At 66.9% G+C, this 113,083-nt stretch carries 102 protein-coding genes, 1 tRNA gene and 6 pseudogenes (1 of these 109 cut by a window edge); 66 read left to right on the forward strand and 43 right to left on the reverse strand.

Features of this window, described 5'->3' with window-relative positions:
* Together TX76_RS11180 and TX76_RS11185 are read right to left on the reverse strand one after the other, a co-directional pair.
* Nucleotides 1-4,069 (reverse strand): PKD domain-containing protein (locus tag TX76_RS11180; protein ID WP_195156045.1); only part of this gene is annotated, 4,069 nt, incomplete at its 3' end.
* 496 nt (nt 4,070-4,565) lie between these two features.
* Nucleotides 4,566-5,369 (reverse strand): helix-turn-helix transcriptional regulator, encoded by an 804-nt coding sequence (locus TX76_RS11185; protein ID WP_049902558.1) that lies wholly within the window; start codon nt 5,367-5,369, stop codon nt 4,566-4,568.
* Between the two features lie 331 nt (nt 5,370-5,700).
* On the opposite strand from TX76_RS11185, the gene TX76_RS11190 reads away from it, so the two are divergent.
* Nucleotides 5,701-5,976, forward strand: coding sequence for a hypothetical protein (locus TX76_RS11190; protein ID WP_195156046.1), 276 nt, complete (start codon nt 5,701-5,703; stop codon nt 5,974-5,976).
* Nucleotides 5,977-5,997: 21 nt separating this feature from the next.
* Here TX76_RS11190 and TX76_RS11195 read toward each other — a convergent pair.
* The 3 genes and pseudogenes from TX76_RS11195 to TX76_RS11205 form a co-directional block, all read right to left on the reverse strand.
* Nucleotides 5,998-6,827, reverse strand: a pseudogene (locus tag TX76_RS11195) (IS5 family transposase).
* Between the two features lie 76 nt (nt 6,828-6,903).
* Nucleotides 6,904-7,605 (reverse strand): annotated as a pseudogene (locus TX76_RS11200) (IS4 family transposase); the annotation flags it as partial.
* A 181-nt stretch (nt 7,606-7,786) separates the two neighbouring features.
* On the reverse strand, nt 7,787-8,650 hold the full coding sequence (locus TX76_RS11205) for a helix-turn-helix transcriptional regulator (protein WP_449404489.1): 864 nt from the start codon (nt 8,648-8,650) through the stop codon (nt 7,787-7,789).
* A 284-nt stretch (nt 8,651-8,934) separates the two neighbouring features.
* On the opposite strand from TX76_RS11205, the gene TX76_RS11210 reads away from it, so the two are divergent.
* Nucleotides 8,935-9,477 carry a hypothetical protein gene (locus tag TX76_RS11210; protein ID WP_195156047.1) on the forward strand — a complete coding sequence of 181 codons (543 nt, stop codon included), beginning with the start codon at nt 8,935-8,937 and terminating at the stop codon, nt 9,475-9,477.
* Between the two features lie 128 nt (nt 9,478-9,605).
* Here the strand turns inward: TX76_RS11210 and TX76_RS11215 are convergent, their stop codons facing one another.
* The gene (locus TX76_RS11215) at nt 9,606-10,841 is read right to left on the reverse strand and encodes a glycosyltransferase family 2 protein (protein WP_049902688.1); all 1,236 of its coding nucleotides are present in this window, start codon (nt 10,839-10,841) and stop codon (nt 9,606-9,608) included.
* Nucleotides 10,842-11,152: 311 nt separating this feature from the next.
* Between TX76_RS11215 and TX76_RS11220 the strand changes: the two are divergent.
* The 9 genes and pseudogenes from TX76_RS11220 to TX76_RS11255 all read left to right on the forward strand — a co-directional run.
* Nucleotides 11,153-11,584: pseudogene (locus tag TX76_RS11220) on the forward strand (AIM24 family protein); the annotation flags it as partial.
* Nucleotides 11,585-12,112: 528 nt separating this feature from the next.
* The gene (locus TX76_RS11225) at nt 12,113-12,379 is read left to right on the forward strand and encodes a DUF7718 family protein (protein WP_228842366.1); all 267 of its coding nucleotides are present in this window, start codon (nt 12,113-12,115) and stop codon (nt 12,377-12,379) included.
* Nucleotides 12,352-12,609 (forward strand): hypothetical protein, encoded by a 258-nt coding sequence (locus TX76_RS11230; RefSeq protein WP_049902564.1) that lies wholly within the window; start codon nt 12,352-12,354, stop codon nt 12,607-12,609. Before TX76_RS11225 ends, TX76_RS11230 begins: the two co-directional genes overlap by 28 nt.
* Before the next feature lie 50 nt (nt 12,610-12,659).
* Nucleotides 12,660-12,930 (forward strand): annotated as a pseudogene (locus tag TX76_RS17115) (transposase); the annotation flags it as partial.
* Nucleotides 12,931-13,611: 681 nt separating this feature from the next.
* Nucleotides 13,612-14,181 (forward strand): DUF7342 family protein, encoded by a 570-nt coding sequence (locus TX76_RS11235; RefSeq protein ID WP_049902566.1) that lies wholly within the window; start codon nt 13,612-13,614, stop codon nt 14,179-14,181.
* Nucleotides 14,178-14,635: pseudogene (locus TX76_RS18655) on the forward strand (hypothetical protein). Before TX76_RS11235 ends, TX76_RS18655 begins: the two are co-directional and overlap by 4 nt.
* A 69-nt stretch (nt 14,636-14,704) precedes the next feature.
* Nucleotides 14,705-15,256 carry a metal-dependent hydrolase gene (locus TX76_RS11245; protein ID WP_049902568.1) on the forward strand — a complete coding sequence of 184 codons (552 nt, stop codon included), beginning with the start codon at nt 14,705-14,707 and terminating at the stop codon, nt 15,254-15,256.
* A gap of 381 nt (nt 15,257-15,637) precedes the next feature.
* Entirely contained in the window at nt 15,638-17,947 is a 2,310-nt protein-coding gene (locus tag TX76_RS11250; protein ID WP_049902569.1) for a xanthine dehydrogenase family protein molybdopterin-binding subunit, read from the forward strand.
* A 535-nt stretch (nt 17,948-18,482) separates the two neighbouring features.
* Entirely contained in the window at nt 18,483-19,301 is an 819-nt protein-coding gene (locus TX76_RS11255) for a DUF7388 family protein (protein WP_049902570.1), read from the forward strand.
* Nucleotides 19,302-19,528: 227 nt separating this feature from the next.
* On the opposite strand, the gene TX76_RS11260 is transcribed toward TX76_RS11255, so the two are convergent.
* Nucleotides 19,529-20,752, reverse strand: a complete 1,224-nt coding sequence (locus TX76_RS11260; protein ID WP_228842367.1) for an endonuclease/exonuclease/phosphatase family protein — start codon at nt 20,750-20,752, stop codon at nt 19,529-19,531.
* A 424-nt stretch (nt 20,753-21,176) separates the two neighbouring features.
* Here TX76_RS11260 and TX76_RS11265 point away from each other — a divergent pair, with 424 nt between their 5' ends.
* Nucleotides 21,177-21,899 carry an ABC transporter ATP-binding protein gene (locus TX76_RS11265; RefSeq protein WP_049902571.1) on the forward strand — a complete coding sequence of 241 codons (723 nt, stop codon included), beginning with the start codon at nt 21,177-21,179 and terminating at the stop codon, nt 21,897-21,899.
* On the opposite strand, the gene TX76_RS11270 is transcribed toward TX76_RS11265, so the two are convergent.
* Nucleotides 21,886-22,758, reverse strand: a complete 873-nt coding sequence (locus TX76_RS11270) for a hypothetical protein (RefSeq protein ID WP_154019065.1) — start codon at nt 22,756-22,758, stop codon at nt 21,886-21,888. The genes TX76_RS11265 and TX76_RS11270 overlap by 14 nt on opposite strands.
* Nucleotides 22,759-22,932: 174 nt before the next feature.
* Here TX76_RS11270 and TX76_RS11275 point away from each other — a divergent pair, with 174 nt between their 5' ends.
* Nucleotides 22,933-25,131, forward strand: coding sequence for a hypothetical protein (locus tag TX76_RS11275; RefSeq protein ID WP_049902575.1), 2,199 nt, complete (start codon nt 22,933-22,935; stop codon nt 25,129-25,131).
* A gap of 59 nt (nt 25,132-25,190) precedes the next feature.
* Here the strand turns inward: TX76_RS11275 and TX76_RS11280 are convergent, their stop codons facing one another.
* Nucleotides 25,191-25,631: a hypothetical protein gene (locus TX76_RS11280; RefSeq protein WP_079890813.1), complete on the reverse strand. Its 441-nt coding sequence runs from the start codon at nt 25,629-25,631 to the stop codon at nt 25,191-25,193.
* A 234-nt stretch (nt 25,632-25,865) separates the two neighbouring features.
* Here TX76_RS11280 and TX76_RS11285 point away from each other — a divergent pair, with 234 nt between their 5' ends.
* The 3 genes from TX76_RS11285 (at nt 25,866) to TX76_RS11295 (ending at nt 32,002) form a co-directional block, all read left to right on the forward strand.
* A complete protein-coding gene (locus TX76_RS11285; RefSeq protein ID WP_154019066.1) occupies nt 25,866-28,925 on the forward strand; it encodes an FtsX-like permease family protein in 3,060 nt (1,019 codons plus the stop codon).
* A gap of 136 nt (nt 28,926-29,061) precedes the next feature.
* The gene (locus TX76_RS11290; protein WP_049902581.1) at nt 29,062-30,729 is read left to right on the forward strand and encodes a sodium:phosphate symporter; all 1,668 of its coding nucleotides are present in this window, start codon (nt 29,062-29,064) and stop codon (nt 30,727-30,729) included.
* A 106-nt stretch (nt 30,730-30,835) separates the two neighbouring features.
* The gene (locus tag TX76_RS11295) at nt 30,836-32,002 is read left to right on the forward strand and encodes a ferritin-like domain-containing protein (RefSeq protein ID WP_049902582.1); all 1,167 of its coding nucleotides are present in this window, start codon (nt 30,836-30,838) and stop codon (nt 32,000-32,002) included.
* Nucleotides 32,003-32,198: 196 nt separating this feature from the next.
* Here the strand turns inward: TX76_RS11295 and TX76_RS11300 are convergent, their stop codons facing one another.
* Nucleotides 32,199-33,254 carry a DUF1616 domain-containing protein gene (locus tag TX76_RS11300; protein WP_049902583.1) on the reverse strand — a complete coding sequence of 352 codons (1,056 nt, stop codon included), beginning with the start codon at nt 33,252-33,254 and terminating at the stop codon, nt 32,199-32,201.
* A gap of 626 nt (nt 33,255-33,880) precedes the next feature.
* Between TX76_RS11300 and TX76_RS11305 the strand changes: the two genes are divergently transcribed.
* From TX76_RS11305 to TX76_RS11320, 4 genes are read left to right on the forward strand one after another with little or no spacing between them, the layout of a single operon-like run.
* Nucleotides 33,881-35,317, forward strand: a complete 1,437-nt coding sequence (locus TX76_RS11305) for a DUF58 domain-containing protein (RefSeq protein WP_049902584.1) — start codon at nt 33,881-33,883, stop codon at nt 35,315-35,317.
* Nucleotides 35,318-35,371: 54 nt separating this feature from the next.
* The gene (locus tag TX76_RS11310; RefSeq protein WP_049902586.1) at nt 35,372-35,647 is read left to right on the forward strand and encodes a hypothetical protein; all 276 of its coding nucleotides are present in this window, start codon (nt 35,372-35,374) and stop codon (nt 35,645-35,647) included.
* On the forward strand, nt 35,647-36,699 hold the full coding sequence (locus tag TX76_RS11315; protein WP_049902587.1) for a DUF4350 domain-containing protein: 1,053 nt from the start codon (nt 35,647-35,649) through the stop codon (nt 36,697-36,699). The genes TX76_RS11310 and TX76_RS11315 overlap by 1 nt, the downstream gene beginning before the upstream one ends.
* A gap of 7 nt (nt 36,700-36,706) precedes the next feature.
* Nucleotides 36,707-37,708, forward strand: coding sequence for an AAA family ATPase (locus TX76_RS11320; protein WP_049902690.1), 1,002 nt, complete (start codon nt 36,707-36,709; stop codon nt 37,706-37,708).
* Here TX76_RS11320 and TX76_RS11325 read toward each other — a convergent pair.
* The 3 genes from TX76_RS11325 to TX76_RS11335 all read right to left on the reverse strand — a co-directional run bounded on the left by TX76_RS11325 (nt 37,691) and on the right by TX76_RS11335 (nt 40,877).
* On the reverse strand, nt 37,691-38,587 hold the full coding sequence (locus TX76_RS11325) for a hypothetical protein (RefSeq protein WP_049902588.1): 897 nt from the start codon (nt 38,585-38,587) through the stop codon (nt 37,691-37,693). The two genes, TX76_RS11320 and TX76_RS11325, sit on opposite strands and share 18 nt — an antisense overlap.
* A complete protein-coding gene (locus TX76_RS11330) occupies nt 38,584-39,069 on the reverse strand; it encodes a hypothetical protein (RefSeq protein WP_049902589.1) in 486 nt (161 codons plus the stop codon). Before TX76_RS11330 ends, TX76_RS11325 begins: the two co-directional genes overlap by 4 nt.
* 395 nt (nt 39,070-39,464) lie before the next feature.
* Nucleotides 39,465-40,877 carry an MATE family efflux transporter gene (locus tag TX76_RS11335; RefSeq protein WP_228842368.1) on the reverse strand — a complete coding sequence of 471 codons (1,413 nt, stop codon included), beginning with the start codon at nt 40,875-40,877 and terminating at the stop codon, nt 39,465-39,467.
* A 120-nt stretch (nt 40,878-40,997) separates the two neighbouring features.
* Between TX76_RS11335 and TX76_RS11340 the strand changes: the two genes are divergently transcribed.
* The 5 genes from TX76_RS11340 (at nt 40,998) to TX76_RS11360 (ending at nt 46,495) form a co-directional block, all read left to right on the forward strand.
* Nucleotides 40,998-41,996: a glycosyltransferase family 2 protein gene (locus tag TX76_RS11340; protein ID WP_049902590.1), complete on the forward strand. Its 999-nt coding sequence runs from the start codon at nt 40,998-41,000 to the stop codon at nt 41,994-41,996.
* 191 nt (nt 41,997-42,187) lie between these two features.
* Complete coding sequence (thsA, locus tag TX76_RS11345; RefSeq protein WP_195156049.1) at nt 42,188-43,753, forward strand: thermosome subunit alpha; 1,566 nt, start codon at nt 42,188-42,190, stop codon at nt 43,751-43,753.
* 109 nt (nt 43,754-43,862) lie between these two features.
* Nucleotides 43,863-44,531 (forward strand): helix-turn-helix domain-containing protein, encoded by a 669-nt coding sequence (locus TX76_RS11350; RefSeq protein ID WP_049902592.1) that lies wholly within the window; start codon nt 43,863-43,865, stop codon nt 44,529-44,531.
* Nucleotides 44,532-44,660: 129 nt separating this feature from the next.
* Nucleotides 44,661-45,986 carry an APC family permease gene (locus tag TX76_RS11355; RefSeq protein WP_049902593.1) on the forward strand — a complete coding sequence of 442 codons (1,326 nt, stop codon included), beginning with the start codon at nt 44,661-44,663 and terminating at the stop codon, nt 45,984-45,986.
* A gap of 89 nt (nt 45,987-46,075) precedes the next feature.
* Nucleotides 46,076-46,495, forward strand: coding sequence for a hypothetical protein (locus TX76_RS11360; RefSeq protein ID WP_049902594.1), 420 nt, complete (start codon nt 46,076-46,078; stop codon nt 46,493-46,495).
* 29 nt (nt 46,496-46,524) lie between these two features.
* Here TX76_RS11360 and TX76_RS11365 read toward each other — a convergent pair whose 3' ends face one another.
* Both TX76_RS11365 and TX76_RS11370 read right to left on the reverse strand, forming a co-directional pair.
* Nucleotides 46,525-47,133, reverse strand: a complete 609-nt coding sequence (locus tag TX76_RS11365; protein ID WP_049902595.1) for a trimeric intracellular cation channel family protein — start codon at nt 47,131-47,133, stop codon at nt 46,525-46,527.
* Complete coding sequence (locus tag TX76_RS11370; RefSeq protein ID WP_049902596.1) at nt 47,133-47,924, reverse strand: SAM hydrolase/SAM-dependent halogenase family protein; 792 nt, start codon at nt 47,922-47,924, stop codon at nt 47,133-47,135. The genes TX76_RS11365 and TX76_RS11370 overlap by 1 nt, the downstream gene beginning before the upstream one ends.
* Before the next feature lie 85 nt (nt 47,925-48,009).
* Between TX76_RS11370 and TX76_RS11375 the strand changes: the two genes are divergently transcribed.
* Nucleotides 48,010-48,561, forward strand: coding sequence for an NUDIX domain-containing protein (locus TX76_RS11375; protein WP_049902597.1), 552 nt, complete (start codon nt 48,010-48,012; stop codon nt 48,559-48,561).
* Between the two features lie 114 nt (nt 48,562-48,675).
* Here TX76_RS11375 and TX76_RS11380 read toward each other — a convergent pair whose 3' ends face one another.
* Nucleotides 48,676-49,224, reverse strand: a complete 549-nt coding sequence (locus tag TX76_RS11380) for a nicotinamide-nucleotide adenylyltransferase (protein ID WP_049902693.1) — start codon at nt 49,222-49,224, stop codon at nt 48,676-48,678.
* A 267-nt stretch (nt 49,225-49,491) separates the two neighbouring features.
* Between TX76_RS11380 and lonB the strand changes: the two genes are divergently transcribed.
* From lonB to TX76_RS17125, 3 genes are all read left to right on the forward strand, one after another.
* A complete protein-coding gene (gene lonB / locus TX76_RS11385) occupies nt 49,492-51,540 on the forward strand; it encodes an ATP-dependent protease LonB (RefSeq protein WP_049902599.1) in 2,049 nt (682 codons plus the stop codon).
* Nucleotides 51,540-52,382, forward strand: coding sequence for a CPBP family intramembrane glutamic endopeptidase (locus tag TX76_RS11390; protein WP_049902600.1), 843 nt, complete (start codon nt 51,540-51,542; stop codon nt 52,380-52,382). The genes lonB and TX76_RS11390 overlap by 1 nt, the downstream gene beginning before the upstream one ends.
* 72 nt (nt 52,383-52,454) lie before the next feature.
* Complete coding sequence (locus TX76_RS17125) at nt 52,455-53,204, forward strand: CPBP family intramembrane glutamic endopeptidase (protein WP_079890814.1); 750 nt, start codon at nt 52,455-52,457, stop codon at nt 53,202-53,204.
* An 18-nt stretch (nt 53,205-53,222) separates the two neighbouring features.
* Here TX76_RS17125 and TX76_RS11400 read toward each other — a convergent pair.
* Nucleotides 53,223-53,683, reverse strand: a pseudogene (locus TX76_RS11400) (MGMT family protein).
* A 93-nt stretch (nt 53,684-53,776) separates the two neighbouring features.
* On the opposite strand from TX76_RS11400, the gene trpC reads away from it, so the two are divergent.
* From trpC to TX76_RS11420, 4 genes are all read left to right on the forward strand, one after another.
* Nucleotides 53,777-54,535, forward strand: coding sequence for an indole-3-glycerol phosphate synthase (gene trpC, locus TX76_RS11405; protein WP_049902602.1), 759 nt, complete (start codon nt 53,777-53,779; stop codon nt 54,533-54,535).
* Nucleotides 54,536-54,636: 101 nt separating this feature from the next.
* A complete protein-coding gene (gene trpB / locus TX76_RS11410) occupies nt 54,637-55,875 on the forward strand; it encodes a tryptophan synthase subunit beta (protein WP_049902694.1) in 1,239 nt (412 codons plus the stop codon).
* A complete protein-coding gene (gene trpA, locus TX76_RS11415; RefSeq protein ID WP_049902603.1) occupies nt 55,875-56,714 on the forward strand; it encodes a tryptophan synthase subunit alpha in 840 nt (279 codons plus the stop codon). The genes trpB and trpA overlap by 1 nt, the downstream gene beginning before the upstream one ends.
* Nucleotides 56,715-56,737: 23 nt before the next feature.
* Nucleotides 56,738-57,532, forward strand: coding sequence for a 2-amino-3,7-dideoxy-D-threo-hept-6-ulosonate synthase (locus TX76_RS11420; protein ID WP_049902604.1), 795 nt, complete (start codon nt 56,738-56,740; stop codon nt 57,530-57,532).
* A 54-nt stretch (nt 57,533-57,586) separates the two neighbouring features.
* On the opposite strand, the gene TX76_RS11425 is transcribed toward TX76_RS11420, so the two are convergent.
* The 3 genes from TX76_RS11425 to TX76_RS11435 all read right to left on the reverse strand — a co-directional run bounded on the left by TX76_RS11425 (nt 57,587) and on the right by TX76_RS11435 (nt 59,121).
* A complete protein-coding gene (locus TX76_RS11425) occupies nt 57,587-58,054 on the reverse strand; it encodes a type II toxin-antitoxin system VapC family toxin (RefSeq protein WP_079890816.1) in 468 nt (155 codons plus the stop codon).
* A complete protein-coding gene (locus TX76_RS11430) occupies nt 58,047-58,331 on the reverse strand; it encodes an AbrB/MazE/SpoVT family DNA-binding domain-containing protein (RefSeq protein ID WP_049902695.1) in 285 nt (94 codons plus the stop codon). The genes TX76_RS11425 and TX76_RS11430 overlap by 8 nt, the downstream gene beginning before the upstream one ends.
* A 103-nt stretch (nt 58,332-58,434) precedes the next feature.
* A complete protein-coding gene (locus TX76_RS11435; protein WP_049902608.1) occupies nt 58,435-59,121 on the reverse strand; it encodes an HAD family hydrolase in 687 nt (228 codons plus the stop codon).
* 119 nt (nt 59,122-59,240) lie between these two features.
* Between TX76_RS11435 and TX76_RS11440 the strand changes: the two genes are divergently transcribed.
* The 3 genes from TX76_RS11440 (at nt 59,241) to TX76_RS11450 (ending at nt 62,948) form a co-directional block, all read left to right on the forward strand.
* Entirely contained in the window at nt 59,241-60,473 is a 1,233-nt protein-coding gene (locus tag TX76_RS11440; RefSeq protein ID WP_049902609.1) for a 3-dehydroquinate synthase II, read from the forward strand.
* Nucleotides 60,474-60,505: 32 nt separating this feature from the next.
* Nucleotides 60,506-61,780, forward strand: a complete 1,275-nt coding sequence (locus tag TX76_RS11445) for an RDD family protein (protein WP_049902610.1) — start codon at nt 60,506-60,508, stop codon at nt 61,778-61,780.
* 100 nt (nt 61,781-61,880) lie between these two features.
* The gene (locus tag TX76_RS11450) at nt 61,881-62,948 is read left to right on the forward strand and encodes a S8 family peptidase (protein ID WP_049902611.1); all 1,068 of its coding nucleotides are present in this window, start codon (nt 61,881-61,883) and stop codon (nt 62,946-62,948) included.
* Nucleotides 62,949-62,991: 43 nt separating this feature from the next.
* Here the strand turns inward: TX76_RS11450 and rimI are convergent, their stop codons facing one another.
* Entirely contained in the window at nt 62,992-63,462 is a 471-nt protein-coding gene (rimI, locus tag TX76_RS11455) for a ribosomal protein S18-alanine N-acetyltransferase (protein WP_049902612.1), read from the reverse strand.
* 226 nt (nt 63,463-63,688) lie between these two features.
* On the opposite strand from rimI, the gene TX76_RS11460 reads away from it, so the two are divergent.
* Nucleotides 63,689-64,051 carry a cell division protein SepF gene (locus TX76_RS11460; RefSeq protein WP_049902613.1) on the forward strand — a complete coding sequence of 121 codons (363 nt, stop codon included), beginning with the start codon at nt 63,689-63,691 and terminating at the stop codon, nt 64,049-64,051.
* A gap of 37 nt (nt 64,052-64,088) precedes the next feature.
* Here TX76_RS11460 and TX76_RS11465 read toward each other — a convergent pair whose 3' ends face one another.
* Together TX76_RS11465 and TX76_RS11470 are read right to left on the reverse strand one after the other, a co-directional pair.
* The gene (locus TX76_RS11465) at nt 64,089-64,481 is read right to left on the reverse strand and encodes a DUF5611 family protein (RefSeq protein WP_049902614.1); all 393 of its coding nucleotides are present in this window, start codon (nt 64,479-64,481) and stop codon (nt 64,089-64,091) included.
* Nucleotides 64,482-64,507: 26 nt separating this feature from the next.
* On the reverse strand, nt 64,508-65,347 hold the full coding sequence (locus tag TX76_RS11470) for a DUF7093 family protein (protein ID WP_049902616.1): 840 nt from the start codon (nt 65,345-65,347) through the stop codon (nt 64,508-64,510).
* Nucleotides 65,348-65,514: 167 nt separating this feature from the next.
* On the opposite strand from TX76_RS11470, the gene TX76_RS11475 reads away from it, so the two are divergent.
* From TX76_RS11475 to TX76_RS11485, 3 genes are read left to right on the forward strand one after another with little or no spacing between them, the layout of a single operon-like run.
* Nucleotides 65,515-65,808: a DUF6432 family protein gene (locus TX76_RS11475; RefSeq protein ID WP_049902617.1), complete on the forward strand. Its 294-nt coding sequence runs from the start codon at nt 65,515-65,517 to the stop codon at nt 65,806-65,808.
* Between the two features lie 36 nt (nt 65,809-65,844).
* Nucleotides 65,845-66,936, forward strand: a complete 1,092-nt coding sequence (ygfZ, locus tag TX76_RS11480) for a CAF17-like 4Fe-4S cluster assembly/insertion protein YgfZ (protein WP_049902619.1) — start codon at nt 65,845-65,847, stop codon at nt 66,934-66,936.
* 54 nt (nt 66,937-66,990) lie between these two features.
* Nucleotides 66,991-67,803 carry a TrmB family transcriptional regulator gene (locus TX76_RS11485; RefSeq protein WP_049902621.1) on the forward strand — a complete coding sequence of 271 codons (813 nt, stop codon included), beginning with the start codon at nt 66,991-66,993 and terminating at the stop codon, nt 67,801-67,803.
* Between the two features lie 22 nt (nt 67,804-67,825).
* Here TX76_RS11485 and mptA read toward each other — a convergent pair whose 3' ends face one another.
* The 3 genes from mptA to TX76_RS11500 all read right to left on the reverse strand — a co-directional run bounded on the left by mptA (nt 67,826) and on the right by TX76_RS11500 (nt 70,573).
* Complete coding sequence (gene mptA / locus TX76_RS11490) at nt 67,826-68,773, reverse strand: GTP cyclohydrolase MptA (protein ID WP_049902623.1); 948 nt, start codon at nt 68,771-68,773, stop codon at nt 67,826-67,828.
* A 105-nt stretch (nt 68,774-68,878) separates the two neighbouring features.
* Nucleotides 68,879-69,697, reverse strand: a complete 819-nt coding sequence (locus tag TX76_RS11495; RefSeq protein WP_049902625.1) for an NAD(+)/NADH kinase — start codon at nt 69,695-69,697, stop codon at nt 68,879-68,881.
* A 453-nt stretch (nt 69,698-70,150) separates the two neighbouring features.
* Nucleotides 70,151-70,573: a universal stress protein gene (locus tag TX76_RS11500; RefSeq protein WP_049902627.1), complete on the reverse strand. Its 423-nt coding sequence runs from the start codon at nt 70,571-70,573 to the stop codon at nt 70,151-70,153.
* 120 nt (nt 70,574-70,693) lie between these two features.
* Between TX76_RS11500 and TX76_RS11505 the strand changes: the two genes are divergently transcribed.
* The 3 genes from TX76_RS11505 to gpmI all read left to right on the forward strand — a co-directional run bounded on the left by TX76_RS11505 (nt 70,694) and on the right by gpmI (nt 72,942).
* Nucleotides 70,694-71,050 (forward strand): DUF7113 family protein, encoded by a 357-nt coding sequence (locus TX76_RS11505; protein WP_049902628.1) that lies wholly within the window; start codon nt 70,694-70,696, stop codon nt 71,048-71,050.
* An 84-nt stretch (nt 71,051-71,134) separates the two neighbouring features.
* Nucleotides 71,135-71,260: a hypothetical protein gene (locus tag TX76_RS11510; RefSeq protein WP_049902630.1), complete on the forward strand. Its 126-nt coding sequence runs from the start codon at nt 71,135-71,137 to the stop codon at nt 71,258-71,260.
* Nucleotides 71,261-71,358: 98 nt separating this feature from the next.
* Nucleotides 71,359-72,942 (forward strand): 2,3-bisphosphoglycerate-independent phosphoglycerate mutase, encoded by a 1,584-nt coding sequence (gene gpmI / locus TX76_RS11515; RefSeq protein WP_049902632.1) that lies wholly within the window; start codon nt 71,359-71,361, stop codon nt 72,940-72,942.
* Between the two features lie 67 nt (nt 72,943-73,009).
* Here the strand turns inward: gpmI and TX76_RS11520 are convergent, their stop codons facing one another.
* Nucleotides 73,010-74,944 (reverse strand): aconitate hydratase, encoded by a 1,935-nt coding sequence (locus TX76_RS11520; RefSeq protein ID WP_049902633.1) that lies wholly within the window; start codon nt 74,942-74,944, stop codon nt 73,010-73,012.
* Between the two features lie 93 nt (nt 74,945-75,037).
* Between TX76_RS11520 and gfo6 the strand changes: the two genes are divergently transcribed.
* Entirely contained in the window at nt 75,038-76,114 is a 1,077-nt protein-coding gene (gene gfo6 / locus TX76_RS11525) for a D-xylose 1-dehydrogenase Gfo6 (protein ID WP_049902635.1), read from the forward strand.
* A gap of 26 nt (nt 76,115-76,140) precedes the next feature.
* Here the strand turns inward: gfo6 and nadC are convergent, their stop codons facing one another.
* The 4 genes from nadC to TX76_RS11545 form a co-directional block, all read right to left on the reverse strand.
* Entirely contained in the window at nt 76,141-76,950 is an 810-nt protein-coding gene (gene nadC / locus TX76_RS11530; RefSeq protein ID WP_049902637.1) for a carboxylating nicotinate-nucleotide diphosphorylase, read from the reverse strand.
* Nucleotides 76,934-78,514 carry an L-aspartate oxidase gene (locus TX76_RS11535; RefSeq protein ID WP_049902639.1) on the reverse strand — a complete coding sequence of 527 codons (1,581 nt, stop codon included), beginning with the start codon at nt 78,512-78,514 and terminating at the stop codon, nt 76,934-76,936. The genes nadC and TX76_RS11535 overlap by 17 nt, the downstream gene beginning before the upstream one ends.
* 2 nt (nt 78,515-78,516) lie before the next feature.
* The gene (gene nadA / locus TX76_RS11540) at nt 78,517-79,650 is read right to left on the reverse strand and encodes a quinolinate synthase NadA (protein ID WP_049902640.1); all 1,134 of its coding nucleotides are present in this window, start codon (nt 79,648-79,650) and stop codon (nt 78,517-78,519) included.
* 132 nt (nt 79,651-79,782) lie between these two features.
* The gene (locus TX76_RS11545) at nt 79,783-81,360 is read right to left on the reverse strand and encodes an amidohydrolase (RefSeq protein ID WP_049902641.1); all 1,578 of its coding nucleotides are present in this window, start codon (nt 81,358-81,360) and stop codon (nt 79,783-79,785) included.
* 626 nt (nt 81,361-81,986) lie between these two features.
* Here TX76_RS11545 and hmgA point away from each other — a divergent pair.
* On the forward strand, nt 81,987-83,201 hold the full coding sequence (gene hmgA, locus TX76_RS11550) for a hydroxymethylglutaryl-CoA reductase (NADPH) (RefSeq protein WP_049902643.1): 1,215 nt from the start codon (nt 81,987-81,989) through the stop codon (nt 83,199-83,201).
* Nucleotides 83,202-83,277: 76 nt separating this feature from the next.
* Nucleotides 83,278-83,652, forward strand: a complete 375-nt coding sequence (locus tag TX76_RS11555) for a hypothetical protein (RefSeq protein WP_049902644.1) — start codon at nt 83,278-83,280, stop codon at nt 83,650-83,652.
* Nucleotides 83,653-83,692: 40 nt separating this feature from the next.
* On the opposite strand, the gene TX76_RS11560 is transcribed toward TX76_RS11555, so the two are convergent.
* Complete coding sequence (locus TX76_RS11560; RefSeq protein ID WP_049902645.1) at nt 83,693-84,040, reverse strand: hypothetical protein; 348 nt, start codon at nt 84,038-84,040, stop codon at nt 83,693-83,695.
* Nucleotides 84,037-84,558: a DUF5817 domain-containing protein gene (locus tag TX76_RS11565; RefSeq protein WP_049902646.1), complete on the reverse strand. Its 522-nt coding sequence runs from the start codon at nt 84,556-84,558 to the stop codon at nt 84,037-84,039. Before TX76_RS11565 ends, TX76_RS11560 begins: the two co-directional genes overlap by 4 nt.
* A 61-nt stretch (nt 84,559-84,619) precedes the next feature.
* Here TX76_RS11565 and TX76_RS11570 point away from each other — a divergent pair, with 61 nt between their 5' ends.
* Nucleotides 84,620-84,958 carry a cupin domain-containing protein gene (locus TX76_RS11570; protein WP_049902647.1) on the forward strand — a complete coding sequence of 113 codons (339 nt, stop codon included), beginning with the start codon at nt 84,620-84,622 and terminating at the stop codon, nt 84,956-84,958.
* 75 nt (nt 84,959-85,033) lie between these two features.
* Here the strand turns inward: TX76_RS11570 and TX76_RS11575 are convergent, their stop codons facing one another.
* Both TX76_RS11575 and TX76_RS11580 read right to left on the reverse strand, forming a co-directional pair.
* Nucleotides 85,034-85,384, reverse strand: coding sequence for a DUF5789 family protein (locus tag TX76_RS11575; RefSeq protein WP_049902648.1), 351 nt, complete (start codon nt 85,382-85,384; stop codon nt 85,034-85,036).
* A 492-nt stretch (nt 85,385-85,876) separates the two neighbouring features.
* Nucleotides 85,877-85,950, reverse strand: a tRNA-Tyr gene (locus TX76_RS11580).
* A 125-nt stretch (nt 85,951-86,075) separates the two neighbouring features.
* On the opposite strand from TX76_RS11580, the gene TX76_RS11585 reads away from it, so the two are divergent.
* The 3 genes from TX76_RS11585 to ftsZ all read left to right on the forward strand — a co-directional run bounded on the left by TX76_RS11585 (nt 86,076) and on the right by ftsZ (nt 88,129).
* Entirely contained in the window at nt 86,076-86,594 is a 519-nt protein-coding gene (locus tag TX76_RS11585; RefSeq protein WP_049902649.1) for a double zinc ribbon domain-containing protein, read from the forward strand.
* 207 nt (nt 86,595-86,801) lie between these two features.
* Nucleotides 86,802-86,975 (forward strand): ribbon-helix-helix domain-containing protein, encoded by a 174-nt coding sequence (locus TX76_RS11590; RefSeq protein WP_006078891.1) that lies wholly within the window; start codon nt 86,802-86,804, stop codon nt 86,973-86,975.
* Nucleotides 86,976-86,977: 2 nt separating this feature from the next.
* Entirely contained in the window at nt 86,978-88,129 is a 1,152-nt protein-coding gene (ftsZ, locus tag TX76_RS11595) for a cell division protein FtsZ (RefSeq protein ID WP_049902650.1), read from the forward strand.
* 163 nt (nt 88,130-88,292) lie between these two features.
* Here the strand turns inward: ftsZ and ncsA are convergent, their stop codons facing one another.
* Entirely contained in the window at nt 88,293-89,255 is a 963-nt protein-coding gene (gene ncsA / locus TX76_RS11600; RefSeq protein ID WP_049902651.1) for a tRNA 2-thiolation protein NcsA, read from the reverse strand.
* A gap of 397 nt (nt 89,256-89,652) precedes the next feature.
* Here ncsA and TX76_RS11605 point away from each other — a divergent pair, with 397 nt between their 5' ends.
* A complete protein-coding gene (locus tag TX76_RS11605; protein ID WP_049902652.1) occupies nt 89,653-90,306 on the forward strand; it encodes a DUF7095 family protein in 654 nt (217 codons plus the stop codon).
* An 85-nt stretch (nt 90,307-90,391) separates the two neighbouring features.
* Entirely contained in the window at nt 90,392-90,724 is a 333-nt protein-coding gene (locus TX76_RS11610; protein ID WP_049902653.1) for a hypothetical protein, read from the forward strand.
* Nucleotides 90,725-90,749: 25 nt separating this feature from the next.
* Here the strand turns inward: TX76_RS11610 and TX76_RS11615 are convergent, their stop codons facing one another.
* Complete coding sequence (locus tag TX76_RS11615) at nt 90,750-91,574, reverse strand: deoxyribonuclease IV (protein ID WP_049902654.1); 825 nt, start codon at nt 91,572-91,574, stop codon at nt 90,750-90,752.
* Between the two features lie 108 nt (nt 91,575-91,682).
* Here TX76_RS11615 and TX76_RS11620 point away from each other — a divergent pair, with 108 nt between their 5' ends.
* Nucleotides 91,683-92,621, forward strand: coding sequence for an alpha/beta hydrolase (locus TX76_RS11620; protein ID WP_049902655.1), 939 nt, complete (start codon nt 91,683-91,685; stop codon nt 92,619-92,621).
* A 58-nt stretch (nt 92,622-92,679) separates the two neighbouring features.
* Here the strand turns inward: TX76_RS11620 and TX76_RS11625 are convergent, their stop codons facing one another.
* The gene (locus TX76_RS11625) at nt 92,680-93,492 is read right to left on the reverse strand and encodes a lipoate--protein ligase family protein (RefSeq protein WP_049902656.1); all 813 of its coding nucleotides are present in this window, start codon (nt 93,490-93,492) and stop codon (nt 92,680-92,682) included.
* Between the two features lie 136 nt (nt 93,493-93,628).
* Between TX76_RS11625 and TX76_RS11630 the strand changes: the two genes are divergently transcribed.
* Both TX76_RS11630 and TX76_RS11635 read left to right on the forward strand, forming a co-directional pair.
* The gene (locus TX76_RS11630) at nt 93,629-94,543 is read left to right on the forward strand and encodes a serine/threonine-protein kinase RIO2 (protein ID WP_049902657.1); all 915 of its coding nucleotides are present in this window, start codon (nt 93,629-93,631) and stop codon (nt 94,541-94,543) included.
* 215 nt (nt 94,544-94,758) lie between these two features.
* Nucleotides 94,759-95,964, forward strand: a complete 1,206-nt coding sequence (locus TX76_RS11635) for an MFS transporter (protein WP_049902658.1) — start codon at nt 94,759-94,761, stop codon at nt 95,962-95,964.
* A 28-nt stretch (nt 95,965-95,992) separates the two neighbouring features.
* Here TX76_RS11635 and TX76_RS11640 read toward each other — a convergent pair whose 3' ends face one another.
* Complete coding sequence (locus TX76_RS11640; RefSeq protein ID WP_049902659.1) at nt 95,993-96,445, reverse strand: universal stress protein; 453 nt, start codon at nt 96,443-96,445, stop codon at nt 95,993-95,995.
* A gap of 100 nt (nt 96,446-96,545) precedes the next feature.
* Complete coding sequence (locus TX76_RS11645; RefSeq protein ID WP_049902660.1) at nt 96,546-96,737, reverse strand: DUF1328 domain-containing protein; 192 nt, start codon at nt 96,735-96,737, stop codon at nt 96,546-96,548.
* A gap of 330 nt (nt 96,738-97,067) precedes the next feature.
* Between TX76_RS11645 and TX76_RS11650 the strand changes: the two genes are divergently transcribed.
* Together TX76_RS11650 and TX76_RS11655 are read left to right on the forward strand one after the other, a co-directional pair.
* Nucleotides 97,068-97,658, forward strand: coding sequence for a 50S ribosomal protein L15e (locus TX76_RS11650; RefSeq protein WP_049902661.1), 591 nt, complete (start codon nt 97,068-97,070; stop codon nt 97,656-97,658).
* Nucleotides 97,659-97,696: 38 nt separating this feature from the next.
* Complete coding sequence (locus TX76_RS11655; protein ID WP_049902662.1) at nt 97,697-98,389, forward strand: DsbA family oxidoreductase; 693 nt, start codon at nt 97,697-97,699, stop codon at nt 98,387-98,389.
* Here TX76_RS11655 and TX76_RS11660 read toward each other — a convergent pair.
* Nucleotides 98,376-100,079 carry a hydroxysqualene dehydroxylase gene (locus TX76_RS11660; protein WP_049902663.1) on the reverse strand — a complete coding sequence of 568 codons (1,704 nt, stop codon included), beginning with the start codon at nt 100,077-100,079 and terminating at the stop codon, nt 98,376-98,378. The two genes, TX76_RS11655 and TX76_RS11660, sit on opposite strands and share 14 nt — an antisense overlap.
* 121 nt (nt 100,080-100,200) lie before the next feature.
* Here TX76_RS11660 and TX76_RS11665 point away from each other — a divergent pair, with 121 nt between their 5' ends.
* Nucleotides 100,201-101,229, forward strand: a complete 1,029-nt coding sequence (locus TX76_RS11665; RefSeq protein WP_049902664.1) for an AIR synthase family protein — start codon at nt 100,201-100,203, stop codon at nt 101,227-101,229.
* Entirely contained in the window at nt 101,226-102,590 is a 1,365-nt protein-coding gene (thiD, locus tag TX76_RS11670; protein WP_049902665.1) for a bifunctional hydroxymethylpyrimidine kinase/phosphomethylpyrimidine kinase, read from the forward strand. Before TX76_RS11665 ends, thiD begins: the two co-directional genes overlap by 4 nt.
* A gap of 16 nt (nt 102,591-102,606) precedes the next feature.
* Here thiD and TX76_RS11675 read toward each other — a convergent pair whose 3' ends face one another.
* Both TX76_RS11675 and TX76_RS11680 read right to left on the reverse strand, forming a co-directional pair.
* A complete protein-coding gene (locus tag TX76_RS11675; RefSeq protein WP_049902666.1) occupies nt 102,607-103,647 on the reverse strand; it encodes a pentapeptide repeat-containing protein in 1,041 nt (346 codons plus the stop codon).
* Nucleotides 103,648-103,720: 73 nt separating this feature from the next.
* Nucleotides 103,721-104,389: a DedA family protein gene (locus TX76_RS11680; protein WP_049902667.1), complete on the reverse strand. Its 669-nt coding sequence runs from the start codon at nt 104,387-104,389 to the stop codon at nt 103,721-103,723.
* Between the two features lie 88 nt (nt 104,390-104,477).
* Here TX76_RS11680 and mutS point away from each other — a divergent pair, with 88 nt between their 5' ends.
* The 7 genes from mutS to TX76_RS11715 form a co-directional block, all read left to right on the forward strand.
* Nucleotides 104,478-107,177, forward strand: a complete 2,700-nt coding sequence (gene mutS / locus TX76_RS11685; protein ID WP_049902668.1) for a DNA mismatch repair protein MutS — start codon at nt 104,478-104,480, stop codon at nt 107,175-107,177.
* Nucleotides 107,174-109,312: a DNA mismatch repair endonuclease MutL gene (mutL, locus tag TX76_RS11690; protein ID WP_049902669.1), complete on the forward strand. Its 2,139-nt coding sequence runs from the start codon at nt 107,174-107,176 to the stop codon at nt 109,310-109,312. The genes mutS and mutL overlap by 4 nt, the downstream gene beginning before the upstream one ends.
* A gap of 57 nt (nt 109,313-109,369) precedes the next feature.
* Nucleotides 109,370-110,302, forward strand: coding sequence for a carbohydrate kinase family protein (locus TX76_RS11695; protein ID WP_049902670.1), 933 nt, complete (start codon nt 109,370-109,372; stop codon nt 110,300-110,302).
* Between the two features lie 71 nt (nt 110,303-110,373).
* On the forward strand, nt 110,374-111,831 hold the full coding sequence (locus tag TX76_RS11700) for a dihydrolipoyl dehydrogenase family protein (protein ID WP_049902671.1): 1,458 nt from the start codon (nt 110,374-110,376) through the stop codon (nt 111,829-111,831).
* Between the two features lie 99 nt (nt 111,832-111,930).
* Entirely contained in the window at nt 111,931-112,200 is a 270-nt protein-coding gene (locus TX76_RS11705; RefSeq protein WP_049902672.1) for a hypothetical protein, read from the forward strand.
* Nucleotides 112,193-112,549, forward strand: a complete 357-nt coding sequence (locus TX76_RS11710) for a type II toxin-antitoxin system PemK/MazF family toxin (RefSeq protein WP_049902673.1) — start codon at nt 112,193-112,195, stop codon at nt 112,547-112,549. Before TX76_RS11705 ends, TX76_RS11710 begins: the two co-directional genes overlap by 8 nt.
* Before the next feature lie 106 nt (nt 112,550-112,655).
* Nucleotides 112,656-113,083 carry the 5' portion of an MFS transporter gene (locus tag TX76_RS11715; RefSeq protein WP_049902674.1) on the forward strand. It continues 925 nt past the right edge of the window, so 428 of the gene's 1,353 nt are visible here — the first part of the coding sequence; it begins with the start codon at nt 112,656-112,658; its stop codon lies off the right edge, out of view.

Raw genomic sequence — 113,083 nt, forward strand, 5'->3', positions numbered from 1 at the left:
CGTTGAGGAAGACCTTCGCATTGCCGTTCACGTTGAGGCTCTCGATGTCACCGTCGAAGACGTAGGTATCGGTACCTCCGTAGACGGTGCCCGAGGCGCTCTTGTCGTCGTCGGCGATCGAATCAGCAGGATTGAGCCCAATGCTTTGACTCCTGTCAATTGCCTCGCTAACACTGAAGCTGTAGGCCGAATCGCTTCCCTGACCCTTGATCTCCAACGTGTTCTTGTCGCTGGAATCGTACTGGCTGGGATCGATCTCCTCGCCGTTGAGGAAGACCTTCGCATTACCGTTCACGTTGAGGTTCTCGATGTCACCGTCGAAGACGTAGGTATCGGTACCTCCGTAGACGGTGCCCGAGGCGCTCTTGTCGTCGGCGGCGATCGAATCGGCAGGATTGAGCCCTTTGCTCTGATCCCTATCGATTGCCCCGCTAACACTGAAGCTGTAGGCCGAATCGCTTCCCTGACCCTTGATCTCCAGTGTATTCGCTTCTCCACCACTAGCTTCAGCGACAGAGACGGCCTTGGTCAGGGTGTTGGTCGCGCCCTGGTCGTCGGTGACCGTCAGGGCGACGTCGTAGTCGCCGGCCGACTCGAAGGCGTGGGTGGGGTTCGCGCCCGCCGCGCTCGCCCCGTCACCGAAGTCCCACGCGTAGCTCGCGATCGAGCCGTCGTCGCTCGAACCCGACGCGTCGAAGGACACGTCGTCACCCGCAGCAGGGTCCTGCGGCGTGTACTCGAACGCCGCCGCCGGGTCCTCGTTGGCAGCACCGTCGCCGGTCTTCACGATTTCGATGGCCTTGATGTTGGGATTCTCCGCCACGTGTGCGAAGTCGATATTGAGGGTGCCGTCGCTTGGCGTCACCTCGAAGGACTCCATCGCACCCACGTCGTGACCGAACTGCGCGTACTGATCGTAGTCGTCGAGCTTCGTCTCGCCCTCGATGTTCACGTCGAACTGTCGTGGGCCCTTGTTGTCGTTGCTGTTCGAGCCCGAATCCGTCAGGAAGATCTCTGCGAAGTACAGCCGCACTTCGTAGGTCGATCCCTGCTGGACATCGAATGCCCACTGCATTTCCTCACCCGTATCGGTATCGTACCGTTCCTTCTGGAACAGTGATGCCGGGGTTCCTGATGGCACCGAGCTATCCAATGTAATTGAATCATCCGTACTGTAGGTGCCGTCGCCGCCGGCGCTCAGGTACGGCGATGGGTTGTTTTTCGTGTCGGCGCTCCACGCCGGACCGCCGTCGGAAGCTGCAACCTCCGAGCCGCCGGTGTTCACGCGGTAGACCGCCTCGCCGTCCGAGGGCGTACCGCTGTCGGTGTCCTCGACCGTCACGTCGACCGTGTCGGTGTCGGAGCCGCCGTTGCCGTCGGCGACCTCGACCTGGAACGTGTAGGTCGTATCACCGTCGACGTCGGGTGCGGTGAACGTCACCTGTTCGCCGTCGCTGAAGTCGAGCAGACCGTCGGGCTGGCCGGCGGTCTGGGTCCACGTGTACCCGAGCGTATCGCCGTTGGGGTCGCTCGAGCCCGAGGCGTCGAGGGTGACCTGGTCGCCCTCCTCGACGGTCTGGTCGTCGCCCGCATCAGCCGTCGGTGGCTGCTGGGCGGGCGGGTTCACGTAGTCGATGTTGAAGTCCGTCCAGGTCGCATCGAAGGTCGTACCTGCGTTGTACGACGTCGAGATGATGCCGGCTGCTGGTGCCGTACCATCGGAGCTGTCGAGCCAGCTCGCCGGAACGGCGGTCGGCGTGCCGACCTGGATCTTCTGCCCACCGTTCACCGCGTACTCGGCGGTGACGGCGACCTCGTCCACGCCATTGTTGGGCGAGGGGTCAGTCGTCGGGTCGATGGTCAGGGAGAGTTCCGTGTTACTCGAGGGGCCCGTCACGCTGCTGTCCTGTGCGTGCTTGTCGGGGCCGGCGCTGCCGTCGACCTCCTTGAGGAACTGGAGCCCACCGGAGCCGCCTTCGGCGGAGACGATGAGTTTCAGGTAGTTGTCCTGATCACCGTTGCCGAGGTAGATGCCCATTCCCTGGTAGTTCTGGGGGTCCACAGGGTAGCCGTTGACCGTGGTCGAGATCGTGAACGGCTGATCCGGCGCGTTGAACCCACGTTGGAACGCGTACTCCTGATCGTTGGTGCTCTGGTAGGTGTCGCCCTTGGGGACGTTTTCGACCGTCAGCACCTGGGCGGCCCCGCCGACCGTCATCGAGGCGGGGTCATAGAGGCTCTGGTAGTCGTCCTGTCCGTTGGTCATCAGTCCCGTCCAACCCTGGCCGTTCTCGCCGAACAGTTCCGTTTCGGAGAGATCCATGTTGACCGGGAGGTTCGTCGTGGTGCCGTCGTCCGGGTCGACCGCGAACGGATCGGACGTGTCGGGCGTGCCGTCGTTGTCGTCGTCGGAATCCTGACCGTTCGAGATGCCGTCGTCGTCGAAGTCGGCGGGCGTCGAGGCGGCCGAGCACGGGTCCGTGCCCGCGTCGAGCTCCTCGGCGTTGTTGTAGCCGTCGTTGTCCTCGTCGAGCGAGGCGTCGTCGGCGCCGGTACACTGATCGCCACCGGTGTCGCCGCCGAAGTCGTTCGGTTCGAAGACCGTGACACCGTTCCGAGCAGCGAAGACGGTCCCCGGGAAGGGGCCGTCGTCGCCGACGGCCTCAATGCCGAGGATGCCGCTCTGGCTGAAGAAGTTGCCCTGCTGGCTGGTCACACCGTCGCCGGCGTCGTTGAGCTGCACGCGCTCGACAGAACTGGATCCCTCGACGACGAGCAGGTCGCCCTGCATGGCGCCGCCGAAGTTCGAGGCAGTGTACTCGTCCATGCCACCGGTCCATCCGAAGGTGTTCCCGAGGGAGTTGTCCTCGGAGGGGTTCTGGTAGTCACACTCGACCGGGTTCACTTTCGAGGCGGGCACGGGGCTGTTGGACTCGGTGATGTCGAGAACCATGTTCCCGTCCGGGTCGTAGATGTCCGCGCCGGTCGGATTGGCCCGGATCGGGGCGGGGTGACCGGCGTAGCTGCCCTCGCTCGCGAGATGGAGCTGGTCGCCGGTACCGCTCCCGGGATCGTTGGGTTCGTTGGTGCAGACGCCGTTCGGGCCCTCACCGACTGGCTGGCCGCCCCAGCCGCCGTTCGGGCCGTTGTCGATGGCGTAGAGCTGGTCGTTCTCGGACAGCACGAGGTCGTAGGGGTTCCGGTAGCCGGAGGAGTGAACCTGGACGAGGCCGTTCTCGACCCATTTGGCCTGGTTCACACCGTCGTTGCCACCGAATGGAAGGTCGTCACCGTCAGTGGAGTCGTCGTTCTGAATGGTTGGGATACCATACAGGAAATCGACATCAGGGTAGTTGCTGTCGTAGCTCTGTAAGTTCTTTTCCTGGTGGTTATTGTTGATCTGCGCCAGGTCGACTGAGAGCACCGCACCCGAGAGCGCGTACTCGGACGAGTACCCGAAGTTGTTGCTGGGTGCGCCCTGGTTCGTGTGGCCCCCCTGGGCGACGTACAGCGTGTTGCCGTCGTCGCTCAGGTCCAGTCCGTTGGTGGCGTGATTCTCTTCAGAGCGCGGTAGTCCGAGAACCATAACATCGTGATCGACGTTCGCCAGGCTCCCGTCATCGTTCCAGTCCAACGTCAGCCGGGAGATCGCGCCGGAGTTGGTGTCCGTGTCGTCATCAACTTGCCCGACGTCGATCGTCGGGTCGCTCGATGAGACGTAAACGACCGGCTGTGCGGCGGTCCCACCGACCGTCAGGCCCGTTACCTGGCGGGTCGATTCACCGGAATCGATGTTCCCGTTATCGTCGTGGTTCGGGATGTCTTGAATGGCGCTGATCGCTTCCTGTGAGTCGACGCTATAGGAGTTCTGGCCGTCCCGGGAGACCTCTAGTGCGTAGACGACTCCGTTCTGTTTCGAGACGTAGAGCCGGCCGTCGGGCCCGAACTCGAGTGCCGTGAGCGAGCCTTGGCCGAAGCCTTGGAGATCACTCTTGCCGAACCCGACATCGGTCTGTGCGGAGGCTGTACCGGTCAACGCGACCGTCCCGGCGAACACTGATGTTACCATCAGTATCGAAAACACGACCGCTAACGTCGGTTTGATCACCGCTCTGTGCTGCACCGCTGGGTCTCGTCTGAGACTCATACTCTTTTCATGAGCGAGAATTTGTATATAGTCATTTACTAATTATCGCTCACAGGATGGGCAAGTACTACGAGATGGGCGGATTTTCACGGGGTGGGAACGGTTTCACGAACTGGGCGACACCGAAGCGATCAAAATAAGGAGCCGACATTATGGCAGCTCGCGGGCGGGCATGTCTAGACAAACTGGAGTAGTCGATGAATCGACTGTGACACCGGAGAAGAAACCGATCGAGAGAGCCAGCGGTTGCGAGGAAGGTCCGTTTGGATCGGAGAGGATTTCTCCCTACTCTCGTTCGCAAACGATCACGCTCCACGGCGTACCGGTAGCGCCGGGGTCGTTCTGGACAGCAATCAGGAAGTTCGCCTGCTGGTTTCTGCACCCACGAATCGTCCCGTCCACGGTAGCGGTGCCGGCCTCACCGAGGGCTATCAACGAGCGGATCGGGTTCGAGAGGATCGGACTGATCGCGGTAGGAGGTGTAGGTCGATTCGGCCCACTCACGCACGTCCTCGTTGCTCGTCTCGACCATCGCACGCGGCATCTGTTCTGCGTCGGTGACCATGATGAGGATCCTGTCGTCCAGAATTGCCATGTTACACGGGAAGTCACCGTCGTACTGATAGATCTCCGTTCGATCCGCCTCGAAGACCTCCCGGGAGTGTCCCCCGAGTGTGGTGTCAGTGCCGAGGGCGTCGAGCAAGCCCGGCGTGACGATCCCCTCGAACGTCTGTGCCCCTTCGATTACGCTGTCGCGGATAGCAGCGAGCGTCTGCGGGACGGCCACGGAAGCGAGCATCCGAACGTGTTCCGCCCCCCGAAGTCGTCCCGCCATCGCGAGAATCGGCATGAACGGGTTTCCGGTAGTGGCTGTGGTGACAGAGGTGTTCTGCAGCCAGCTGAGATCGAGGTCCATTTCCTCGGTCGGCAGCCAGGTGATCGCCTCGTGGAGCTGTTCGACCGCCTCCATCGAATCGAGCAGTCGGGTAAATTCCCGCCCGACGAGCTCACCCATCGGCGTTGCTTCGTACGCGTGTCCCTTGCGGACGATCCAGTCCCGGTCGGTGAAATCCCCGAGAATACGCCCGAGCGTCGAGGACGAAGCCCCGGTCTCCTCCCGGAGTTCGGCGCGGTCGTGAGGTCGGTCAAGGAGAGAGCGCAGTACCGCCACGCGATGGGCCGACCGAGAGAGGAACTCGATGTGGCTGAGAGCCGGATTCATAGAGGCGCTACGTCATCATCCCGCATAAGCCTAGAATCTAGGCATATAGAGTGTCATTGAAATTTAATTTCTCGTCGTTAGGACAGATCATCGACTCCGGGATACATCGGAAGAATTTACAGCAACGTGAAACGAACGCAGCCGATCCCTCTACACGGCCGGTTTCGTCCCCACAGGGGAGATGTTCTCACATCGTCCTGGCGTGCCAAATCGGAACACGACTACCGTGAGCACGAATGTGGCACGTAAGATGTAGAGGCAGGATGAAAACTTGTTAAACATCACCGTCACAACTAACCCTATACGGTGTTGAATGAACTCCGACAAACAGATGGGTGATTTCGTCGGTCTTTCATCCGAGATCGAGGACGTGGCAAGGGGTTTCGACCGGCCGGGCCAGTACAGCTACGAGATCGCCGGACGAGAACGGTCGGGGTCGATGGGATGGGACGTGAGCGAGCGGTCGGATGGCGATGTCGTGGTTGGCTTTCGCTACGAGTTGGACGGACAGGCGTTCGACAGGACCGTGATCGGATCCTCGAGAGAGGTCTGCAGCGAGCTGCTCGCCACCCCTGCCCGGGCGTACCTGCGGGGAGGGCTTTATTGAATCCGCAGAGGGCAACGGGACTCACGGTTTGAGGGCCAGTTCGAGGTTGTAGACGGCGGCGGTGAGGAAGATTTCACGAAATTGGCGATACCACGCTCGCGCTCGAACGGCGGAGCCGTACGAGCGCTTGATCACCGAGTTCACGCACTCGCAGATTGAGCGTTGGTGGTAGCGTTCGCTCTCGATGCGCGCGTTGTGCGCGTGATCGTACGGTGCGAAGACGCGGTGTTTGATTAGCGGACGGACGCCTTCGGCCCGGAGAGCGTCGCGGAAGCTCATGTCGTCGTAGCCCTTGTCAGCGGCCAAATTGAGCAGGCTGCCCGCGTTCCGCAGGGCGACCTGCGGGCCGCGTTGGTTCCGTTTGGCCACTTCGCACTACAGTGAACGTCGATAACCGCGCCCTGCGCGGTATCGACGAGAAACGTTGCTTGGATCGTTCGTACGTCTCGATCACACCGCTTGAGGTAGTGGTTCGACGCCTCTCGGCGGTCGAAATAGGTGGCGTCGATGGCGGCGTGGCCCGACTGATCGAGCAGTTCCGACGAGAGTCGGAGCAACTCTCGCCAGATACACATCGGTGCTCGGTCGAAGGACCTGCACAGCGCCGATGGACCGATGAACTCGCCGCGGCGGAGTGCGAGCGCGGCTCGCACTCGCTCCATCTCTTCGGCCCAGTCGAGAACTTCGCTGAGCGTCGCTTCCATGTGAACGCGGAGGAAGTGCAGGACGGCGTGCTTCCAGCCGGCAACTCCGTTGCCGGCAGGATCGCTGATCTGCATCAGTGCTGCATCGGAGAGTTTTCGTGCTATCGAGACCGCTTGCTTGACGAAGCGGAAGAGGACCTTCTGCACAACTGGCTTCTTCCGCTTCAACGCTGTCGTTCTACCGACTCAACCTGCCGCCGTTGGTGGATTCAATAGAACCGTCGTAATCGAGATAGCCGCGGTCGAAGACCTGAATCGACGAGTCGAGGTCTGCGAAAACCTCGACGTCGCTCTGGAGGTGGTCGAACTGCGTCGGTTCGCGAGTGTCACCTCCTGTGACGGTCACACCAAGCGGATGTTTATCCTCGCCGTCGACACGTGCGGCCAAATTGAGCTTGAGACCGCCATCAGTTGGCTGGATTTCGTGCAGAACCTCATCGTCCTGGAACTCGCTCGGAATAGCAACCGATCTGGTGAGCGTGAGATTCGTTGCGTCGGTCGCGACAACGGCACGGTTAATCCGCTCTAACCGCTTGCGCTGAACGCCACGCTGGTGGTACAGCTGCGGGGTGTGGAGTAACTCGAACAGCACGCGAACGACCGCGCGGTAGTCGCGGTCGTTCGTGCGCCGTGAGAACGTCGAGTCGGCCATGTACTCCATTTGATCGTGGGTGTCAGTCTTCTCAGCGAGCTCAGCCAGCGAATCAGAAGGACTGATTCCCTCGAAGACACCGACCCTGAGATGGTTGTCGAAGTCGTGTTTCTTGCTGTAGGTGCCGATATCGAACTTTTCAGCAGTCGACTCGCTGTCGACTGCGTCGAGCAGCGAGTAAAATTCACTCGCAGTGGTCGGTGATTGGTGAAATTCGTCAGGGACCGTTGGCTTCGGTGACCGCCTCGTCTGGGATTCGACCGTGCTTGCCATCACTCCGGGTATGACGGGCGCACACCGGACTTAAATAGTCGAAACGGGACAGGTCTCGTGTTCTATGCTGCGGTCTACCCCACTAAGGGCATGGAGCCGCTTCTCGAGGTCGAGTTAGCCAGTCACTCCGCGGTCGGTAGCTGACGGTGAACCGTCGGCCGGGGCAGTCCCATAGGACCCCTCAGCTCGCTCGAAAGGTGGGGTCGAGGGGTTCTGCCTGGGTCCGATAGGAGTCGTACGTCGATACGGCCCACGACACCACCTCCTCGTTGTCCGAGATGATGAGCGCGCGCGGCATCTGCCCGCCGTCGGTGACTGTCATCAAGAGTTTGTCATCGGTGATCGCCAGGTTGTACGGGAAATCGTCCTCGTACCGACATACCTCGGAACGATCGGTGGCGGCGATTTCACGGACGGAAGACTGCATCTCCGGGTCGCTCTCGATCGCGTCGAAGAAGGAGGTAGTGGCGACCATCTGGACAGTCTGTGTTTCGTTCGTCACTGCCTCCCGGATAACTGCGAGCGGTTGGGGAATGGCGACGGAGGCGATCGCCCGGACCTCCGTCGCCGCCCCGAGCCGCCCGGAGAGTGTGATGATCGGCATGAAGGGATTGCCGCCGGCAGCGGTAACCACTTCTGCGTTCTGGAGGCAACTGAGATCGAAATCCATCCCCTCGGACGGCAGCCACGCCACCGCGTCGTGAAGTTGTTCGACGGTTTCCATCGACTCGAGCACCCGAACGAACTCCCGCCCGATGAGGTCGCCCATCGGTGTCGTCTCGTATCGGTGTCCGGACCGGACTACCCATCCCCTGTCCGTGAAATCTCCGAGAATACGCCCGAGCGTCGAGGAGGAGGCGCCGGTCTTTTTCCGTAGCCCGGCCCGGTCGTGAGATTCCTGCAGGAGGCTCCGGAGTACGGACACGCGATGGTGTGACCGCGATAGAAACCTGATGTTGTCGAGCGCGGATTCCATAAGGTGTCTCATACCCCCTACCATCGTAAGTTCCGAATCTAGGTGGTTAAATCGAGACAGAACCGTCATATCTGACGGACAACTCTCGACGATGGGGACCCCATCATCTTTCGTCGGTTTTGACGTGTGGAAAATGCATAGAACATCCCACCCCGTAGGATTTGTTTCACCGCCTGCAAGAAATTCGTCGTTGAGTACTTATCTCACCCACTACTAAGAGTAGACACTCACAACCACCTCCATTCCGTCGATCACCACCACAAAACCTCTCGACGTGTTGGAATCCCCACCTCATCGAGCAGATTGACGAACGGGGAATGGATCCAGATCGGATCGACAACTCCACAGCCATGATGAACTCCACCGAGAAACTGACCGGATTCACCCGACCCGGACGGTACACCTACTCCATCTACAGACGTGGATTCGGGGAGGGACGGATGGGGTGGAGTGTGACGCGGACCTCGGATACGGAGGTCGCCGTCGGGTTTCACTACGAGCTGGGTGCTGAGGTGATCCAAGAGACCCTGACCGGCACCCCCGAGAACGTCACCGACGAGTTGCTCCACACATCGGCAGAACCGTTCTTGCGGACTGCGTTCTATCCCTCGATCACGCCGTTCTCCGAGGAGGGCGACTTGACGGTTGGTGATCGGCTCGCTCTCCCTTCAGAGAGGGGTGAGGCAAGCGTCGAGATCACGGGAACGGTTGTTCACGGAGATATGGAGTGCTTCTCGTCGACCTGGCGGTTCGACGACGTTACCCGATACAGAGACTACGTCTCGCCCGAGACAGGCCTGGTGTTCAGTGCGATTTCGTACCCGAGCGAAGGGGGAGAGCCACTCCTCACGATCACCCTCGTGGAAGACCGATCTACGATCGAGTCGTCCGATTGACCCACCGTCCTGTAAGCACCACTCGTGAGTCGGTCACCGTCTTTCAATGCGGTGGTCAGTAAGCGCGAGGTAGGTTCCGAACCCCAATGGTGAGTCGGAACGGAAGCAAGCAGTAGCTCGAAACCTCATCATCGCTCCGCGATCGTACTCATGAAAAACGCCGAGAACAATGTCTGCAACCCGAGCACCACGGCCGTGAACGCGAGCATGTCCTGCATCACGAACGGGAGCTGTGTGAATCCACTGGCAGCCCACTCGCCCAGGAGATACAGCCCGTAGCCCGTTCCGGCGGTGACCAGCACCAGCCCGACGGTCGCGCCCTGGCTCAGTCGAAGATGCCGGCGGATCCACCCGGAGACGAGATCGTCTGCATCGTTCACCGGATCGGAGGCCACCGTCGCGAACACCCCGAGGGTGGTGATCTGATAGCCCACGATCGTCAACAAGCTCCCGAGGACCATCGAGTGCACGCCCAGTAACACCCCATTCACCCGGACATCGCCCGCGATCAACGCCATGATCGCGAGCCCGAGCCCGCCGAGCACGACCCCGGGCAGCGAGAACAGGTAGCCCGGTGCGTTCACCAGCATGAACCGGACGTGTCGCCACCCGTCCCGGAAGCTGCTCAGTGTGGCCTCGCCCTCGCGCTCGTGGTACGTGATGGGCTCTTCGGCGATCGTCAGCCCCGACGCGCCGGCCTCCATGATCATCTCGCTGGCGAACTCCATCCCGGTCGTCGAGCAGTCGAGTTCGTCGAGTGCCTCTCGACTGATCACGCGCATCCCGCTGTGGGCGTCGCTCACCCCGGCATCGTAAAAGGCGTTCAGAAAGCGCGTCAGCAGGGGGTTGCCGACGTACTGGTGGAGTGCGGGCATCGAGCCGTCCCTGATCTCGCCGTCCAACCGCGACCCCATCGCCATGTCCGCCTCACCGGATGCCACCAGCTCGAAGAGCTTCGGCAGCTCCTCGAAGTCATAGGTCGTGTCGGCGTCGCCGATCGCGACGTACTCCCCACGGGCGTGGGCGAAGGCGTACTGGTAGGCGTACCCGTAGCCCGGCTCGTCGGGCGTCACGACGATCGCGCCGTGTTCGGCGGCGATCTCCGGGGTCCGGTCGGTCGAGCTGTCGCTGACGATGATCTCGCCGGTCACCCCCAACTCGTCGAGCGCGGCCTTGATCCGGCCGATGCACTCCGCGACACCCCTCTCCTCGTCGAGGGTCGGCATCACGACGCTGAGTACCGGCTGTTCGTCGCTGTCCGCGCCGAGCAGATGCTTGCTCGCGTCCGTTGCCCTCGTCTCGAGTGTTTCGGTCGACCGGATCGTACTACCGCCCGGAACGGCTGTCCCCTGTTCGGTTTTCATCTCGACATCCTCCCCACCACTCAGTCTCCGCATGCCATTCTTTGAGGAGAACAACCGCGTGGCGCATCTTAGTGTTTTCGCTGAGGCAATCAACGGCGCTTTGAACGGTTCGGACGACTGTATTCAACTAAAACGGATCGCTTTCACTAATGAGCTGCTGTGAAATCGTATCTCGGCTGAATCACGCGCTGGCTCCATGTTGAGGTACTGGACCTCGACTAAAGTGTCTCACTGAACTCGTCGCACGTCCGTATCGGTAGTTAGCTCGCCCGGAGCGTGAACGATTCGAGTATCGTAGTCGCACATTCTTCGAACTCGACGCCGACGACGAGATCAGCGTGAACGGCAACGACGTCCTCGCGTTCGAGAACACGGTGGGCTGAGACATCAAGATGATGAGCTCGATCGCGGGCACTTCCTCGGGTGGGCTGTTCAACGTCCATCTCAGGGGCCACGTCGCCATCACTACGCATGGTAAGCCGTTGGTGATCCAGACGCCAGTCAGAACCGATCCCAATGCAACTGTTGCGTGGAGCGCCAACGTCTCTCCCAACGCGAAACACGACCTCAACATCAAGAGCTTCCTCGGGCGTTCGTCGGGCGAGACCTTCCAGCTCGAATTCGCCGGACAAGATGGATTCGTCATCGTCCAACCCTACGAGGAAGTCAACCCCGACCAGGGCGGAGAGAGCGGTGCCAGCGCCGGTACCGGCCAGGGAATCAGCGTCAACGATTTCCTCTGATCCTACTGCCGTTTTGGTGGTAAACTATCACCAGACGTGGGGACAAACGATCCTCAGTAGGAGAAATCAGTGGCAAGCAGTACAGAAGAAATCGATGGAGGACGAAGTTGCGATACGGTTACCGAAAGTGAGTTGGGGTAGAAGCATACTGCAACACACTGCAAGAGGAGTATCCCCTGCTCATCCTCAACGGTGGGAGACCAGTTGCACTCTCAGGATCAACTGGGACGACACTACTGAACTCGCCGCTCGGCGAGCGGATGTTCGCGCCTCGGTAGGGGATTGAACAGTCGAAACCGGTTTTCACGGGCCTCAGTGAGCGAGAAAACGGGAAAGTCGGAAACCAGGTACTTGTAATCACGAATCGAATATCGAACCCGACCGAAAGGATTCATGACTAATGACCTGCCTACCTGCGGGGAGTGACAGCGTGTGCCCGATATTTCGTACACGGACTAGATCGAGTATCCGTATGCACAACTCCGGTTCGTCCTCGACACCGAGGGCGGGACGCCTACGGCGTTCCTCGTGCAACTCGAATACCGCATCGAGGACGAGTGGGAACCAGTCGTTCGGTTCGACCACAACCCAGAAGGAACCTACGGTCACGACGTGACCGAGGAAGGGCTACACATGGACGTCTACCGCAACGGCGAGCAGGTCCGGGTGAAGCAGGATTTCCCGACCGTGCCTTTATCTGCCGCGCCGAGGTACTGTAAGACGTACATCGAGAACAACGCAGACCCGCTGCTCCGGAGGTTCGAAACATGGCACAATCTCGTGACGGATCGATAATCGACGACCACGAACTCGATGCGGCCTTCGACCGCGCTGATCTCCCCGAGGGGGAGGCACGCCTCGTGTACCACGAGGAGGGTGTGACGACCATCGTCCAGGGCGATGCCGACGAGGTCGAACGCCGGTTCAACGAGCGAATCGCCGACGAACTCGGGATGGCCGTCGAGGAACTGGACGATGTCGACGAGTACCCAATGCCCGACCCGCTCGACGACGAGCCTGTCTGAGTGCGACCGCATCTGGTCCAGTAATCGATCGAACTCGGACAACGACGAGGATGATCGAGCGGCTGCTTCGGTGATATCGCCGACGTTGGGGTATCGAGAGTGACTTCAAGAAGCAGAACCATTTCAGGGTGCGAACCACCACGACTGAGCGCGACTATCGACTTCAACTTCGCGTGCGTGCTCTACAACGTCTGGCGGCTCGTTGATCTGCTGGTGAAGCTCGCTATCGACGGCGAGAATCGGACGTATGCGCCGCGTGTGGATGCGAATCAGTTCCTAACCGTGGCGAAGCAGTACTACGGGCGTGATCCGCCTGACTGAGAGACGGCCATCTCCGTGACTGCCGAGTCGTGAGCGACAGCTCTATTGGACGCTCGTTTGGTTCATGTTTTAGGACGCTAATCCCGAAATTGCGACCCGATTCCGCCCGCGGCTCGTTTACTGCATCAAGAACCCGACTGCAACGAGCATCCATTCCGTGCATTCAGCACCGACCTAGCCGAATCTCCACGGGGAGTGTGGTCTTCACCGGCGTTGGGTTTCCGAACGATCCTCGTGAGGATCAGCGGTCGGCCAACTGGATCTGTCAGGGAGAGTGGGTTGTGGGTGAGCATTCCCAACCATCTCGGACTCCCCCGGTTGTGCGTGCTAGTTGCACACTCGTAATTCTTTTGGCGTGCAGCGATCGGGCTGACGCCCTGATCGCCGTCTCGAGTCCGGTCCTGAGAAGGCACTCTCCAGTGCCTTCCGCAACCGAACCCAGTAGGTGGCTCAACGGACGGCAGTCACTACTGCCGGGCAGTTGACCACCCCACGTTTCTATCGGAGTACCGACCGTCCATCTCTGGACGGTGATGGTCTCTCAGATCGGCTCCGATCACCACTGACGGTCCGAGGTGAATCCCAACACGGATTAGCTAGGTAGGATTCCGACCAGCGAGTAATCACCGGAATATCTCTACAGAAACAAGATTTATTCCGATCGAACGACTGGGCTCAGTCATGGACGATCCGCGCCCAGAGTTGAAAGGCGACGAGCGCGCGGAGACGCCGATTTTCGAGTCGTTAACGCCGCCTGACGAGCTCGTCCGGAGCGGCCGGACGCGCGATGATTTCTTCGATGCGGTCCTGGGGCTCGAAAGTCCAGCGACCATCGGTGAAGTCGCTGATCGGGCTGATCACGGGCGTGATGCCGCCAAGGAGTATCTGGAGTGGTTCGAACGGATGGGGATCGTGACCCAAGTCACCGAGTCACCGGCAACGTACGAACGCAACCGAGAATACTTGACCTGGCGACGGGTCCAGCAGCTCCGCAACCGCTACACGACCGACGAACTCCTTGAGTTCCTGAAGACGGCGACGGAGCGTGACCAGATGTACATGAGGGAGTTCGACGTCGAATCTCCGGATGGGGTACCGATCTCGGCGCACGCATCCGATACCGACCAATCGCTGGAGTCGGTGTGGGACGACGTGTCGATGTGGAAGACGACGCGCCGGCGGATCGCCCTGCTCGAACGGGCGTTGGTGAGCGATTCCGACGACTCCGCTGACCAACGCACCACAGCATGACCGATGGGCGTGACGGTGCTGATCAACCCGACGACACCGAGATCGTCAGCGGTGCGCCGGTCGACTTCGAGCGCCTCGCAGTCGTTGAAGAGGATTAGCTACCGACGACCGATTCGGGCGAATCGAGAAACAACCGGATTTTGCAGCGGATCGGCTGGTGTGTCGCTACAGTCCCGATTTCTATCCGGACACCGTTTCGGCTGCCCGCCTCGAAATCGTCTGGTTCGAAAACGGGGACTTCACGCTCCACTATCACGAAACTCATGACGAGGGCGTATTCGATCACCGCTGGGACCGACACCCTTCGGAGCACAACGCGCGCGACCACATCCACCCAGGACCAAATGCACCAACACCCGGCGACAATGTCGTGCATCCGGATGACTGGCGGGATACTCTCTCCATAGTTCTCTCAGAGATCGACGAGAGGCAACGCAGCTTTTGGCCACTTTAATTGAAGTTATCGGACAGCGATCATCGTGAATCCCAACACGAATCAGAGATGGTCCCTACTCAACCGTGTATGTGGCCCTGGGGGCATCTCGCATTCGGCTATCTCTCGTACTCGGTGTGTGCCCGTCTGTTCTCGATCGAACCGTTCGACGCCACGACGGTCGGGCTCGTCGTGCTCGGTACCCAACTACCGGATCTCATCGATAAACCGCTCGCCTGGACGTTCGCCGTGCTCCCCAGCGGTCGCTCCCTTGCTCACTCGGTGTTCGCCCTCTGTGGTTTCAGTGGGCTCGTTTGGTGGTACTACCGCCGGGAGGGCCACCCCCAACGGGCGATCGCGTTCGTCGTCGGCTACGCCTCCCATCTCGCCGGGGATGGCTACATAGCTCTGCTGTCGGGGCGCTATGCGTATCTCTCCTATCTCGGCTGGCCGCTGCTTCCCCCACCGCCGTTCGGCGAGGAGGGGACTTTCCTGAGCCATTTCAGCTCGCTCCGGTTGACGCCGACCGTCATGAGCGGCGTCGTGGTGTTTGCGGTCGCGTACGTCGTCTGGATCGAGGACGGCGCACCCGGACGACGGGAAATCCGTCGCTTCCTGGAACGGCTGCTCGTCGCTCGTTGACAGAAAACAACGATCGTTCACGAATTCAGCAGTGTACCCGATGATCGTTGTCCAAGTAGGACAGCGAACAACATCTGGCAGGAACTGTCGAGCGGATTCGGGAGTTCGTACAAGTATTCGGGAGGCCACGATTCGGGTGATCACCGACCCTCTCCAAACCGATTTGGTGTTCCAGCAAGTCCAAGAGTCGGACTCTCTCGGATGGAGAGACATGCTACTTTGACTGGCCGCTATGGAGGGTACGACATCACTTCGAGACCGCGGTCGTCGAACCGGTAGCGGTGACGAGAGTAGCTCGTGCGACGAGAAGTCTGACGATTCCAGTCCGGAGATCGTCACGCTGAGCAGCATGTTTTTGCCCGACCGATTCGAAGAAACGGTATGAACGCCGCCGGAGATGGCTCCATGGGCAGGGCACGCCCTCGACGCGAGGACGCCGCACTGCTCACCGGCGACGCCGTGTTCACGGCCGATCTGAACCCATCCCAGTGTGCGTCGCTCGCCTTCGTCCGCAGTCGGTACGGCCACGCACGGATCGACCACATCGAGGCGGCCGAGGCTGCGACCCGCGACGGCGTTCTCGGGGTGTTCACCTGGGACGACATCGCGGCGTCGGACGCGCCGGGCGTACTCTCTGTCGAGACCGCCCGGCCCGGGGTCGACGTACCTGGACACCCGATGCTCGCCCGCGATCGCGTGCGCTATCAGGGCCAGCCGGTCGCCGCGGTCGTGGCCGAGACGCCCGCCATCGCATCCGATGCCGCCGCGGCCGTCGAGATCGTCGACGAACGCCTCGAAACCACCGTCGATCCGATCGAAGCCACGACGGACGGAGCGCCGACGCTCTTCGAGGGAGCGCCCGACAACGTGGCCGCAGCCAGGGAGCTGGGCGACGCCGAGCGGACCGACCGGGCGTTCGCCGACGCCGCCACGACGATCGAGATCGACCTCGAGAACAACCGGCTCGTGCCGAACGCGATGGAGCCGCGGGCCGCCCTCGCACGATACGATCCCGCCGAGCGTCGACTTCGAGTCGAGATGACGAGCCAGACGCCACACGGCCACCGCAGCGATCTCGCGACCACCCTCGGGCTCCCCGAAGAGCGGATCCGGGTGATCTCGCCACACGTCGGCGGCGGCTTCGGGCACAAGGGCCACCACCATCCCGGCGAGGCGATGGCTGCGTGGGCCGCCCGCGAGCTCGAACGACCGATCGCGTGGACGGCCACGCGGACCGAAAACTACGCCGCCGGTGCCCACGGTCGTGACCACCGAACGCACGCCGAGTTGGCCCTCGACACGGACGGCAGCGTTCGCGGACTGCGTGCCGACACGTACGCGAACGTGGGTGGCTACGGCCTCGGGTCCGCACCGATCCTGCCGACCGGGTACGGTCGATTGCTGTCGAGCCAGTACCGGATCCCGGCGATTCACTGTCGCGTACGTAGCGTCTTCACCAACACCGCGCCGGTCCACTCCTACAGGGGCGCCGGGCGGCCGGAGGCGATCTACGTCACCGAGCGGCTCATGGACGTGGCCGCCCGCGAGCTCGGACTCGACCCGGTCGAACTGCGGCGCAGAAACCTCCTCCCGTCCGACGCGTTCCCCTACGAGACGCCGGTCGGCGCGGTCTACGACAGCGGCGACTACGGGCGGGCGTTCGACAAGGCGCTTGCGGCGGTGGACTACGACGACCACCGAGGCGGGGAAGCGAACCGCCGCGAGGACGGTCGGTACGTCGGGGTCGGGATCTCGTGTTACGTGGAATCGACGGGCTCCGGGTTCGAGAGCGGTGTCGTTCGCCTCGATCCGGACGGCGGCGTGACCGTCTCCGCGGGGACGCACTCCCACGGCCAGGGGCATCGGACGACGTACGCACAGATCGTCGCGGACGAGCTCGGCGTCGCCGCCGACGACATCGAGGTGATCGAGGGCGACACCGACCGGATCCCGGAGGGCACGGGCACGTTCGGGAGTCGAAGCACCATCGTCGGTGGCAACGCCGTCGCGGAGAGTGCCCGCTCGGTCGCGACGACGGCACGTCGGATCGCCGCCGACCGCCTCGAAGTCGCTGCCGACGACCTCGTGATCGCCGATGGGAACGTCCGCGTTTCCGGAGCCCCTTCCCGCAACGTTCCCCTCGCGGAGATCGTCGCGACGGCCCACGAGGACGGGGCGGATCAGTCCGACGTCGGGCTCGAAGAGACGACGGTCTACGACCTCGAACGGACGGCCTACACGTTCGGGACACACGCTGCGGTCGTCGCCGTCGATCCGTCGACCGGCGAGATCGAGGTCGAACGGTACGTCGCCGTGGACGACTGTGGCCCACGCATCAACCCACGGATCGTGGAGGGCCAGATCCACGGCGGTGTCGCCCAGGGCATCGGGCAGGCGTTGTACGAACGGACGACGTACGACGAGAACGGGAACTTGCTCACCGGCTCCCTGCAGGACTACGCCGTCCCCCAAGCGCTCGATCTCCCCGAAATCGAGACGGACCTGACCGTGACGCCGAGCCCGACGAACCGATTGGGTGTGAAGGGGATCGGCGAAGCGGGCACCATCGCCGCACCACCAGCAGTCGTGAACGCCGCCGTCGACGCGCTCTCGCCGGTCGGGATCCGGCATCTCGATATGCCACTCACGGCCGAGTCGGTGTGGCGTGCCATCGAGGAGAACTCCGGCTGAACGGGTTCGGCGCTCGACTCACGCCGCTCGACAACTCCCCTAACGGATGGAAAGCCGGATGATGCACCCCTCCAACCGAACTCCACCCGTTCGGCATGGAGGACTACGCCGCCTACTTCACCCAGACGGTGCTGACGAACGCGCTCGGCTACCGACAGCACCGGTTCGTCGACGGCGATGAGATGCTAACTATCGGCGAGTGAGCGATCCACGACCGACGTCGTGGGCTCGTCCGTGGACTGTCGATCTCGACGGGTCGACGCGCTCGCACTCATCGACGGTACGAGTGAACGATTAGGGTGAGAACGGTCGTAGCCGAAACGCAAACCATCGATCCCGTGAGTCGTTGCGCAGGAGCGCGACGTTGCCGATCGATCGGCCGAGTTCGGGCAAAGCTTGCGCCTCGCGGCGAGACCAACAGGCCTTTCCAGCAACTCTCCCGACGATCGGTATGGTCGCACAGACGATGGATCGAGTTCCGCGATAGCGACACAGTACGTTCCATGATCTCCTGTGGGGTCGGTGGTGAACGCTCGTGACCGACCTCCGAGCGTTCTCGAAGCGAGGCTTCGACGGCGTCGCGCTCAAACCCACCGAGATCGATCTCGACCGAGTGTGCGCCGCCGACGTCGAGAGAGCGATCGTCGACTACGAGGGAGGCGAGCACGTCCCCAGCACGTCACTGCTCGAGGAGTTCGCCCGGGAGACCACGGTCCGCCTCACGACGCCGGTCCGCGCCGACGGGTTCGATCCGCTCGGCGATGCGCCCCTCTCGAAGCGCCTGCCGGCCGGTGTCGGACGGGTACTCGTCGCCGGCAACCCGGCGTATCTGACCGACGACGAACGGCGACGGGCCATCGCGCCGCGGCTCGGCGCGGCCCGCACGGACGATCCCGAGGCCTGGATCGGCACGGAGGGCGTCGAGCGGCTCGCGCTGGCGGCCGGTGGCACCCAGTTCGAGCTCCTGTCGCCGTCGGCCACCGCCGAAGTACGGGCGCTCCGGGCGGCGGGCTTCGACGACGAGATCGCCGTCTACGCGCCGGTCGTCCTCTCCGACGACGAGGCGACGCTGCTCGACACGCTCGGGGCGTACGTCGCGCGTCGCGGCTCGGTCGCCGCCGCGCTCGAAAACGCCCGGACCGAAGAGACCAATCGAGCGGCCGTTGCCGACGGCGCGCCGACCGACGCCACGGCGACCGGCCGGTCTCGGGCGATACTCCTCGAAGCGATCGACGAGTTCGCGCTCGTTGGTCGGCCCGCGCGGGTCGGCGAGCGCATCGAGGAGCTTCGATCGGCCGGTGTCGATACGGTCATCGGCTACCCGGCGCGGGGGCCGGACGCGCTCGGTCGGTGATCGACCGATCACCGATCGTCGAGCGGTCCTCTCCACGCACAGCACGATAGCCGCTGGTGAGAACAGCGAAAGGGACACACGGCAAACCACCGATCGTCGACTACTCGGAACCATCCGTCGGAACACCGCGAACGACGCTCCGACCGGCAGTGATCTACCCGAGCTGCTCTGGAAGGCACGACGGAGCGTTCGGTTCTGGGCGATCGTGCGGTGAGTGAACGGACGAGCTATCGAGACGGCCGTCCGGGAGGACCGGGCTGGCGATCGTCGATGTCGGCCCAGACCAGTCGATGGTCGGACGCAGTCTCGACGGCGTCCCCGAGGCCCCGTTTGGAAGCGTTCTTGCTCGGCCAGACGACCGAGGACGACCGCAACGAGAGGTCCGGCGACGGAAGCACCCAGTCGACTTTCGGTCTGTTCTCAAAGGTGGCGGTCGCGTAGGGGTTGCCTCGTTGTGCACCACCCGGACTCGTCGGCAGGCGGCGGGTGGTGAAATCGTCGTTCTCGACGAAGTACTTCGTCGCCGGATCGAGTGGTTCATCTCCCGGCCCGGCGTTCATATCGCCCATCAGAACGTAGGAGGCGTCGTCCGCGAGTCCGCCCGTCATCCCGCTGTCGTCGTAGATGTACTCCGCGCCGGCGACGTAATCCGCGAAGAACCGCACCTCGTCGTGGTTCCACCGTCCGTTGAAGTTGTTCGGGCCGTCGAAGACGGGCGGGGTCGGATGGCTGAACAGCCCGTGGACCGTCCCACCCTCCACCTCGAACGGCACGTCGATGTGGGTCTTCGAGGAGAGCCGATAGACGTCCGTCTCGGCCTCCGTCAGGTAGATTCCCTCCGGATCGACACCGGGCTCTCCCTTGATCGGGATCAGGTTGCCGGGCATATCGGTCCAGCGGAACTTCTGGAACGACCGGATGCCAGCCTCGTCGAACGGATGTTTGCTCGCGATCCCGAACGCGTACTGGCCGGGGAAGACGCCGAACCCGAACGCATCACCCGGACGTTCGCCGGCGTTGCCGTCCTTGTTGAAGTCGTAGGGCTCCTCGGGGAGGACGCCCGTGTTGCTGGTCGGTTGGAGGGTGTACTGATACTCGATACCGTCGAGGGTCCGGTGCTGTGGTTCACTGAGATAGTTGTCGACGAACGCCTGGATGTTCGTCTTCTTCGTGGGGACGCCGTCTTCGACCCTCGCCCTTTGAATGTTGTTGGCGAGTTCGTTGACGACGATGATATCCGGGTCGATCTCCTGAATCACACGAGCGGCAGCAGCGGCTTGTTCGTCGCCCTTCTGTTGGACCTGCTCCGTGTTCAGATCCACGACGTTGAACGCCGCGTAGCGAGTGCCGCTTCCTCGGCCCGCTGCACTCGCCGTCCCGATGAAGGCCGACGACGCGACGGCCGAGCCTGCGACTTGCAGAAATCCGCGCCGATCGGTATCTCGCACCATGGTCGACGTTCGATCAGGCACGAGGCATAAGCCCTCGGGTTGCGAGGAACGGCAAACAGTGCGGGTCCTGCATTCGCGACCACGCTGGTAGGCTCTCTCGACCAACGGTACACCTCGCTCACTTGCGGAAGAGTTCTGTAGCAGTTTTCATCCGCTGGATCGACGGCGAACTCCGGGGAACGGTGGGGGATCAGGACGGGGAGCATCCGTTCCCCATCCGAGAGCGCCCCACAGGCGCGGATCTGACGGTGCTCCGTTGGATGGGACGGTTCGTGACCTCGGCGTCCGGGATGCCCAGTCCCACGCGTTGCTCGATGAAACTCGCCGCTTTCGACAGCGACTGCTCGCCGCTCGTCGACAGGCGACGAACGCAAGTTCGCCCGACACGATGCTTTATACCGTTCCCTGCAAACCACACCTAACGATGGCCACCCCCGTCCTCGAAGCCGACGAAATCGGCGTCACACGCGGGAGTACGCAGATCCTGACCGACGTCTCCCTTTCGATCCCTGCCGCGGCGCGGACGCTCGTGCAGGGTCCGAGCGGCGCGGGGAAGACCACGTTGTTCGACGTCCTTGGCCTGCTCGATCGCCCGACGAGCGGTTCGCTTGCGATCCAGGGCTCGATGGCCGGGGACCTCACCGAACGCGAACGCGCCCGACTGCGACGGGAGACGATCGGCTTCATCTTCCAGGAGTTCCAGCTCGTCGCGGACCTCACTGCGTGGGAGAACGCCGCCCTTCCCCAGGAACACGCCGGCACCCGCGACGAGGCGTGGCTCGACACGCTGTTCGCCACACTCGACATCGAGGGGCTCGCGGGACAGTATCCCGCGACGCTCAGCGGCGGCGAGAAACAGCGCGTGGCGATCGCGCGGGCGCTCGCGAACGAGCCCGCGATCGTGCTCGCCGACGAACCGACGGGCCAGCTCGATCCCGACACCGCTGATCGCGTACTCTCGCTCCTGTTCGATCTCCAGGAGACGACCGGGACCGCGCTACTCACCATCAGTCACGATCGGCGACTGCAGTCTGCCTTTCACGACGTCGTGCGCCTCGAAGACGGCACGACGATCCCGACGAGCGGCGAGCCCGATGCCGAAGCCAGCCCCCCAGAAGACGGTGCGGAGAACGCTACTCCCCGGTGACGTTGTAGCTGTCTTCCTGAGCTGAAGCGTTGTTCACGGCGAGTGAGAACGTGTAGTTGCCGGGTGCGGTCGTCGCGACACCACCATCGAGCACGACGACGATCTCGTCGTCCGGATCGACGCTTCGATTGCCGTCGAGCGGCACGACGAACCCCTCGCCGGCGTCGTTCGTCCGAATGCCGCCCTCGACGTTCGACCCGAGACCCGGTCCATCCGTCCGACGTCCGGTGTGATTGCTCGTCTCGTCGATGCCCGCCGTCTCGACGTCGAAGACCGAGACGTTCGAAACGTCGAGCCCCTCGCCGGCATCGACGGTGACGCTCTCGATGCCCTCGGTTGCGGACTCGGAGCTCATCGCAGCGTAGACCCACACCCCGACGTCCGTGGTGTTCGCCGTGCGGGGTTCGACGATGACGTCCAAGCCGGTGGCCTCGGGCGAGCTGTCGACCGCTGCGCGTTCGATCGGCGTCGACGTGGCGAGAGTGTCGCTGGTCGTGGGTGCGAGATCACTGGTCGTGGGTTCGGGATCGCCGTCGGTCGTCGTGGTTTCTGCCTCGTTCGTGGTCGTCGAGAGCACGGTGGTCTCCGTGTCGGTACCCGTTTCGGTGGCACGGTCAGTGCCGACGGTGGACGGTGGAGCGTCCGTTTCGGTGGCCGGTGTCTGGGTTCCGTCCGTTGGCCCGCCGCCACATCCCGCGAGCACCATCAACAGGGCGACGACGCCGATCGCCACGAGCCGTTTCGGCGGCACGAGCGGCGAACCCGACCACCGAAGTCGTCCGGACGGGTTCGTTCCGCTGCTGTCGGGCTTCGACGAAGGAGGGGTGTCGTCGATCGAGTCACGACTGTCGTCAATCACGGTTTCGTTGTCCGCGGTGTCGATTGGTATAACTGTACTGATCCGGCGATTTCCACACGCCATGGAACCGTGCTTCGGCTCACGTGGCCCTTCTTTCGGGAGTTCCCTGGCCAGTTCTCGATCCGTTCCACGGGGAAGGAAAGCAGTTTTATCCGGGCACGGAGAGGTGACGATGTGGCATCCGCCCGTCGCCGCAACACCGTCACGGTGGGACTCCTCGTTGCGGTGTTGATCGCGGTCGCCGGTCTCCCGCTCGGTAGCGCGACCGAGGTTGGCCCACGGGACACGGCCGATCGCTTCCGGCAGACCGGAGCCGAACCGACGCCGGCGAACAACACGACCGTTCGCCACGAGAACCCGGCATCGGTCGATCGGGAGGGCAACGTCTCGGAGCTACAGAGCTGGTTGGCCGGTCGGTTGAGTCAGGCACATATCGACTGTTCGGAGGGGTTGGAAGTCGGCCGATACGCCGCCTGCAACAGATCCGACAGCGAGTACCCGGACTGGCTCGACAAGTACGTCAACGTCACTCGGGAGAGCGATTCGGACACCAACGAGAGCACTGCGTTCGAACGCACTGGCGAGGACCAATCGGAGTACGCGTCGGACGTCCGCCGGTTTCGGACCACGGTCGAGAAGTATCGAGATGCGCGACAGAACGGAAGCACGACGCGTGCGCGACGACTCGCTCGACGGGCCCAACGGATCGCGAGACGGGTGAACGAGACCGGTAGGCAGCTGACACGGGATTATCGCGCGATCGCAAACGGAACGGGGCAGAACCTCTCGGTGGCCGTCGATACGACCCGCACGGTCACGCGAAACGTCACGACTACTGCTGAATCGGTCAGCACCGAACAGTTCGTCAACACGACGATCACCGCCACAGCAGCCGCCCAGCGGATCTCGTTTCGCGACCCGCTACGTGTGACCGGACGCCTCGCGTCGGCCAACGGCACCCCGCTCGCGGACCGCACGGTACTGCTCCGAGCAGGCAACCAGACCCGCCGGACGACCACGAACGCATCGGGTGGGTACACCCTCACCTATCGCCCGACGCTGGTGTCGCTCGACACGCGGGCGGTGACGCTTCGCTACCGACCGACGAATCTCTCGGTGTATCGCGGCGATCGGACGTCGGTCCCCGTGACGATCCGGCAGGTACAGCCGACGCTGCGGGCGAGCGGTGCGCCGCGAAACGTGAGCTTCGGCGAACTGCTCGGCGTGAGCGGTCGTGTCGCTGTCGACAACACCAGCGTGCGATCGGTCCCGGTCGCCGTCTCGGTCGACGGACAGGAACTGAGACTCGCCAGCGGTGCGCGAGCACGGACGTCGTCCAACGGGCTGTACAGGGTGGCCAGGCGACTGCCGAAGGAGGTGAACGCCGGACAGCAGACCGTTCGCGTCTCGCTTCCCGTCGAGAACAGAGCCCTCGGACGGGCCAACACGTCGCTCCCGGTGACGGTCACGTCGACACCGACGGCGCTTTCGATCAACGCATCCCAGCGATCGGTCAACGGGTCGGCTGTCGGCGGGCCGGTCGTTCGCGTTGCTGGGCGACTCACGACCGACGATGGGACGCCGATACGGAACGAATCGGTGAGGATCGGTCTCAACAGCACCACCAGCACGACGGTGTCGACCGGCGAAAGCGGTCGCTACACGGCAACACTCACCGTTCCGGAAGCGTCGTTCGCCGAGCGCTCTGGAAACGTGACGACCACGGTCGTCGCCGCGTACGACGGTGCGAGCACGAACCTCGACTCGTCGCGTGCTCGGACGTCGATCCGACTCGCAGTCCCGACACAGCCGACGGCAGGCCTCCTCGAACGATTGGTTGGCGTGTTCGATGACGCACCGTGGGCGTACTGGGTGGTGGTCGGTCTTGGCCTGCTTCTGCTTGCCGGGTACGGAGTGTACCGGTATCGTGAGCGTGTCGGTCCGGACGGAGACAGTTCCGCAGCGGGCCAGGCGAGAACGGACGACGAAAGCGAGCGCGCCGGCGATGCTGGCGCTCGGACGCCGTTGCTCGAAACGGCACACGATCAGCTGTCGGAGGGCGATACGGCGGGTGCGATCGGGCTCGCCTACGCGGCCGTCCGACGATCGTTGCAGCACGATCTCGACCTCACGACTGCACGCACCCACTGGGAGTTCCTCGATGCGTGCCTCGATCGGGGAGTCGAGGGGCGTCGGCTCGACGCACTCCAGCGACTCACCGAGTTCTACGAGCGTGCGGCGTTCTCGGAGCAATCGCTCTCCACGGAGACGGGGACGACCGCGCTCGAAAACGCACGCGCGGTGGCTGACGAGGACGAGCGAACACGGCCGGACGGGTCGACGGCCGAGACGGACACGGACTTCGAGCCGTAGCCCAGGTTCGGACGATCGGCGGGTCGTGTCTCGTCCGTTCGATCCGGCTGCCGGGGCGATCAACCGGTCGTCGCGTTCGGTGCTTGTCCGGTTTCGAGTCCCTCTTCTTCGGGAACCGTCGGTGTGTTCTCGAACGGCGTGCCAGTCCCCTCCGATGGCGCACGTCCCGTTTCGAGCGCTTCACCGCTCTCGTTCCCCAGTTCGAGCTCCTCTCGTTCGGTGGCCGCAGTATCCTCCTCGGTGTTCGTTCCGGTAGCACTCCCGCTCCCGCCACCGTCGGTATCACCACCCTCGCCTCCACTGCCGCCAGTGCCGCCACTCCCACTGTCACTACCGCTCCCACCGTCTCCATCGCTGTTTTCACCGTCGGAGCCGCTCGGTGTGCCCTGAGTGGAACCCTCAGAGCGTCCTTCGCTGTCGCCACCGAGCTGTGAACAGCCAGCAAACAGCAAAGACCCGGTAGCGCTCCCCACTCCGGCGAGGCATTCTCGTCGATTCACGTTCTTCTCGACTGGACAGCGCGATGAAAAACTTCGCCATTCCGGATCGAGTGCCGTCACAGCTCCTCCCCGAGGAGCCCGAGGCCCCGCTCACGAACGAGCCCTGTCCTCGACGGCCGGAATCGCCTGACGGGGTGGAACGGATCGACGACGCTCCGAGATGTTCGACCCGCTGTCGATAGAAGTATCCCGGTGGGGGAGAACAACGAACTCGATGGAGGCTATCGGTCGCCAGTGAGCTACACTCGGTCGCTGCTCACTCGCTGGTCGCGTCGCGATCGCCTCACCGTTCTCGTCGTCGCGGTCACGGCTGCGTTCTTGGTCGGTAGCACGCTTCTCCTGGCCGCCGCGGGAGCCCAAACCGCCACGATCGCCGACGGACTCGACACCACGACGTCCGCCACGTACCACGACTCGTACGCCGCGGTAAACGCCACCGCGGCAGACGAAGTCGTCCTCCCCACCACGACGGTTGCCCGTCCGAACGGCAGTGCGGTCCGCTTCATTGGCGTTCCACCGGACACACGTACCGAGATCGCCGATGCGTCGGTTGGGTGGCAACGCGCGACGATCCCCACACCGAACGGTTCCATCCAGGGGCCAGTGACGACCACGACGCGTCAGCGTTTTCGAACATCGACCGGCCCGATCACGGACGAGATCCAACCCCATCCGACGGACGAATCGGTGTTTCCCGCCGAGTGGTACGTGGCGAACGCCTCGACGGTCCAACGCCTCGGCGACCAGTCCACCGCGGCCTTCGTGATCCGTCCCGGACGGAACGCGAGCGGCTTGCTGTCGGTCCCACAGTCGGGGACGCCGCTCCTGTCGGCGCTCGTCTTCCTCTTTGCGGGAATGCGTGAGATGCTGACCGCACTGCTCGCGGCCACCGTGGGGAGTGCACTCCTGATCGTGGTCGTCGTGTACAACGTCCTTCGGATGTCCGTCCGCGACCGCCTGGAGACGATCCAGGTCATCCGGTCGACCGGTGGCACACCCCGCCGCGTCCTCGCCCTCTTCGGCCTCCGGGCCGGCCTCATCGTCACGGTCGGGGTCGCGCTCGGCTTTGCGATCGGCGTCGTCGTGACGAACGCCGTCGTCAACGTCGCCATCTACGCCGGCCTCCCGATTTCGCTCACACCGAAGCTCACACCGCTCGCGATCGGAGTTCTCGGGGTCATGCTCACCGTGCTCGTTCTCGCCGGTGTCGTGGCGGGCGTCCTCGCGGCCCGATCCGCGGCGACACAGCCGCCGGCACGCCTCACCGAGACCGGCCGGCCTGCGAGCGATACCGACCACATCCGGTTCGCCCGTCTCCGCAGGGTTCTGACCCCCTCACTGCTCGATCCACGGGCCGTCGTGCCGACGACACTGACGCTCGCGGTCTTTGCGGTGGTCGTGCTCCTCGTGCTCTCGTTTGCGGGTGCGGTCGCCCCGCTTTCGAGCCCCGGCGAAGGGACCGTCGCCGAGGCCGATGCCGCACACGTGCTCAACAGCCGGATCGACACGGAGTACGCCACCGCCCTCCGCTCGAACGGCATCGCCGCGAGTCCGGAGATACTGCTCCCCCAGACCGTCGACGGCGAGCCGTTTCTCGCACTCGGGGCGAACTACTCGGCGTTCGCGTCGGTCACGGACGCCACGCTCGTGGCGGGGACGCCCCCGAATGCGTCGACCACGAACGAAGTCGTCGTTGGAACCGATCTCGCCGAGACGCTCGGCGTCGAGGTCGGCGAGAGTCTCACCCTGGGCGGGAGTTTCTCACCGGCGCTCACGCGCGTCACCGTCGTCGGCACCTACGACGCGACCGGTGTTGCCAACGATCAGCTCGTCGTCCCCCTCTCGACGGCCCACCACCTCGCGCTCAGACCCGGTGACGTCCAGTACATCCGGACCGAAGCGACCGACTTCGACGACAGAACGCGGACGTCGGAGACCGCACCACGGAACTCGATCAGCGTCACGGGAGTTTCGGCCCCGGACGTCGCCGCAGTGAACCAGTCGATCCCGGTCGCGGTCCGAGTGCGGAACCTCGAGGCCACGAACGCCACGCGGGAGCTTCCCGTCTCGATCGACAATACCACTCGAAGCCGGACAGTCACGCTCGGGCCGGACGGACGAGGCGCGTTCACCGTCCCGATAACGTCCCGAACGCCCGGCAACCACACCCTCCGGGTTGGTTCTCGCTCCCTCTCGATACGGGTGTTCCCGGCGAACGCCCTCCGGGTTCCCACGGAGCTTCCGGCGCAGGCTCCGCCGAACGCGACCGTGTTCGTGCCCGTCGTCACGCCCACCGAGGAGCCGGTTGCGAACGCCACCGTCTCGATCGCCAACCGAACGACGTCGACGGGCGGGAACGGCGTCGTTCAGCTCACTCTCCCCGAGACGCCGGGTGCGTACACCATCACGGCCGCCAAAGGCGACCGTCCGACGGCGACCCGGAACGTCACGATCACAGAGTCCGCAGACCGTCGCCTCTCGGCACGGCTCACGGTGACACCGAAAACGGCGAGCGTGCTCGAACGCCCCGAGGCGAACGTCACGGTAGCGAACCCCTGGAACGCCACGATCTCCCGTGAGCTCGTGCTCACCTCGCCGGTGAGCTCGCGAACGCGCACCGTCACGCTCGGACCGGGCGAGACCGCGGCGGTGGGGATCGAGGTGTTCGCCGGGAGCGATGGACGCGCCTCGCCCGGCACCTACACGATCGGGCTGCGCTCGAACGGGACGCCGCTGGCCCGAACGGAGTACACCATCGAGGGCGACGACCGGCTGTTTGCCTCGCTCGCGAGCACCGGCGAGTACTCCCAGGGTGCTGGCGTCGGCCAAGCCATCCGGAGCGTTTTCGGCAACGTGCAGTTGCTGTTCGCCACGATGGTGGTGCTCGCCGGCCTCACGACCGTGGGGACGACGACCGCGACCTTCGCACAGGTCATCCACGCGCGCCGACGTGCCATCGGGATCCACCGTGCGACCGGTGCAGCGCCGCGTGGCGTCCTGAAGACGGTCCTCGCCGACGTCTGTCTGATCGCGATCCCCGCGACCGTGGTCGCGATCGGGCTCGCCGTCGGTGCCACACGTGCCCTCGAAGCCGTCGGCGCGCTCACCGTTTTCGGCATCCGACTCTCGACCGCGACGCCGGGGCCCGTACTCGTCGGTCTCGGGATCGGGGCCTTCCTCCTCGCGGTGCTCGGCGCGGTGTTCGCGACGGTCCCGTTCCTCGCCCGGCCGCCGACCCGGCTGCTCACCGATTCGATCGCTCGACTGGCCCACCAGTACGGGAGCGAACGGTGAACACCCTCCATCGCGATGCGTCGGTCGCAGGTGCCAGCAACGAGAGCGGCCGGCAACGATGCACACGGCCGCCGTCGCCGCCCGACGGCTCCCGCCGTCCGCTCACAGCCGGTCGCCGCTCGGGGGTGTTTTCCGGATGAGTCGGCGGCGTGAATACGTACTCGTCTGTCTCGCGGTCTTCGCGCTCGCGCTCGCGATGCGGACGATCACGCTGTACTGGAGTCCGTTCCCCGCCACGCTCGATGGGTTCGACTACGCCGCCCTCGCCCGGAACACGATCGCGACCGGCCACCTCCCGTTCGATCGGCTCCGGGCGGACAACCTCGTGTTCGCCACCGTGCTCGGCCTCGCCGGCACCGTGACGGACGTCCGGCCGGTCGTCCTGGCCCAGCCGTTGATCGCAGTCGTCGGTGCGGGCTCGTGTCTGACCGCGGTCGCGATCGCGCGTCGGATCGGGTGGCGATTGGACTACGCGGGCCGCCAGGTTCGGCTCGCCGCCGCCCTCGCCGGCCTCACTCTCGCGGTCGAGGGGCTGTATCTCCGGCGCACCGGCGTCGCCGACGAGGAGGCCATCGGCCTGCTGCTCGTCCCGCTGCTCGCGATCGCGTTACACCGGGCGATCCGCACGCAGCGTCCGGCGTGGCTCGGCTCGACGGCGCTCCTCTGTCTCGTCTTCCCCCTCGTCCACACGTTCAGCACGCTGCTCGCGGCGACCACCGCGATCGCCGTGCTGGCGACTCAGTTCCTCCGGGTCCCGACCCGTCGGTTCGTCGTCGTGGGCGGCGGCCTCGTCGCCGGTTTCTGGGCGTACTTCGCGCTGTACTACGAGGCGGCCGGGCGACTCGGCATTGCGGTCCCGTACGTCGGGCGGATCCTCGCCCACCCGGGGCTGTTCGTCGCGTGGCTCGTCGTCCTCGTGATCGCGATTCTGTGGCTCCGACGCACCAGCTCCCGCCTCCAGGTCGGTACGCTCCTCGCGGCCGTCGGGACGCTGTTTCTCGTCCTGGTCGCGAACGTCTTCCTCCCGATCTTCCCCGGGACGGCGACGACGCCGCTCGTCGTTTTGCTGCCCGTCCTCCTGTTCGTCGTTCCGGTCGTCCTCGCCGGTCGTGGCCTCCCGCTGGTCGCCGCCGATCGCACCGAGGGAGCGGTGATCGTCGCGCTGCTCGCCGCACCGGTGATTCAGGTGTACTTCGCGCTCACGGCCTCGCTCACCCCGGAGTTCTTCGGGACGGTCATGCGGACCCAGACGTTCGCACATTTCCCGGTGGTCGTGCTCGCGGCGCTTTCGGCCGCCGGAATCGCCGTCGGGACGAAAGTGACTCGGCAACGGGGACGATCCCTCCGGCGAGTCGGCCGGACGGTGGTGCCCACGGTGTTGCTCGTCGCCGCGCTCCTGACCGCGCCGGTCGCGTTCGTCGACCTCGACACGGGGTCGTCCCCGAGCACGACGACCGAATCCGAGTTCGCGGCCGCCTCGTTCGCCGCCACCCACGTCACCGATCGGTGGACCGCCGCCGACCCGCTCTCGCGCGTGGGGCGGCAGTACTACCCTCGCGGGCCGAACGTCTCCCGAACGCCGGTGTATCGGTGGCTGACGGACGGTTCGCCACCCACGTGTCCCACCCTCTCGCGGGAGGCTTGGACGACGACCGGGGCGCATCTCTTCCCGCTCGCGCCGGCGACGATCGACGAGACGCGATATCGGGACTGGCTGTCCCGGCACGATCTCGTCTACACGACCTCCGCACCGTACCGGATCTCGCTGAGCCTGCCCGCCACGAACGCGACACGAGGCTGTTGAAATCGCTCTGTTCCGCCACACGGAAAACGAACGGACGGCGATGATCGAGTCGTTTGGAGGAGTAGTTTTATGATGCTGGTCGCAGAACAATAGTTCGACTCCACCGATGGATGATCAAACACCAGCAGACGATGACACGATCCGAGGGGAGACCGACGGCATCCTCGATTTCGTTAGCGAGGTCGGCGATCAGCTGCGTTCGCGCCGGGCGTTCATGGGCGACGCGGCGAAAGTCGGCGTCGGTGCGGCCGCGCTGTCGGCGGTCGGGGCGGGCAGCGCCGTCGCCAACGACGATTCGGAGTCGGGACCGAGCGACCTCGACATCCTGAACTACGCGTTGACCCTCGAACACCTGGAGTACGCTTTCTACGAGGAGTTCCTCGCGAATCATACGGAAAGCGAGGTCGAGAACTCGGCGGTGGCGCAGTACTTCGCGCGGCCGACGCTACGCTACTCGACCTACCAGCAGATCGAGGACGTCCGGGATCACGAGGGAGCCCACGTCGAGGCGCTCACGGAGACCATCGAGAAACTCGGCGGCACGCCCGTCGAGCCCGCCGAGTACGAGTTCCCCTACGACACCATGGAGGAGTTCGTCGCGATCGCCGACCGCCTCGAAGCCGTCGGGGTGTCGGCCTACGCCGGGGCCGCGCCGATGATCGACGACGAGGACGTGCTGAAGGCCGCACTCAGCATTCATTCGGTGGAGGCCGAACACCAGACGTACTTCCAGCTGCTCCACCTTCAGCGGCCCGCGCCAGACGCGTTCAACACCGCTCGCTCGATGGACCAGGTGCTCCCGATCGCGAAGCAGTTCATCGTCGGCGCGGGCGGTGGCGGCGACGACGGTGGCGATGGCGGCGACGGTGGGGAGTCGGGTCAGACGGTCACGGTTGGCCTGTCCGGCGAGCAGGAGGTACCGCCGGTCGACACCGACGCGTCCGGCGACGCCACCCTCACGCTCACGCGTGACCCGCCGGAACTGGAGTACGAGCTCACCGTCTCGAACATCGAGAACGTCACTGCGGCGCACATCCACATCGGCAACGAGGGCGAGAACGGGCCGATCGTCGCGCCGCTGTTCAGCGACGAGAGCGGGGTCAGCGAGGACGGCGTGCTCGCAACCGGCACGATCACCGAGGACGATCTCGTGGGGCCGCTCGAGGGCAAGTCGTTCTCGGAGCTCCAGTCGATGGTCGAGGAGGGCGCGTACGTCAACGTCCACACCAAGGAGCATCCGAAGGGCGAGATCCGCGGTCAGATCCAGGTGTAGGCACACTCCAACACACGGATTATTGTGGCCACCATCGGTGTAGCGACGCCCGAAGACCTGCCGTTCACGGCGATGGCGGTATCACGCAAGGGCGTTCGTCCGAGCGAGCGAACTCAGACCCCGTGCGATCGCTTCACGCTTCCGTGACTGTCGAGTCCGACCGCGCGTGATCGGGCTCCGACGATCCAGCGTCGAATCACTGTGAACTGACGTTCACCCAGAGGTGTGTCTCCCGGTAAGCGTTCTCGGCGGTCGGCTCCGACGGGGGCGATCCCCGGTACAGCAGGTAGATGAGGCGGAGTCGCTCGCCGGTCATCGTGGGAGTCACGTTGTGGGTCCAGTCGACCGATTCGTTCGCGGGGACGGTCCGACTGAACCGATCGAGCTCCTGCCGTTCGCGGACGGTCGTGGAGTTGTTCCGTATCGAAACCCGCTGCAGTTCGGCGACGACGGAGTACTCGACCCGCTCGTGCTCGTGGTTGCCGATCCCGACGATGACGGGTTGGCTCTGCCCGACGGTGAAGTTCCGTGGGTAGTCGTCGGCGACGAGCGCGCCGGATTCGTTCTCGGTGAGCAGGTAGAACTCGCTGAAGCTCTCGCCCGTCCTTGGAACCAGAGCGGCATAGCCGACGCTACTGATCGCGAGCAGCAGGCTCACGACCAGTACGACGTTCAGCACAGCGTCCATCCGGGTATCGGGCTCGAACAGTTCCACCCGCGTCGTCCGCATCCACGCTCGGTACGGCACCCGAAACCGATCCTCGGCGGGCAGCTCTCGACGACGGACAGCGGCCACCGCACAGGCGACGAGTGTGAACCCCCCGATGGAGAGCACGATCGGAACGAGCCGGATCCCGAACGGCGTGAAGTTCAACACCAGCCCGATCAGCGGCGTGAGCGCAATACTGAGGCCGAACGAAAGTGCAACCCGCTCGATGCCGTCGATGCTCCCCTCTCGGCGGGGATCGGCACGTCCGGCCATGCCGGCGTTCGAATCGTGACTCGCGGCCGACTCGGATCCCGCCTCGTCCCCCGTGGGGCCGCGTTCAGGGAACAGTGCCGCGACGAACGCGTAGCCCGGCGCGAACAACACGAAGGCGAGGCCGAGCGCGATCCGCAGCGGCGTCTCGCTGATGACGGGCGCAAGCGCGGCGATCGCCGTCGCGACGACCAGGAGAACCGTCACGGCAAGATCCGCCGGGAAACGGCGGAGAAATCGCGGAAGCATCAGGCGGAGCGTACCGTCAGCCATGGCACTCGGTTTCCCCAACAGCACCAAAAGGACTTGCTTTCGTCATTCGTCCACACGAAACCCCTCGAACGGCGTCGACACCGTTCGCTCTACTGGAACTCGCGCCACCCAGAGAACGGAGTCACGAACCTGTTTCTGGCGTTGACGGCCACCGCCAAGCGAGCCGTTTACCGCCCGTGACTGAGGAGGGGTGAGTCGGTCGTTAGGATGGGGACATTTCGGTTCCACACTCACGGCACTGGTTCGGTTGCCACGCCACCGTCCGGACGATCGACTGGACTGCATCACAGGTCGGGCAGTACGCTTCCACTTCCGATCCCTTGCTGTAGGGCATCGTTGTGGCTGTCGTTCGGCTGTGCATACAAGAACCTGTCGTCTAGTTTAAATTTCGGGGCGGTGAGTTCGAACACAACCGGCGGAGGGGAAACGCGAAAACGCGGCCGCTGTGCAGTGTTCGGAAGCGAGACGGGACGGAGTCGGAGCCGATGTCGCGGCTGCGATGACCGTCTCCTGAACACGTTCGCGTCGTTTCGGCCGTACGACAGCGCGGAGTCCCGTCCTTCGATCGCGCACAAGCCCGAACGGCAGAGGGGGACGTTTACCTACGTGGCCGTTCGACCCCGGGTATGCAGACCACGCGGCGGTACTGGGAAATCGCCGGGACGGGTGTCTTTCTCGCCGTCCTTGCCGTCGTGTTCGCCCGCCCGCTCCTGTTGGTCGGTGCAGCGGGTCTCGGCGCGTGGTTGCTCGGCCAGCAGTATCTGTTCGTGCGTGCGCTGTCCCGAACCGACGCTGACGTCACGATCGACCAGACGCCCTCTCGAGACCGGGTGATCGCGGGCAACGAAACCACGATCGCGCTCTCGGCGCGTCTCGCGCGACCCTCCCCGCTGGCGATCGCCGTCGAGATGGGGCTGCCGGCGACCACGGCCGGCACGAGCAGCGATGATCGAACCGCTCGCCTCGAACCCGGAGACGAGCGGACCGACGCCGTGGTTTCGGCTCACTGGACGGTTGCCGGCTCCTACGCGTTCTCCACGCCGACGCTCACGTTGACCGACGCGGGCGGCCTCTTCGTCGAGCGGCTATCGCGCGGCTCGACGCCGACGATCGTCGTCGAGCCCCGTGGGCCACGGAACGTCCACGTCGGCGAGGGTGGCGAACAGCTCGTGGTCACGTACGGGCAGCGACGGAGCGGTCGCCGGGACGCCGGGCTCGATCCGGGCGAACTCCGCGAGTACGTGCCCGGCGACACCGCAAACCGGATCGACTGGAAGGCGACCGCCCGGTTGAACGAGCCCCACGTCCGCGAGTACGAGGTCGAGACCGATCGGACGACGGCGCTGCTCGTCGATCACCGCGCATCGATGGGGGACGGCCCCGCCGGCGAGACGAAACTCGACTACGCCCGACAGGTCGCGCTGTCCATCGTCGACAGCGTGCGCGAGTTCGACGACCCGCTCGGTTACTACGCCGTCGGTAACGCTGGCATCACCGACCGGCGACCCCCGACGGCCGGTCAGTACGCGGCGGTCGAGCGCCGGCTGCGCGATCTCGCCCCGACCGTGGCCGACGCTACGTCAGCCGACGACGAGACGGGAAGTCCGGCCGCGTCACGTCACGCCGCCCGACGGCTCTCCGGTCAGCGCACGTTCGAGACGACGCTCGCGCCGTACTTCGAGTCGACGGCGACGTACGTCGAACGGATCGAGGGCGATCCGCTGTTCGAAACCGCACGCACCCACGTTCCCCGGCTGTCCGGGACCGTCTGGACGGTGATATTCACCGACGACACCCATCGCGCCGAGCTCCGCGAGACGGTCGAGCTCGCTCGGCGCGGCGACGGCCGCGTGCTCGTCTTCCTCACGCCGACGGCGCTGTTCGAACCGGGTGGTCTCGCCGATATCGAGGACGCCTACGAGCGGTATCGCGGGTTCGAATCGTTCCGCCGCGACCTCGCCCGTCTGCGGCGGGTGTCGGCCTTCGAAGTCGGTCCGCGCGACCGGCTCGACGCCGTTCTTTCGAGTGCCGGCCAGCGGGGTCGGTCGGCGAGCGCTCACTGACTCGCGGGTTGGCGAAACCCCCGTACTTTAGGCGTCGGCGGATGTCGAGAACGCATGGCGACCCGCCGCCGACAACGGTTCATCTACGGCCAGACGGCCTGGATGCTCGCCACGATCGTCGGCCTGGCGCTGCTCGGTTCGCTCTCTCTGGAGCTGTTTTTCGTGGTATCGCTCATCGGTTTCCTGATCGTCACCGAACTCACCGCACCGTTCTCGGTCACGCCACGGTGGCGGGCACGGCTGCGCTGGATCGTGCTCGTCGGGCTCCTCGGGTTCGGCTACATCGTCGTTCGCCGGATACTCGAGATCCTTCCGGAGGGTGTGGTTTGATGGAGCGATCGGCCATCGACTATCCACGGCTCGTTCTCGTGGCGCTCACGGTCGTCACTGTCGTCGGACTCGTGCTCGCGGCGAGTTCGTCGAGCGCGGCGTTCGGCTCGTACAACGACGCGTGGGATGGGGCCTCGGAGCTCCGCGAGCAGGCGCGAACGGTCGGCTCCGAGAGCGAGATCGTTCGCAACACGAGCCGGTACGCGAGCGTCTCGCCGAACGGCACGGTCGCGATCGTCCTCTCGCCGGAGAGCGACTACGGCCCGGCGGAAACGGATCGGATCCGGTCGTTCGTTCGGAACGGGGGCACCCTGCTCGTCGCCGAGGACTTCGGCCGGCACGCGAACGATCTGCTCGCCCGCATCGGTGCGCAGGCACGCGTGACCGGGCAGGTGCTGCGCGATGAACAGTACAACTATCGCTCGCCGGCGCTGCCGGTCGCCCGGAACGTCTCGAACGCGACGGTGATGGAGGGAGTCGACGGACTCACGCTCAATCACGGCTCGCCGGTCAGTCCGAACGGGGCGACCGTGCTGGCGAGTACGTCCGGGGTGGCCTACGTGGACGGGGATCGGGACGCCGAACTCGACGACGGGGACGAAGTCGGGACAGCGCCAGTTGCGACGGCCGAACCGGTCGGCGATGGTCGCGTGATCGTCGTCGGCGATCCGAGCCTGTTCATCAACACGATGCTCGATCGGCCGGGCAACCAGGCGTTCGTCCGATCGCTGTTCGACGTTCACGAGCGCGTCCTGCTCGACTACTCACACGCCGGCCGGCTGCCGCCGCTGTCGGTCGCGCTGCTCGTCGTCAGGGACACTCCGCTGTTGCAGGTTTTCCTCGGAGCGGCCGGCATCGCGATCATCGGGCTCCGGGTTCGTCGTCCGGAAATCGTCCGTCGGCTCACAGCCCGGATCACAGCTGACGACCCGTCGTCCCGAGAGCCCGAACCGGCGGAGCTGTCGTCGTTCGTGCGGGAGCGCCATCCCGAGTGGGATGACGAGCGGACCGAGCGCGTCATACGAGGGATTATGGCCCGGCGGGATGAGTAGTTCGATGATGACCGCTCCGGACGAGATTTATGCCACGCTGAGCGAGGAGATCGGAGCAGTGCTCATCGGCAAGGAGACGTTGGTCGAGGGGCTCACGATCGCCGTGTTGACCGGGGGGCACGTGCTGCTCGAGGGCGTACCGGGCGTTGCGAAAACGACGCTCGCGCGGCTGTTCGCACGGGCGAGTGGACTCGAGCACACCCGGATCCAGATGACGCCCGACGTTCTTCCGGCGGACGTGACCGGGACACACGTCTACCGGGAGCCGACCGGCGAGTTCGAACTCCAGCGGGGTCCGGTGTTCGCGAACCTCGTGGTCGCCGACGAGATCAACCGGGCGACCCCGAAAACCCAGAGTGCGTTGCTGGAGGCGATGCAGGAACGGCGCGTGACGATCGGCGGTGAAACCCTCGCCCTACCGAAGCCGTTCGTACTGATCGCGACCCAGAACCCGATCGAGATGGAGGGGACGTTCGAGCTGCCGGAGGCCCAGCGCGATCGGTTCCAGCTCAAACTCACGGCCGATCTGCCGGATCGCGACGAGGAAGCGAAGCTCCTCGATCGCTTCGACGACGATCCCGACCTCGGGCCCGAGGCCATCGAGCAGGTCGTCACCACCGAAGAGCTGCTCGCGGCGCGCGCTACGGTCGCCGAGGTGTACGTCGACGACGCGGTGAAGAGCTACGTCCTGGATCTCGTGGCCGCGACACGCGAGGACCCGAACGTCGAGTACGGTGCGTCGCCGCGCGCCGCGCTTGCCTTCCTCGACACGGCGAAAGCCCGCGCAGCGATCAACGGCCGCGAGTACGTCATTCCGGACGACGTGAAGGCACTCATCGAGCCGGTGCTCGTCCATCGGCTCGTGTTGAACACCGACGCGTCGCTCGGCGACGTCTCGGTCGCGGACGTACTGGCGGGCATCGAGGACAGCATCGAGCCACCGGGCAGCGATCACACCCCGGCACACACGGCGGTACACGACGGCGGGGGTTCAGTCGAAAACGAATGACGTGGGGTCCTCCCACGAACACGTCACGAGGGAGTCGGCGCGGTCGTCGTCGGCGGTCGTGATCTCGACGGACACGGCTCGCTCCAACCCGACCGCGAACCCGACGCCGAGGAACGACGCCACGGGGTGGTCGATCCGATCGATCGCACCGTACGCGCTCCCGTCGATAGCGACCGTGACGCGGCCCCCCTCACCGTGGAATTCCGGCGTCGCGCTCCGCGCCAGTTCGAACTGTTCGACGAGACCGTCGCCGAGCTGTGTGGCAAGTGTCTCGGGCTCGTCGGACAGTTCACCCGACAACGTCCGCTGGAACTCCTCGAACAGGGGGCCGCCGCTTGGATGGAAGGCAACGCCCCGCTCGTCCTCGTCGTCGGTGAGGACGAACACCGAATCGAGCGCCGAGGGTTGTGGAAGCTCGTAGTCGGTTCGCTGGGGCACGAACAGCCGTATCGAGGTTCCCTCCGCCGTGTCCGGACCGGGGAGATAGAGTCGATCGTCCTGAAGCCCAAGCTCCGTGACGAGAGCCGCTTCGGTCCTCGCGAGCGATCCGTAGATCCCCTCGCCCACCGTTGCCGAGATGAACTGTTCGGGGGTGAGATAGCGGGTCAACGCGGCCGCGAAGAGACCGGTCCCGCCGAGCGCGAACAGGACGGTCCGGGCATCGGGAAAGAACACGCCGCCAAGTGCCGCGATCGCTCCCACGACGGCCAGCGCGAGCGCCGTTCGGCGATACTGTGTCCGGCGCGCCCGGGCGTACTCCTCGCGGAGTCGCTGGTTTTCCTCCCGTAGCACCTCGATCCGTGCGGTGAGTTCCGAGGGTTCGGTGACGTCGGTTCCGTCGGACTGTGGCGTCCGTTCCCGTGTCGTGCTCTCGCTCATGGTGGTCCGACCAGCTCCAGTCGTACACGTTCGTACCGATGCAGTCCGTATCCGACGAGCGCAGTACCGACGACGATCACACCCGCAGCGATCCAGATCGTCGCGGTCGATCGGAGCGCCAGCCAGCCGCTGCCGCCGATCGCGACACCGGCGACGAGTGACGCGACGAGCAGGCGTTCGGGACCGTAGCGATCGACGGCGGCGCTGGAAAGGACACCGAACAGGCCGACCTCGGCGAGGACGAGGAACGGGAGGGGCCCCTCGGACGGGTAGAGTGCGCCGAGGACGATCTGACCGGTCGCGAACGCCGCCGTCGTCGAGACGAGGTACTGAGCACTCCCGACACCAACGGCCACGAGAACCCCCAACGGTCCGACGACGACGCCGGTCGCTATCGTCGCGACGAACGTCCCGAGCGTCGCGAGCGCTTTTCGAACGGTCAAGGTGTTGCTGGAGACGGAATCTTGCGCGATGTTTTTCATGACATGATGCGGAGAACGATCCCTGGATTAGAGTACACTCGTCACGCTCAAACGTCATCACGAAGCATCTCGTCTTTTATCTTCTGCAATCGGCGTTCGGGAGACGTTCCGCTCCGAGCCCCGTCGGCGATCGAAGAGCGGCCCGCCGCAGCAGGGGACTCATCGGACGTATCGTCCGAACCGGCAGGTGAACGGATACGTCCCAGCCTCGATGGAAGGACTCGAAGAGTCACACTCGGGTTTTCGCGAACGATCCGTCGCTGTTCGTCGCTCACATCGACGAGTGTCTCCTTGTAGCCGCGCTCTGTGGGTCACATATCGTCCTGCACGCCCCCCAACACAGGGCTGTGACCGCTCTCCGGGAGGTGAGCGCCAGGGTACTGGATCGTCGAGGATCAATCCATCGTGGGTTCCTCGTCGGCGTCGACCGTCGTCCCGGCTCCACCGTCGTCCACGACGTTGTCCTCCCAGCCACCCAGCCGGAACCAGACGACGCCGACGAGAAACGAGAGCACGCCGGAGAGCGAGAGCGACCACCACAACCCGAGGGCCCCCCAGGTGAAGGTGTAGGCGAGCAGCCACGCGACGGGGATGCGGAACACCCACCGCGACAGCAGCGATAGCACGAACGCGACGCGCGTGTCGCCGGCCCCTCGGAACCCACCCTGAACGACCATCAGCCCGCCGAGGAACGCGAGGAACGGCGCGATGACCCGGAGGAACGTCACTCCCTCGGCGACGACGGCGGGATCGTCGATGAAGATCGCCATTGCCTCTGCGGGAAAGGCGAACAGGAGACCGCCCACGGCGAACAGCGCGGCCATCGTGGCACCGGTCCCCTTCCAGGTGACCTCGGCGGCGCGATCCGGCGTCCGTGCACCGAGGTTCTGACCGACGCCGGTCGCTGCCGCCTGGCCGACCGCTCCCGAGACCGTCCACGAGACGGACATGTACCGGAGGCCGATGCCGTAGGCGGCGGTCGGGATGGCACCGAAGCGGGCGACGAGGCCGGCGAACGCCACCGCTGCGACGCTGCGCGCGAGACCGTCGAAGGTCGCGGGGTAGCCGACACCGACGAGTCGCCGGAGGACGCTCCCGTCAGGTGTCAGGTCCGCGACGCGCAGGCGGATGCCCCAGCCCCCATCGAGGAGGATGTAGACGCCGGCCGCCGCCGCGACGATCCGCGCGAGAAGCGTCGCGACGGCCGCTCCGCGTGCCCCCATCGCCGGCACGGGCCCCCAGCCGAGGATGAACACCGGATCGATGACGATGTTCAGGCCGGCGCTCACCGCCACGAGCCACATCGCGGTCCTAGTGTCCCCGGCCGCCCGCAACACCGCACGGAACACGAAGAAGAGAAAGGTGAACGGGATGGCGAGGAAGATGACCTCGATGTAGGCGACGGCGATCCGGAACACGGTGCCGTCCGCGCCGATGAGGGCGACGAGCGGTCGTCGCGCGAGGTAGCCGACGGTCGCGAGCGCGGTGGCGACGGCGACGGCGAGCAGAACCGTCTGCCCGACGGCACGCTGGGCCGCCCGCTCGTTGCCGGCACCGATGTGTTGGGAGACGACGGCGTTGGCGGCGGCGGTCAGCCCCATCGCGACGGAGACGAACATCCACGACGTCGGGAACATCAGCGCGACCGCGGCGACGGCTTCGGCGCTCACGCGACCCACCCAGAAGATGTCCGCGAGGTTGTAGGCGGTCTGGAGGAGGTTGCCGGCGACCAGCGGCCACGCGAGCCTGAACAGGCGGGGCGTCACCGATCCCGTCGTCATGTCGATGCGGCTGTCGGTATCTGCCACTGTCGGACTCGACGAACCGCCGGACCGTAAACCCACGCGAGTGACGCCGCGTGCGTCGAGCGCTCGCCAGCGCCGTATCGATACGGAGGTTTTTATGCGGAGGTCGTCTACCGGTGCTCCATGCAGCTCTCGGTGGTCGTGCCGACGCTCAACGGCCGGACCCAGCTCGCGGCGTGTCTCGACGCGCTCGCCGCGACGGCCCCCGAGAGCGAGGTCATCGTCGTGAACGGGCCCTCCGCCGACGGCACCACCGGGATGGTCAGGGAGCGCGAGGACGTCGACGTGCTCGTGGAGGTCGCCGACCGCAACCTCAACGTCGCCCGGAACGCGGGGATCGAGCACGCCACCGGCGAGTGGGTCGCGCTCGTCGGTCACGATCGGACTGTCGAACCGGGCTGGCGCGACGCGGTCGCGGCGGCGCTCGATCCAGGTCCAGCGCGCGCGGGCGCGCACGTCCATGCCGAGGGGTACGCGATGCCTGGCGGTCGCGAACGGGTGGGGGCGGTCACCGGCCCCACCGAGGCGGACGGCGATCGGAACGACGGCCCGGAGTCACGGACCATCGCCGGGCGAGAGGTGACGTACGTCGACGGCCGAAACGTCGCGTTCGCGCGCGACGCGCTCGACGCGCTCGACGGGTTCGACGAGTACCTCCGCACCGGCGGGGCGCGCGACCTCGCCCACCGACTCGCCGCGGCCGAGTACGCAGTGGCGTGGCAGGAGGGGATGTGTGTTCGGGACGCGGCCACCGTCGGTCCCGTGAGGCCGGACTCCCACGGAAGGGCAGCGATCTCCGACGGCGGCCGGACCGAGCGCGACTGGTACTGGAAGTATCGCGCGCTCGCCTACCGCCTCGTCAAGAACTACGGGGTTCGACCGACGACCGCGCGCCGCCTCGCGAGCCACGCCGCGCGCGACGCGTTCTCGGGGTTCGCCGGGGTCGCCAGAGGTAACGGGACCCCGTCGGCGTGGTTCGGCAACGGCCGGGACGTGCTCACCGGCTCGGGGCGCGGGGAAGGGGCGGGCCTCCTCGCACGGTGGCGCGACCGGGACCGACGAAACCCCAACGGGCTCTCCTCGCGGTCGGATCGTGCGGTCGCGATCTACGACCGGCGCTGAGCCGACGGTCGACGATCGGCGTTCGATTCTCGCGTTCCACCGACACCGCCGGACGACGCGCCACCCCTTGGCCATGTCGTGACACACCACCCCGCTCGCGTCCGGCGTTTTCTCGCCCCGCAGTAGGAAGCTTTATATAGAACCGCAAACGACCCGTTGGTGAGGAATCCATCATGGCACAGCAACAGCGCATGGGTGGACAGCCGATGTTCATCCTGAGCGAGGACACGGAGCGGACACGCGGTCAGGACGCACAGAGCTCGAACATCGCCGCCGGCAAGGCGGTCTCGGAGGCCGTGCGGACGACGCTCGGCCCCCGCGGCATGGACAAGATGCTGGTCTCCGATGCGGGCGACGTCGTCATCACGAACGACGGCGCGACCATCCTCGGCGAGATGGACATCGAGCACCCGGCGGCCCAGATGATCACGGAGGTCGCAGAAACTCAGGAGGACGAGGTCGGCGACGGCACCACGACCGCCGCCGTGCTCGCGGGCCAGCTGCTCGCCAAGGCCGAGAACCTCCTCGACGACGATGTCCACCCGACGACGATCGTCGAGGGGTACCACGAAGCGGCCCAGCTGGCCCACGAGGCCGTCGACGAGCAGGTGCTCGACGGCGACGACCTCGACGACGACCGGCTCCGCGGGGTCGCCCGCACCTCGATGACCGGCAAGGGCACCGGCGACGTCGGTGCCGAGGCGCTCGCCGAAACGGTCGTCGAGGCGGTCCGGCAGGTCGAGGGTGACGACGGCGTCGCGCGCGACGAGATTTCCATTCGAACGCAGACCGGTGCGAGTTCGAGCGCCACCGAACTCGTCGAGGGCGTCGTGAGCGAGGAGGAGCCGGTCCGCGAGGACATGCCGAAAAGCGTCGAGAACGCCTCGATCGCGGTGCTCGACGTCGAGTTCGACATCCGGGAGGCGAACGTCGACGCCGAGTACGACGTCTCCAGCGTCGATCAGCTGAACGCCGCGATCGACGCGGAGGAGAGCCAGTTCGAGCAGTACGCCGACGCGCTCGCCGACCTCGACGTCGACGTCGCGTTCGTCACCGAGGACATCGAGGATCGCGCAGCGGCGTACCTCGCCGAGGAGGGCGTCCTCGCCTTCGAGGGCGTCGACGACGACGAGGCACGCTCGATCGTCCAGGCCACGGGCGCGAGCCGCGTCGGCGCGATCGAGGACCTCGAGGAGAGCGACCTCGGTGAAGCCGAGCAGGTCCGCGTCGAGTCGTTCGGCGAGGACGAGCTCGCGTTCGTCGAGGGCGGCGCGGCCACGGAGACGGTCACGGTGTTCGCCCGCGGCGGCACCGACCACGTCACCGACGAGCTCGAGCGCGCGCTCCACGACGGGCTCGACGTCGTGACGGCCGCGCTCGACGAGGGCGGCGTGGTGCCCGGCGGCGGCGCGAGCGAGGTCGCCATCGCGGCCCACGTCCGCGATCAGACCGCGAGCATCGAGGGTCGTCGCCAGCTCGCCGTCGAGGCGTTCGCCGACGCGATCGACGTCCTGCCGCGCACGCTCGCGGAGAACACCGGGATGGACCCGATCGACGCCTTGGTGGATCTCCGCTCGCTCCACGACAGCGAGGGCCGCGCGGGTCTCATCAGCGAGGGCCAGACCGGCCGGGCCGACGATCCGGTCGAGGCCGGCGTGTTCGATCCGGCCGCGGTCAAACACGAGGCGATCGAGAGCGCTACCGAGGCCGCGACGATGATCGCCCGGATCGACGACGTCATCTCCGCCGACAACTGAGCAGAAGCCACCTCACACCACCCGATCGCTTTTTTCGACAGTCGGAGTCCGAGAGACCGTTCGACGGGAGGTCCACAGTATATACGCCGACTCCGCGAACGACACGATCATGAGCACGATCGCCGCGATCCGGATCCCGGCCGAGGAGTTCGCGCTCGCGGAGACGCTCTCGCGGGTGTCGGGCGTCGGGTTCGAGACCGTCCGTGTCGTCGCGCAGGACGACGACCGCGTGCTGCCGCTGGTCTGGGCGCAGACCAGCGACGAGGACGCGCTCGAACGCGCGCTCGCGGACGACCCCTCGGTCGAAAACGAGCAGTTACTGGCCGATCTCGCCGGCGAGCGGCTCTACCGGATGGACTGGGTGGCGAACATCGAGACCGTGGTGTACGCCCTGCTCGAACACGACGGCACCGTATTGAGCGCCTCGGGCCGGAAGGACGGCTGGCACCTCCGGATCCTGTTTCCCGATCGGAACTCGCTGTCGGCGACCCACGAGTTCGCCACCGACAACGGCGTGACCATCTCCCTGGAGCGCGTCACCGACCTGAACGAGGGCCGGGGGAGCCAGTTCTCGCTCACCGAACGCCAGCATCAGGCGCTGCTCGCGGCGTACGAACGGGGCTACTACGAGGTGCCCCAGGAAGTGACGATGGAGGAGCTCGCCGACGAGTTCGGCGTGAGCGCTCAAGCGGTTTCTCAGCGCCTCCACCGTGCGTATCGGAATCTCATCGAGAACGCGCTCGTGATCGGTCGGCCGACCGATACCGTCGAGGAGTAGGCTCGGTCGGCGGCGTCGGCCGCTCGGTCGCCCGTCGTCAGATGACGGACGCCGTCTGTTCGGACCCGGGCTTCAGCCATTGAAAATACAACCCTAGCTGACTCGAGCGTCCCGCTCTTTCCCTTTCTCATGAGCGACGAAGACGACGGCAAACTCGGCCTGCCGGGTGCGGTCTCGATCGGGCTCGGCGGAATGATCGGTGGCGGAGTCTTCTCCGTGCTCGGCCTCGTCGCGACCATCGCGGGCTCGGCGGCGTGGGCGGCGTTCACCGCAGCCAGCCTCGTCTCGATGTGTGCGGGCTACTCGTACCTCAAGCTGAACGAGCTGAGCGACAGCAAGGGCGGGTCGGTCACGATGTTCGAGTCGTTCGTGGGCAACTCGACGATCGCCGGGATGGTCGGTTGGACGCTCATCGTGGGCTACGTGGGCGCGATCGCGGTGTACGCCTTCGCGTTCGGGTCGTTCGCCGAGGCGCTGCTCGGCTTACAAACTGTGTTCGGGGTCCCGATCCGACCGTTCATCTCGGTGCTCGCGGTCGCCGGGTTCGTCGGGTTGAACGTGCTCGGCGCGAACGCCACCGGCACCTCCGAGGAGATCCTCGTCGCGCTCAAACTGATCATCCTGCTCGTCATCAGCGGGTGGGGCCTGTACTACGGTTACACCGTCGACAAGCTCGCGTTCGGGTTCTCGCGGATGACGAGCGTCTCGTTCGTGACGGCGATCGCGATCTCCTTCGTCTCCTTCCAGGGCTGGCAGCTGGTGATGTACGACCAAGAACAGATCAAAAACGCCGCGACGAACGTGCCGCGTGCGGTGTACATCTCGATCGTCGGGGCGATCATCGTCGACAGCATGATCGCGATCCTCGTGACGAGCCTCGTTCCCACCGAAACGATCGCCCAGCATCCCGAGATCGCGGTCGCGCGGGCGGTCGAGCCGTTCATCGGCCAGGTGGGATTCGTCGCGGTGGCGATCGCGGCGCTGTTCTCGACCGGGAGCGCGATCAACGGGACGCTGTTCAGCGCCGCCAACTTCGCCCAGGGGATGCTCTCCGATGGTCTGCTGCCCGAGGAGGTCGGCGACACTCAGGCGAGCGGAGCGTCGACGCGGATGGTCGTGATCCTCGGGGTCGCGGCGGCCGCGCTGACCGCCTACGGCAGCCTCAACGGGATCACCTCCTTCGGGTCGCTCGCGTTCATGGTGGTGTTCGGCACGATGAGCTACCTCGCCTTCCGCCACCGCGACGAGGGGGACATCACCGGCGTCGTCCCCGCGATCGGCGCTCTGGGAACGATCGTGTTCTTCCCACTCCTGCTCTGGCATCTCTACACCGACGAACCCGGCGTGTTCTCCGCGGTCGTCCTGCTCTCGGTCGCCGTGATCGCCGTCGAGCTGGTGTACTTCAAGCGCGACTCGATCGAGGACGGGTTCGAGACCGTCGAAGAGCAGGTGTAGGCGGTGGTTCCGTCGCCTCGATCCCGACCAACGGCGGCGGTTCTGGAGTCGTGGCCAAGGATTTTGGCGGCCGCGATCGGTCGACAGACATGAACCCGGTCGAACGGCTCGCGACGAACCTCCTCTCGGAGTCGCGGGCGTACGGCTACACGCTCTGCATCTGGGGCGGCGGGGAGATGCTCATCACTCAGTACGGCACGCCCGACCTCGTGGACATCGTGGTGTTCGTCGCGGGGGCGGTCGTGGGGTTCGGCGCGCTCGCGGCCATCGCGTTCAACGCGGCGTTCGCGGCCGCCGACGCCGACCACGAGTCGAGCCCGATGGTGGCGTCGATGGTTCACGTCGTCGCGACCCTCGGGAGCGTGCTGGCGAGCCACCTCGTCGCCGTGGTCGCGCTCGGCTACGGCATTCCTGCCGCCGTCGCGTTCGCGACGGTCGGATTCCAGGCGACGACCACGTACAATAGTCTCCTCCTCTTCGAGCAGGCGGCGGTGCGGCTGTTCGCCTGAGACGTTCCAGTGGGGCCACCCCGAGAAGTTCAGACCGTCGGCAGGTGCCAGTCGTACCGGAGCGCGACCAGTCTGAGGACGAAGACGAACGCCGCACAGCCCAGGGTCGCCCGACCGGCGGCGACGCCGATCACGGTGGCGAGCCAGAACGCCCCGCCGCCGAGCACCGCGGGCGTGGCGTAGAAGTCCTCGTGGAGCACCGCGGGAACCCGCCCCAGCAGGAGGTCGGCGATACTGCCGCCGCCGACGCCGGTGAGCGTCGCGAGCACCACCACCCCGAACGGCGAGAGCCCCGTTTCGATCCCGACGAGCGCGCCGGTGGCCGTGAAGGCCGCCAACCCCACGGCGTCGGGGAGCTGGACCGCCGCGTGATCGCGGAGCCGGCCGTCCATCGCCCGGGCGAGCACGACACCGATCCCGACCCCGGCGAGTGCAACGCTCACGTCCGCGGTCGTCCGGAGCGCGACGGGAACGCGGCCGGCGAGCACGTCCCGGAGGATGCCGCCGCCGAGCGCGGTCAGCATCCCGAGAACGCCGACGCCGAACAGGTCGAGGTCGGCGTTAGCGCCCTTGAGCGCGCCAACGACCGCGAACGCCACCAGCCCGATCGCGTTCATCGCGTCGAACGCACCGATCATCACTCGAACGCCAACTCGATCGGGTCGCCGACCCCGACGCCGAACGCGTCGTCGCCCCGTCCTCGATTCGCGGCGAGTTCGACGTTGCCGTGGCTTCCCACGGTGACGAGTCGCTCCCCGGCCGCGACATGTGCGTACGACCGTGCGACCGGCACGCGCTCACCATCGACCATGATCTGTTCGCCGAACTGCCCGTCCAGCATCTCACCTAGGACGTTCGTGATGGCGTTGCCGAACCCGTCGACCACGAGCACCTCGCCCGTGGCCCCGTCGGGTTCGTCAGCGGGTTCCGCGAATCGAAGACCCTCGTAGCCGTCGGCGGGCACGAACTCGTCGCACTCACCGAGGCGATCCGCGTCCGCCTCGTGAGCGCGGGCGGCCGCCGGCGCGAACACGTCCCGGCCGTGGAAGGTCGCGCTCTCGGGTTCGTCGACGACGATCTCGAACGGTTCGATCTCGTCCGTCGTGCCGTCGTCCGTCCCCGCCGCGTCGCTGGCGAGTCGCCTGGCAACGGGAGCCAGCACGCCGTTGTCCGGGCCCACGAGGACGTGCTCGCCCGCGCGGATCGCGAGCGCCGCCCGGTCGGTGCCGACGCCAGGATCGACCACCACGAGGTGGGTCGCTGGCGGGAAATAGGGGAGTACCTCACGGAGCCAGAACGCCGTCGTTCGGACGTCTTGGCGGGGGAAGTCGTGGGCGACGTCGACGAGCCGGGCGTCGGTATGCGAACAGAGCACCCCTTTCATCGCGGCGGGGTACGGCGAGCCGAAGTCCGAACTCAGGGTGATCACAGTTGGGAAGACGGTGTCGGGAGCGAAAATCGCTTGCTTTCGTCGTGATCGTCAGCGTTTTGACTGCCATCCATGAGCGATAGCCATGGTGTGGTCACTCCAGGGCGAGCGCCCGACGTACTGTCCTCGCTGTGGCGAAAAACTGGGCGAACGCGACCACGAGAACACAGCACGACCGTACTGCGCGGACTGTGCGTGTCCGTTTTACCGCAACCCGGCTCCGCTGGCGCGAGCAACGGTCATCGACGGTGATCGAGCGGTGTTGATCGAGCGTGGGAGGGCCGGTGACGTCGGTGCGTGGGCGCTGCCAGGCGGATATATCGATGGAAACGAGTCCCCACCGGAAGCCGCAGCACGGGAACTCGCCGAGGAAACGGGTCTCGTAGCGACGCCGGATGATCTCGAACTGATCGGCTGTGGGCATCTCGATTTCGACGACGCGTGCGAAGTCTCGTTCAATTTCGCCGTTCCGCGAGTCAGGACCGACGGAACGCCAGCAGCAGGCGACGACGCTGCCACAACGCGGTGGTTTTCCCGAGAGGAGCTGTCGGCCGATCCACCCGACCATCCCTCCCTCCGGGCGTCGGGTCCCGATCAGATACTTGCGGCTATCGAACGGTTCGGGGAACCGGAGTAGTCGTAGCTACGAGGAACGGTGGTTGCCGACTGAACACCGGTACGCAAAGAGCGCCATGTATCGCAGTCCGGTACAGCGAACCGAAATCCGGGCTCGGGTCGATCACCGGGTCAGTTACTCGGGGTCGGCCGTGGCGTCGGCACGGTACGAATCCGCACCGTCGGTGTCGCTCACGCGCTGGATGCGTTCGATCCCGTCGATCTCCCGCACGACGTCCACGACGGCGTCGGGGACGAGCGCCTCCCAGCCATCGTCGGCGATCATCCGTTCGCGGATCTCGGTTCCCTCTAACTTCTCGCGCTCGAACATCGGCGATTGGCGCACCTCGACGCCGGCCTCGGTGAACAGCTGCACCACCAGCGGGTTGTTCGAGTACGCGATCTCGAAGGTCGGTGACATGCTCCGAACGTGGGACACCCAGACCGCGTTCCGATCGAGGTCCTCGATCGGCACCGGGTAGATCACGAGATCGGCGTCTTCGAGCGCCTTGGTGAGCATCATGATGCGCTCGCCGGCGGTGAAGGGGTCGTGGCGGGTGTGCGAATCGTCGGCGCTGCCGATCCCGAGCACGAGCTCGTCGACCTCGCCCGCGATCCGCTCGACCATCCGATGGTGGCCGTCGTGGTAGGGCTGGAACCGGCCGATGTAGAAGCCGCGGAGCATGTGGTCGGTCAGAACGCCGTTGCGCATAAACTCCCGCTTTCGGGTCGCTGCTCGTCGATTCGTGACGGGCCGTGTCGAAGGAGGTCCGACCGACGAAACGGCGGTCGATCGATGGACTGATTTATAAGTACGGCGGCCCGTTTTCGGCGAGCTCCACACGACGGAGACGGCCGCTCGACGCCGGATACCGGTCGTGTGGGTTCGATGTCCGAGGGGGGAAAGTATATCAGTAAACGTGCCCTCCTTCGTAGTGTTAGAGACAGTCTCATGAGTAACGACACGGACACCGACGACGCGTTCCCGACCGAGCACGACCCGGATCCAGACCCGGGATCGGGCTCGGAGCCGGGAGACGACGAGAGCATTCCCCTGGGGGAGGAGCTCGGTAGCGACGTCGAGGTCGAGGCCGAGATCGACGAGGACGCCGAGGACGGGCTGCTCGGCGGGCTCAAGATCGAAACCACGGCGGACATCGAGATCCCCGACCGGCTCGTCGATCAGGTCATCGGGCAGGACCACGCCCGCGACGTGGTGATGAAGGCAGCCAAACAGCGCCGCCACGTCATGATGATCGGGACGCCGGGTACTGGAAAGTCGATGCTGGCGAAGGCGATGAGCCAGCTCCTCCCGAAGGAGGACCTCCAGGACGTACTGGTCTATCACAACCCCGACGACGGGAACGAGCCGAAGGTCCGCACAGTACCGGGAGGAAAGGGCCAGCAGATCATCGAGGCACACAAGGAGGAGGCCCAAAAGCGCAACCAGATGCGCCAGTTCCTGATGTGGATCATCATCGCCATCGTGCTCGGGTACTCCTTCCTGATCGCGGGTCAGATCCTGCTGGGTGGCGTGCTCGCCGTCCTGATCTACCTCGCCTTCAAGTACAGCTCCCGAAGTACCGACGCGATGATCCCGAACCTCCTGATCGATTCGTCCGACACCCAGACCGCGCCGTTCAAGGACGCGACCGGCGCGCACGCCGGCGCACTGCTGGGCGACGTCCGCCACGACCCGTTCCAGTCGGGCGGGATGGAGACGCCGAGCCACGACCGCGTGGAGTCGGGCGCGATCCACGAGGCCAACAAGGGCGTGCTGTTCATCGACGAGATGAACACGCTCGACATCCGGTCCCAGCAGAAGCTGATGACCGCGATCCAGGAGGGCGAGTTCTCGATCACCGGCCAGTCCGAACGCTCCTCGGGCGCGATGGTCCAGACCGAGCCCGTGCCGACGGACTTCATCATGATCGCGGCCGGGAACTTGGACGCGATGGAGAACATGCACCCGGCGCTGCGCTCGCGGATCAAGGGGTACGGCTACGAGGTGTACATGGACGACACCATCGAGGACGAGCCCGAGATGCGCCGGAAGTACGCCCGGTTCGTGGCCCAGGAGGTCGACAAGGACGGTCGGCTGCCCCACTTCACCCGCGAGGCGGTCGAGGAGATGATCCTCGAAGCCCAGCGCCGTGCGGGTCGGAAGGGCCACCTCACGCTCAAGATGCGTGACCTCGGTGGGCTCGTCAGAGTCGCGGGCGACATCGCCCGCGCGGCGGACAAGGAGTTCACCGAGCGCGAGGACGTGCTCCAGGCCAAGCGCCGGTCGCGCTCGATCGAACAGCAGCTCGCCGACAACTACATCGAGCGCCGGAAGGACTACGAGCTCTCGGTTTCGGAGGGCGACGTCGTCGGCCGCGTGAACGGGCTCGCGGTCATGGGCGACGACTCCGGGATCGTGCTGCCGGTGATGGCCGAGGTCACGCCATCCCAGGGTCCCGGCGGCGTGATCGCCACCGGGAAGCTCCAGGAGATCGCCGAGGAAGCAGTACAAAACGTCTCGGCGATCATCAAGAAGTTCTCGGACGAGAACATCTCCGAGAAGGACATCCACATCCAGTTCGTCCAGACCGGTCAGCAGGGTGTCGACGGCGACTCGGCCTCCATCACGGTGGCGGCGGCCGTCATCAGCGCGCTCGAAAACGCGCCGGTCAAGCAGAACGTCGCGATGACCGGCTCGCTCTCGGTTCGGGGTGACGTCCTCCCGGTCGGCGGGGTGACCCACAAGATCGAGGCGGCGGCGAAGACCGGCTACGATCAGGTCATCATCCCGAAGGCGAACGAGCAGGACGTGATGATCGAGGACGAGTACGAGGACATGATCGAGATCGTCCCGGTCAGCCACATCAGCGAGGTGCTCGAGGTCGCCCTCGCCGGCGAGGGCGAGGCCGACGGCCTCGTGGATCGCTTGAAATCGATCACGGGCCAGGCGCTCGAACGCCAGGTCGGGCAGAACACCGGCAGCCCCAGCCCGCAATAGTGCCCCGGTGGGCGGTCTTCGCCGGCGTGGCCGCCCTCGTGCTGTTTCTCTTGCTCGCGCTCGCGCGTGCTTCACAGTCGACGGTCGACGACAGTGACAGCACCGCCTCGACGGTCGACACCGCATCTCACCGGCGCACCGACGCCACGCTGCACGATGGCTCGACGCATCCGGAGAGCAACGGCGGGACGGCGGAGCCGATCGAGGGAGCGTCGGTTCGGCCGGACGGAGCCGTGCGATCGGGGTCGCTCTCGGCGGGCGCGCTGCTCGCGAACGTCGCGCTCTCGCAGGGTCTGTTCGCGGTCGTCCTGCTCGCCGCCGCGTGGTACGCCGAGATCCCGCTCGCCGCGCTCGGGGTGTCCGCGGCTCCGCTGAGCACCGGCCTGGCAGCGCTCGGCGTCGGGATCGCCGTGGGGCTCGGGCTCTACCTCGTCAACGAGCTCGGCACGCTCGGCGCGAACGCCGCCGGGATCGAGACGCCAGACGCGCTCCGGGAGCTACTGACGCCGGACTCGCGGTCGGGGTGGATCGTCCTCCTCGTTCTCGTCCTCCCGACGATCGCGATCTTCGAGGAGCTGCTGTTCCGGGCGGCGCTGGTCGGCGCGCTGTCGGCTGGGTTCGGACTCTCGCCGTGGCTGCTCGCCGTCCTCTCCTCGATCGCGTTCGCGCTCGGCCACGGCGCGCAGGGCACGGTCGGCATGGTCGCGACTGGGGGGCTGGGGTTCGTGCTCGCTGGCGCGTTCGTGCTGACCGGGAGCCTGGTGGTAGTTGTCGTTGCACATTACCTCGTCAACGCCTTGGAGTTCGTCGTTCACGAGGGGCTCGGCATCGAAGTAGCGTAGACAGATTCCCTGTGATCGTCGAGAGAGTCGCAAATTCGAAACGGCTATTTGTTCCTTTCTCGATCAAATTTCATGCTCGAATCCGTCGGAGATCCCTCACTACCGACGAGGCTGCTCGGGCTACTGTTGTTCGGCGTCGCTGCTGCACTTTCGGCTCGTGGCCACCGACGGTTGCAAGGGCTAGACGCTAATGAGGGGTCTCACGTCAAGCGACGGCGAAAGTGGGTCGCTCTGACGTTGCTCCTGACTGTGGCTCTCTTCGGATATATTCGTTTGTTTGACGTTCCGTACGCTGTAGTCGGGATTTATCCTCGGTCCATGGCTGCGAACCCGTTGCTGCTTGTCCCCGACCTCTTCCTTGGCACATTCCTCGGATTCGGTCTCTACGTTATCGGTTCAGGGCTAGGAGTCATAGTAAGCAGACTTGGGGACGAACCAGACAGGACGCAGCTTCGAGCGTCGGTTCCTCGATCAAGTACCGGTTGGATAGAGCTGTTCGTCGTTTCCATACCAGCGATCGCGGTAGCAGAAGAACTACTCTTCCGTAGCACAATCGGTGCGTTGTACGCTGGATACGGTGTATCACCGTGGATTTTCGTCGTGCTGACCTCGGTGCTGTTCGGTTTCAATCATCTCTACGAAGGGGGTGCTGTTGCAGTGTCGAACGGGATCGTCGGAGGCATGCTGGGCGCGATTTTCGTTCTCACTGGGAACGTGATCGTTCCCATCGCTGCTCACTACGCCAACAGCGCGACGCTGTATCTCGCCATCTACCAACAGCCCGAAGAGCTGTTCGATGAGGTTCCCCCGAGCCTGCGATAGGCGATATCCGAATCTTCTCTATAACCCCTCAAGCGACCGCAACCGCTGTTCGACCTTCGGCGGGCGGCGCTCGGGGCGTCGCGCACGCGGTGATCGGGGATCACGAGCGGGACGGGGTTCGTATCGAGCGCGGCCCGGACGCGGTCGCGGTCGTCCTCGTCGTCGGCGTCAATGTCGGGCACGCGGCGCGCGAGGCGTTCGACGGTGACCTGGCTGCCGTAGGGGATCTCTCGGACGGCGTCGAGCACCGCGCGCTGGTCGGTGGGGACGGTCAGCGCGCACTCGACGTCGTCGAAGTCGTCCTCGACGCCCTCCAGATAGTCGAAGATCCGATCGAGGAGGGCGTGATCGGACGCTGCCTCGCTCGCGAGGCTGCCCGGAAAGGAGACCGAGACCACGCGCCCGCTCGCGATCCCGACCTGAACACAGCGATCGAGGTACGACGACTCGCGGGCGTAGATGCCGGCCTCCTCGGTCATGGCGGAGATAGGGGTGTGCTGGCCTTTAACATTCGGCCATCCGGCCCGCGCGACGCAAGCCTTATGTACAGAACAGTCCTTCGATGTACAACTATGAACGAGAGCGAGGGGGTCGCCCCCGCGATCGAGTCGATCCTCGCCGCCGCACGCGAGCGCGAGGGTGGGGACGAGCGAGTAGCCGTCGACGCACGAGCACTGCCCGCGGCGCTCTCGGCGGCCGAAGCCGACGGACGAGTACCGGTCATCGCGGAGGTCAAACCCACGAGCCCGACGACCGACGGCCGGCGCGACGCCGATCCGGTCGACCTCGCCGAAGCGATGGTCGAGGGCGGCGCGGCGGCGCTCTCGGTGCTGACCGAACCCGCACACTTCGGCGGGTCGCCCGACGCGCTCCGCGAAGTCCGAGCGGCCGTCGACGTCCCGGTACTCCGGAAGGACTTCGTGCTGGAGGAGGCGCAGCTCGATACCGTCGAAGCCGACGCCGTCCTCCTGATCGCGCGCTTTCTCGACGACCTCGACGGGATGATCGCGGCGGCGCGCGAGCGCGGATTTCAGGCGCTGGTCGAGGTCCACACCGTGGCGGAACTCGATCGCGCGCTCGCGGCCGGCGCGGAGCTCGTCGGCGTGAACAACCGTGATCTCGCGCAGCTCGACGTCGATCTCTCGACGTTCGAGCAGGTCGCATCCGAGGCCCCGGACGACGTGACGCTGATCGCCGAAAGCGGTATCGGGAGTCCCGAGGACGCGGGGCGGATGCGCGAGGCGGGCGCGAACGGACTCCTGATCGGGAGCGCGATCATGGATGGCGACGTCGCGGCGAACACGCGGCGGCTCACGGGGGTGGCGGCGTGAGCGACGCGAGCGGGGACGAGGCGGGCGGAGTCGACACAAGTGATCACGGTGTGAGCGGGAAGTTCGGCGACTACGGCGGTCAGTACGTCCCCGAGGCGCTGATGCCCGCGATCGAAGAGCTGACCGACGCCTACGAGCGGTACGTCCTCAGGAATGAAGAGGGATTCATGGACGAGTTCCGCGAGCGCCTCCGCGAGTTCGGCGGGCGGCCGACGCCGCTCCAGCATGCCGAGCGGCTGAGCGAGCGCTACGACACCGAGGTGTACCTCAAGCGCGAGGATCTCCTCCACGGCGGCGCACACAAGCTGAACAACGCGCTCGGCCAGGTCCTGCTCGCGAAGTACATGGACAAGGAGCGAATCGTGGCCGAGACCGGGGCCGGCCAGCACGGCACCGCGACCGCGATGGCCGCCGCCCACCTCGATATGCCCTGCGAGGTCTACATGGGCGAGACCGACATCAACCGCCAGCGCCCCAACGTGTTCCGAATGCGGCTGAACGGTGCGGACGTCACCCCGGTCACGGCGGGCCGGGGCACCCTGAAGGAGGCCATCAACGAGACGATGCGCGACTGGGCGACCACCGTCGAGAACACCCACTACGTGCTCGGGAGCGTCGTCGGTCCACATCCGTTCCCCGTGATGGTTCGGGACTTTCAGGCTGTGATCTCCGAAGAGGCCAGACGGCAGGTTCGTGAGCAGACCGGCGAACTCCCCGACAGCGTGCTCGCGTGTGCGGGCGGTGGCTCGAACACGATGGGTGCGTTCGCGGCGTTCCTCGACGACGAAGACGTGTCGCTTCATGCGGTCGAGGCGGGCGGCTCGTCGCTCGCGGTCGACGAAGAACGTGGCGTCGCACCCAACTCCGCATCGCTTTCGACAGGAAATGAAGGTGTGCTCCACGGCGCGCGCACCCGACTCCTCCAGGACGACGACGGCCAGATCCTCGAATCCCACTCGGTCTCGGCGGGGCTCGATTATGCAGGAGTTGGCCCCGAACTGGCGCATCTCGTGGAGTCCGGGCGCGTCCGGGCAGTCAACGTCGACGACGACGCCGCGCTCGCGGCGTTCCACCGACTCTCCAGCACGGAGGGAATCATCCCGGCGCTCGAAAGCGCCCACGCGCTCGCCTATCTCGAACGCGTGGCCGGGCCGTCGAGCCCGGCCACGGAGGGGTCGAGCGGGGAACCGCGAGACGAGGCCCACGACGACCTCGGCGACATAGTGATTGTGAACGTCTCCGGGCGGGGCGACAAGGACCTCGAAACGGTGATCGAGGAGACCGACCGACGCGAGATTCCGGAAGCGCCCGAAATGGACGTCTTCACGGAGGGACTCTGATGGACGCCATCGAGGCGGCCTTTGCGGACGGCCCGGCGTTCGTGCCGTACCTCGCGGCGGGCGATCCCGACTACGACGCCTCGCTCGAATACGTCGCAGCGCTCGCGCGCGGCGGGGCCGACGTGATCGAACTCGGCCTCCCCTTCTCCGAGCCCGTCGCCGAGGGCCCGACGATCCAGGCGGCCGTCAACCGCTCGCTCGACGCCGGGATGACCCCGGATCGCTTCTTCGCGTTCGTCGAAGAACTCGACGTGGACGTGCCGCTGGTCTGTATGACCTACTACAATCTGATCTACCGATACGGCGGCGAGGACGCAGAACGCCCCCGAGCGTTCGTCGAGCGCGCTGCCGCAGCGGGGATCGAGGGGTTCGTGGTGCCCGACCTGCCGGCGGAGGAGGCCGACCCGCTCCGGGAAGCGTGCGACGAGTTCGGCTGCGATCTCGTGTTCATCGTCGCGCCCACGACCCAAGGCGAGCGCCTCGATCGGATCATGGCGCGGGTCTCGGGCTACGTCTACGTCCAGGCACGCCTCGGCGTGACCGGCGCGAAGGCCGACGTCTCGACACAGACGGGCCAGAGCCTCGATCGGCTCGCGGAGTGGGGAGTTCCGAAGGCGGTCGGGTTCGGGATCTCGTCGGGCGAGCAGGCGGGCGAGGTGGTCGCAGCGGGCGCGGACGGCGTGATCGTCGGGAGCGCGCTCGTCGACATCGTGGCCGAGGGTCACGAGGCGGGCGACGACGCCGCGACCGTTGCCGAGCGACTCGAAACGAAAGCCCGCGAACTCAAAGAGGGGGCGGTCGCAGGCGCGCAACGCACGCCGCGACCGGAACGGACATAACCGCCGTGGCATCGAATACCAGTATGAACCCCGGCACGCAGGCACGACTCGATCGGATCGGTACGGATGGGCGGTACCTCACGGTCCCGATGGACCACGGCATCACGCTCGGAGCCGTCGACGGGCTGAAGCGAATCGAGGACACGATCGACGCGGTGACACGCGGCGGCGCGGACGCGGTCCTGACACAGAAGGGAATCGCGCCGCGGGTCCACCCGAACAAGAACGGTGCGGGCTACGTGATCCATCTGAACGGCTCGACCGCGACCGGCCCGGACACCAACGACAAGCGGCGGACGGGCACGGTCGAGGAGGCGATCCGGGCGGGCGCGGACGCGGTCTCCTTTCACATCAACGTCGGCAGCGATTCCGAACCCGAACAGATCGAGGATCTCGCACGACTGACCGAACGCGCGCGCGAGTTCGGCATCCCGGTGCTCGCGATGACGTACGCCCGCGGGCCAGGCGTCGACGAGGCCGATCCCGAACGCCTCGGCCACGCGGTCCGGCTGGGCGAAGAGTTGGGTGCCGACGTGGTGAAGACCGGCTACTCGGGCGACAGCGAGAGCTTCGAACACGTCGTCGAGTCGACCCGACTCCCGGTGGTGATCGCGGGCGGCGAGCCCGAGGGCGATCACGCGACGCTCGACGCCGTTCGGGGCGCGATGGACGCGGGCGCGGCCGGCGTCTCGATGGGGCGGACGATCTTCCAGCACGACGATCCCGAGGCGATCACCCGTGCGGTCGCGGGCGTCGTCCACGACGACCTCCCGGCCGACGACGCACTCGATCGTGCCGGGCTCGCGGTCGAGGCCTAAGCGGGGAGCACACGCCCCTGTCAGTGACGGTGCGGCGACTCGACGGAAATCGAATCAGTCCCCGAGAAATCGGTTCAGCTCGCTGAATTCGTCGGCGGAGAGAACGACTTCGGTAGCGAACGCATCGAACCGTTCGAAGTCGTCGTCGATCGTCACCACGGTGTTCACCCCTTCGACGATCGCTACCTGTGCGTAGTACCCGTCCCAGCCACCGACATTCGTTTCACTCGCCCGAGAAAATCCGTCCCGAACGATGTCTTCGGATAGCCCGTCGTGCCAGTGGATTCGCCTTGCGTCCATGAAGTTCCGGAGGAGTCGTGAGGCGTCCGCGTTCGAGCGCCCGTAGTACGTCGTCAGGACGGTGTGCGCACCCAACAGTGCGGGATACGGGACGACGGCATCGATCTCGCCGGCGATGGCAGCCCGGACGTAGGAGAGCGCAGCATCACGAACGGGGGCCTCCGTGTGTGCGAGGGCAATGACGCCGACATCGAACAGATATGGACCGCCAGCGTCACTCATCGCCGGTTTTCTCCGCGCCGCTCCGCACAGCAGCCCTGTGCTTCCGAGCAATCGGGTCGACTGCGTCGTCGAGCGGCGTCGTCTCCCCACGCTCCGATGCCGTTTCTCCGATGAGTTGTTCCATGCGGTCGATGATTTGCTCGGGGTCGTCTTCGGGCTCGACGATCGCTTTCCCGTCTTCCTCGCGGACGTCCACTTCCGTACCGGGGGTGATGCCGAGTCGCTCTCGCACCTCCTTCGGGAGGACGATCCGCCCTTTCGAATCCAGCGTCGCCATGTTCCCACTGAAGGTGGGAACAAAGATAACCGTTTCGTCCACACTGGTGGTTCTAGCCTTTGTTTCAAACGACCGAGCGCGTCGTCTACTGCTACGGGACGACTCAGAGCACGTCGCCGAGATCGTGGAGGCTGTCGAAGACGTAATGGGGGTCGTGATCGTCGCCGTCGCTGCGGTCGTCACGGTCACCCGTGACCGGGAACCACGCCGCCCGGAGGCCGGCGGCCCGCGCGCCCGCCACGTCGTGACGCAGCGAGTTCCCCACGTACAGCGTCCGCTCGGGCTCCGCGTCGAGGGCGGTCAATGCCTGGTCGAACGGCTCGGTGGCGGGCTTTGGAGGGGTCATTTCACCGGCGTAGACGTGGGTCTCGAAGGCGTCGTGGATGTCGAGCGCGTCGAGCTTTTGCTGCTGGGTCGCCCGCCCGCCGTTCGTGATCAGACCGACGCGGCCGTGCTCACGAGCGCGCTCCAGCGCCGCTTGCGCGCCGGGGCGAAAGGCGACGTCGGTGTGATCGGTCGCGTCGTCGTACGCCCGCGCGAGCACGCCCGGACTGTCGATCCCACCGTCGTGGCGCTCGCCCGCGACGCGGAAGGTCTTCGTCAGGAAGTCGATGTCGTCGTCGGCGTCCTCGACCCCGTCGGCGGCGGCCCAGAGCTGGGTCGGCTCACAGAACTGCTCGACGCCCGCGTCGTCGAACGCGGTCGCGAGGACGACGTCGGGGTTCTGGTTGTACGTCAGCAGCGTGCCGTCGAGATCGAAACAGATCGCCGAGATCGGGGGTGTCGTCACTGCCGGCCGTTGGCGAGCGGCGGCGATAAGCGTTCGGCCGCGGCGTCGGTCCGTGAGCCCGTCGGAAGCCCGCTGGTGGTTTCGCCACGTTCAAGCCGCCCCGCACCGAGCGCCACGCTATGACACGTTCCGTCTGGCTCAAGGCCGACGACGCGGTGGGCGACTGGGAGCAACGAAAGAAACGGATCACCGCGGGGCTCGAAGCCGGCGTCGACTGGGTTCTCGTCGACGAGGACGACGTCTCGCGGGTTCGGGATCTCGGACGGGTGTCGGTCGCGGCGTTCGAAACCGCCGGCCCGGACGTCATCGGCGACGCCGAGGACGGCCCGGACGCGAGCGTCGTGGGCAAGGACGGCGAGGGCGACGGCACCGCCGACCTCCCCCCGGATCACTCGGGCTCGGCGGACCTCTCCGCGCTCCGACGGGGCGACGCCGACACCGCCTACGTCCGGGTGTTCAATCAGGACTACGAGTCCTTCGCCGAGAGCGCGGCCGAGGCCGCCGATCACACCCTCGTGGTGAGCGAGGACTGGACCATCATCCCGCTCGAAAACCTGATCGCGCGGATCGGCGACGAGACCGAGCTCGTCGCGGGCGTCGAAACCGCCGAGGAGGCCCGCACCGCGTTCGAGACGCTCGAAACCGGGGCCGATGGCGTGCTCCTCGATTCGGACGACCCCGACGAGATCCGGCGCACCGTCGAGGTCAGGGAGGAGGCCGAGCGCGAGCAGCTCGACCTCCAGTGGGCGACGATCACCGCGATCGAGCGGGTCGGCTCCGCCGACCGGGTCTGCGTCGACACCGGCTCGCTGATGGAGAGCGACGAGGGGATGCTCGTGGGATCGATGAGTCGCGGGCTCTTCTTCGTTCACGCCGAGACCGCCGAGTCGCCGTACGTCGCCTCCAGACCGTTCAGGGTGAACGCCGGTGCAGTCCACGCCTACGTCCGGACGCCCGGCGGCGGGACGAAGTATCTCGCGGAGGTGGGCAGCGGCGACGAGGTTCAGGTGGTCGACACCGACGGCCGGGCGCGCGAGGCGGTCGTCGGGCGTGCGAAGATCGAGCGCCGGCCGATGTTCCGGATCGAGGCCGAAGTGGGAAATGACGCCGGGTCGGACGACGCCGACGGATCCAAGCCAGTCGACGAGGCCGAGTCGGGCGAGAGTGACGCCACACCCGACGGAGACCGGATCGAAACGTTGCTCCAGAACGCCGAGACCATCAAAGTCGCCACCCGCGACGGGCCGCGGGCGGTGACCGACCTCGAGCCGGGCGACGAGGTCCGGGTCCACTACGAGGAGACCGCCCGCCACTTCGGCGAGGCGGTCGACGAGCGGATCGTCGAGAAGTAGCTATTTCAGCCGGTCGCGAGAGTCCACAGTCGATGGACTCCGTCGCCCTCCGACTGTTCGGTGTCGTCCACCTCGATCGGCCCGGAAAGGTCACGACCGAGCTCCGGGAGTACGCGGGAGACGTCGACGCGCTGTTCATCGAATACCCCGAGGAAGATCCGAGCTGGACCACGTACGGTCGCTGCCTGCTGAAGGCCCCCGTCTTCTTCTTCGGGCTCGTCCTCAACAGCCTCCTGCAGATGCCGCTGTTCGTGCTCCTCAACCGGGGGATGAGCCCGCTGCTCAGCACCGAAATGAGCGCCGCACGTCGCCTGAGCGACGAACGCGACGTGGCGCTCTACCGTGTCGACGACCATCCGCTGTTCACCGCGGCCGACAGTCCGTGGACGTGGATCGTCGCGAACTGGGGGGTCGCCGCCGGGCTCGGTGTGCTCCGGCCGCGATCGGTGCTGACGACGGCCGCGTTGCTGCTCGCGGCGTGGCTGGTGGTCAGCCTCCCGGCTCGTTACGCTCCTTCCCTCGGCTCGCTCTTCGGTGCGGTGGTGCCGTGGTTCGCGGTCGGTGTTGGGTTCCGGTACGGGTTCCTCTCGCTCCCCGTCGTCGCCGCGTTCTTCCTCGCGTTCGTGGCGGTCGTCAAGCGAACGCTTTCCGAACGGAACCGACACATGCTGCGGCGAATCGAGGCGATCTCGTCCGAAAACGGCCACGAGCGAGTCTGTCTGATCACCGGCAAAGCCCACCTCAGTGGTCTCGTTCGCCTGGCAAGCGATACCGGGATCTCGATCACTCGATCCAGGGCGAGCAAGTGGCTCCGGCGCTCGGACGACGAACGCGCCGATCCCGAACCGTCGGCGGACGACGGCAGCGTGTTCGCCAACCCCGACCCGCGCGAACCGCTCGACCCTCGAACGCTTCCCGTCCGGACCGGTGCAGCGCTGATCGATCTCGTCGTCGTCGGCGTGCTCGCCCTGCCGATGGCGATCGTGGGCGGTGCCATCTCGGAAGTCCTCCTCGGGTCGATACCAGTGGGGTTGCTGGTCGGCGCGCTCTCGACCCCGGTGGTGTACGGGTTCGTCCTCGAGGCGGCGTTCGGCCGGACGATCGGCAAACGACTCCGCGGCCTGGTCGTCGTGGCCACCGACGGGTCGCGGTGCTCGGCGCGAAGCGCCGCGGTGCGCAACCTCCTCCGGATCGTCGATTTCCCGCCGTTCTACCTCGTCGGGTTCGTCGTCGCGGCGCTCACCCGACGCCAGCAACGACTCGGGGACCTGGCCGCCGGCACCGTCGTCACGAGGACCGACTCGTGACGGAGGGGGTCCGCGTTGAGCACCCTCCGTCACGTGATTTCTGTCCGGCGTCCGGAACAACGTTAAGACGGTGCGACCGAAAGAACGAGCCGTGGGACCAATGAACGAACGCATCGTCTTCGCGCGCGAACCCGCCGAGTTCCTCGAAGGAAAAGACTGCGACGTCGTTGAAACCTACGACTTCGGCGACGTCGGGAGCGCGGCGCTCGTCGAGTGCGAGACCGAACACGAGTCGGCCATCGCCGACGACGACCGCGTGCTCGCGATCGAGGCGAACTACGCGGTCGAGCCCCACATCGAGCCTGCACACGTGAGCGAGGAGCACGACAGGGTGGCCACGATCGAAGACGTTCGGCGACTCCACGACGTCCCCACAGACGACGCCACCGGCGACGACCTCACCGTGGTGGCGATGGATTCGGGTGTCGACCCCGACCATCCGGCCTTCGAGGGGAAGAGCATCGAGCAGGTCGACGTCACGGGGTCGGGCACGGGCGATGCGGTCGGTCACGGAACGGCCGTGCTGGGCCAGATCACGCGACTCGCGCCCGATGCGGACCTGATCGCGCTCCGGATCTTCGGCGCGGAGGGCCGGACGAAAAACAACGTCATCATGCGCGCCTACGAGTGGCTCCACGACAACACCGACGCCTACGACGTCGTGAACATGTCGTGGGGCTCGCAGGAGACCTCGCGCGCGATCAACCGCACCCACGACTCGCTCGTCGAGAAGGGCGTGCGGGACGTCGTCTCTGCGGGGAACTCCGGCGAGAAGTCGGGCAGCCCCGCGACCGCCGAGCGCGCGTTCTCGATCGCGGCCTGCACCGAAGAGGGGACGATCGCGGAGTTCTCCTCGTACAACCCCGAGCGCGACAACCCCGACGTGGCCGCCATCGGCAAGGACAACCGGCTCGCTCAGGCGTCGGGGACGACGATGGGGACCGATCTCGACGGGCCGTGGGTGAAGTCGTCGGGGACCTCCTTTTCGGCACCCGAGGTGGCTGGCATGGTGGCGAAGTATCTCGACGCTGGGGGATCGACGCCGCCGGAGACGATCATGCGCGAGTTCGAGGCGGCGGCGCGGGACATCCCGGACCAGCCGCGCGACGGAGCCGGTCTCGCCGACTACGCGGCCGCCGTGGGGAGCGATTCCGAGGAGGAGTGCTGACTGTGGACGCCACGGACGGAAACGGTGGGCCACACCCTGGGGCTCACCCGTCGAGCTCCCGGACCAGGACGAGCGCGTCCTCGCCGTCGGCGTAGTAGCCCGACGAGGTGCTTCGGTGGACGAACCCGAACCGGCGATACAGCGCGATCGCGGGTTCGTTGCTCTCGCGGACTTCGAGCCTGACCGAGCTCGCCCTTCGGTCGCGCACCACGTCGATCGCACGTCCGAGCAGGGTCGCGCCGACGCCCCGACCTCGGAACGCGGGGGCGACCGCGATGTCCTTGACGTGGCCGACCTGTCGGCCGCCGTTCGGCGTCACGTCGGCGAGCACATACCCAACTACCTCGTCGGTGTCGGCGACCAGAAAGCCGGGTTCGCCGAGGAACCGCTCGAACGCGCGGTACGGCCACGGCTGGGCGAAGGAGGCCTTCTCGATCCGGAACACGGCGAGGAGGTCGGCCCGGGCGGCCTCGCGGGTCCGCACGGGTCGGTCGGCCGTGGCCGTCGTGGTCACGCCACCGTGTACGACGCGCACCCATTTATACTGCCGGAGCGCCGTTCCGGGTGGCTGTCGGATACCGGTGGCGGCAGGTTACGGAAGCCGGACAGGCGACGACCGATCCGACGGTCGTCGCTCGCCGGCGGTCGATCGGGAGCGACCGGCCGACGCAGCGGTGCTCGACTGGGACGGGTGTGGCTGCGTCGTAAGAGATATACCGCCGACGGCCGCGGTAGCGGGCATGGGTCTGATGGACAGCCTTCTCGGGAGTCGTGAGCCGCGGCGCGGGGGCGGCGGCGAGTACGTCGAACTCGATGCCGAGGACGTCGAGGGCTCGGTCGGCGAGACGGCGACCACGGTACACATCGCCAGCATCGACAGCCAGCGCGACGTCATCGACATCAAGAACGCGATCTACGACGGCGACGTCGTGGTCGCCGACATCACCCGCGCCACCACCACCGACGAGACGATGGAGCGCATCGTCGGCGACCTCCAGGAGATCACGAGCGAGGTCGGCGGCGACATCGTCCAGAAGGCCGACGACCAGCTCATCATCACGCCCGGGTCGGTCGCCATCAGCCGCACGAAACTCGGTCACTGACGCCACCCCTCCTTCTTCGCCGGTCGGCGATCGCCGATCAGACGTTGTCGGGTGTATCGGCGTCGTCTTCGACGGTCCGTTTCATCGATTCCCGCCGGCTCTTGGCGTCGCGGCCGGTGGCTTCGAGCAGGAACTCGTTTTTCGCGTCGACCGCGTCGGCGGCCGCGTCGGCGTTGCCCCCGGCGATGACCTCCTCGGCCGGGCGCTCCTCGAAGTCCACAGCCAAGGTGTCCTTCTTGCTGCCGTAGGAAACCCTCCCCGCGACGATCCGCTCGAACACCGGGTTCTCGGGCTCTTCGACCACGTGGAGGTCGCTGCCGTTGTGCTCGGTTGTCGCCGTAATCTCCCCGAAGAACTCCTCGACGGTGCGTTCCATCTCGGGGATCCGGTCGTCGAGATGCTCGCCGCGTCGCATCTTGTACTCGCGCATGAACGGCCCGTTTGCGAGGGGCGGGGTTATCCCTTTCGCGTCTCGCGTCCGAGATAGCCCGCCCGGCACTCGGGGCAGATGTCGCCCGCCCGGAGCGGCGAGTCGGCGACCGCGGCGGTGAACCCACACGCCGAGCACGCGAACGTCTCGCCCGATCGCCCCTCCCCGGCCGCACCGTTCGTCCCCTCGACATCGGCCATCGGTTCGTCGGTCGTCGCCGCCCACCCGTCCGACAGCGGTTTCGGCTCCGACGCCGCGCTCGTGGCGTGCGACCCGCCGTCGATGGGGGTGAGCGACCCCGTCGACGTCCCGCCGGATCGAGTCGCGTTCGTGGTCTCGTGGTCGGGGTCGGCGGGCCACTCGCCCGGCGCACGGCCGCGCGCGCCGTCGGCGTCCTCGTCGACGGTCGCGACTTCCCCCTCGTCCCGCGCGGCGTCGGGGCGGCCGCGTGGTTCGTCGTCCACCTGGTCGTGTTCGGTCTCCGCAGTCCCCGTGGCGGTCTCGGTGGCGGACGCGGCGTCGTCGAGCGAGTCGACGTTCATCGGATCGCCGCTTTCCTCGGCGTCGCGTTCGCTCGCGTCGTCGAGCGCGCCGCCCTCGATCGTGATCGTGCCGGTGCCGTCGGTCGCCACGTTCTCTTCGGCGGTCGCCGCGACCACCCGGCCATCCCCGTCGCGGACCACGCCCGCCTCGGGTTCGAGCGCCGTGACCTCGGTGTTTTCGGTTACCGTGCGCTCGTGGCCGCAGCGACGGCACGTCCGAACCTGCCGCGCCGTCCGGACGACCTCCTCCCCTCGTTCGTCGCGCTCGCGCTCGACGCCGGCGTCGCCGTAGTCGTGCCCGAGCACCGAACAGCGAATCCCCATTGACACGCCATTGTGACCCTGTTCGGCATAAAGACTCCCCTTCGGGGGGCGTCGGGAGCGGGCGACGGTCGGCCGAGCGGGACGGTGTGAGCGGGGCGGCGCGAGGAGGACGGTTTCACCCCATCGAGGGGACAAGAGTAAGGTGAGCCCGGTCGAACGCCCACTCCATGAGGGCAAAGCGGGAGTTCCGGGACCGCGCCGACACGGAGGTGGCCGTCCTCGACGCGCTGGTCGACCGTCAGGACGGCATGACCGTGTTCGAACTCCGCTCGCACGTCGCGGTCGGCATCGACGACCTGGAGGACGCACTCGCCGCGCTCAAGGCCGACGGCCTGATCGAAGCCGACGACGACGGCGAGCGCACGCTGATCAAACCCGACGAGCGGGTGGTGCCCGAACCAGGCGCGCAGGACACCGAGGAGTCCTTTTTCGACCAGGTCCGCGACCGGCTCGGTCTATAGTACGACTTATCCCCACGTGGGGCGCAGAACCCGGCAATGACGCTCGTCGAAGCCGTCCACGAATCCCACGGCGCGACGTTCGAAGAGCGCGGCGGCGTCCGGGTCGCCGCCGAGTACGGCCGGCCCGATCGGGCGGCCCGCGCCGTCCGGAACGTGGTCGGCACGATCGAGATGGGCTACGGCGTGCTCACCGTCACCGGCGACGACCGGGTCGAGTTCGTGGACAACGCCGTCTCGAACCGTGTTCCTCACGAGGACGGCGCGGGCTGTTATGCACTCCTGTGTGATCCCCAGGGACGGATCGAGACCGATCTCTACGTCTACAACGCCGGCGAGCGCCTTCTCCTCTTCACCCCGCCCGAGCGCGCCGCCCCCGTCGCCGACGACTGGAGCGAGAAGACGTTCATCCAGGACGTCGAAATCGAGGTCGCCACCGAGGCGTTCGGCGTGTTCGGCGTCCACGGCGCAAAGGCGACCGAGAAGATCGCGAGCGTGCTGAACGGTGCGAGCACGCCCGAAGCACACCTCGGGTTCGTGCGCGGGACGATGGGCGACGACGGCGTGACGGTGATCCGGGGCGACGGCCTCGCTGGCGAGGAGGGGTACGAGGTGATCTGTGCAACCGATCGCGCCGAATCGGTGTTCGATACCCTCATCAACAACGGGCTGAACGCCGCACCGTTCGGCTATCGGACGTGGGACGCGCTCACGCTCGAAGCCGGGACGCCGCTCTATCACACCGAACTCGAAGGACGGATCCCGAACGTGCTCGGGCTCCGGAACGCGCTCGACTTCGAGAAGGGGTGTTACGTCGGCCAGGAAGTCGTCAGCCGCGTCGAGAACCGCGGCCAGCCGAGTCGTCGCCTCGTGGGGCTCCAGTGTGAGACGCTTCCCGAACCCGGCGCGACGGTGCTCGCCGGGGCTGAGGAGATCGGCGAAGTGACCCGCGCGGCCGAGAGCCCGATGCTCGAAGCACCGATCGCGCTCGCACTCGTTGAATTCGACGCCGCAGTCGACGACCTCGCGATCGACAATGAAGGCGAGGAGCACGCCGCGACCAAGGAAGCGCTGCCGTTCGTCGACGGGAGCGATCGGTCGGCGCGACTGCCCGACTACGGCGAGACCTGAGCGATCGGTGTAAACTGGCGGTGGGTTTATCCGCGCGGGGTCACGGATGGAGGTATGGCGAGCCTCAGGGATCTCGGTCTCTCGGAGTACGAGGCGCGGGTCTACCGGGCGCTGCTCGACACCGGGCCGACGACCGCGAAGGAGCTCTCGCGCGCGAGCGAGGTCCCGATGGGACGGATCTACGACGTCCTCGCGAGCATCGAGACTCACGGATTGGTGCGCGCCCAGACCGCGAGCCGGCCGAAGAAGTACGTCGCGGTCGAGCCCGACACCGCGCTCTCACGGCTGCTGGAGGACCGCCGGCGCGAACTCGACGCCAAAGCCGATCAGTACGAGGAGATCGTCGACGATCTGATCGGCGAGCTCGACGCGACCGACGGGTCGAACGAGACGTTCTGGACGGCGGCGGTCGGGCCGGCCGACACCGCCGATCTCCTCGTCGAGCGGCTCGCGACCGCCGACGAGAGCGTGGTCATGGTGGCTTCGGCGCTCTCCCGGCAGTTCGACGTCGATTCGGTCGGTGATCGGGTCACCGCGGAACTCGATGCGGCGGTCGAGCGCGGCGTCGAGGTCTCGCTGCTGATGCGTCCGGATCTCGTGTCGGCGCTGCCCGAGACGGTCGGCGAGCGCTACCTCGACCGGCTCGCGCCGAACGAGCGCTTCGCCACCCGGACCAGCGACGCGGTCGAGCGCACGTTCACGGTGATCGACGGGGTCGAGACCTGCATCGAGGTGCCCCACCCGCTCGACAGTTCGAAGTCGTTCGCGATGATCGACTTCCAGGACCCGGCGTTCGCGACGGAAATCTTAGAGGAGTTTACGCCACGGTGGGAGCGAGCCGAGCCGCTCGCGCTCGGTGAGGGATAGGGGGAGCGGGGCGGATCAGCGGTCAGTCGTCGGCGGGGACGTCCGCACCGTCGAGTTCCTCGCGGAGCGTGCGCACCTCGGCGACCCGCTCGGCGTGGGCGTTGTGCTGGTGGATCGACTCGTCGTTGGACTGTTTCATCGTCACGACCGCGTCGTCGGGGAGGTCGGGGAACTCCCGGACCACGCCCTCGGCCATGTCGCGGACGCAGTCCTCGACGAACTTCGCGTTGGCGTGGGCGTGCTCGGTCATGTAGTCCTCGTCGGGGCGCTTCGCGAGATTGTAGATCCGGGCGCTCATCGACTCGCGCGCCACGTCGATCAGCTCGTCGAGGTCGGCTTCGGGCGCGCCGTCGCTCTCGATCCGGAGCGTCGCGTGGCCGCGCTGGGAGTGGCCCGCCTGGGGGACGCGATCGAGGAACTCTTCCGTCGTTTCGTCGTCGACGCCGAGATCCGCGAGGGTCTCGCGGGCGCGCGAGTCCGACATCCCCTGCGAGCACGGACAGACCGTCATCCCCGTCACGCGGGTCCCGATCTCCTCGGTGGTGCCCTCGTCGGTCGCACAGGCTCCGGCGATGATGGTCGCGGTGCCCTGAGTCGGCCGGTCGCTTGCGGGGGTGCGCTCGCGCGTGACGAGTTCGGCCTCCATCTCGACGGTCGCCTCCGTAGTATAGGCGTGCTTTTCGAGCAGGCGCTCGGCGGCGTCGCCGCAGACGTCCTCGACCCGGTAGGCCGGCTCCGCGACCGCCGCCTCCAGCGTCTCGTCGATGACCTCCATGTTCCGGCTCATGTCCGCGCCCTTGCGCCACGAGGGGAGGTCGACGAACACCTCGAACTCCGCCATCAGGACGATCGGGCGGTCGTCGGGGCGATCGAGTTCGACGAGCTTCTCGACCCCGGTGACGCCGACCCGGTTGAGGCCGACAGTGACGTCGGGCTGGGCGGCCTGGACGTCCGGCAGCTGCTGGCTCATTGGATCGGTGTTGGTGGTGGCGCTGGTTACGTTTTGCGAAAGCCGCAAACCGTTTCGCGCTTTCGCAACCATCGGTCGGTCGATTGGCGGCGTGGACGGGTGCGGTCAGTCGAGCTTGTCGAGCGCGCTGAAGAATTCGAGCGGCGGGCCGGCGATCCGCAGCGGTGCCGGGGCGCGGTCGACGGTGATCTCCGCCGGGAGGTCGACCGTCTCGCGGGTCCGGCCGTCGCCCACGACGACCGCTTCGGGCGCGTTCGTCACCCGGACGACGACCTCGTTGGCGTCGACGACCAGCGGCGGCATCGTCTCGTCCGCACACATCGCGGTGACGACAAGCGCGTCGACGTCGGGATGGACCAGTGGGCCGCCCTCGCTCAGATTGTAGGCGGTCGAGCCGGTCGGGGTGGCGACGAGCACGCCGTCGGCGCGGCTGTCGAAGTACGGCGATCCGTCGATCTCGACCACGACGTCGGCCCCGCGACCGGGGCCGCGCTGACCCTGGACCACGATCTCGTTGAGCGCGGGCGGCAGCGTCTCGCCGTCGTTGGTCGCGCGGAGCCGCGGGACGGTGTGGGTGCGGGGCTGACCCTCGACTTCGGTGCGTTCGACCTCGCGCTCGACCGTCGCCACCGCTTCCCCCGGCGGGGTGGCGTTCAGGAACCCGACCTCGCCGAGATTCACCCCCATAATGGGAGTCTCGCCAGCGCCACGCGCGGCGAAGAGGAACGTGCCGTCGCCGCCGATCGAGACCACGAGATCGCATTCGCTCATCCGGTCGACTGCGTGCCCCGCGCAGTCGAGCGCGTCGGCGGTCGCCTCGTCGAGCCGGACCTCGACGCCCTCGTCGCTGAGACGCTCGCGAACGTCGCCAGCGAGTGCGGCCGCGCGCTCGTTGCCTCGCCGAGCGACGATCCCGACGTTCATCACCCCTCGTTCAGCCCCCGCCGGGCAAAAAGCGCGTGGTCCGGCGTGCCGTGCGGTGGCGGCGCGGCTGCGGAGGCGGGTTGGTTGCGGTGGCGGTGCGGGCCTGGCGTCTCGGCGAACGAAGTGAGCCGAGGCTCAGGAGAGCTTGCTCTCCTGGCGGATGAAGGGCGAAGCGCGCGAACGGGGAGCGAAGCGACCCGTGAGTAGCGAACGAAGTGAGCGCGCGCCGAGGGCTTCGGCGGTTGCGGCTGCGGGGGCGGTCCTCGGTGGATCGAGGGCGAGCGAACGGAGTGAGCGAGGGCTCGGGCAGTGCTGTGTGGTTGCGGAGCGGTGCGGAGAGGGGTAGTTGTTGTACCGCGAGCGACCGGAGGGAGCGAGCGGGTGTTTTTCATGAACGTTTTTGCGAGGAGTGGTGCGCGAGCGAAGCGAGCGCACCCGACGAAGTAAAAACGTTCAGCGGACGACCGTCACGGGCACCGGCGAGCGCCGGACGGTGGTCTCGGCGACGCTGCCGAGCAGGATGCGTGAGACACCTTCGCGGCCGTGACTCCCCATCACGATCGCGTCGATCGGGTGCTCGTCGGCGAACTCCACGATCGTCTGAGCGGGCCGGCCGACCACGATCTCGCTGTCGAACCCATGACTACCGAGACGGTCGGCGGCGGCGTCGAACAGCTCCTCGGCCCGGCGTTCGGCGGTCTCGTACCACTCCTCGGCGTAGCCGACATCGCCGACCTGACCGCCCGCGCCCGCCCCGACCGGATTGATGACGTACAGCAGCGTGAAGCGTGCGTCGGGGTGTTCTGCGGCGGCGTGATCCAGCGCGTTCCACGCTCCGTCCGAGCCGTCGATCGGCACCAGCACGCGTTTCGCCATGTGAAAAGGTACCATACCCGCCGAGTTAAATCCACGGCTTGTTCGCACCGGACGGTATCGGCTGCCGCGGATCGCGCCCCGAACGTCGGGGTTTTGTCCGCTCGGGACCGACGAGGAGCTATGCTCCTGATCCGTGGGCGGGCCGGCGGAACCGATCTGACCGGCACGCTCTACGAGCGCGGCGAGGACGCCCCCTCCTTCAGCGGCGCGCCCGACGAGGACGCCCCCTACGTCTGGGTCTGTGACTCCTTCTACGAGGTCGAATCCGGTGGGCAGCGCCAGCGCGTCGGCGGCGAAACGGTGAACGTCGCCTTCGAATCGCCGGTGGCCCACGGGTTCGAGACGCGCGAGCGCGCGGTCACCGGGGCGCGTGAGCATCTCCGGACCCAGTTCGCCCGGATCGGTGTCGCCGAGGCCGACGTCGAGGTCGAGATCGTCGAGCGCGAACCGGACGTTCACGGCGGATCGGTTCCGTAGCCAGGCGACATCGACACCGGGGCTTCCGGACGAACCGGCGCTCGAAAGCCGATCGCCTATCCGGCTCCGGGCGCTGTGGATCGCATGGTCAGAACGAGTACCCTGGTAATCGCGGTCGGCATCGTCATGCTGTTTCTCCCCGAACCGATCACGTCGATTCTCGGCCTCGTCGTGATCGCGATCGGCGTCGGCCTCCGACTGTTCGGCTGACCGGAGGCGAAATCGACCGCCAGCCGGAACGGCGAGACGGCGAAACGCCCGCGCGACGAGTGCGAAGGATAGTTACCCACCGCCGGTGAGGGCCAGGTATGCGAGCGGCGCTCGTCGTGCTCGACGGCTGGGGGATCGGGGACCACGATCGGCTCGACGCGGTCCGGGCGGCCGACACGCCCACGATGGATCGCCTCGCCGACGAGGGAGCGACGGGCACCCTCGACACCTCCGGACGGGCGGTCGGCCTCCCCGCCGGCCAGATGGGCAACAGCGAGGTCGGCCACCTCACCATCGGCGCAGGGAGGGTGATCGACCAGCAGTACACCCGGATCACGCGGGCGATCGAGGCGGGCGAGCTCCCGAAAAACGCCGCCATCGAGTCGGCGTTCGCCCACGCCGCAACGAACGGCGGTCGGATCCACTTCATGGGCCTGGTGAGCGACGGCGGCGTGCACTCCGACCAGCGTCACCTCCACGCGCTGATCGAGGCCGCCGCCGAGTACGGCGTGGAGGCGGTCACGCACGCCTTTGCTGACGGCCGAGATACGCCACCGAGGAGCGGCGCGGGCTACCTCGCCGATCTCGAGGACACGATCGACGAGCACGGTACCGGCGACATCGCCACCGTCACCGGGCGGTACTACGCGATGGACAGGGACGAAAACTGGGACCGGACTAAGCGGGCATACGACGCCATCGTCGACCGCGACGCCGATCACACGACCGAGACGGCGGTCGCGGCAGTCGAAGCGTCGTACGACCGCGGCGAGACCGACGAGTTCGTCGAGCCGACGCTGGTCGAGGGCGGGGCGCAAAGCGCCTCTGGAACGAGCTCGGGGAGCGAGCGGCGGAGCCGTGAGCAGGGCGGGCCGGCGCTCGCCGACGGCGATTCGGTCGTCTGGTTCAACTTCCGGGCGGACCGCGCGCGCCAGCTGGTCCGGATGCTTACTGCCACGCAGCCCGACTGGGGGTTCGATCTCGATCAGCCCGCGATCCACCTGGTGACGATGACCGAGTACGACGAGACGTTCGACTTTCCCGTGGCGTTCGAACCCCACGAGCCCGAGGACAGCCTCGGCGAGACGCTCGCCGCCAATGGGCTGACCCAGCTCCGCATCGCCGAATCCGAGAAGTACCCCCACGTCACCTACTTCCTGAACGGCGGACGCGAAGTCGAGTTCGACGGCGAGATCCGGGAGATCGTCGACAGCCCGGACGTGCCGACCTACGACCACCAGCCGGAGATGAGCGCCGAAGCGGTGACCGACACGGCCATCGAGACCATCGAATCCGAGGATCCCGACGTGATGGTACTCAACTACGCGAACCCCGATATGGTGGGTCACACCGGCGACTTCGACGCGGCGGTCGCCGCGGTCGAAGCCGTCGACACCCAGCTCGATCGGCTGGTCACGGCCTGCCACTGGGCGGGAGCGCACGTGCTCGTAACCGCCGATCACGGTAACGCCGACGACATGGGCACGCCAGGCGACCCCGACACGGCGCACACGCTGAACCCCGTACCGCTGATCTACCTCACGCCCGACGACGCATCGTCGGAAGACCGACGTGTGCGCCCCGACGGTGAGCTCGCCGACGTCGCGCCGACGCTCCTTTCGCTGCTCGGCATCGAGATACCTGCGGCGATGACCGGCGAGACGCTGCTCGTGGACGGGTAGACCGCGCGGCTCGGGATTCGTTCCCCGACTCACGACGGCTGCATCTCGTTCCCTCTCACCGCCGGGGTCAGCGCTTGTAGTCCTCGATCATCCCGCCCTGGAGCACGATCTCGACCTGCCGCGGGCTCAGCGTGTGTTCGGCCGTGAACGTGGTGTCCCGCGTGGCGTTGCGCACGGTGACGGCGGAGCCGCTCTGCAGCTCCGCACGGACGTCAGGAAGTTCGAGGCTGTCGCCCTGCTCGATGGCGTCGTAGTCGTCCCGATCCGTGAACTCGAGCGGCACGATCCCGAAGTTCACGAGGTTCTGCCAGTGGATGCGGGCATAGCTCACGGCCAGCGCGGCCCGCATTCCGAGGTGGTAGGGGGCGAGGGCGGCGTGCTCGCGCGAACTTCCCTGGCCGTAGTTCGACCCACCGACGGCCAACCACGGCGCGCCCTGCGCTTCGGCGCGCTCGTGAAAGCCCTGCTCGACCTGATCGAACACCCACTCGCTGATCTTCGGGATGTTCGAGCGGTAGGGAAGGACATCCGATCCGGCGGGCATGATCTCGTCGGTCGAGATGTCGTCGCCGACTTTCATGAGTACGGGACCGGCGAGCGAGTCGGGAACCGCCTCGAACTCGGGCAAGGATTTCACGTTCGGCCCCTTTTCGAGTTCGCCACCGGGCTCCTCGGGCGGCGGGCTCAGCGCCGCCTCGTCCACGATGACTTCCTCGGGTTCGGACCACTCGGGATAGGCCATGTCGTGGGTGTCTTCGAGCGTGCGCGGGTCCGTGATCTCGCCGGCGAGCGCGCTCGCGGTCGCGGTCTCCGGGCTACAGAGGAACACGCTGTCCTCGCGGGTGCCGGTGCGCCCGGGGAAGTTTCTCGGCACCGTGCGCAGGCTGTTCCTACCGGTGGCGGGTGCCTGGCCCATCCCGATGCAGCCGTTGCAGCCGGCCTGGTGAACGCGCGCGCCGCTCGCGTACAGATCCCCCAGATGGCCCATCTCGGTCAGGTTCTGGAGCAGCTGCCGGGAGGTGGGATTCACGTCGAAGCTCACCGCGGGCGGGACTCGCTCGCCTTCGACCATCATCGCCGGCACCGCGAAATCCCGAAGTCCGGGGTTCGCGCTGGAGCCGATGTAGGCCTGATAGAGGTCCTCGCTAGCCACCTCGGTCACCGGGACGACGTTCCCCGGGCTGGAGGGTTTGGCGATCAACGGCTCGATTTCGTCGAGCGCGATGGTCTCGGTGACGTGGTACTCGGCGTCGGCGGCGGCGCGCAGTTCCCGGAACTCGTCCTCGCGACCCTGCTGGGCGAGGAACCGCTTCACGGCGTCGTCGGCGGGGAACACAGTCGAAGTGGCCCCGAGTTCGGTCCCCATGTTGGCGATCACGTGGCGGTCCATCGCGGTCAGGGTCTCCAAGCCGGGGCCGTGATACTCGATCACGCGACCGACGCCGCCGTCGACGTCGTGGCGACGCAGCATCTCGAGGATCACGTCCTTCGCGCTGCACCAGTCGGGGAGTTCTCCTGTGAGTTCGACGCCCCACACCTCGGGCATCGCCACGTGGTAGGGTTCGCCGGCCATCGCCATCGCGATATCCAGTCCCCCGGAACCGATCGCCAGCATCCCCATCGCGCCCGCAGCCGGCGTGTGCGAGTCCGAGCCGAGCAGCGTCTTGCCGGGGACGCCGAAGCGCTGCTGGTGGACGGGATGGGAGACGCCGTTGCCGGCGGCGGAGTACCAGACGCCCCACTTCTCGCAGGCGCTCTCCAGGAAGAGGTGGTCGTCGGGGTTCTTGTTGTCCTCCTGGATCAGGTTGTGATCCACGTACTGGGCCGAGAGCTCGCTCTCGATGTGCTCGACGTCCATGGCTTCGAGTTCGAGCATCACCATCGTGCCGGTGGCGTCCTGTGTCAGCGTCTGGTCGATCTCGAGGGCGATCTCCTCGCCTGGTTTCATCTCCCCTTCGACGAGATGGTCGTCGATGAGTTGCTCCGCGACGGTTCCGGACATTGGTCGGCGCTACGCGGAGGACGGTCTTTGCTCTTGTGCTGATATCCCTCGCGTCGGGAAACCGTATTACCGCTGCCGGCCGTAGCGCGAGTGATGGCTCTCGACGGCTACTTCGAGGGGTTCACCCGACGTGACTGGCAGACGATCGACGAGGGGCAGGTCGAACTCGCCGTGGTCGGCCTCGGTGGGTTCGCCCGCGAGCGCGCGCTGCCCGCGATCCGCGACGCGGCGTTCTGCGAGGCCACCGTCCTCGTGAGCAGTTCGCCCGAGAAAGCGGGGGGCCTCGCCGAGACGTTCGGCGTCGAGCGAGTGCTCGGCTACGAGGCGTTCCGCGACGGGGAGGCCAGTGAAGAATACGACGCGGTCTACGTCGCCACCCCGCCGGCGTTCCACGAGGAGTACGCGACGGCGGCCGCCGATCGCGGCAAACACGTCCTCTGTGAGAAGCCACTCGCTGCAGACCATGCAGCGGCCGAGCGGATGGTCGACGCCTGCGCCGAGGCCAGCGTGGTGTGCATGACTGCCTACCGGCTCCGGACCGAACCCGCGGTCAGACGGATGCGCGAGCTGATCGCCGACGGTGCGATCGGCGACCCGGTTCAGGTCCACGGCGGCTTCTCCACGAGGCTGCTCGACGAGATGAGTCCCGATACGTGGCGGCTCGATCCCGACGTCGCGGGCGGCGGCGCGCTGATGGATCTCGGGGTGTACCCGCTCAACACCACCCGCTTCCTGCTCGACGCCGATCCCGTTGGGGTGGTGGCCGAGACCCACTCCGGGGAAGCGCCGTTCGACCGCGTGGACGAGCACGTCGCCCTCCAACTCTCCTTCCCGGGTGGCGTGACTGCCTCGTGCACGGCGAGCTTCGACGCCCACCCCGACAGCCGCCTCCAGGTGCTCGGCACCGACGGCCAGGTGCTCATCACCGACCCCTTCGGCGGCGACGTCTCCCAGGAGATCGTGGTCGAGCGCGGCGACACCCACACCCGCTACGCCGGCCCCTCGGTCGACGAGGTCCGCGAGGAGTTCGATTACTTCGCGCACTGCGTGCTCACCGGCGAGGACTGTGAGACCGACGGCGAGGACGGGCTGGCCGACCTCCGAATCATCGAAGCGGCCTACGAGTCCGCCGAAACCGGTGAGCGCGTCGAGCTGTCGCCGTCGTCGTAGCCGCAGGAATCGTGACGGGAACGGCGTCAGCCGGTGCGAAACGAGTAGTCGAGCGCCGGGGCCGAATGGGTGAGCGATCCCAACGAGATCACGTCGACGCCGGTGGCGGCGTGTTCGGGAACGGTGTCGAGCGTGATCCCGCCGCTGGTCTCCACGAGCACACCCGCGGGCAGCGCCTCGACACCCTCTGCGACCGCTTCGGGCGCGAGGTTGTCGAACAGCACGATGTCCGCACCGGCCTCGGCGGCCCGCCGGCCGTCCGCAGGACGCTCGACCTCGACTTCGATCTTCGTGGCGAAGGAGGCGCGCTCGCGGAAGTGCGACACGGCGTCTTCGAGGCCCATCTCGGCGATATGGTTGTCCTTCACCATCACCATGTGTGAGAGATCGAGCCGGTGGGTGTCGCCGCCACCCGCCACGATCGCGCGCTTTTCGACGCCGCGGAGGCCTGGCGTGGTCTTGCGCGTCCCCGCGATCCGCACCGCGTCGCTCACCTCGCGGGCGGCGTCCACGGCTTTTCTCGTACGTGTGGCGATCCCGGAGGCGTGGCCCGCGACGTTGACCGCGACGCGCTCGCCACGGAGCACCGCGCGTGCCGCACCGTCGACGGTCAGAACCGTGTCGCCCGACTCGACCCGCTCACCCGGATCGACGCGCGTCTCGACCCCGACTCCGAGATGGTCGAACACCGCGACGGCGGCCTCCAGTCCGGCCGCGACGCCCGACTCCTTCGCGACCAATCGTCCCGTCGTGTCGCCTGGCACGTCGTTGGTCACGTCGTGGTGGCCGAGGTCCTCGCGGAGCCACCGCTCGACCTGGCTACGGTCGACCGGCATGGGCCTCGTTCTCCTCGCCGGCATCGGTCGTCTCGGCGCTCTCGTCGACGAGGTGGTGACAGCCGCGCGACTCGGCGTTCTCGCTCGCGGCCCGAACGATCAGCAGTCCTGTCACGGTCGCGGCCCGGAGTTCGTAGAGCTCGCGCGAGGTGCGCGTCCGGACGTAGGCGTCGACCTCGCCCTTTAGCCGCCGGATCGCCGCGCGTGCTCGACGGAGACCGTCAGGGGTGCGGGCGAGGCCGACGTACTCCTCCGTCGTCCGTCGCAGTCGGCCGAACTTCTCTTCGGCGAACGCCTCGGGAAGCGCGGGGTCGCTGTCGCGGAGGTCGGGGGCCTCGACCACCGTGGGGTCGGCCCCGTCCGCAGCGGCGGCCTGGCCCGCGCGCAAACCCCACACCAGACCCTCCAACAGACTCGTCGAGGCGAGCCGATTCGCGCCGTGAACCCCCGTTCGAGAACACTCCCCGACCGCGAACAACCGATCGAGACTCGCCCGGCCACGCGAGTCGACGTCGATCCCGCCGCAGACGAAGTGCTCGGCGGGCGACACCGGAACCCCCGTTTCGACGTCGATTCCGCGTTCTTCACACTTCGCGGCGAGGTCCGGGAACTCCGCCTCGAAGTCGAGCGGCGAGACGTCGAGCACCACGTCGCCGGTTCGGTCGCGCTCTGCCGCCACGGTGCGCGCGACCACGTCCCGTGGCGCGAGTTCGGCGTCCGGATGGTACTCGGGCATGAACCGCTCATTATCGCCGTTGCGGAGCAGCGCCCCCTCCCCACGGACGGCCTCGCTCAGCAGGAACGGTTCGTCCCCTGCGTACGCCGTCGGATGGAACTGGACGTACTCCATGTCCGTGACGTCGGCTCCGGCGAGCGCCGCCATCGCGATCCCGTCGCCGGTCGCGCCTGTGGGGTTGGTCGAGCGGTCGTAGAGCGCGCCGATCCCGCCCGTGGCGAGCACGGTCGCGCCCGCGTAGACGGGTTCCACAGTTCCAACGGACTGGACCATCGCGCCGTGAACTCGCCCTTCGCGGGTGAGGAGTTCGAGCGCCGCGGTGTCCTCGCGGATCGCCACGTTGGGATGGTCGTCGAGATGCGAGAGGAACGGGCCGAGGACGTGGCGGCCGGTGCTCGCGTTCACGTGGAGGATCCGGCGCTCGCCGTGGGCGGCCTCGCGGCCGTACGCGAACTCCCCATCCCCGTTCTCGTCGGTGTCGAACGGCACATCGAGCGTCTCCACGAGCACGTCCTCGACGGCGTCGTTCGCGTTCTCGACCAGCACATCGACCGCGTCGGGGTCGGCTGCGCCGTCGCTCGCGGTGAGGATGTCCTGCTTGAACGCTTCAGGGTGCTCGCGCGAGACCGCGACCCCACCCTGGGCCCACCAGCTCGTCGCGTCCGCCGGCCGTTCGGCCTTCGTCACGAGCAACACGTCCTGACCGGCTCGCGCGGCCGCGAGCGCCGCCGCACAGCCCGCGACGCCGCTGCCGACCACCAGCGTCTCGACCGTCGTTGTGTCGGTCTCGTCCGCCGTCTCGCCGCCGTTCGCTCCGGTTCCAGGCACGGTCAGATCTCCAACATTCGGTCGAGCGCCACGCCGGCGAGCTCCTTTTCCTCGGGCGCGACCTCGATCACGTTGCGCTCGCGGCCCTCGACCAGCTCTTCGAGCACCCACGTCAGGTAGTTGGGATCGATCTGGCGCATCGCGTTGCAGTCCATGCACGCGTCGCCACAGAGCGGGAGGATCTCGACTGCGGGATGCCACCGCGCGAGGTGGTTCGCGAGGTGGATCTCGGTTCCAATGGCCCACGTCTCGCCCGGCTCGGCCTCGGCCACCGTGTCGGTGATCGTGCTGGTCGACCCCACCACGTCGGCGGCCTCGACGACCTCGCGGCGGCACTCGGGATGGACGACCACGTTCGCGTCGGGGTGGTCTTCTCGAACTTGCTCGACGTGGCTCTCGCGGAAACGCTCGTGGACCTGGCAGTACCCCTCCCAGAGCACGATGTCGGCCGCCGCGACCTCGCTCGCATCCTTGCCCTCGGGATCCCATGGGTCCCAGACGGCCGTGTTATCCTCCATTCCTAACCTGTGAGCGGTGTTCTCGCCGAGATGCTTGTCGGGGAGAAAGAGGACTTTGTCGCCGCGCTCGAAGGCGTACTCGAAGGCCTTGTGGGCGTTCGAGGACGTGCAGACGAGGCCGCCCTGCTCGGCACAGAACGCCTTCAGGTCGGCGTAGGAGTTCATATAGGTTACGGGGATGATGTTCTCGTCGGGCGCGGCGTCGGTGATCTCCGCCCACGCGGCGTCGACTTGCAGGGCTTCGGCCATCCCCGCCATCGGGCAGGAGGCCTCCATCGAGGGGAGGATAACAGTTTGAGAGTCGTCGGTGATGATGTCGGCGGATTCGGCCATGAACGTCACCCCGCAGAACACGACGTGATCGGCGTCGGCCTCGGCGGCGCGCTTCGAGAGGGCATAGGAGTCGCCGATGAAGTCGGCGTGCTCGACGATCTCCTCGCGCTGGTAGTTGTGCCCGAGCACGAGCACGTCGTCGCCAAGCTCGTCGAGCGCGCGCTCGATGCGCTCCGTGCGCTCGGATTCGGCCAACTCCCGGTATCGTGGCGGAAGCTGTTCGAGGTTGTCGTACTTGAACAGGCTGAGGTCGGTTTCGAGGTCCGTCGTTTCCAGTTCTGGCATGAGTGGCGGAACTCCAGTAGCACTAGCACACAGAGACTGTTGTTGAAAACGTTTCCTCTTCAAACGCCCCTTGCCGGAACGGCGAGCCATCGATTCGGACGATAGAAGTCGAACGGCTCCCGGGAGGCGCGATCAGCGCGTGTCGTGGACGATCTCGCCGTCGACGATCGTCGTCGCGACGTCGATGGCCGCGATGTCGTCGGAGTGGTCCCACGGCGAGCGGTCGAGCGCGACGAGGTCGGCACGCTTTCCGGATTCGATCGTTCCCAACCGATCCTCGTCGAAACCGGCGTACGCCGCGCCGCAGGTGTACGCCCGGAGCGCGTCGGTCACGGGGAGTCGCTGGGCGTCGGCGGGCGCGTTCACGGCGTGATGGACGCCCAACAGCGGGTCGAGCGGCATGCAGTCGCTGCCGAAGGCGAGTCGAACCCCGGCGTCGCGGAGCTCTCGAAACGGGTTCGAGCGTTTTCGGCGGTTGTCACCGAGCTTGGTGTCGTAGAGTCCGCCTTCGTCCGCCCACTTCAGGAAGTTGGGCTGGACCGACGCCACGGCGTCGAGAGCGGCGAAGCGGTCGATGGCTCCATCGAACGGGAGCTCGGCGTGTTCGATCCGGTGGCGCGCGCCGCCGGGATCGTCGGTCGCCGCGTAGGCCGCGAGGACTTCCTCGACCGCCCTGTCGCCGATGGCGTGGGCGGTCACCTGGAAACCAGCGTCGTCGGCGCGTTCGACGAGTTCGTGGAGCTCGGCGGGTGGGACGACCCACTGGCCCGTTCCCTCGTCGTTTCTGTTCTCGCCGTCCACGGTTCCCGCATCGGCGTACGGCTCGGTCAGCTTCGCGGTCCGCGCGCCGATGCTTCCATCTGTGAAGGTCTTGATCGCGCCCGTCCGGACGAATTCGCTGCCGTGGTTGGTTGTGAGGCCGGTTTCGATCGCGGCGTCGAGGTGATCGCTCCAGTAGTTGATCCGGACTCTGAGCGTGAGCTCCCCCGCGGAATCGAGGTCGCGGTAGACCCGCGGCGCGTGGGAGCCCCGAACCATGTCGTGGACGCCGGTGACGCCGAGTTCGTTGGCGTGTTCCTGTGCGGCAACGAGGAGGTCACGGGTTGCGGCGCGGCCTGGCGCGGTCGCCTCCCGAACCGGGCCGAGCGCGTCCTCGACGAGCACCCCCGTGGGGTCGCCGTTCTCGGTTCGGACGTCCTCTCGGGGCAAGCGGTCGCCGAGGCGATCGAGGGCGACGCCGTTCACGCTCGCGGTGTGCATGTCCTCGCGGAACGCCACTACTGGGTGGTCGGTGCTCACCCGGTCGAGATCGGTGCGGTCGAGATAGCGCGACTCGTCCCACGCGCTCTCGTCGTAACCGAAGCCGAGGACCCACTCGCGGTCGGTCTCACCGTCGTCGAGTTCGTCGGCGCGCTCGGCGAGCAGCGAGACCGCCTCGTCGGGCGAGGTGGCGTCGGCGAGGTCGGCGTGGACGAGGCGCTTGCCGAGCGCTTCCATGTGGGTGTGAGCGTCGACGAACCCGGGGAGGAGCACGCGGCCGTCGAGGTCCAAAGTACGGGTATCGACGCCCGTGAGGAAGTCGATCTCGTAGGTCGACCCCACGCGGACGATCTCGCCGTCGCGCACCGCGACCGCCTCGGCGGTCTCGTCGGGATCGGTCAGAGGATGGACCTCGGCGTTCGTGAGTACCAGGTCCGCAGCGTCGGTCATGGCGTCGGAACGACCGGGTGCGCAATAAGGGTGCAGCTAGCGAAGCAGACGTGCGGGATGGATGACGAGCCAGTTTCGTGCATGGTGGTAGTGGTGTAGCTGCTGCGGTAATTGCGGTTGGCGCGCGGGAGGGCCGAGCGGGACCGGAGGTCCCGCTGGCCGTGCGAGCGCGCGCTTCACGCCCGCGAGCAGACGTCGAAGACGCACGACTCGCGCGAGGTCTGCGCGAGCGGTGCGAGGCGCGAACGGAGTGAGCGTGGTTCGAGACGCCTTTGGCGTCTCGTCATCTCGGAAGACCGGCGGTCTTCCGACGACTCGTCGAAGTGCCGAAGGCACTTCGAGATCCCGAGGGAGCGAAGCTCTCTCGGGCGACCTCGAATGCGAACGGGGAGCATAGCGACCCGTGAGCGGAGCGAGTGCAGGCTCGTCAGAGCGAAGCTCTGACGGTGGATGACCGAGGGAGCGCAGCGACCGAGGGAGTCGGTTGGGGAGGCTCGTGGCTCGCGGTTCTCGTTTGCGTCGGCATCACGGCGGTCCCAATGACGGCGACAGTTATCGAGACAACTCTGGTCCACGACCACACCAAAGAGGGTAACGCTTAGGCGGCGGCCACCCGCTCTCGAACCATGAGCGACGCCACGGATCTCACTGAACGCGTCGAGACCGGTGACCTCGCGCTCCACGACCTCGACGACCACGCCGATCCCGCGACCGCGGCCGAGGCGCGACGCCTGGCCGTCGCGCGCGAGACCGACACCGACCTCGACGACGTGGAAGCAACCGCCCTCGATCCCGCCGACGCAGTGGGATCGAACGTCGAGAACATGATCGGCACGATCGAAGTCCCCCTCGGCGTCGCCGGGCCGCTGCCCGTGGCGGGCGGCGCGACCGACGACGACCACTACCTCCCGCTCGCGACCACCGAGGGCGCGCTGGTCGCGTCGGTCAATCGAGGCTGCTCGATTCTGCGCACGGCGGACGGCGCGAACGCGAGGGTCACGAAGCGTTCGATGACTCGTGCGCCGGTCTTTCGGGTGGCGGACGTCGTCGAGGCCGAGGCGGTCGTCTCGTGGGTGCGCGAGAACCGCGACGTCCTCGAATCGGCCGCCGAGGGGACCACGAGCCACGGCGAACTCACGGCGGTGACGCCCTACGTCGTCGGCGACTCGGTGTTCCTCCGCTTCGGTTACGACACCAAGGACGCGATGGGAATGAACATGGCGACGATCGCCACGCGGGCGGCCTGCGAGGTGGTCGAGGACGAAACGTCGGCCGACCTCGTGGCGCTGTCGGGCAACCTCTGCACCGACAAGAAGCCCGCCGCGATCAACGCGGTCGAGGGCCGGGGCCGCAGCGTGGTGGCCGACGTGGCGATCCCGAACGAGGTGGTCGAGGAGCGCCTCCACGCCACGCCCGACGCGATCGCGGAGGTCAACACCCGGAAGAACCTCGTCGGGTCGGCGAAAGCCGGGAGTCTGGGATTCAACGCTCACGCCGCGAACGTGGTGGCGGGCGTGTTCCTCGCCACCGGTCAGGACGCCGCCCAGGTGGTCGAGGGGAGCAACGCGATCACGACCGTCGAAGCCAGGGACGACGAACTCTACGCCAGCGTCTCGCTCGCGAGCCTCGAAGTCGGGACCGTCGGCGGCGGGACGAAACTGCCGACGCAGGCCGCAGCGCTCTCGCTGCTCGGCGTGGCGGGCGGTGGCGACCCACCTGGCGCGAACGCCGACCGCCTCGCGGAGGTGATCGGTGCGGGCGCGCTCGCGGGCGAACTCTCCCTCCTCGGCGCGCTCGCCTCCCGAAACCTGTCGAGTGCTCACGAGGAACTCGGGCGGTGAGGTCCGGTCGGCGTCCGGTCGCGGGCCCCACGGGCCGTACCGGTGCCGACATAACCCGCGAGCGCGAACGGCAGCCATGAGCGAGATCGAGCGCGTGCGTGCCGAGCCGGACCTGGTCGTGACCGCCCTCCAGCAGAAGTTCCTCGAAGCCGACGCGATGGGCGAGCCGGTGATCCGGGTCGATCCCGACGGCGAGGCGGATCTCTTCGTCCACGAGGACGGGTTCGAACAGTCCGACGAAGGCGTCGACATCCGCCCCGAGCGCTTCGTCGGCGACGACCTCGATCTTCCCGATCCTGACGCCGATCTCGACGACGAAGCGATCGAGGCACTCGGTGAGCGCCTCGGCTCGGAGGTTCGACCGGCACTGAAGAACGAAGTCGATCTCAACGCCGACCGCGACGAGGCCGAACACATCGTCCCGGTCGACTACGCGTCCAACGACCCGTAGCTTCCGCTTCACGATCGGATCGACGAACGACGGGCCCCTTCTATCGCATCTGCCCCACGAGAAACGCACAGCCACCGGCGAGCACCGCGACACCAGCGACCAACACCGCACCGCTGCCGAGCGCGGTCGCGCCGACCAGCAGTCCGAATCCGCCCGCGCCGATCGCGTGGGCGAGTCCGATCAGCTGGCGGCCACGCCGAAGGTACACCGCCGCGCCGAGCCCGAACCCAACAGTCAGAAGCGCGCCGGAGAGGACGAACGGCGGGGTCGGGGTCCCGAAGATCGGAATCGGATCGACGACGGGTTCGAGGAGGAAGAGTATGCCAGCGAGCCCGACCAGCGCGCCGACCGCGAGCGGCGCGGGATCGATGTCGCGCTCGCCCGTCACAGGAGTCGGTACGCGCCGTCGGTCCGGCTCGCCTCGCCCTGGCGGACCAGCCGTTCGAGTGCGCGCTCGGCGAACTCGGCGGGCACGTCGTGCGCGGTCGCGTACGCGATGACTGCCTCCTCGCCTGGCTCGTCGAGTTCGTCGATGGCGCTCCGAACGGTGTCGAGCCGGCTCGTGGTTCCGGATGCTGCTCCGCTCGTCGCGCCCTCGCCCGCGTCGGTGACTGCCTCGGCGTCGAGGCCGGATTCCCGGAGGTACGTCGTCTCGTCCATCCGTTCGTTCTCGGTGCGGGTTTCGAGGGTCGTGAACGAGTCGAGATCGTCGGGGGCGTGGTCGCTGCGGTCGGCGAGCAGCGCGGTGCGGGCCTCGCGCGCGGCGTCGGCGGTGTCGGTCTCGGCGAACTTCGTGAGCTTCGGGTACCCGTGGCGCGCGCCACACGAGGGGCAGGACGTCGTCTCGGGGCGTCCCTCGACCACCCACAGCGCGCTGCACTCGCCGCAGCCGACCACCGCGTACATACCCCTCCGTCGGGTCCGCGATCGGTTGAAAGTTTAGGTACGCGAGGCGCGTGGAGTGGGCATGGAAACCGTTTCCACGGCCGAGCGCGAGACGATCGAAGCGACCGACGGGGTCTCGGTCGCGGTGCTCGCGAGCGCCGAGGCGATGAACGTCCAGGCGTTCACGATCGAACCCGGTGCAACCGTCCCGGCACACAGCCACCACCACGAACAGGCGGGCTACCTGTTCGCGGGCCACGCGACGTTCGTTCTCGACGACGAGGAGCACGAGGTCGGACCAGAGGGGTCGTACGCCATCCCCGCCGAGGAGACCCATGCGGTCGAGAACCGTGGGGATATGGTGGTGCGGGGCGTCGAATGTTTCAGCCCGCCGAGGCCACGCCCCGACTGGATGGAGTAGCGTCTCGGGCGCGAGGCGACGCGCTTAGCGGTCGCCGTTCGAGCGTCGCCATCGGAGTGAAAGAGCGGTCGGCCGCTACGCGGTGTCTGACTCCTCGGCCTCGTCGAGCGCCGATAGGTCGCGCTCGTCGTTGTACTCGTTGGGTCCGCCAGCCTCGCCGGAGAGTTCGTCGTAGAGCGACTCCCGGACCTCCTCGGGTGAGTCGTACTCCTCGTCGAGACGATCGAAGGCGCTCCCCATCGACTCGGTCTCGTTCGGGAGGTCGAGCGGCTGGTCGGCGTACTCGGTGGCGAGCTCCTCGCTTCTGACGGGGTACTTCCGGTCGCGAACGTCGGTCTCGACCTCGTCGAGGATGTTCTCGACGTGTTCGGCGCGTTCGTGCTGGCGGTCGCGTGCGCGCTCGTCGGTTCGGTCGTCGCTCGGCATACACCCCGTAAGACACGCGGACCAAAAAGCATCCCACCGGCGACTGCAACCTCAGTAGCGGTTGGTGCGCGGGAGCGGAGCGCGGCGCGACCGGAGGGAGGGTGGTTCGAAAATCAAAGATTTTCGTCATCACGGGAGAGCTTCACTCTCCCGAACGACTTCGCTCTGACGGTGGATGAGCGAGCGATCGAAGGAAGCGAGCGAATTGGTTGGGGAGGGAGTGGCTGTCACGGCGCGGTGCTAGAGCGGTAGTGCCAGTGATCGCACCGTGAGCGAGCGGGCCGAGGAACCCCCGAAGGGGGTGACGACGGCTTTTGGTCCAGATTTTGCGAGCGGAGCGAGCGACCGAAGCAAGGGGTGAGAACGTCTGCCCTCCCCGATTTGAACTCCGGAAGACGGTCGCGCTCGCTTCGCTCGCGCGCTGCGACTTCCGTGCTCAAATCGTGTCGGTTGGACGTGCTTCCCGCTCGCCGTTGGCTCGCGGAGAAGCAGTCCGCCCTCCCCGATTTGAACGGGGGACAAGTCGATCTACAGTCGACTGCTCTACCAGTCTGAGCTAAGGGCGGACATGCTGACAAACCCGACTGTCGAACTTAAGAATTGCCATCCCGCTGCTGTCCGACACGCGAGGACGTACCGTCTGACGGCCGGGAAGATTCAAGTAGCCACGTATCGTGCGGTCGCACGACGGATGAGCAAAATCACGTTCCGCGCCGACGACGAGCTCATCGACGAGCTCGAGTCGCTCGACGCCTCGAAGAGCGAGGCGATGCGCGAGGCGCTCCGGAGCTACCTCGAGAGCGCGCGGGACACCGAAACCGAGAGCCTCGACGATCTCGTGGGACGGCGCGTCGACGCGATCGTCGAGGAGCGCCTCGACGGCGCGTTTACGCCGTCGAGTCCCCAGGACATCAACGTAAACATCGCGCTCGAGGGCGCGTCCGTGGACAGGGACGGACCCGACGGGTCAGAGCGTAAGACGGAGACCGCCGAGGCCGAGCCGGACGTGCAAACGGGCTCGGACGCGCGTAAAACGTGCGCGCAGTGTGGTGAAGATGTCGGCCCAGAGCACGTCTACTGCCCGAACTGCGGGGAGAAGGCGACACACCGAGTGTTCTGTGACTGCGGCGACGAACTCCGTTCGGACTGGGCGTTCTGCCCGAGCTGTGGCCGTCGTACCCCCGCCGCGGACGTGCTCGACGGCGCGTAAACGCTGTTTCAGCCGTCGAACCGTCGTTTACGCCCTGATTCGAACGTCTGTCTTACGCTGGCCGGAAGTTTTATTACACCTGGGCTGATTGCATACGTCTGCGTAAGACGGCCGTCTTACACCAGCGCCGGTCGGTGTCGATGGTGTCCCCGTCGTGCGGTTTCGGCGTGTAAGACGCGCGGTCGTCCCCCAAAGGAGAACCCACCCATGGAGCGTGTGACACTACGGATCCCGAAACAGCAGATCGCGGAGGTCGAACAGATGGTCGAACACGGCGAGTACCCGAATCGTAGCGAGGCGATCCGGGCGGCGGTCAGAGAGATGGTCGCCGAGGAGGGTCGGGACGAACCCCCGACCAAGCGGCCGTTCGCGAGGGCCTGACGATGCAGGACATCGTGGAATCGGCGCTCGAAAACGCCGAGAAGGAACAACAGCGGCGTGACGAGTCCGACCTCGACGAGTTCGGCGATCCCCGGATCGTGGTGGTCGGCTGTGGCGGTGCGGGCAACAACACCGTCAACCGGCTCCACAACATCGAGGTCGAGGGTGCCGAGACCATCGCGATCAACACCGACAAGCAGCATCTCCAGATGATCCGGGCCGACACCCGGATCCTGGTCGGGAAGTCGCTCACCCAGGGGCTCGGTGCGGGCGGCGATCCCGAGATGGGCGAGCGCGCGACAGAGATGGCCCAGTCCACCATCCGCGAGGTGCTCTCCGGGGCGGACCTCGTGTTCGTCACCGCGGGGATGGGCGGCGGCACCGGCACCGGCGCGGCCCCGGTGGTCTCGAAGATCGCGAGCGACGAGGGTGCGATCGTGGTCGGGATGGTCTCGACGCCGTTCAACGTCGAGCGCGCTCGTACTGTGAAGGCCGAGGAGGGCCTCGAAGAGCTCCGCAACGAGGCCGACTCGATCATCGTGCTCGACAACAACCGCCTGCTCGACTACGTGCCGAACCTCCCGGTCGGGAAGGCGTTCTCGGTGATGGACCAGCTCATCGCGGAGACGGTGAAGGGGATCGCCGAGACCATCACCCAGCCCTCGCTGATCAACCTCGACTACGCCGACATGACCTCGATCATGAACCAGGGCGGTGTGGCGGTCATGCTGGTCGGCGAGACCCAGGACAAGAACAAAACTGAAGAAGTCGTGAAGGACGCGATGAGCCACCCCCTCCTCGACGTCGATTATCGGGGCGCGTCCGGCGGGTTGGTCCACATCACCGGCGGTCCCGATCTCACCCTGAAGGAGGCCGAGGCGATCGCCGAACGCATCACCGGCCAGCTCGAACCCAGCGCGAACGTCATCTGGGGCTCGCGCATCCGCGAGGAGTACAAGGGGAAGGTCCGCGTGATGGCGATCATGACCGGCGTCCAGAGCGCGCAGGTCCTCGGTCCCGACGCCCAACAGCAGGCCGATCGGTCGCGCGAAGCGCTCGCGGCCGAACCGTTCGACACGAGCTACGCCGAGAGCGACGGCGGCCGCGACGTGCCGGACCACGCTCCCCACGACGATCTCGACGTCATCCGCTGAGCTGCGCTTCGGCCCTCCATCCACACGGTCCGTTGCTATCGAATACGATATGTGTATGAATTCTGTATATAACTATCGGCTGCTCGGGCGGCGTTTTCGATAGAAACGATCACGGAAATTGTTCTGATACGACCGGTCGTGATCCCGTGTAGTACACCGACGATTACGCCGCGTGGACTGCCTCGGTGAGCTGGCACGTCCGGCAGATCTCGCGCGTGGTGGTGCCGCCACAGCGTTCGCATTCGCCGAGGTCCGGGCCATCGCCACGGTAGGCCTCGGCAGCCAACTTGGCGAACTCCTCGTAGCCCGCCATGATCGAGTGACGGGTGCCGGGATGGCGCTCTTCGAGATCGAACAGGAGTTGTTGAATCTCGCCGCGGTACGCCTCGCTGGAGTGAGGACACTCCGCCATGTGGACCGGGAGGTCGGCGAGGTGGGCGTAGAGCGCGACCTCCTTTTCCGGGACGTCACGGAGCGGCTTCGCTCGGGGGACGAACTCCGTGGACTCGGACCGTTCGGGGAAGGGGCCGAGGCTCGCATCGAAGTGTTTCGCCATCTGGGCGACGTCGCCTTCGAGGACGTTCATCATCGCGGTCTGGGCCTCGTCGTCGAGATTGTGGCCCGTCAGGAGCTTGTCGGCACCGTACGCCGCGGCGTACTCGGCGAGCAGCTCGCGCCGGAAGACCCCACAGTACGCGCAGGCGGCCATGTTCTCGGGGTCCTTCTCGACCACGCGATCCATTTCGAGGGCGAACTCGTCGGCGTAGGTGACGACTTCGTGGGGAATCTCGTGATCGTCGGCGAATTGGGTCGCGGCGTCGAGGCTCTCGTCACGGTAGCCCTCGATCCCCTCGTGGATCGTGAGCGCGACCAGCTCGATCCTGGGGTCCTCGGCGAACGTTTCGGCGAGGATCGAGCCGAGCACGACGCTGTCCTTGCCCCCGGAGAGCCCGAGCAGCCACGTTTCGGGATTCTCGGGGGTGGCGTCGTCGCCGATGAGGCCGTCCTCGCGGATTCGTCGGCGGACCCGCTTCTCGACCGACGCGCGAAGGTGGCGCTCGCAGAGATGCGCGCCCGAGTACGCCGCGTGCAGCACCGCCTCGCGGTCGCACTTGGTGCAGTCCATATCGTGAACTGTGGGTTTCGGGGTATGACGGTTTCGCCTCCACTTTTTTTACTGCGTCCCCGTTCGCTCAGGGTCCTTGTAAAAACCTGGACTAAAAACACCCGCTCACTCGGCCTACGGCCTCGTTCACGGTTCGATTACTTGCTCGCTCCGTCACCGCACCACGACCACCACACCCTCCCCAACCGATTCGCTCGCTTCGTTCACTTCGCTCACGTCGCTCATCCCTCGCGCGAGTCGTGCGCTTCGCGCTCACGGGTCGTCCCTCCCCGTTCGCTTGCGGTGCTCGCTTCGCTCGCACCGCTCACGCACTCCCGCGCGCCAACCGCCCCTGGAGATCCGGGATCGAGAATCCATGTCCGGAAACCGTTTTCCATCACGGGCGGCTACCCTCTCCATGACCGAGTTCGCCCGCGCCGAGGCCGTCGACCGGATCGAGCGCCTCGTCGAGACGGTCGCGTCCGAGACCATGCCCGTCCCGATCCGCGAGATCTGGGTGTACGGCGACCTCGTGCTCGGCCTCGATCCCGTCGAGCGCCTCGACATCTACCTCACGAAGGACCTGCTCTTTCACGGCGACGACGAGCGGGAAGCGGAGTTCCGCGAATCGCACGGCGTCGAGGGAATCGGCAAGACGGTGAGCGCCGAGTGGGCCGACGAACACCCCGAGTTCATCCGCGCGAACCCCAACGGGTACGCCGCTCCCGAGAAGTGCCTCGCGGCCCACCTCGTCGGGGAGGGCGAACCGATCCACCTCGAAGTCTGCAACGCGAGCTTCGAGGACAACGTGACCCAGCGACTGAAGGGCGCGATGGCGCGCGAGAACTACGAGCAGATCCTCGACCCGCGCGGGGCGTGTCTCTGGCTCGACGGCCAGCGCTCGACGGAGGCCTTCGAGAAGTTGCGCAACGGCGAGTTCGTCTTCCCCACCCTCGCCGGGGCGCTCTCGATGGTCGGCATCGCAGAGGACGAGGCCGAGCGGGCTGCCGACGCGGTGCGGGGCTACCGCGAGCGCCAGACGGGCGCGACCGTCCGCGGCGACGTGGTCTGAACTCCCGCGTCGGCAGCCCGATCGAGCCGGCACGGTGCACTGGCAACGAAAACGCCTATCGTGCCGCCGGTGATCCATCGGTGACATGCGCGATCGTACGATGACGCGACGACGGGTAGTAGCGCTCTCGGGAACCGCGGCGGCGCTCGGCCTCGCGGGCTGTTCGGAGATCGGTCTCGGTGGCGGCGAAGAGGGTGAAGGTGGCGGCGACGGCGAGGGAGGAGAAGGTGGAGAGGGTGGCGACGGTGGTGAAGGAGGGGAGAGCGGTGGAGGCGGCGAAGATGGAGAAGGAGGGCAGGAAGGCGACGGCGGTGAAGGTGGACAGGACGGTGGAGAAAACGGCGGCGAGGGCGGAGAAAATGGAGAAGACGGTGGGGGTGGCGAAGACGGTGAAGGTGGCGGCGACGAAGACGGCTAACGGACGGCGACGAAGACGGCTGACCTCACTCCCCGCGCAGTTCTCGAACGCGGTCGACGTTCCACGCGAAGCCGCGGCCGTCCTCGGTCGGTGTTTCGAGGACGAACGGCAGCTCGCCGATCGCGTCGTGGGTGACGATCGCACGCATTCCGTCGTCACCGATCTCGCCCTCGCCGATGTGGGCGTGCTCGTCCTTGTTGGTGCCACAGCCGTGCTTCGAGTCGTTGAGGTGGATGCAGTGGAGGGTATCGAGGCCCACAGTCCTATCGAACTCCGCGATCACGTCCTCGACCGCCCCAGGTGTCGAGAGGTCGTACCCGGCGGCGAAGGCGTGGGCGGTGTCGAGGCAGGTGCCGAGCTCCGCGTCGGCGCGATCGAGGATACCTGCGAGGTGGGCGAACTCACCACCCAGTTTGGTCCCGCTGCCGGCGTCGCTCTCGATCAGGAGGGTGACGTCGGCGGGGATATCGAGTTCGTCGACGGCGCTCGCGGCGTTGTCGAGACCCGACTCGACCCCTGCACCGGTGTGTGCGCCGAGATGGACGTTGACGTACTCGATTCCCAATCGATCGGCGGCGTCGCACTCGGCCTGGAGGCTCCGGATCGACTTCTCGCGGAGATCCTCTTTCGGCGTGGCGAGGTTGACGAGATACGAGGCGTGGATCACCCACGGCCCGAGGTCGGCGCTCGACTCGCGGAACGCGGCGGCTTCGTCCTCGGCGATGTCGGGCCCCGCCCAGACCTGGGGTGAGGTCGTGAATATCTGGCCGCAGTTCCCACCGACGTCGACCTCGCGGCCGACGGCGTTGTCGACGCCGCCGGCGACCGAGACGTGTGCTCCGACGCGCATGGTCCGGCCTCGCTGTCGGCGGACAAAGGGGCTTCGAACCCGACCCTCCACGTCGGGGGTCGACCCGACCGCCCGTGCGTATTTCCGTCGAGAGGTCGATCACGGAGTATGGAAGCCGAGGCAGTCCACCCCCAGGCCGCAGCCGTTCTCGATCGCCAGCGGAGACTCGGGGTGGTGCCGCTCCACGAGCGCGGGGTTCGTCAGCTCCGACTGCTCAACCGCGTCACGGACTGGTTCCGGAACAGGAACCCGCCGGTCGTCGGCGACACGACCGATCGGACGATCCCCGGCCCGGCCGGCGATCTCCCGATCCGGAGCTACCGGCCGCGGGGCGACGGCCCGTTCCCGACGGTCGTCTTCTTTCACGGCGGCGGGTTCGTGACCGGGAGCCTCGCGAGTCACGACCTGCTCTGTCGGCATCTCACGCGCGAGAGCGGGTGCGTGGTGCTGGCGGTCGACTACCGACTCGCGCCCGAACACCCGTTCCCGGCGGCGGTCGAGGACGCCTACCGGGCGACCGAGTGGGCGGCGGCGAATCCGGGCGTGGTGGGAGGCGACGGACGGCTGGCGGTCGCCGGCGACAGCGCGGGTGGCACGCTCGCGGCCGTCGCCGCGCTGATGGCCGCCGAACGGGACGGCCCGGCGATCGACCACCAGGTCCTGTTCTATCCCGGGATCGGGATCGAGGACGGCCAGGCGTCGGTCGAGAGCCACGCCGGGAAGGTCCTCGCCAGAGAGGACTTGGAGTGGTTTCGCGACTGCTATTTCGGCAGCGAGCTCCACCGACGGAACCCGTACGCCGACCCGGTCAACGCCTGCGACCTGTCCGGCGTGCCGTCGGCGACCGTCATCACGGCGGGCTTCGACCCGCTCCGGGACGGCGGGACGGCGTACGCGGAGCGGCTCGTCGGGGACGGCGTCCCCGTTCGGTACGACAACTACGAGGACATGATCCACGGCTTCGTCAACATGCCCGGGGCGATCGATCGCGCGACCGAGGCGCTCTCCGATGCGGCCGCCGGCCTCACGGACGCGTTCTCGTCGTAGCGGACGGACGCTGCGTCGGGTGGACAGCGGTAAGATCCCCCACGCCGTGTCGACCGGTTCACGGGGTCGGATCCTCGCGTTCGCGGTTCCACGCCGGAGCGTCGTACTTCTCGCGGGCGCGCTCGCGAGCACGATCGAGTTCGTCGCCGGTCCACTCGCCGACCTCGGCGTCGGCCCACGCGGCGAGTGATTCCTCGAACGCCTCGACGGCTGCCTCTCGATCCACGTCCGCGTGCTCGCGGACGGTCGTCACCCGCTCGCGGAACCGCTCGGCGGTGACCGGCGGATCGTCGAACGCCGCGAGGTGACGGTCAGATGCGTCGTCGAACATGACCGAACCGTGCTGGATCACGCTGTCGCGCCGACGGTACTGGGCGTTCCCGCTGATCTTCCGGTCGTCGACCACGACGTCGTGGGCCGGATGGAGCGCGCGCAGATAGCATGCCGGCTCGAACAGCGCAGGACGCTCCTCGTCCGCGAACGCTGCTGAGATCCCGAGTCGCTCGAACCCCGAAAAGAGTGGCTCGCAGAGGCGTTCGTACGTGTCCATCAGATCGCCTGGAAGTTCGTCGGCGGGCGCGACGATCGAGTAAGAGACGTCGGCGTGGGTGTCGTGATAGATCGCGCCGCCGCCGGTCGGCCGTCGAACCACGTCGATCCCCTCGCGCTCGCAGAACGCCCAATCCACCGTCGCGGGGTCCTGATGGTAGCCGAGCGAGAGCGTCGCGGGAGCCCAGCGGTAGACTCGGAGCGTGCGCGGACCGCCCTCGGCGGCGGTTTCGGCGGCGATCTCGTCGAGCGCCATGTTCATCGCGCCCTGCCGCCGGTCCTCGCGGATCAGCCGCCACTCCCGATCGGCGATGTCGGCCATACCAGCCGGACACGTCGGCGGAACAAAGCGGTTGGGAGAACGATCGCCACGAATTCGGTATCGTCGTATGTGATTTATTGGGGCTGCGAGCGCTCACGCGCGATGCTTTTGCCCGTCGCGAGGGTACGTGAGAGCGATGGTCCGCAACGTCGCGAGCGAGATGGCCGCGCTCGAACCCGAGGATTTCCACCTCCTCTCGGGCGTCGAGCAGGGGATGCGCTTCAGCGAGTGGGTCAACCGGGGAAAACTACCGGAGTTCGCCAATCTCACCGCCGAGAACGTCGACTATCGCCTGGACCGGTGTGCAGACCGCGGACTGCTCGAACGCCGGACGATGCAGTACGAGGGCTACAAACTCACTTTCGAGGGGTACGACGCGCTCGCGCTCCACACGTTCGCCGAACGGGGCACCATCGAGGGCGTCGGCGCACCCCTCGGCGTCGGGAAGGAAAGCGATGTCTACGAGGTCCAGTCCTACACCCCGTTCGCGCTCAAGTTCCACCGCGAGGGCTACACCAACTTCCGGGAGGTGATGAAAGAACGCGAGTACACCGCCGACCGCGATCACGTCTCGTGGCTCTACACCGCGCGGAAGGCCGCCGAACGCGAGTACGACGCCCTCGAAGCCCTCTACCCCGACGTCTCGGTGCCGCGGCCGGTCGACCACAACCGCCACGCGATCGTGATGGAGCGGATCGACGGCGTCGAGCTGTCGAGGGCCGATCTCGACGACGACCAGGTGCTCGGCGTCTGTGACCTCGTGCTTCGGGAGATCGCGCGCGCGTTCGACGCGGGCTACGTCCACGCCGACATGAGCGAGTACAACGTCTTCGTCGCCAGCGACGGGGTCTGCGTCTTCGACTGGCCCCAGGCGGTCCCGATCGACCACGCGAACGCCGTCGAGTTCCTCGTGCGTGACGTCGAGAACGTCCTCGGGTACTTTCGTCGGAAGTACCCGCGGCGAACGGCAGAAACGCCCGATAGCGACGCGATCGCGGGCGCGATCGCCGATGCGGAGTTCGAATCGATCGACGACGTAGCCCCTCGATAAACTCTGCTTTGGTATATCGAATCGGTCGGTGATCCATCCGATCACGGTCGACCGAGTTCGCTGCTCGTCGCCCGCCTCACGACATCACCAGTGCTCCGACGACGCCTCCGATAGCGACAGAATAGTTACGTTAATTCGCATCAGCGAACGGTTTTGTTCGAACCGGCCGAGCGATCGACCGTGCAACCGACCCTCCTCGCGGATCGGGTGGAACGATGAGAATCGGGGGACGGCTCCCCTCACGACTGGTGCTGAAGTATTACATCTACCAGGCGACGATGACGTTCGGCTTTTTCTGGCCGGTGTTCACGCTGTTTTTGCTCTCGCGGGGGCTCTCGTACACCGAGATCGGGCTGCTGTCGAGCCTCTCGGCCGGGGCGACCGTGGTCGGTGAAGTGCCGACCGGGTACGTCGGGGATCGACTCGGACGACGCAACAGTCTCGTGATCGGGACGGTCCTCCTCGTCGTCTCGCTACTCGGGTTCGTCGTGGTGCACACCTTCTGGGGCTTCGCGGTGCTGTGGGTGCTCTGGGGACTCGGTGGTGCGTTTCAGTCGGGGAGTGCGGACGCGTGGCTCTACGACGCGCTCGAAACCCGTCTCGACGAGGGCGAGTACACCCGGGTTCGCGGGCGCGGCGGGTCGGTCAACCAGTGGGTGAGTGCGGCGACGATGCTGACTGCCGGTGGGCTGTACAGTATCGACCATCGGCTCCCGTTCATCGCTGGCGCGCTCCTCCTCGCACTATCGATTCCGGTGGTGCTCTCGTTTCCACGGATGGGGACCGATCCCGACGAGGACGACCTGACGGTGCTCGACGCGTTGCCGATCGTCCGTGAGCGACTGACCGCACCGCCGCTTCGATCCCTGGTCCTCTACGTGGCGCTGTTCTTCGCGATCATCAGCGCGGCCGACGAGTTCATCCAGCCGATCGCGACGCGTACTCTCGGACTCCCCGAGACCGGACTCGGACCACTGTACGCAGGGTTCACCGTGATCGCTGCGATCGCGAGCTACTTCGCCGGCGACATCGAGGACCGGCTCTCGACCCGCGGGGCCGTGTTGGTCGTGCCGGTGGCGACCGCGATTCTCTTCGTGGTGCCCGCGTTCGTCCCGCTCGCTGCGTTCCCGCTGTTCTTCGGGATGAAGTCGAGCCAGGCGGTGCTCCGACCGATCGTGAGCGGCTACATCAACGACCACGTCGAGACGCTCGGTCGGGCGACGGTGCTCAGCGCCGCCTCGCTGGTGTACGCCGTGGTTCGCCTCCCCCTCCGGCCGGTGGTGGGCTGGATCGCCGATCTCACGGCCCCGATCCCGACGACCGCGCTGCTCGGCGGCGGCTTTCTCGCCAGTGCCGCCGTGATCTACCGGTGGGAGACACCGGCGAGCACCGACGAACCGACGGTGCGGACGGCGGATTGAGACGATCGGCTCGTCGGCGATCGTCGGGTCACTCGTCGTTTGGCGGGGACTCGCCGTCCGGTCGAGCGACGAGGACGGAGACCGAGGCGAGTCGGACGACGCGCTCGGCGACGCTGCCGAGGACGAGCCCTTCGAGGCCGGTGCGCCCGTGGGTGGCCATCACGATCAGGTCGGCAGCGTGGTCGTCGGCCGCAGCGAGGATCTCCTCGTGGGCCGCGCCGTGGCGGACCTCGCCCGTGGCTGCGATATCGCGCTCTTCGGCCGCCGACACGAGATCGTCGACGTAGCCCTCGCCGGTGCGCTCCATGTCGTCGCGGATCCCCTCGTCGTACTCGTGGACCGTCACCCCGCTGTCGGGGTCCTCGATGACGTGGACGATCCGAACGGCCGCACCGTACGTCGCCGCGAGGTCGAAGCCGCGCTCGGCCGCCTGGCGCGCGTGGTCGCTGCCGTCGGTCGGGATCAGGACGGTCTCGTACATACGCCTCCTACGTCGACACCCCACAAATACTGTCGGCAGGATTGGGCGCTCGTCTTCGGTGCGAAGCGGGTCGAAACCCGCTCCGATCGCGATCCGGCGATCAGATGACGAAGGAGACGATCGCGAGGATGATGAAGATGACGACGAGGATCCGCGCGATCTCCATCGAGAGGCCCGCGATCCCCTGTGCGCCGAGCACGTACGCGACGACCGCGAGCACGAGAAACAGGATCGCGAGCTCGATGAACCCGCCGCCGAGCTGGAGCGCCGTCCCGGTGAGCGTCGCGAGCATCTCAGGCCTTCCCTCCCTGTGGCCCCTGTGCAAGCGTCTCGGATCGAATGGCTGCCGTCGGACAGGTCAGTTGCATTACGCTGGAGCAACCGTCTCCCCGGTCGTTCAACCCGAGGCTTGCGTCCGCCGGTCGTATAAAAGCCGACGGCGGCGGACCGGGTCGATGGAGGATGTTTCGAAGCCCTTAACAGCGCCACTGGCGGAGTTCCGGTGACTCGCCGGGCGGGCACCGGCGGGCACCTGCGTGCGATGTTCGCATTGCAGGTCGGAATGTGGCCAGCGTGGTCCATCGGGCCACGCGGCTGAACCACCAACGCCCGCAGACAACACATGGCACGAAGTTTCTACTCCCACATCGGCGACGCGTGGCACGACGCGGACAACGAGATGCACGAACAGCTCCAGTGGCAGCGCCTCCAGGAGTGGCGCGACCAGGGCGCGATCGAGCGGATCGACCGTCCCACCCGTCTCGATCGGGCGCGCTCGCTCGGCTACAAGGCCAAACAGGGGATCGTCCTGGCCCGGATCGCGGTCCGGAAGGGCACGGCCCGAAAGCAGCGCCACGACGCGGGCCGGCGGACGAAGCGCCAGGGTGTCAACAAAGTCACCCGCCGGAAGTCGATCCAGCGGATCGCGGAGGAGCGATCCAGCCGGAAGTTCACGAATCTCAGAGTGTTGAACTCCTACCCGGTCGGTGAGGACGGCAGCCAGAAGTGGTTCGAGGCGATCCTCGTCGACCCCGAACATCCCGCGATCGAGAACGACGACGACCTGAACTGGATCTGTGCCGACGACCAGCGCGGCCGGGCGTTCCGCGGGCTGACGAGCGCCGGCAAGCAGGGACGCGGGCTCGGCACGAAGGGGAAGGGCACGGAACACACCCGTCCGAGCGTCCACGGCGGCAAGGGTCGCGGGAAGTAAGCCGACCACTCTTTACTCGCGAGTGCGTACTGCCCTCGATGAGCCACGACACCGCCGCAAGCGACGCCAGCGCCGACCCGAACGCCGACACGCTGACGATGTACGCCGACTACGTCTGCCCGTTCTGTTACCTCGGAGAGGCCTCGCTGGAGCAGTACCGCGAGGGGCGCGACGACCCCCTCGACGTCGAGTGGCATCCCTTCGACCTCCGGAGCCGCGAGCGCGGGCCGGACGGCGAGATCGACCCGACCGCCGACAGCGGCAAGGACGACGAGTATTACGAGCAGGCCAGGGAGAACGTCCGGCGGCTTCAGGAGGAGTACGACGTCGAGATGAGCCTCGAGATCGCCGAGGACGTCGATTCGAAGCACGCCCAGCAGGCGGCGCTGTTCGTTCGGGAGGAGTATCCCGAGGCGTTCGCGGCGTTCCACGAACGGGTGTTCGACGCACTCTGGCAGGACGAGCGCGACATCGGCGATCCCGACGTGCTGGCCGAGATCGCAGCCGACATCGACGCTGGCGACGGACCGACCGACGACGAGGGGGCGGAGATCGACGTTGACGCGCTCCGGGCGGCGATCGACGATCCCGAGCGCGAGGCGGCGCTCGAAGAGCGATTCCGGGAGGCCCAGCAGACGGGCGTCACGGGCGTCCCGACGTTCGCCTACGGGGGCCACGCCGCTCGCGGGGCCGTCCCGCCCGAGCATCTCCGGCGACTCATCGAGGGCTGAGCCACGACACGATCGACGGCACCTGGGGAGTGAGCCGTCGCCCGGCACGGGCGATCGTCCGTCCGGCCTCACCGGGATGGTCCTGCCCGAGTCGATAGCCGATCTCGTCCTGCCGCTTCGGGGCGTCGAAGACTGCGGGCTCTTCGAAGTCGAACAGCTCGCACGGTTCGGCGTCGACGCCCGCGTCGTCGAGGATCGCGTTCGTGGCGCGCCGTGCGGCCTCGTTCGCGCCCTCCATGCTGGCGAGATCCGTCGTCGTGCGAACGTAGTCGGCGGCGAGCACGAAGTTCTCGGCCGCCGTCCGCGCGTCGGGGCGGTAGCGGAGCGAGCGGACGGTGTTGAGCAGCAGCGGTTCGCGGTTCTCGTCGACGACGCCGTCCGAATCGAACTCGATCGCGGGATCGAGAAACCAGTCCACGAGGTCGGTCTCGTCGAGACTGCCGGTTTCGAGGTGGTCGTCGAGCTGGGCGAGCACTTCGGCCTTGATCTCCGCCGCGGTGCACTCGCGGGCCGGCTTGTCGTAGAGCATGCCTGGCGAGTTCCAATCCGAGATACAGATCGAGAGGATCCCCTCCACCCGGCCGTCGCCGTAGTCGTCGGGATCGAACGCGCTCCAGAACTGGCGCTGGGAGATCGAGGTGAGCGACCACGGCGCGTCGAGGTAGACCCCGTGGCCGTGGACGTCGGTCGAATCCTCGGCGAGGTAGAACTGGATCCCGTTCATCCACGCGGTGTCGAGCCCGTCGAGCCGGGAGAGCGAGGGGACGGCCGCCACGAGATCGGGCGTCCGGAGCTCACACATCACCTCGACCGGGACCGCACCGACGTAGTAGTCCGCCGCGATCCGTTCGAGATCGCCGTCGCGGCCGATCGTCGCGCCGGTGACCCGGTCGCGGTCGGTGTGGATCTCGCGGACGGGGGTTTCGGGACGGAGCGAGACCCCGAGATCGTCGAGGTACGTCGTCCAGGGGTCGATCCAGACCTCGCTCGACGGACCGTCGAGCAGCGAGTCGGCGTCGACGGTCGAATCGACCAACCCGCGGAACAGTTGGAGGTAGATCCGACCGATGGTTCTCGTCGAACTCTTCTCGGGCCGCATCGCCACCAGCGACTGGGTGACGCCGTAGCCGAGACGCTTCTGGTACGCTGGCGACATGTTCTCGGCGTCGATGAACTCCCACCACGAGATCTTGTCGTACTCCTCGCGCCGGCGGTGCTCGCACGAGGTCGCGAACTGGAGCAGTCGACTCGCGAAGAAGGCTTGCTCGCGCTCGGAGATGAGGTCACGCGCGAAGAGGTTGCCGAGCAGCCGTCGCCAGCCCGCGATCGACTCCGGGGTTTCGGTCGGGAACACCTCCGGCTTGCCGGTTTCGGCCATCAGCATCTGGGTCGTGGGTTCGAGGTTGTCGTAGACGCCCTCGGGGTTGTCGCCGTCGGGGATCCGCTTCATCGAGTCGGTGAGGTGGCGGTAAAATCCCGGGAAGAAGCGGAAGCCGTGCTCGCCAGGCAGCGGTTTCCGATCGTCGGTCGCGGAGCCGGGCACCGGAATGGAACGGGCCTTGCCGCCGAAGCGTTCGCGGGCCTCGTACACCGTGACGTCGAGGCCGCGTTCGCCGAGTTCCTGGGCCGCGCTCAGTCCGCCGACGCCCCCGCCGAGCACCGCAACGGTCGGTGTCGTTGAACTCCCCATTGGTGACTCGTCCGATAACGGATCGCCGGCCCGTAAAACGTTGCGTTGACGGTTATCGCTACCGAAATCCCGCGTTCGAGGGGAGCGCCAGCGCTAAGTATCACTCGGTGGTATCGTGGGCATGAGCGAACTGGGCAAGGTCGACCGCGAGTTCTTCGATTCGCAGATCTATCCACGTCTCGGAGCCGACCGCGACGACGTGCGGCTCGGTCCCCAGCACGGCGTCGACTTCGGGGTGATCGACGTCGGCGATCGAGTCGTCGCCACCGCGACCGATCCCGTCTTCGTGCTGCCCTCGCTCGGGTTCGAGCGCGCGGCGTGGTTCGCCTTCCACGTCCTCATGAGCGACGTCGCGGTCTCGGGCATCCGGCCGACGCATCTCTCGATCGATCTGAACCTCCCGCCGGAGATCACCGACGAGGAGTTCGCCACGATGTGGGAGACGTTCGACGCCGAGGCGAAAGACCTGGGGGTGAACGTCGTCACCGGCCACACCGGCCGGTACGCGGGCTGTACCTACCCGATGGTGGGGGGTGGAACGGTGCTGGGCGTCGGCGATCCCGCCGATCTCGTGCGGCCGGACGGCGCGCGGCCAGGCGATCGCGTGCTCGTCACGAAGGGACCGGCGATCGAGGCCACCGGCCTGCTCTCGATCCAGTTCGAGGAGCTGCTGCGCGACGACCTCTCCGCGGACGAGGTCGCAGCCGCCACCGACCGCTTCGACGACATGAGCCCGGTCCGGGACGCGCTGACCGCGGCCGCCGCCGGGCCGGTGACCGCGATGCACGACGCGACCGAATGCGGCGTCTTCGGCGGGCTCTACGAGCTGGCGCGGGCGGGCGGGGTTCAGATCGACGTCGAGACCGATCGCGTTCCGCTGCAGCCAGGCGTCGAGGCGGCATGCGAGTTCTTCGACATCGATCCGTGGATCGCGATCAGCGAGGGGACCCTTCTCCTGACGGTGGCTCCCGAGGGCGTCGATGGCGTGCTTGACGCGCTCGACGACGAGGGGATTCCGGCGGCCGAGGCCGGCGTGGTCACCGAGGGCTCGGGCGTCGCGGTCGACGGCGAGACGATCGACCACCCCGAGCACGACCCGTTCTGGAGCACCTTCGACGAGTACATGGGCAAGCTGGAGGACGAGCAATGACCCGCGAGCCGTCCCCCGTCTCGCGGCCGGTCGGACTCACGATCGCGAGCAGCGACTCCGGGGGTGGGGCGGGGATCCAGGCCGACCTGAAGACGATGGAGGCCTGCGGCGCGTTCGGGACCAGCGTGATCGTCGCCACGACCGCCCAGAACACCCGCGGCGTCGAGTCGGCCCACGTCCTCCCGACCGACGAGATCGACGCCCAGTACGCGACCGTCGCTGCCGATTTCGATCTCGCCGGCGTCAAGACCGGGATGCTCGCCACAGCACCGATAGTCGAGACCGTGACCGGCTACGCCCGCGATCTCGACTGTCCGCTCGTGGTCGATCCGGTGATGGTGGCGGCGTCGGGCGATCGGCTGCTCGAACCCGCGGGCGAGGACGCCTACGAGGACCTGATCGCCGAAGCGACGCTGGTGACGCCGAACGCCGACGAGTGTGCGGTGCTCACCGGGATCGATCCCGAGGACGAGGCGAGCGCGCGCGAGGCGGGCGAGGTGCTGCTCGGGATGGGAGCCGAGGCGGCGCTCGTGAAGGGCGGGCACGTGCCTGGCGAGACGGCGACGGACGTGCTCGTGACCGACGATGGAACCGAAATCTTCGAGCATTCACGGGTCGAGACCGATGCGACCCACGGTTCGGGCTGTACGCTCGCGAGCGCGATCACCGCGCAGCTCGCGGCGGGCGACGCGCTCGATGCAGCGGTCGAGGACGGACTGGCGTTCGTAGCACGCGCGATCCGCTACCCGCTCGACGTCGGTGAGGGGCCTGGCTCGGTTCAGCACCTCGCCGCCCTCAGAGATCGTGCGGCACGCGAGCCGACCGCCGAGGCCGTCGCGGGCGTGGTCGAGGCGCTGGTCGAGCACGACGTCAGCTCGCTCGTTCCCGAGGTCGGGATGAACGTCGTCGGCGCGACGCCCTATGCCGAGACGCCGAGCGAGACCGCCGCGGTCGAGGGGCGGATCACGCGGACGCTGTCGGGCGTGAACCCCAATCGCGGGGTGCGTTTCGGCGCGTCGAGTCACGTCGCCCGATTTCTGCTCGCCGCCCGCGAGTTCGATCCAGACCTCCGGTTCGCCGTGAACTGCCGGTTCGATACGGACGTGGAGGCAGCACTCGGCGATCTCGACTGGTCGGTGGCGGAGTACGATCGGAGCGAGGAGCCCGAGGCGGTGAAAGCAGCCGCGGAGGGGACGATGGGGTGGGGCGCGCGCCAGGCGTTCGATCGGTCGGCGACGCCGGTCGCCGTAATCGACCGCGGCGAAGTCGGGAAAGAGGCGATCGTCAAGCTCGTCGCGGCGGACCGGGAAACGCTGACCGAGCACGTATTTTCGCTGCTCGACGCGCTCGGAAACGCCTGAGCGCTCCCTCGTCTCGTCATCGGACGCGCCGGGTGAGCACGAACAGCAACAGCGCCATCAGCAGCGACCCGAGGAGCGCTTCGATGCCGGCGAGTGCGCGTGCGACCGCCCCCACCGGTTGGATGTCGCCGTAACCGAGCGTGGCGAAGGTGACGACGCTGAAGTACAGCCCGTTGTAGAACACGCGGGCGAGCTGGAGCGGCGTGGCCGCGATCATGTCCCTGACCGGCTGTTCGAACGCGTAGGTTCCGGAGGTCGCGCGCAACCCGCCGGTCAGGGGGTACAGAATCGCGGAGCAGACCATCACGACGCCCGAGCTCGTGACGACCCGCGTGGGGCTGGTTCCGTACCGCATCACCCACCGCGAGCCTTCGAGCGTGAGCGCGTGGAGGTACTCGCCGCGCGCCCACGCGGCCCGTCTCCGGGTGCTCTTCTCGCCCAGATAGCACGTCCGCGCACGTCGCGGGAGGGCGTCCCGCTCGAACAGCCGGCGGAGCTCCCGGTAGGTCCAACTCGCCGCTTCGAGCGTCGCGACCCGCGTCTCCCGGTCGTCGGCGTCGTCGACGAGGGTCTCGTAGATCACCCGGTCACCGAAGTCGGTCCCGCGGTCGAGGCGCACGTCGGTGAAGCCGGCGCGGTAGAGCTTCGTCCGGTCGAGACTCGCCTCCCGGAGGTCGACGTCGTCGAACATCGCTCCCTCCACGTCGGCACCGTCGAAGCGCGCCCGGCGGGCATCCACCCGATCGAACGTCGCCCGCCTGCAGTCCGCGCCGGTGAGGTCGGCTCCGCGGAGGGTCGCGCCGGTGAAGTCCGCCCCGACGAGGCTCCGGTCGCGCAGCCACGACGCGCCCGCGAGGTCCGCCCCGCGGAGATCAGCGCCGTCGAGACGTTCACCCGGCTCGGGTCGGTGGGCATCGAGCGCCTCGCGCGTTTTGGGGCTGCCGTCGTGCCAGAAACAGCGATCGTCGTCGCCACGCACTGGCCGCCAGCAACACGCCGTGCCCCGGTCCGTGAGCAGTTCCACGTCCTCGACGTAGCCACATCGCGTCTCGGACATCGTTCGAAGCTGGCCCGAGAGTCGTTATAGGCCTTTTAGCCGGCGACGGGAGAACGCCGACCGACCCGGTTGCTCATCGGTGCGAAACGCGGTCAGCGACGGCGTTCCGGGTGGCCAGTACGGCGAACAGCCCCGCGCCGCCGGCGGCGACCGCGAGAGCGGGGTTCGAGAGCGCGAACGCAACGGCGCGGTCGAGCACGGTCGTGACCCATCCGAGAAGCAACTGCGACGGCAGCACCTCCCGTCCGGTGACGACGAGCGCCGCGACACCGGCCGCGAACAGCCCGCTCCCGATGCCGGAGTAGGCCGCGAACTTCCCGGCGTGCATCCCGGCGATCCCGGCGGGGATCGAGATCACCGAGCGGGCCACCGGGAGGAGTCGACTCCAGAACACCGACGACTCGCCGTACCGGCGGAACCAGCGCCTGGCGCGCGCGACGTCGGTCTCGGAGACCCGGACGTACGCACCGTAGCGATCGACGAGTGGCTGGTGGGCCGCATCGAAGACGTAGTACGCGAACAGACTCCCCGCCGTCCCACCCGCCATCACGACGAGCACGAACGCGGCGAAGCTCGCGGGGCCGTCGACGATCGCCGCGGCCGCGACGGGAACGACGAGTTCGCTCGGGACGAACGGGAAGAGCAACGAGGTTTCGAGAAACATGAAGACGAACAGCGCGAGCAGGCCGTACTGAGCGAGCAGCGTCGTCGCCGTCTCCTCGATGGGGATCCCGACGAGCATCGCCGACCGTACGCCGGTAGCGCTTTTGACGCTTTCACGTTCCCACCGAACCCACAGGTTTTAGCGCTCGGGCGCGCCGAATGAGGGTATGGCAGAGGGGATCGTCGGGGAGTTCCTCGCGCTCAAGGAGGAAACGGATGCCGACCTGCTGGCGATGCAGTGTGGCGATTTCTACGAGTTCTTCGGCGACGACGCCGAGTTCGTCGGCGAGGAGCTCGATCTCAAGATCTCCGAGAAGTCCTCGCACGGCTCGGCCTACCCGATGGCCGGCGTCCCCCTCACCGAACTCACACCCTACCTGAAGGCGCTCGTCGAGCGCGGCTACCGCGTCGCCGTTGCCGATCAGTACGAGGTCGACGGCGGCCACGAGCGCGCGATCGAACGGGTCGTTACTCCCGGAACGCTGCTCGAAACCACCGACAGCGAGGCGCGCTATCTCGCGGCGATCGTCCGCGAGGAGGGCGGAAACGACGAGGTGGACGAGAGCCGCTACGGCCTCGCGTTCGCGGACGTCACCACCGGCCGGTTTCACGCCACCGAGATCGTGGGCAGTAGCGAGGACGTGCTGACCGAGTGCTACCGGTTCGCGCCCGCCGAAATCCTTCCCGGTCCCGCGGTGCGAACCGATGACGACCTCCTCGGACGGCTTCGCGATCGCACCGACGGGACGCTCTCGCTCCACACCACCGACGCGTTCGCACCGGATACCGCACGCACGACCGTCGACGAGCAGTTCGGCTCCGAAGCGCTCGCGAGCGTCGGTCTGGACGGGGCGAGCGGGGCGATCCGGGCGGCCGGTGGGTTGCTCGATTACGTCGACGCGACCGGGGTCGGCACGCTCGCGTCGATGACCAGACTCCAGCCCTCACAGTCGAAGGAGGGCGTCGCGCTCGATGCGACCACCCAGCGCAACCTCGAACTCGTCGAGCCGATGGGTGAGGGCGGGCGGACGCTGCTCGACACCATCGACCACACCGTGACGAGCGCCGGCGGGCGACTCCTCCGCGAGTGGCTCTGTCGGCCGATCCGGGCGCACGAGGAGGTCGCCAGGCGGGCCGACGGCGTCGAAGCGCTCGCCGCGGCGGCGCTCGCACGCGAGGAGTTCCGCGAGACTCTCGGGGAGGCCTACGACGTCGAACGACTGTCGAGCAAGTCAGTGTCGGGCAGCGCCGACGCGCGCGACCTGCTCCGAGTGCGGGATTCGCTCGCCGTGCTGCCGCGGCTCGTCGACACCATCGAAGGCTCGCCGGACCTCCAGAATTCGCCGATCGCCGACGTGCTCGCGCGGCCGGACCGCGCCGCTGTCGAGGAGCTTCGGGAAGCGCTCGACGAGGCGCTCGCCGAGGACCCACCGGGGGGCGTCCGCGAAGGTGGTCTCATCCAGCAGGGGTACGACGACGACCTCGACGAGCTGATCGACGGTCACGAAGCGGCGCTCGACTGGATCGACGGCCTCGCCGATCGCGAGAAGCGACGCCACTCGATCACCCATCTCAGTACGGGGCGGAACAAAACTGATGGGTACTACATCCAGGTCGGCAACTCCGAGACCGACGAGGTTCCCGAAGAGTACGAGCAGATCAAGTCGCTGAAGAACGCGAACCGGTACACCACCGACGAGCTCGACGAGCGCGAGCGCGAGGTGTTCCGGTTCGAGGAACGCCGGAGCGACCTGGAGTACGAGCTGTTCTGCGAGCTCCGCGAGCGGGTCGCGGACGCGGCTGAGCTCCTTCAAGACGTCGGCCGTGCGCTCGCCGAGTGCGACTGCCTGTCGAGCCTCGCGGTCCACGCCGTGAGCCACAACTGGACTCGACCCGAACTCGTGGGTTCGGGCCTCGACATCGAGGGGGGTCGCCACCCGGTGGTCGAACAGGAGGTCGAGTTCGTCCCGAACGACCTCGCACTCACCGACGACCGGGCGTTCCTCGTGGTCACGGGGCCGAACATGAGCGGGAAGTCGACGTACATGCGCCAGACAGCCCTGATAACGCTGCTCGCCCAGATCGGGAGCTTCGTCCCCGCGAGGAGCGCACGGATCGCGCCGGTCGACGGCATTTACACCCGCGTGGGCGCGCTCGACGAGCTCGCCCAGGGGCGCTCGACGTTCATGGTCGAGATGGCAGAGCTCGCGAACATCCTCCACTCCGCGACCGACGAGTCGCTGGTGATCCTCGACGAGGTGGGTCGGGGCACCGCGACCTACGACGGTATCTCGATCGCGTGGGCCGCGACCGAGTATCTCCACAACGAGGTGCGCGCGAAGACGCTCTTTGCGACTCACTACCACGAACTCACCGGACTCGCCGAATACCTCGATCGGGTGGCGAACGTCCACGTTGCGGCGGACGAGCGCGGCGACGACGTGACCTTTCTCAGAACCGTCGAGGAAGGGCCGACCGATCGGTCCTACGGCATCCACGTCGCGGATCTCGCGGGGGTGCCGGAGCCAGTTGTCGGGCGCTCGCGGGACGTACTCGAAAAGCTCCGGGCGGAGAAGGCGATCGAAGCGCGCGGGTCGTCGTCGGGCGAGTCGGTCCAGGCCGTGTTCGATCTCGACTCGGGGTCGTTCCGTGGGTCGGCGAGTGCGGACGGCGGTCGGACGGCGGACGAACTCCCCGAAGGGGGGACGACCGAGGACGAGACCGTTGGCGGATCGCTCGATCCCGACGCCGAATCGGTGCTCGACGCAGTACAGGAAACGAACATCGACGAGACGTCGCCGATCGACCTTATGAGTCGGGTCGAGGAGTGGCAACGGCGACTCGACGACACGGAGGACGACGAATGAGCGACGGGGCGGACGGCGACGAAGCGGCGAGCGAAATCCACCGGCTCGACCAGGCGACGATCGAGCGTATCGCGGCGGGCGAGGTGGTCGAGCGCCCTGCCTCCGCGGTGAAGGAACTGGTCGAGAACAGCCTCGACGCCGAGGCCTCGCGGGTGCGGGTCGTGGTCGAGGCGGGCGGCACCGACGGGATCCGCGTGACGGACGACGGGCACGGGATGAGCGCCGAGGCGGTCGAGCACGCGGTCGAGAAACACACCACGAGCAAGATCGCGGACATCGACGATCTGGAGGCCGGCGTCGGGAGCCTGGGCTTTCGGGGCGAGGCGCTCGCGGCGATCGGTGCAGTCTCGCGGCTCACGATCCGAACCAAACCTCGGGGAGCGAACCGTGGCACCGAACTCCGGATGGCGGGCGGCGAGATCGAGAGCGTAGAGCCCGCGGGCTGCCCCGAAGGCACCACCGTCGAGGTCGAGGACCTCTTCTACAACGTCCCTGCGCGCCGGAAGTACCTCAAACAGGACGCCACCGAGTTCACCCACGTCAACCGGGTGGCGACGGGCTACGCGCTCTCGAACCCCGAGGTGGCGCTCGCGCTCTCCCACGACGGTCGCGAGGTGTTCTCGACCACCGGCCAGGGCAGTCTGGAGGCGACAGTTCTGGCGGTCTATGGCCGCGACGTCGCGACGGCCATGCTGCCGATCGGCGCACGCACGGAGAGTGAAGCCGACGATACGGAGGAGGCTGCGATCGAGGAAAGCGACACCGACGGACCGCTCGACGAACTTTCTGGAGTCGTCAGCCATCCCGAGACGACTCGCGCGAGCCCGGAGTACTGCTCGGTGTTCGTCAACGGCCGGTACGTGAGTGCGACCGCGGTCCGGGACGCGATCGTGGCGGCCTACGGCAGCCAGCTCGCACCGGATCGCTACCCCTTCGCCGTCCTGTTCCTCTCGTTGCCGGCGAACCAGATCGACGTGAACGTCCATCCCCGAAAGCGCGAGGTCCGCTTTGCCGACGAGGACGGCGTGCGCGATCAAGTCCGGACCGCGGTCGAGAGCGCACTCATGCGTGAGGGTGTGGTCCGCTCCGGCGCACCACGCGGTCGATCGGCACCCGAGCAAACCCCGATCGAACCCGAGCGCGGGGCTCCGGACACAGCCGAGGAGGCTGCGTCGATCGAGCGGACTCGATCCACCGACACCACGGACGAGACGAGAACGGATCGAGACGACTCCGGAACCGAAACGACGGGGACCGGGTCCACCGACGCCGAGCCCGAACAGCCCCCAACTCGTGGATCGAACACGGCGACTTCGCCGGAGCCGACGGAGGCCGAGAATGGGGCGACGACATCCGACCGGACCACTCGAACAGCCGACGATGCGCCCCACGAACCGAACGGCGAGCCATCCGCCGCCGATGACGACGACCGACAGCGCGCTCCGGCGGACGCAGGGAAGTTCACCGACACGGCCGAACAGACCACGCTCGCCGGCGATCGGGTACCGGACGATCACGCGTTCGATCGGCTCCCGCGACTCCGGGTGCTCGGCCAGCTCCACGACACCTACATCGCCTGCGAGTCGCCCGACGGCCTCGTCCTGATCGACCAGCACGCTGCCGACGAGCGGATCAACTACGAGCGCCTCCGCGAGCGCACCGCGAACGAGACGTCGGTCCAGCAGCTCGCCGATCCCGTCGAAATCGAACTCACGGCGGCCGAAACCGAGCTGTTCGCATCGTTCGCCGACGCGCTCGCGGAGCTCGGCTTCGAGGCGTCGCGGACCGACGATCGGACGGTGGAAGTCCGGGCGGTGCCGGCGGTGCTCGACGGCGCGGCCGATCCTGACCGCCTCCGGGACGCGCTCTCCGGGCTCGTCGGCGACGGGGAGCCACGCGAGTCGATCGAGCACGACGCCGACGCGCTGCTCGCGGATCTCGCGTGCTACCCCTCGATCACGGGCAACACCTCGCTCGCCGAGGGCAGCGTGATCGAGCTGCTCCGCGCGCTCGACGACTGCGAGAACCCCTACGCCTGCCCGCACGGCCGGCCGGTCGTGATCGAGGTCGGGAAGGGAGAGCTCGACGACCGCTTCGAGCGCGATTATCCTGGGCACGCCGGCCGGCGAACGTGAGCGGCTCCGGGAGGATCGACCCCGATAGTTATTGTCGGTGGTTTCGATGGTGAAACGATGACCGACCTCCTCGCGTTCGGTGCGGCGGTCCTCGAACTCACCGCGCCCCGCCACGAGCGCCTCGAAACCACCGACCAGTTGGAAGTCGCAGCGACGGGCCCGGCGGCGAACGCCGCGGTGACGGCCGCACGGCTCGGGGGCGACGCGGCGTGGCTCTCGAAGCTCCCGAACGACGCGCTCGGCCGGCGCGTCGTCGCCGAACTCGGCTCTCACGGCGTCGAAACCGCGATTCGGTGGGCCGACGAGGGCCGCCAGGCGCTCGCGTTCGCCGAGCGGGCGGGGCCGCCGCGCGGGAACGCGCGCATCGACGATCGAACGGCGAGTACGATCACGTCGGCGACTCCCGAGGAGCTCCCGTTGTCGTCGGTCGACGACCCGAGGATGGTGTTCGTCGACGCCACGCTCCCGACGCGCTCGGCGACGCTCGCCGACACGGCCGCGACTCTCCTCGCCGAGACCGGCGATGCGGGGACCGAAACCGTGCTCGGGCTCGGTCGCGAGGAGCCGTCCACGGCGACGGTCGAGGAGCTGCTCTCCACTGTGGACACCCTGATCGCGGCCGAGGCGGGCGCGGCGGCGCTCGGCGACCGCGCGAACCCGACCGAGACCGCCCACGCTCTCGCGGCCGAGCACGACCTCTCGACCGTGGTGATCGCGCGCGACGAGCACAGCGTGGTCTGGGACGACCGGACCGTCCACGAGCGCGCGCCGCCCGCGACCGAGACGGTCGACGAGCGCGGCGCGTTCGACGCGCTCTGTGGCGGATTTCTGGCCCGCCGCGCCGCCGGCGAGGACGCCGGCACGGCGCTCGCGACCGGGATCGCGAGCGAGGCGCTCGCACGGACCGTTCCGGGCCCCGTTCCGGCGATCACCGCCGAGGAGGTCGAGCGGTGTACCGCGTCGGTGACCGATCCCGGGATGGGGGAGTGACCCGCCGACGAACGTGTGCCTCCGCGGCCAGGACGGACAACGGCTAAACCTACTGGGGGCGTGCTGCCGGTATGCACGTGGTGATCGTCGGTGCGTACGGCAGCGCGGGAGTCGCAGTCGCCCAGGAACTCGTCGAGCGACGGGACGAAAGCTCCGAAGACGTCGAGCTCACGCTCGTCGACGACGGCGAGCCGGGTGGCGGGTTGTGTATCCTCCGTGGCTGCATGCCCTCGAAGGAAGTGCTCTCGGCCGGTGCACACCGGTTCCAGGCCCGCCACGATCACCGACTCTCGGGATCGCTCCCCGACGTCGATCTCGAGTCGGTGGTCGAAACCAAGAACGAGCACACGTCGAACTTCGCGGCCCATCGCCGGAGCGCGGTCCACGACCTCGCCGAGCGCGAGAACGTCGAGTTCCTCCACGAGACCGCACGGTTCGTCGACGATCACACGGTCGCGGTGGGTGATCGGACGATCGAGGCCGACTACGTCGTGATCGCCACCGGCTCGACCGTGAACGTCCCCGACCTCCCCGGGATCGACGAGGTCGAGTACATGACCAGCGCGGACGTGCTCGATAGCACGACGTTCCCCGACAGCGGGGTCGTGATGGGCTTTGGCTACGTCGGGATCGAGATGATCCCCTACCTGAGCGAGGCGGCAGGGATGGATCTCACGGTGATCGAACACGACGCGCGCCCGCTCGACGAGGCCGATCCCGAATTCGGCGACGCGCTGCTCGACATCTATCGCGAGGAGTTCGGGATCGAGGTGTTGACCAACACGTACGAGCAGTCGGTCGAACCTCACGGGGACGGGGTCCGTCTCCACGTCGAGCGCGACGGACGGGACGAAACGCTTGACGCCGACGAACTGTTCCTCTTCACGGGCCGTCGGCCGGCGTTCGACGGACTCGGGATGGAGCACACGGCGCTCGATCTCGACCCGGCGACGGGTGCAGAGACGATCGAGCACGCGACGATGCAGCCCGAACCGGGGTGGGTCGCGGACACGATGCAGGCCGAAGCCGACCCTCGGACCTTCGTCGTCGGCGACGTCAACGGCAAGGAGCCGATCCTCCACGTCGCCAAGGAGCAAGGGTTCACCGCCGGCCGAAACATCCTCGCTCACGCTGCCGGCGAGGAACTCGAAGCGTACGAGAACGTCCACCACCACGTGATGTTCTCGGGACTCGGGGTGTACCCGTTCGCGCGGGTGGGCCACTCCGCAGCGACGGCCGAAGAGGCCGGCCTCGACGTCGCGACCGCGACTCGCCAAGCGTCGGACGACGGCGTGTTCAAGACCAAAGACGTTCCCGAGGGGTTGGCGCGCCTCGTGGTCGACAAAGAGGACGGCACGGTGCTCGGCTATCAGGGCCTCCACTACCACGCCGACGTGATGGCGAAGACGATGCAGGTGATCGTCGAGCGTGGGATGGACGTTCGCGAGATCCCTGACCGGGCGTATCACCCGACGACGCCCGAGATCCTGGACGGGTTGTTCCGCGAAACGAGCGCCGAACTGGAGTGACGTCGGGGAGCAGCCGAACTCGCGTCGAGACATCGAGCGCGTGCCGAGATCGAACTCGTCGATGGAGTTAACCGATAGTGGGTCATAGTGGGTCACATCATGGAGATCGAGACCGACGACATCCGCACCAAGGAGGCGGACGACCGCGGGCGACTGTACCTCGGCACCGAGTACGCGAACAAGCACGTTACCGTCGCCGTCGTCGACGTCGAAACCGACCGACCGGACGAGGACGAACTCGCGGCGGCGTACCGCGACGCGGCCGAGTCCGCACGCGAAGTCACCGACGACTGGGAGCACGCATCGGACGAAGCGTGGGAGTCCCTCGGTCCGTCCCCTCGCATCGAGGGCAGCGGCGACGATGAGTGAGGAGGGGGCGGACGTCCGGCGCGGGGACATCGTTATCGTCGAACTCGATCCGACGCGCGGACACGAGATGCGAAAGACGCGTCCAGGCGTCGTCGTCCAGAACGACGTCGGCAACCGGAACGCGAGCACGACCGTCGTCGCCCCCGCAACGACGACCCACCGCGGGTATCCCTTCGAGGTACTCGTTCCCGCTGCCGGGAGCGATTTCGAGCAGGATTCGTCGGTTCGCGTCGATCAGCTCCGAACGGTCGATATCGCCGAACGAATCCGATCCGTCGTCGGCCGGCTGTCGGCGTCGGTCATGCGCGACGTCGACGACGCGCTGCGGATCGAACTCGCGCTGGACTGAACGTACCCGTCCCACGACCGCGGCCCGAATCGGGTGAGGAAACGTCCGTACTCTCCCATACCCGTATATAGACGAGGTTTAACCGCCAGGTGACCGATTCGTAAGCATGGCGAGCGACCCCGCGAGCGTCCGCGACCGAGTACGGGAGCTGTTCGCGCTCGAACGCGACGTGCTCGTGCTCTCGGTCGCGATGTTCGCGTTCAGCCTCGGGTTCCAGATGACGAGCCGGTATCTCGGGGAGTACATGGTCGCGCTCGGCGCGAGTGCGTTCGTCGTGGGACTCTACGGCACCTTTTCGAACGTGATCAGCGCAGTCTATCCCTACCCCGGCGGCGCGATCTCGGATCGAATCGGCTCGCGGTACGCGCTCACCGTCTTCGGGCTGCTCTCGGCGGTCGGCTTCGCGGTGTGGCTCGTCGCGCCAGCGTTCGGCGCGCTCGCTGTCCCCCTGATCTTCGTCGGGCTCGTCTTCGCCCAGGCGTGGAAGTCCTTCGGGCTGGGGGCGACGTTCGCCATCGTCAAACAGAGCGTACC

The organism is Halococcus agarilyticus (genome assembly GCF_000334895.1).
Classification (GTDB): Archaea; Halobacteriota; Halobacteria; order Halobacteriales; family Halococcaceae; genus Halococcus; species Halococcus agarilyticus.

What these genes read in the sequence shown, in the direction of transcription:
- TX76_RS11680 (WP_049902667.1), bottom strand. Translation starts at nt 104,389, where the DNA reads ATGCTCGTCGGGATCCCCATCGAGGAGACGGCGACGACGCTGCTCGCT.
- lonB (WP_049902599.1), top strand. Translation starts at nt 49,492, where the DNA reads ATGAGTAACGACACGGACACCGACGACGCGTTCCCGACCGAGCACGAC.
- TX76_RS11625 (WP_049902656.1), bottom strand. Translation starts at nt 93,492, where the DNA reads ATGGCCGACATCGCCGATCGGGAGTGGCGGCTGATCCGCGAGGACCGG.
- TX76_RS11360 (WP_049902594.1), top strand. Translation starts at nt 46,076, where the DNA reads ATGAACCCGGTCGAACGGCTCGCGACGAACCTCCTCTCGGAGTCGCGG.
- TX76_RS11575 (WP_049902648.1), bottom strand. Translation starts at nt 85,384, where the DNA reads ATGCCGAGCGACGACCGAACCGACGAGCGCGCACGCGACCGCCAGCAC.
- TX76_RS11570 (WP_049902647.1), top strand. Translation starts at nt 84,620, where the DNA reads ATGGAAACCGTTTCCACGGCCGAGCGCGAGACGATCGAAGCGACCGAC.
- TX76_RS11635 (WP_049902658.1), top strand. Translation starts at nt 94,759, where the DNA reads ATGAGAATCGGGGGACGGCTCCCCTCACGACTGGTGCTGAAGTATTAC.
- TX76_RS11325 (WP_049902588.1), bottom strand. Translation starts at nt 38,587, where the DNA reads ATGAGCGAGAGCACGACACGGGAACGGACGCCACAGTCCGACGGAACC.
- TX76_RS11665 (WP_049902664.1), top strand. Translation starts at nt 100,201, where the DNA reads ATGAGCGAACTGGGCAAGGTCGACCGCGAGTTCTTCGATTCGCAGATC.
- TX76_RS11230 (WP_049902564.1), top strand. Translation starts at nt 12,352, where the DNA reads ATGGCACAATCTCGTGACGGATCGATAATCGACGACCACGAACTCGAT.
- TX76_RS11375 (WP_049902597.1), top strand. Translation starts at nt 48,010, where the DNA reads ATGGTGTGGTCACTCCAGGGCGAGCGCCCGACGTACTGTCCTCGCTGT.
- TX76_RS11465 (WP_049902614.1), bottom strand. Translation starts at nt 64,481, where the DNA reads ATGCGCGAGTACAAGATGCGACGCGGCGAGCATCTCGACGACCGGATC.
- TX76_RS11320 (WP_049902690.1), top strand. Translation starts at nt 36,707, where the DNA reads ATGACCGCTCCGGACGAGATTTATGCCACGCTGAGCGAGGAGATCGGA.
- TX76_RS11495 (WP_049902625.1), bottom strand. Translation starts at nt 69,697, where the DNA reads ATGAACGTCGGGATCGTCGCTCGGCGAGGCAACGAGCGCGCGGCCGCA.
- TX76_RS11565 (WP_049902646.1), bottom strand. Translation starts at nt 84,558, where the DNA reads ATGTACGCGGTGGTCGGCTGCGGCGAGTGCAGCGCGCTGTGGGTGGTC.
- trpA (WP_049902603.1), top strand. Translation starts at nt 55,875, where the DNA reads ATGGACGCCATCGAGGCGGCCTTTGCGGACGGCCCGGCGTTCGTGCCG.
- TX76_RS11705 (WP_049902672.1), top strand. Translation starts at nt 111,931, where the DNA reads ATGGAGATCGAGACCGACGACATCCGCACCAAGGAGGCGGACGACCGC.
- TX76_RS11355 (WP_049902593.1), top strand. Translation starts at nt 44,661, where the DNA reads ATGAGCGACGAAGACGACGGCAAACTCGGCCTGCCGGGTGCGGTCTCG.
- TX76_RS11460 (WP_049902613.1), top strand. Translation starts at nt 63,689, where the DNA reads ATGGGTCTGATGGACAGCCTTCTCGGGAGTCGTGAGCCGCGGCGCGGG.
- TX76_RS11585 (WP_049902649.1), top strand. Translation starts at nt 86,076, where the DNA reads ATGAGCAAAATCACGTTCCGCGCCGACGACGAGCTCATCGACGAGCTC.
- TX76_RS11340 (WP_049902590.1), top strand. Translation starts at nt 40,998, where the DNA reads ATGCAGCTCTCGGTGGTCGTGCCGACGCTCAACGGCCGGACCCAGCTC.
- TX76_RS11260 (WP_228842367.1), bottom strand. Translation starts at nt 20,752, where the DNA reads ATGGTGCGAGATACCGATCGGCGCGGATTTCTGCAAGTCGCAGGCTCG.
- TX76_RS11190 (WP_195156046.1), top strand. Translation starts at nt 5,701, where the DNA reads ATGGGTGATTTCGTCGGTCTTTCATCCGAGATCGAGGACGTGGCAAGG.
- TX76_RS11645 (WP_049902660.1), bottom strand. Translation starts at nt 96,737, where the DNA reads ATGCTCGCGACGCTCACCGGGACGGCGCTCCAGCTCGGCGGCGGGTTC.
- TX76_RS11650 (WP_049902661.1), top strand. Translation starts at nt 97,068, where the DNA reads ATGGCACGAAGTTTCTACTCCCACATCGGCGACGCGTGGCACGACGCG.
- TX76_RS11510 (WP_049902630.1), top strand. Translation starts at nt 71,135, where the DNA reads ATGGTCAGAACGAGTACCCTGGTAATCGCGGTCGGCATCGTCATGCTG.
- TX76_RS11630 (WP_049902657.1), top strand. Translation starts at nt 93,629, where the DNA reads ATGGTCCGCAACGTCGCGAGCGAGATGGCCGCGCTCGAACCCGAGGAT.
- TX76_RS11485 (WP_049902621.1), top strand. Translation starts at nt 66,991, where the DNA reads ATGGCGAGCCTCAGGGATCTCGGTCTCTCGGAGTACGAGGCGCGGGTC.
- TX76_RS11545 (WP_049902641.1), bottom strand. Translation starts at nt 81,360, where the DNA reads ATGACCGACGCTGCGGACCTGGTACTCACGAACGCCGAGGTCCATCCT.
- gfo6 (WP_049902635.1), top strand. Translation starts at nt 75,038, where the DNA reads ATGGCTCTCGACGGCTACTTCGAGGGGTTCACCCGACGTGACTGGCAG.
- TX76_RS11700 (WP_049902671.1), top strand. Translation starts at nt 110,374, where the DNA reads ATGCACGTGGTGATCGTCGGTGCGTACGGCAGCGCGGGAGTCGCAGTC.
- TX76_RS11315 (WP_049902587.1), top strand. Translation starts at nt 35,647, where the DNA reads ATGGAGCGATCGGCCATCGACTATCCACGGCTCGTTCTCGTGGCGCTC.
- TX76_RS11350 (WP_049902592.1), top strand. Translation starts at nt 43,863, where the DNA reads ATGAGCACGATCGCCGCGATCCGGATCCCGGCCGAGGAGTTCGCGCTC.
- TX76_RS11500 (WP_049902627.1), bottom strand. Translation starts at nt 70,573, where the DNA reads ATGGCGAAACGCGTGCTGGTGCCGATCGACGGCTCGGACGGAGCGTGG.
- TX76_RS17125 (WP_079890814.1), top strand. Translation starts at nt 52,455, where the DNA reads ATGCTCGAATCCGTCGGAGATCCCTCACTACCGACGAGGCTGCTCGGG.
- mutL (WP_049902669.1), top strand. Translation starts at nt 107,174, where the DNA reads ATGAGCGACGGGGCGGACGGCGACGAAGCGGCGAGCGAAATCCACCGG.
- hmgA (WP_049902643.1), top strand. Translation starts at nt 81,987, where the DNA reads ATGAGCGACGCCACGGATCTCACTGAACGCGTCGAGACCGGTGACCTC.
- TX76_RS11610 (WP_049902653.1), top strand. Translation starts at nt 90,392, where the DNA reads ATGCGCGATCGTACGATGACGCGACGACGGGTAGTAGCGCTCTCGGGA.
- TX76_RS11290 (WP_049902581.1), top strand. Translation starts at nt 29,062, where the DNA reads ATGAGTCGGCGGCGTGAATACGTACTCGTCTGTCTCGCGGTCTTCGCG.
- thsA (WP_195156049.1), top strand. Translation starts at nt 42,188, where the DNA reads ATGGGTGGACAGCCGATGTTCATCCTGAGCGAGGACACGGAGCGGACA.
- nadA (WP_049902640.1), bottom strand. Translation starts at nt 79,650, where the DNA reads ATGCCAGAACTGGAAACGACGGACCTCGAAACCGACCTCAGCCTGTTC.
- nadC (WP_049902637.1), bottom strand. Translation starts at nt 76,950, where the DNA reads ATGCCGGTCGACCGTAGCCAGGTCGAGCGGTGGCTCCGCGAGGACCTC.
- TX76_RS11265 (WP_049902571.1), top strand. Translation starts at nt 21,177, where the DNA reads ATGGCCACCCCCGTCCTCGAAGCCGACGAAATCGGCGTCACACGCGGG.
- gpmI (WP_049902632.1), top strand. Translation starts at nt 71,359, where the DNA reads ATGCGAGCGGCGCTCGTCGTGCTCGACGGCTGGGGGATCGGGGACCAC.
- TX76_RS11470 (WP_049902616.1), bottom strand. Translation starts at nt 65,347, where the DNA reads ATGGGGATTCGCTGTTCGGTGCTCGGGCACGACTACGGCGACGCCGGC.
- TX76_RS11305 (WP_049902584.1), top strand. Translation starts at nt 33,881, where the DNA reads ATGCAGACCACGCGGCGGTACTGGGAAATCGCCGGGACGGGTGTCTTT.
- TX76_RS11520 (WP_049902633.1), bottom strand. Translation starts at nt 74,944, where the DNA reads ATGTCCGGAACCGTCGCGGAGCAACTCATCGACGACCATCTCGTCGAA.
- TX76_RS11380 (WP_049902693.1), bottom strand. Translation starts at nt 49,224, where the DNA reads ATGCTCCGCGGCTTCTACATCGGCCGGTTCCAGCCCTACCACGACGGC.
- TX76_RS11430 (WP_049902695.1), bottom strand. Translation starts at nt 58,331, where the DNA reads ATGGCGACGCTGGATTCGAAAGGGCGGATCGTCCTCCCGAAGGAGGTG.
- TX76_RS11310 (WP_049902586.1), top strand. Translation starts at nt 35,372, where the DNA reads ATGGCGACCCGCCGCCGACAACGGTTCATCTACGGCCAGACGGCCTGG.
- ftsZ (WP_049902650.1), top strand. Translation starts at nt 86,978, where the DNA reads ATGCAGGACATCGTGGAATCGGCGCTCGAAAACGCCGAGAAGGAACAA.
- TX76_RS11365 (WP_049902595.1), bottom strand. Translation starts at nt 47,133, where the DNA reads ATGATCGGTGCGTTCGACGCGATGAACGCGATCGGGCTGGTGGCGTTC.
- TX76_RS11440 (WP_049902609.1), top strand. Translation starts at nt 59,241, where the DNA reads ATGACACGTTCCGTCTGGCTCAAGGCCGACGACGCGGTGGGCGACTGG.
- thiD (WP_049902665.1), top strand. Translation starts at nt 101,226, where the DNA reads ATGACCCGCGAGCCGTCCCCCGTCTCGCGGCCGGTCGGACTCACGATC.
- TX76_RS11330 (WP_049902589.1), bottom strand. Translation starts at nt 39,069, where the DNA reads ATGAAAAACATCGCGCAAGATTCCGTCTCCAGCAACACCTTGACCGTT.
- TX76_RS11660 (WP_049902663.1), bottom strand. Translation starts at nt 100,079, where the DNA reads ATGGGGAGTTCAACGACACCGACCGTTGCGGTGCTCGGCGGGGGCGTC.
- TX76_RS11710 (WP_049902673.1), top strand. Translation starts at nt 112,193, where the DNA reads ATGAGTGAGGAGGGGGCGGACGTCCGGCGCGGGGACATCGTTATCGTC.
- TX76_RS11420 (WP_049902604.1), top strand. Translation starts at nt 56,738, where the DNA reads ATGAACCCCGGCACGCAGGCACGACTCGATCGGATCGGTACGGATGGG.
- TX76_RS11590 (WP_006078891.1), top strand. Translation starts at nt 86,802, where the DNA reads ATGGAGCGTGTGACACTACGGATCCCGAAACAGCAGATCGCGGAGGTC.
- TX76_RS11615 (WP_049902654.1), bottom strand. Translation starts at nt 91,574, where the DNA reads ATGCGCGTCGGAGCACACGTCTCGGTCGCCGGCGGCGTCGACAACGCC.
- TX76_RS11555 (WP_049902644.1), top strand. Translation starts at nt 83,278, where the DNA reads ATGAGCGAGATCGAGCGCGTGCGTGCCGAGCCGGACCTGGTCGTGACC.
- TX76_RS11695 (WP_049902670.1), top strand. Translation starts at nt 109,370, where the DNA reads ATGACCGACCTCCTCGCGTTCGGTGCGGCGGTCCTCGAACTCACCGCG.
- trpC (WP_049902602.1), top strand. Translation starts at nt 53,777, where the DNA reads ATGAACGAGAGCGAGGGGGTCGCCCCCGCGATCGAGTCGATCCTCGCC.
- TX76_RS11505 (WP_049902628.1), top strand. Translation starts at nt 70,694, where the DNA reads ATGCTCCTGATCCGTGGGCGGGCCGGCGGAACCGATCTGACCGGCACG.
- TX76_RS11235 (WP_049902566.1), top strand. Translation starts at nt 13,612, where the DNA reads ATGGACGATCCGCGCCCAGAGTTGAAAGGCGACGAGCGCGCGGAGACG.
- TX76_RS11210 (WP_195156047.1), top strand. Translation starts at nt 8,935, where the DNA reads ATGAACTCCACCGAGAAACTGACCGGATTCACCCGACCCGGACGGTAC.
- TX76_RS11250 (WP_049902569.1), top strand. Translation starts at nt 15,638, where the DNA reads ATGAACGCCGCCGGAGATGGCTCCATGGGCAGGGCACGCCCTCGACGC.
- mutS (WP_049902668.1), top strand. Translation starts at nt 104,478, where the DNA reads ATGGCAGAGGGGATCGTCGGGGAGTTCCTCGCGCTCAAGGAGGAAACG.
- TX76_RS11300 (WP_049902583.1), bottom strand. Translation starts at nt 33,254, where the DNA reads ATGGCTGACGGTACGCTCCGCCTGATGCTTCCGCGATTTCTCCGCCGT.
- TX76_RS11425 (WP_079890816.1), bottom strand. Translation starts at nt 58,054, where the DNA reads ATGAGTGACGCTGGCGGTCCATATCTGTTCGATGTCGGCGTCATTGCC.
- TX76_RS11295 (WP_049902582.1), top strand. Translation starts at nt 30,836, where the DNA reads ATGGATGATCAAACACCAGCAGACGATGACACGATCCGAGGGGAGACC.
- TX76_RS11605 (WP_049902652.1), top strand. Translation starts at nt 89,653, where the DNA reads ATGACCGAGTTCGCCCGCGCCGAGGCCGTCGACCGGATCGAGCGCCTC.
- TX76_RS11215 (WP_049902688.1), bottom strand. Translation starts at nt 10,841, where the DNA reads ATGAAAACCGAACAGGGGACAGCCGTTCCGGGCGGTAGTACGATCCGG.
- TX76_RS11655 (WP_049902662.1), top strand. Translation starts at nt 97,697, where the DNA reads ATGAGCCACGACACCGCCGCAAGCGACGCCAGCGCCGACCCGAACGCC.
- mptA (WP_049902623.1), bottom strand. Translation starts at nt 68,773, where the DNA reads ATGAGCCAGCAGCTGCCGGACGTCCAGGCCGCCCAGCCCGACGTCACT.
- TX76_RS11450 (WP_049902611.1), top strand. Translation starts at nt 61,881, where the DNA reads ATGAACGAACGCATCGTCTTCGCGCGCGAACCCGCCGAGTTCCTCGAA.
- TX76_RS11640 (WP_049902659.1), bottom strand. Translation starts at nt 96,445, where the DNA reads ATGTACGAGACCGTCCTGATCCCGACCGACGGCAGCGACCACGCGCGC.
- TX76_RS11205 (WP_449404489.1), bottom strand. Translation starts at nt 8,650, where the DNA reads ATGACGGTTCTGTCTCGATTTAACCACCTAGATTCGGAACTTACGATG.
- TX76_RS11245 (WP_049902568.1), top strand. Translation starts at nt 14,705, where the DNA reads ATGTGGCCCTGGGGGCATCTCGCATTCGGCTATCTCTCGTACTCGGTG.
- TX76_RS11620 (WP_049902655.1), top strand. Translation starts at nt 91,683, where the DNA reads ATGGAAGCCGAGGCAGTCCACCCCCAGGCCGCAGCCGTTCTCGATCGC.
- TX76_RS11445 (WP_049902610.1), top strand. Translation starts at nt 60,506, where the DNA reads ATGGACTCCGTCGCCCTCCGACTGTTCGGTGTCGTCCACCTCGATCGG.
- trpB (WP_049902694.1), top strand. Translation starts at nt 54,637, where the DNA reads ATGCCCGCGATCGAAGAGCTGACCGACGCCTACGAGCGGTACGTCCTC.
- ygfZ (WP_049902619.1), top strand. Translation starts at nt 65,845, where the DNA reads ATGACGCTCGTCGAAGCCGTCCACGAATCCCACGGCGCGACGTTCGAA.
- TX76_RS11475 (WP_049902617.1), top strand. Translation starts at nt 65,515, where the DNA reads ATGAGGGCAAAGCGGGAGTTCCGGGACCGCGCCGACACGGAGGTGGCC.
- ncsA (WP_049902651.1), bottom strand. Translation starts at nt 89,255, where the DNA reads ATGGACTGCACCAAGTGCGACCGCGAGGCGGTGCTGCACGCGGCGTAC.
- TX76_RS11185 (WP_049902558.1), bottom strand. Translation starts at nt 5,369, where the DNA reads ATGAATCCGGCTCTCAGCCACATCGAGTTCCTCTCTCGGTCGGCCCAT.
- TX76_RS11675 (WP_049902666.1), bottom strand. Translation starts at nt 103,647, where the DNA reads ATGTCCGAGACGCGATGTGGCTACGTCGAGGACGTGGAACTGCTCACG.